At 56.7% G+C, this 115,343-nt stretch carries 105 protein-coding genes and 1 pseudogene (1 of these 106 running past the window's edge); 37 read left to right on the plus strand and 69 right to left on the minus strand.

Features of this window, described 5'->3' with window-relative positions; all coding sequences use genetic code 11:
* Together GOV88_RS17335 and GOV88_RS17340 are read left to right on the plus strand one after the other, a co-directional pair.
* Window positions 1-1,002: integrase (locus tag GOV88_RS17335; protein WP_371808263.1), on the plus strand; the 1,002-nt coding region annotated here is incomplete at its 5' end.
* Window positions 999-1,175, plus strand: a complete 177-nt coding sequence (locus GOV88_RS17340; protein WP_171241199.1) for a hypothetical protein — start codon at window positions 999-1,001, stop codon at window positions 1,173-1,175. The genes GOV88_RS17335 and GOV88_RS17340, both read left to right, overlap by 4 nt.
* Before the next feature lie 209 nt (window positions 1,176-1,384).
* Here the strand turns inward: GOV88_RS17340 and GOV88_RS17345 are convergent, their stop codons facing one another.
* On the minus strand, window positions 1,385-1,927 hold the full coding sequence (locus tag GOV88_RS17345; RefSeq protein ID WP_171241200.1) for a TetR/AcrR family transcriptional regulator: 543 nt from the start codon (window positions 1,925-1,927) through the stop codon (window positions 1,385-1,387).
* Between the two features lie 184 nt (window positions 1,928-2,111).
* Between GOV88_RS17345 and gntH the strand changes: the two genes are divergently transcribed.
* The 3 genes from gntH to GOV88_RS17360 are packed head-to-tail and all read left to right on the plus strand — an operon-like array spanning window position 2,112 to window position 6,401.
* Window positions 2,112-3,305, plus strand: coding sequence for a guanitoxin biosynthesis MBL fold metallo-hydrolase GntH (gene gntH / locus GOV88_RS17350; RefSeq protein ID WP_171241201.1), 1,194 nt, complete (start codon window positions 2,112-2,114; stop codon window positions 3,303-3,305).
* An 8-nt stretch (window positions 3,306-3,313) separates the two neighbouring features.
* Complete coding sequence (locus tag GOV88_RS17355) at window positions 3,314-5,125, plus strand: hypothetical protein (protein ID WP_171241202.1); 1,812 nt, start codon at window positions 3,314-3,316, stop codon at window positions 5,123-5,125.
* Window positions 5,118-6,401 carry a HupE/UreJ family protein gene (locus GOV88_RS17360; protein WP_171241203.1) on the plus strand — a complete coding sequence of 428 codons (1,284 nt, stop codon included), beginning with the start codon at window positions 5,118-5,120 and terminating at the stop codon, window positions 6,399-6,401. Before GOV88_RS17355 ends, GOV88_RS17360 begins: the two co-directional genes overlap by 8 nt.
* Before the next feature lie 591 nt (window positions 6,402-6,992).
* Here the strand turns inward: GOV88_RS17360 and GOV88_RS17365 are convergent.
* Window positions 6,993-8,603 (minus strand): hypothetical protein, encoded by a 1,611-nt coding sequence (locus GOV88_RS17365; protein WP_171241204.1) that lies wholly within the window; start codon window positions 8,601-8,603, stop codon window positions 6,993-6,995.
* 607 nt (window positions 8,604-9,210) lie between these two features.
* Here GOV88_RS17365 and GOV88_RS17370 point away from each other — a divergent pair.
* Window positions 9,211-11,583 (plus strand): autotransporter outer membrane beta-barrel domain-containing protein, encoded by a 2,373-nt coding sequence (locus GOV88_RS17370; protein ID WP_254449261.1) that lies wholly within the window; start codon window positions 9,211-9,213, stop codon window positions 11,581-11,583.
* A gap of 225 nt (window positions 11,584-11,808) precedes the next feature.
* On the opposite strand, the gene GOV88_RS17375 is transcribed toward GOV88_RS17370, so the two are convergent.
* From GOV88_RS17375 to GOV88_RS17385, 3 genes are all read right to left on the minus strand, one after another.
* Window positions 11,809-11,958, minus strand: a complete 150-nt coding sequence (locus tag GOV88_RS17375) for a hypothetical protein (RefSeq protein ID WP_171241205.1) — start codon at window positions 11,956-11,958, stop codon at window positions 11,809-11,811.
* On the minus strand, window positions 11,955-12,716 hold the full coding sequence (locus tag GOV88_RS17380) for a tyrosine-type recombinase/integrase (protein ID WP_254449262.1): 762 nt from the start codon (window positions 12,714-12,716) through the stop codon (window positions 11,955-11,957). The genes GOV88_RS17375 and GOV88_RS17380 overlap by 4 nt, the downstream gene beginning before the upstream one ends.
* An 869-nt stretch (window positions 12,717-13,585) precedes the next feature.
* Window positions 13,586-14,476: an AraC family transcriptional regulator gene (locus tag GOV88_RS17385; protein ID WP_171241207.1), complete on the minus strand. Its 891-nt coding sequence runs from the start codon at window positions 14,474-14,476 to the stop codon at window positions 13,586-13,588.
* Between the two features lie 161 nt (window positions 14,477-14,637).
* Here GOV88_RS17385 and GOV88_RS17390 point away from each other — a divergent pair, with 161 nt between their 5' ends.
* Window positions 14,638-15,591 (plus strand): SDR family oxidoreductase, encoded by a 954-nt coding sequence (locus GOV88_RS17390; protein WP_171241208.1) that lies wholly within the window; start codon window positions 14,638-14,640, stop codon window positions 15,589-15,591.
* A 470-nt stretch (window positions 15,592-16,061) separates the two neighbouring features.
* Window positions 16,062-16,664 carry a hypothetical protein gene (locus GOV88_RS17395; protein WP_171241209.1) on the plus strand — a complete coding sequence of 201 codons (603 nt, stop codon included), beginning with the start codon at window positions 16,062-16,064 and terminating at the stop codon, window positions 16,662-16,664.
* 826 nt (window positions 16,665-17,490) lie between these two features.
* Here GOV88_RS17395 and GOV88_RS17400 read toward each other — a convergent pair.
* Window positions 17,491-18,093, minus strand: coding sequence for a substrate binding domain-containing protein (locus GOV88_RS17400; RefSeq protein WP_256368403.1), 603 nt, complete (start codon window positions 18,091-18,093; stop codon window positions 17,491-17,493).
* 354 nt (window positions 18,094-18,447) lie between these two features.
* On the opposite strand from GOV88_RS17400, the gene GOV88_RS17405 reads away from it, so the two are divergent.
* The gene (locus GOV88_RS17405) at window positions 18,448-20,505 is read left to right on the plus strand and encodes a DEAD/DEAH box helicase (protein WP_171241211.1); all 2,058 of its coding nucleotides are present in this window, start codon (window positions 18,448-18,450) and stop codon (window positions 20,503-20,505) included.
* A 757-nt stretch (window positions 20,506-21,262) separates the two neighbouring features.
* Here GOV88_RS17405 and GOV88_RS17410 read toward each other — a convergent pair.
* The 8 genes from GOV88_RS17410 to GOV88_RS17445 form a co-directional block, all read right to left on the minus strand.
* On the minus strand, window positions 21,263-21,631 hold the full coding sequence (locus GOV88_RS17410; protein ID WP_371808265.1) for an SMP-30/gluconolactonase/LRE family protein: 369 nt from the start codon (window positions 21,629-21,631) through the stop codon (window positions 21,263-21,265).
* Between the two features lie 350 nt (window positions 21,632-21,981).
* Window positions 21,982-23,112 (minus strand): Gfo/Idh/MocA family protein, encoded by a 1,131-nt coding sequence (locus GOV88_RS17415; RefSeq protein WP_171241213.1) that lies wholly within the window; start codon window positions 23,110-23,112, stop codon window positions 21,982-21,984.
* A complete protein-coding gene (locus GOV88_RS17420; RefSeq protein WP_171241214.1) occupies window positions 23,109-24,170 on the minus strand; it encodes a sugar phosphate isomerase/epimerase in 1,062 nt (353 codons plus the stop codon). The genes GOV88_RS17415 and GOV88_RS17420 overlap by 4 nt, the downstream gene beginning before the upstream one ends.
* A 62-nt stretch (window positions 24,171-24,232) precedes the next feature.
* A complete protein-coding gene (locus tag GOV88_RS17425; protein WP_171211887.1) occupies window positions 24,233-25,357 on the minus strand; it encodes a substrate-binding domain-containing protein in 1,125 nt (374 codons plus the stop codon).
* A 32-nt stretch (window positions 25,358-25,389) separates the two neighbouring features.
* Window positions 25,390-26,343: an ABC transporter permease gene (locus tag GOV88_RS17430; RefSeq protein ID WP_171123325.1), complete on the minus strand. Its 954-nt coding sequence runs from the start codon at window positions 26,341-26,343 to the stop codon at window positions 25,390-25,392.
* Complete coding sequence (locus tag GOV88_RS17435; protein WP_171126012.1) at window positions 26,340-27,305, minus strand: ABC transporter permease; 966 nt, start codon at window positions 27,303-27,305, stop codon at window positions 26,340-26,342. The genes GOV88_RS17430 and GOV88_RS17435 overlap by 4 nt, the downstream gene beginning before the upstream one ends.
* Window positions 27,302-28,822, minus strand: coding sequence for a sugar ABC transporter ATP-binding protein (locus tag GOV88_RS17440; RefSeq protein WP_171241215.1), 1,521 nt, complete (start codon window positions 28,820-28,822; stop codon window positions 27,302-27,304). Before GOV88_RS17440 ends, GOV88_RS17435 begins: the two co-directional genes overlap by 4 nt.
* The gene (locus GOV88_RS17445) at window positions 28,819-29,667 is read right to left on the minus strand and encodes a sugar phosphate isomerase/epimerase (protein WP_171241216.1); all 849 of its coding nucleotides are present in this window, start codon (window positions 29,665-29,667) and stop codon (window positions 28,819-28,821) included. Before GOV88_RS17445 ends, GOV88_RS17440 begins: the two co-directional genes overlap by 4 nt.
* 109 nt (window positions 29,668-29,776) lie before the next feature.
* Between GOV88_RS17445 and GOV88_RS17450 the strand changes: the two genes are divergently transcribed.
* Complete coding sequence (locus GOV88_RS17450; protein ID WP_171211892.1) at window positions 29,777-30,790, plus strand: LacI family DNA-binding transcriptional regulator; 1,014 nt, start codon at window positions 29,777-29,779, stop codon at window positions 30,788-30,790.
* 3 nt (window positions 30,791-30,793) lie between these two features.
* Here GOV88_RS17450 and GOV88_RS17455 read toward each other — a convergent pair whose 3' ends face one another.
* The 3 genes from GOV88_RS17455 to GOV88_RS17465 form a co-directional block, all read right to left on the minus strand.
* Window positions 30,794-31,039, minus strand: coding sequence for a hypothetical protein (locus GOV88_RS17455; RefSeq protein ID WP_171241217.1), 246 nt, complete (start codon window positions 31,037-31,039; stop codon window positions 30,794-30,796).
* A 289-nt stretch (window positions 31,040-31,328) separates the two neighbouring features.
* Window positions 31,329-31,577 carry an adenylate/guanylate cyclase domain-containing protein gene (locus GOV88_RS17460; protein ID WP_171241218.1) on the minus strand — a complete coding sequence of 83 codons (249 nt, stop codon included), beginning with the start codon at window positions 31,575-31,577 and terminating at the stop codon, window positions 31,329-31,331.
* A 21-nt stretch (window positions 31,578-31,598) separates the two neighbouring features.
* A complete protein-coding gene (locus tag GOV88_RS17465) occupies window positions 31,599-32,657 on the minus strand; it encodes an adenylate/guanylate cyclase domain-containing protein (protein ID WP_171241219.1) in 1,059 nt (352 codons plus the stop codon).
* A 281-nt stretch (window positions 32,658-32,938) separates the two neighbouring features.
* Between GOV88_RS17465 and GOV88_RS17470 the strand changes: the two genes are divergently transcribed.
* Both GOV88_RS17470 and GOV88_RS17475 read left to right on the plus strand, forming a co-directional pair.
* Window positions 32,939-33,721 carry a lysophospholipid acyltransferase family protein gene (locus GOV88_RS17470; protein WP_171241220.1) on the plus strand — a complete coding sequence of 261 codons (783 nt, stop codon included), beginning with the start codon at window positions 32,939-32,941 and terminating at the stop codon, window positions 33,719-33,721.
* A gap of 312 nt (window positions 33,722-34,033) precedes the next feature.
* Window positions 34,034-34,249: a hypothetical protein gene (locus GOV88_RS17475; protein ID WP_171123340.1), complete on the plus strand. Its 216-nt coding sequence runs from the start codon at window positions 34,034-34,036 to the stop codon at window positions 34,247-34,249.
* A 315-nt stretch (window positions 34,250-34,564) separates the two neighbouring features.
* Here the strand turns inward: GOV88_RS17475 and xylA are convergent, their stop codons facing one another.
* Genes xylA through xylF form a run of 4 tightly spaced genes read right to left on the minus strand, consistent with a single transcriptional unit; the run spans window position 34,565 to window position 39,063 of the window.
* Window positions 34,565-35,872 (minus strand): xylose isomerase, encoded by a 1,308-nt coding sequence (gene xylA, locus GOV88_RS17480; RefSeq protein WP_171241221.1) that lies wholly within the window; start codon window positions 35,870-35,872, stop codon window positions 34,565-34,567.
* A gap of 9 nt (window positions 35,873-35,881) precedes the next feature.
* On the minus strand, window positions 35,882-36,685 hold the full coding sequence (locus tag GOV88_RS17485) for an ATP-binding cassette domain-containing protein (RefSeq protein ID WP_171123344.1): 804 nt from the start codon (window positions 36,683-36,685) through the stop codon (window positions 35,882-35,884).
* Complete coding sequence (locus GOV88_RS17490; RefSeq protein WP_171241222.1) at window positions 36,685-37,983, minus strand: sugar ABC transporter permease; 1,299 nt, start codon at window positions 37,981-37,983, stop codon at window positions 36,685-36,687. The genes GOV88_RS17485 and GOV88_RS17490 overlap by 1 nt, the downstream gene beginning before the upstream one ends.
* 60 nt (window positions 37,984-38,043) lie before the next feature.
* Entirely contained in the window at window positions 38,044-39,063 is a 1,020-nt protein-coding gene (gene xylF, locus GOV88_RS17495) for a D-xylose ABC transporter substrate-binding protein (protein WP_171241223.1), read from the minus strand.
* Between the two features lie 151 nt (window positions 39,064-39,214).
* Between xylF and GOV88_RS17500 the strand changes: the two genes are divergently transcribed.
* Window positions 39,215-40,432 (plus strand): ROK family transcriptional regulator, encoded by a 1,218-nt coding sequence (locus tag GOV88_RS17500; RefSeq protein ID WP_171241224.1) that lies wholly within the window; start codon window positions 39,215-39,217, stop codon window positions 40,430-40,432.
* Window positions 40,422-41,933, plus strand: coding sequence for a CRTAC1 family protein (locus GOV88_RS17505; protein WP_171241225.1), 1,512 nt, complete (start codon window positions 40,422-40,424; stop codon window positions 41,931-41,933). The genes GOV88_RS17500 and GOV88_RS17505 overlap by 11 nt, the downstream gene beginning before the upstream one ends.
* Here GOV88_RS17505 and GOV88_RS17510 read toward each other — a convergent pair whose 3' ends face one another.
* From GOV88_RS17510 to GOV88_RS17525, 4 genes are all read right to left on the minus strand, one after another.
* A complete protein-coding gene (locus GOV88_RS17510; protein WP_171241226.1) occupies window positions 41,934-43,235 on the minus strand; it encodes a cytochrome-c peroxidase in 1,302 nt (433 codons plus the stop codon).
* Window positions 43,232-44,185 (minus strand): aldose epimerase family protein, encoded by a 954-nt coding sequence (locus GOV88_RS17515; RefSeq protein WP_171241227.1) that lies wholly within the window; start codon window positions 44,183-44,185, stop codon window positions 43,232-43,234. The genes GOV88_RS17510 and GOV88_RS17515 overlap by 4 nt, the downstream gene beginning before the upstream one ends.
* The gene (xylB, locus tag GOV88_RS17520; protein ID WP_171241228.1) at window positions 44,182-45,639 is read right to left on the minus strand and encodes a xylulokinase; all 1,458 of its coding nucleotides are present in this window, start codon (window positions 45,637-45,639) and stop codon (window positions 44,182-44,184) included. The genes GOV88_RS17515 and xylB overlap by 4 nt, the downstream gene beginning before the upstream one ends.
* A gap of 813 nt (window positions 45,640-46,452) precedes the next feature.
* Window positions 46,453-47,025 carry a TetR/AcrR family transcriptional regulator gene (locus GOV88_RS17525; RefSeq protein ID WP_171123370.1) on the minus strand — a complete coding sequence of 191 codons (573 nt, stop codon included), beginning with the start codon at window positions 47,023-47,025 and terminating at the stop codon, window positions 46,453-46,455.
* 248 nt (window positions 47,026-47,273) lie between these two features.
* On the opposite strand from GOV88_RS17525, the gene GOV88_RS17530 reads away from it, so the two are divergent.
* The 7 genes from GOV88_RS17530 (at window position 47,274) to GOV88_RS17560 (ending at window position 53,969) form a co-directional block, all read left to right on the plus strand.
* On the plus strand, window positions 47,274-49,157 hold the full coding sequence (locus GOV88_RS17530; RefSeq protein WP_171241229.1) for an AMP-binding protein: 1,884 nt from the start codon (window positions 47,274-47,276) through the stop codon (window positions 49,155-49,157).
* Window positions 49,154-49,621 (plus strand): MaoC family dehydratase, encoded by a 468-nt coding sequence (locus GOV88_RS17535; protein ID WP_171123374.1) that lies wholly within the window; start codon window positions 49,154-49,156, stop codon window positions 49,619-49,621. The genes GOV88_RS17530 and GOV88_RS17535 overlap by 4 nt, the downstream gene beginning before the upstream one ends.
* Before the next feature lie 36 nt (window positions 49,622-49,657).
* Window positions 49,658-50,524 carry an acyl-CoA thioesterase II gene (locus tag GOV88_RS17540; protein ID WP_171241230.1) on the plus strand — a complete coding sequence of 289 codons (867 nt, stop codon included), beginning with the start codon at window positions 49,658-49,660 and terminating at the stop codon, window positions 50,522-50,524.
* A gap of 241 nt (window positions 50,525-50,765) precedes the next feature.
* Window positions 50,766-51,548, plus strand: a complete 783-nt coding sequence (locus GOV88_RS17545; protein WP_171241231.1) for a crotonase/enoyl-CoA hydratase family protein — start codon at window positions 50,766-50,768, stop codon at window positions 51,546-51,548.
* A 215-nt stretch (window positions 51,549-51,763) separates the two neighbouring features.
* Window positions 51,764-52,534 (plus strand): SDR family oxidoreductase, encoded by a 771-nt coding sequence (locus GOV88_RS17550; RefSeq protein ID WP_171241232.1) that lies wholly within the window; start codon window positions 51,764-51,766, stop codon window positions 52,532-52,534.
* A gap of 44 nt (window positions 52,535-52,578) precedes the next feature.
* Window positions 52,579-53,193, plus strand: coding sequence for a 2-hydroxychromene-2-carboxylate isomerase (locus tag GOV88_RS17555; RefSeq protein WP_171123381.1), 615 nt, complete (start codon window positions 52,579-52,581; stop codon window positions 53,191-53,193).
* Window positions 53,194-53,240: 47 nt separating this feature from the next.
* On the plus strand, window positions 53,241-53,969 hold the full coding sequence (locus GOV88_RS17560) for an SDR family NAD(P)-dependent oxidoreductase (RefSeq protein WP_171241233.1): 729 nt from the start codon (window positions 53,241-53,243) through the stop codon (window positions 53,967-53,969).
* A gap of 122 nt (window positions 53,970-54,091) precedes the next feature.
* Here the strand turns inward: GOV88_RS17560 and GOV88_RS17565 are convergent, their stop codons facing one another.
* The 5 genes and pseudogenes from GOV88_RS17565 to GOV88_RS17575 all read right to left on the minus strand — a co-directional run bounded on the left by GOV88_RS17565 (window position 54,092) and on the right by GOV88_RS17575 (window position 57,334).
* Complete coding sequence (locus tag GOV88_RS17565; RefSeq protein ID WP_171241234.1) at window positions 54,092-54,580, minus strand: acyl-CoA thioesterase; 489 nt, start codon at window positions 54,578-54,580, stop codon at window positions 54,092-54,094.
* Between the two features lie 20 nt (window positions 54,581-54,600).
* Window positions 54,601-55,326, minus strand: coding sequence for a GMC family oxidoreductase (locus GOV88_RS20785; protein WP_371808266.1), 726 nt, complete (start codon window positions 55,324-55,326; stop codon window positions 54,601-54,603).
* Between the two features lie 45 nt (window positions 55,327-55,371).
* Window positions 55,372-56,207 (minus strand): annotated as a pseudogene (locus tag GOV88_RS20790) (GMC family oxidoreductase); the annotation flags it as partial.
* A gap of 87 nt (window positions 56,208-56,294) precedes the next feature.
* Window positions 56,295-56,531: a zinc-binding dehydrogenase gene (locus GOV88_RS20380; RefSeq protein WP_217358930.1), complete on the minus strand. Its 237-nt coding sequence runs from the start codon at window positions 56,529-56,531 to the stop codon at window positions 56,295-56,297.
* Window positions 56,507-57,334, minus strand: coding sequence for an alcohol dehydrogenase catalytic domain-containing protein (locus GOV88_RS17575; protein WP_217358931.1), 828 nt, complete (start codon window positions 57,332-57,334; stop codon window positions 56,507-56,509). The genes GOV88_RS20380 and GOV88_RS17575 overlap by 25 nt, the downstream gene beginning before the upstream one ends.
* A gap of 349 nt (window positions 57,335-57,683) precedes the next feature.
* Here GOV88_RS17575 and GOV88_RS17580 point away from each other — a divergent pair, with 349 nt between their 5' ends.
* The 6 genes from GOV88_RS17580 to GOV88_RS17605 are packed head-to-tail and all read left to right on the plus strand — an operon-like array spanning window position 57,684 to window position 64,497.
* A complete protein-coding gene (locus GOV88_RS17580) occupies window positions 57,684-59,498 on the plus strand; it encodes a class I adenylate-forming enzyme family protein (protein ID WP_371808264.1) in 1,815 nt (604 codons plus the stop codon).
* Entirely contained in the window at window positions 59,495-60,790 is a 1,296-nt protein-coding gene (locus tag GOV88_RS17585) for a 3-hydroxyacyl-CoA dehydrogenase (RefSeq protein ID WP_171241235.1), read from the plus strand. The genes GOV88_RS17580 and GOV88_RS17585 overlap by 4 nt, the downstream gene beginning before the upstream one ends.
* A 10-nt stretch (window positions 60,791-60,800) precedes the next feature.
* A complete protein-coding gene (locus tag GOV88_RS17590) occupies window positions 60,801-61,577 on the plus strand; it encodes an enoyl-CoA hydratase-related protein (RefSeq protein WP_171123389.1) in 777 nt (258 codons plus the stop codon).
* Between the two features lie 54 nt (window positions 61,578-61,631).
* Window positions 61,632-62,918, plus strand: a complete 1,287-nt coding sequence (locus tag GOV88_RS17595; RefSeq protein ID WP_171123901.1) for an acyl-CoA dehydrogenase family protein — start codon at window positions 61,632-61,634, stop codon at window positions 62,916-62,918.
* A gap of 9 nt (window positions 62,919-62,927) precedes the next feature.
* A complete protein-coding gene (locus GOV88_RS17600; RefSeq protein WP_171241236.1) occupies window positions 62,928-63,701 on the plus strand; it encodes an SDR family NAD(P)-dependent oxidoreductase in 774 nt (257 codons plus the stop codon).
* A 10-nt stretch (window positions 63,702-63,711) separates the two neighbouring features.
* Window positions 63,712-64,497, plus strand: coding sequence for an SDR family oxidoreductase (locus GOV88_RS17605; RefSeq protein ID WP_171241237.1), 786 nt, complete (start codon window positions 63,712-63,714; stop codon window positions 64,495-64,497).
* A gap of 42 nt (window positions 64,498-64,539) precedes the next feature.
* On the opposite strand, the gene GOV88_RS17610 is transcribed toward GOV88_RS17605, so the two are convergent.
* The 17 genes from GOV88_RS17610 to GOV88_RS17685 form a co-directional block, all read right to left on the minus strand.
* A complete protein-coding gene (locus GOV88_RS17610) occupies window positions 64,540-65,553 on the minus strand; it encodes an amidohydrolase (RefSeq protein ID WP_217358932.1) in 1,014 nt (337 codons plus the stop codon).
* A 110-nt stretch (window positions 65,554-65,663) separates the two neighbouring features.
* Entirely contained in the window at window positions 65,664-67,643 is a 1,980-nt protein-coding gene (locus tag GOV88_RS17615; RefSeq protein ID WP_171241238.1) for an acetoacetate--CoA ligase, read from the minus strand.
* Complete coding sequence (locus tag GOV88_RS17620) at window positions 67,640-68,860, minus strand: serine hydrolase (RefSeq protein ID WP_171241239.1); 1,221 nt, start codon at window positions 68,858-68,860, stop codon at window positions 67,640-67,642. Before GOV88_RS17620 ends, GOV88_RS17615 begins: the two co-directional genes overlap by 4 nt.
* On the minus strand, window positions 68,857-69,399 hold the full coding sequence (locus tag GOV88_RS17625) for an enoyl-CoA hydratase/isomerase family protein (protein WP_254449265.1): 543 nt from the start codon (window positions 69,397-69,399) through the stop codon (window positions 68,857-68,859). Before GOV88_RS17625 ends, GOV88_RS17620 begins: the two co-directional genes overlap by 4 nt.
* An 8-nt stretch (window positions 69,400-69,407) precedes the next feature.
* Window positions 69,408-69,605, minus strand: a complete 198-nt coding sequence (locus GOV88_RS20525) for a hypothetical protein (protein WP_254449266.1) — start codon at window positions 69,603-69,605, stop codon at window positions 69,408-69,410.
* A gap of 123 nt (window positions 69,606-69,728) precedes the next feature.
* Window positions 69,729-70,433: an ABC transporter ATP-binding protein gene (locus GOV88_RS17630; protein ID WP_217358935.1), complete on the minus strand. Its 705-nt coding sequence runs from the start codon at window positions 70,431-70,433 to the stop codon at window positions 69,729-69,731.
* Complete coding sequence (locus tag GOV88_RS17635) at window positions 70,430-71,185, minus strand: ABC transporter ATP-binding protein (protein WP_171123402.1); 756 nt, start codon at window positions 71,183-71,185, stop codon at window positions 70,430-70,432. The genes GOV88_RS17630 and GOV88_RS17635 overlap by 4 nt, the downstream gene beginning before the upstream one ends.
* The gene (locus GOV88_RS17640) at window positions 71,182-72,468 is read right to left on the minus strand and encodes a branched-chain amino acid ABC transporter permease (protein WP_171241241.1); all 1,287 of its coding nucleotides are present in this window, start codon (window positions 72,466-72,468) and stop codon (window positions 71,182-71,184) included. Before GOV88_RS17640 ends, GOV88_RS17635 begins: the two co-directional genes overlap by 4 nt.
* The gene (locus GOV88_RS17645) at window positions 72,465-73,421 is read right to left on the minus strand and encodes a branched-chain amino acid ABC transporter permease (protein WP_171123406.1); all 957 of its coding nucleotides are present in this window, start codon (window positions 73,419-73,421) and stop codon (window positions 72,465-72,467) included. The genes GOV88_RS17640 and GOV88_RS17645 overlap by 4 nt, the downstream gene beginning before the upstream one ends.
* A gap of 88 nt (window positions 73,422-73,509) precedes the next feature.
* Window positions 73,510-74,751, minus strand: a complete 1,242-nt coding sequence (locus GOV88_RS17650) for a branched-chain amino acid ABC transporter substrate-binding protein (RefSeq protein ID WP_254428784.1) — start codon at window positions 74,749-74,751, stop codon at window positions 73,510-73,512.
* A 295-nt stretch (window positions 74,752-75,046) separates the two neighbouring features.
* Window positions 75,047-75,829, minus strand: coding sequence for an IclR family transcriptional regulator (locus GOV88_RS17655; protein WP_171241242.1), 783 nt, complete (start codon window positions 75,827-75,829; stop codon window positions 75,047-75,049).
* 10 nt (window positions 75,830-75,839) lie between these two features.
* Window positions 75,840-76,877, minus strand: a complete 1,038-nt coding sequence (locus tag GOV88_RS17660) for a phosphotransferase family protein (protein ID WP_171241243.1) — start codon at window positions 76,875-76,877, stop codon at window positions 75,840-75,842.
* A 9-nt stretch (window positions 76,878-76,886) separates the two neighbouring features.
* Window positions 76,887-77,537, minus strand: a complete 651-nt coding sequence (locus tag GOV88_RS17665; protein WP_171241244.1) for a histidine phosphatase family protein — start codon at window positions 77,535-77,537, stop codon at window positions 76,887-76,889.
* A 2-nt stretch (window positions 77,538-77,539) separates the two neighbouring features.
* Entirely contained in the window at window positions 77,540-78,544 is a 1,005-nt protein-coding gene (locus tag GOV88_RS17670; RefSeq protein WP_171211930.1) for a nitronate monooxygenase family protein, read from the minus strand.
* The gene (locus GOV88_RS17675; RefSeq protein WP_171123418.1) at window positions 78,545-79,741 is read right to left on the minus strand and encodes an acetyl-CoA C-acyltransferase; all 1,197 of its coding nucleotides are present in this window, start codon (window positions 79,739-79,741) and stop codon (window positions 78,545-78,547) included.
* Between the two features lie 82 nt (window positions 79,742-79,823).
* Window positions 79,824-80,939, minus strand: coding sequence for an acyl-CoA dehydrogenase family protein (locus GOV88_RS17680; protein WP_171241245.1), 1,116 nt, complete (start codon window positions 80,937-80,939; stop codon window positions 79,824-79,826).
* A gap of 45 nt (window positions 80,940-80,984) precedes the next feature.
* The gene (locus GOV88_RS17685; protein ID WP_171241246.1) at window positions 80,985-82,157 is read right to left on the minus strand and encodes an acyl-CoA dehydrogenase family protein; all 1,173 of its coding nucleotides are present in this window, start codon (window positions 82,155-82,157) and stop codon (window positions 80,985-80,987) included.
* Between the two features lie 142 nt (window positions 82,158-82,299).
* Between GOV88_RS17685 and GOV88_RS17690 the strand changes: the two genes are divergently transcribed.
* Window positions 82,300-83,298 carry an NADPH:quinone oxidoreductase family protein gene (locus GOV88_RS17690; RefSeq protein WP_171241247.1) on the plus strand — a complete coding sequence of 333 codons (999 nt, stop codon included), beginning with the start codon at window positions 82,300-82,302 and terminating at the stop codon, window positions 83,296-83,298.
* Between the two features lie 27 nt (window positions 83,299-83,325).
* Here GOV88_RS17690 and GOV88_RS17695 read toward each other — a convergent pair whose 3' ends face one another.
* The 3 genes from GOV88_RS17695 to GOV88_RS20645 form a co-directional block, all read right to left on the minus strand.
* On the minus strand, window positions 83,326-83,982 hold the full coding sequence (locus GOV88_RS17695; protein WP_171123427.1) for a histidine phosphatase family protein: 657 nt from the start codon (window positions 83,980-83,982) through the stop codon (window positions 83,326-83,328).
* A 256-nt stretch (window positions 83,983-84,238) separates the two neighbouring features.
* Window positions 84,239-84,439, minus strand: a complete 201-nt coding sequence (locus GOV88_RS17700) for a hypothetical protein (RefSeq protein ID WP_171241248.1) — start codon at window positions 84,437-84,439, stop codon at window positions 84,239-84,241.
* A gap of 496 nt (window positions 84,440-84,935) precedes the next feature.
* The gene (locus tag GOV88_RS20645) at window positions 84,936-85,061 is read right to left on the minus strand and encodes a hypothetical protein (RefSeq protein ID WP_256368401.1); all 126 of its coding nucleotides are present in this window, start codon (window positions 85,059-85,061) and stop codon (window positions 84,936-84,938) included.
* Between the two features lie 660 nt (window positions 85,062-85,721).
* On the opposite strand from GOV88_RS20645, the gene GOV88_RS17705 reads away from it, so the two are divergent.
* The 3 genes from GOV88_RS17705 (at window position 85,722) to GOV88_RS17715 (ending at window position 89,484) form a co-directional block, all read left to right on the plus strand.
* Window positions 85,722-87,389 carry a sulfatase-like hydrolase/transferase gene (locus tag GOV88_RS17705; RefSeq protein WP_171241249.1) on the plus strand — a complete coding sequence of 556 codons (1,668 nt, stop codon included), beginning with the start codon at window positions 85,722-85,724 and terminating at the stop codon, window positions 87,387-87,389.
* A gap of 63 nt (window positions 87,390-87,452) precedes the next feature.
* On the plus strand, window positions 87,453-88,694 hold the full coding sequence (locus GOV88_RS17710; protein WP_171241250.1) for a DUF3179 domain-containing (seleno)protein: 1,242 nt from the start codon (window positions 87,453-87,455) through the stop codon (window positions 88,692-88,694).
* 37 nt (window positions 88,695-88,731) lie between these two features.
* On the plus strand, window positions 88,732-89,484 hold the full coding sequence (locus tag GOV88_RS17715; protein ID WP_254428783.1) for an outer membrane protein: 753 nt from the start codon (window positions 88,732-88,734) through the stop codon (window positions 89,482-89,484).
* Window positions 89,485-89,549: 65 nt separating this feature from the next.
* On the opposite strand, the gene GOV88_RS17720 is transcribed toward GOV88_RS17715, so the two are convergent.
* The 12 genes from GOV88_RS17720 to GOV88_RS17775 form a co-directional block, all read right to left on the minus strand.
* Window positions 89,550-89,996 (minus strand): hypothetical protein, encoded by a 447-nt coding sequence (locus GOV88_RS17720; RefSeq protein WP_171126127.1) that lies wholly within the window; start codon window positions 89,994-89,996, stop codon window positions 89,550-89,552.
* Between the two features lie 233 nt (window positions 89,997-90,229).
* Window positions 90,230-90,787, minus strand: coding sequence for a TetR/AcrR family transcriptional regulator (locus GOV88_RS17725; protein WP_171241251.1), 558 nt, complete (start codon window positions 90,785-90,787; stop codon window positions 90,230-90,232).
* A 319-nt stretch (window positions 90,788-91,106) separates the two neighbouring features.
* Window positions 91,107-91,661, minus strand: coding sequence for a sulfopyruvate decarboxylase subunit beta (comE, locus tag GOV88_RS17730; protein ID WP_171123440.1), 555 nt, complete (start codon window positions 91,659-91,661; stop codon window positions 91,107-91,109).
* Complete coding sequence (gene comD, locus GOV88_RS17735; RefSeq protein WP_170698774.1) at window positions 91,658-92,164, minus strand: sulfopyruvate decarboxylase subunit alpha; 507 nt, start codon at window positions 92,162-92,164, stop codon at window positions 91,658-91,660. Before comD ends, comE begins: the two co-directional genes overlap by 4 nt.
* Before the next feature lie 47 nt (window positions 92,165-92,211).
* On the minus strand, window positions 92,212-92,622 hold the full coding sequence (locus GOV88_RS17740; protein WP_171241252.1) for a universal stress protein: 411 nt from the start codon (window positions 92,620-92,622) through the stop codon (window positions 92,212-92,214).
* A 9-nt stretch (window positions 92,623-92,631) separates the two neighbouring features.
* Entirely contained in the window at window positions 92,632-93,612 is a 981-nt protein-coding gene (locus GOV88_RS17745) for an alcohol dehydrogenase catalytic domain-containing protein (RefSeq protein ID WP_171241253.1), read from the minus strand.
* On the minus strand, window positions 93,609-94,370 hold the full coding sequence (locus tag GOV88_RS17750) for an SDR family NAD(P)-dependent oxidoreductase (RefSeq protein WP_171241254.1): 762 nt from the start codon (window positions 94,368-94,370) through the stop codon (window positions 93,609-93,611). The genes GOV88_RS17745 and GOV88_RS17750 overlap by 4 nt, the downstream gene beginning before the upstream one ends.
* The gene (hisD, locus tag GOV88_RS17755; protein ID WP_171241255.1) at window positions 94,363-95,670 is read right to left on the minus strand and encodes a histidinol dehydrogenase; all 1,308 of its coding nucleotides are present in this window, start codon (window positions 95,668-95,670) and stop codon (window positions 94,363-94,365) included. The genes GOV88_RS17750 and hisD overlap by 8 nt, the downstream gene beginning before the upstream one ends.
* Window positions 95,671-95,682: 12 nt before the next feature.
* A complete protein-coding gene (locus tag GOV88_RS17760) occupies window positions 95,683-97,011 on the minus strand; it encodes a TRAP transporter large permease (protein ID WP_171123450.1) in 1,329 nt (442 codons plus the stop codon).
* A gap of 11 nt (window positions 97,012-97,022) precedes the next feature.
* Window positions 97,023-97,535: a TRAP transporter small permease gene (locus tag GOV88_RS17765; RefSeq protein ID WP_171123452.1), complete on the minus strand. Its 513-nt coding sequence runs from the start codon at window positions 97,533-97,535 to the stop codon at window positions 97,023-97,025.
* An 86-nt stretch (window positions 97,536-97,621) separates the two neighbouring features.
* A complete protein-coding gene (locus tag GOV88_RS17770) occupies window positions 97,622-98,767 on the minus strand; it encodes a TRAP transporter substrate-binding protein (protein ID WP_171241256.1) in 1,146 nt (381 codons plus the stop codon).
* 25 nt (window positions 98,768-98,792) lie between these two features.
* A complete protein-coding gene (locus GOV88_RS17775) occupies window positions 98,793-98,978 on the minus strand; it encodes a hypothetical protein (RefSeq protein WP_171241257.1) in 186 nt (61 codons plus the stop codon).
* 138 nt (window positions 98,979-99,116) lie between these two features.
* Between GOV88_RS17775 and GOV88_RS17780 the strand changes: the two genes are divergently transcribed.
* Window positions 99,117-100,142: a LacI family DNA-binding transcriptional regulator gene (locus GOV88_RS17780; RefSeq protein ID WP_171241258.1), complete on the plus strand. Its 1,026-nt coding sequence runs from the start codon at window positions 99,117-99,119 to the stop codon at window positions 100,140-100,142.
* On the opposite strand, the gene GOV88_RS17785 is transcribed toward GOV88_RS17780, so the two are convergent.
* Entirely contained in the window at window positions 100,139-101,110 is a 972-nt protein-coding gene (locus GOV88_RS17785; RefSeq protein ID WP_171123460.1) for a LysR family transcriptional regulator, read from the minus strand. The two genes, GOV88_RS17780 and GOV88_RS17785, sit on opposite strands and share 4 nt — an antisense overlap.
* Before the next feature lie 90 nt (window positions 101,111-101,200).
* Window positions 101,201-103,636, minus strand: coding sequence for an FAD-dependent oxidoreductase (locus tag GOV88_RS17790; RefSeq protein ID WP_171241259.1), 2,436 nt, complete (start codon window positions 103,634-103,636; stop codon window positions 101,201-101,203).
* Window positions 103,637-103,819: 183 nt separating this feature from the next.
* On the opposite strand from GOV88_RS17790, the gene GOV88_RS17795 reads away from it, so the two are divergent.
* Together GOV88_RS17795 and GOV88_RS17800 are read left to right on the plus strand one after the other, a co-directional pair.
* Complete coding sequence (locus GOV88_RS17795; protein WP_171241260.1) at window positions 103,820-105,337, plus strand: trimethylamine methyltransferase family protein; 1,518 nt, start codon at window positions 103,820-103,822, stop codon at window positions 105,335-105,337.
* A 60-nt stretch (window positions 105,338-105,397) separates the two neighbouring features.
* Window positions 105,398-106,366, plus strand: coding sequence for an agmatinase (locus GOV88_RS17800; RefSeq protein WP_171241261.1), 969 nt, complete (start codon window positions 105,398-105,400; stop codon window positions 106,364-106,366).
* On the opposite strand, the gene GOV88_RS17805 is transcribed toward GOV88_RS17800, so the two are convergent.
* The 4 genes from GOV88_RS17805 to GOV88_RS17820 all read right to left on the minus strand — a co-directional run bounded on the left by GOV88_RS17805 (window position 106,363) and on the right by GOV88_RS17820 (window position 111,042).
* The gene (locus tag GOV88_RS17805) at window positions 106,363-107,337 is read right to left on the minus strand and encodes an arginase family protein (RefSeq protein ID WP_171241262.1); all 975 of its coding nucleotides are present in this window, start codon (window positions 107,335-107,337) and stop codon (window positions 106,363-106,365) included. The genes GOV88_RS17800 and GOV88_RS17805 overlap by 4 nt on opposite strands.
* A 50-nt stretch (window positions 107,338-107,387) precedes the next feature.
* Entirely contained in the window at window positions 107,388-108,977 is a 1,590-nt protein-coding gene (locus tag GOV88_RS17810) for a proline/glycine betaine ABC transporter permease (RefSeq protein ID WP_171126152.1), read from the minus strand.
* On the minus strand, window positions 108,970-110,007 hold the full coding sequence (locus GOV88_RS17815; RefSeq protein WP_171211946.1) for a glycine betaine/L-proline ABC transporter ATP-binding protein: 1,038 nt from the start codon (window positions 110,005-110,007) through the stop codon (window positions 108,970-108,972). The genes GOV88_RS17810 and GOV88_RS17815 overlap by 8 nt, the downstream gene beginning before the upstream one ends.
* 84 nt (window positions 110,008-110,091) lie before the next feature.
* On the minus strand, window positions 110,092-111,042 hold the full coding sequence (locus GOV88_RS17820) for a glycine betaine ABC transporter substrate-binding protein (RefSeq protein WP_171123474.1): 951 nt from the start codon (window positions 111,040-111,042) through the stop codon (window positions 110,092-110,094).
* Between the two features lie 470 nt (window positions 111,043-111,512).
* On the opposite strand from GOV88_RS17820, the gene GOV88_RS17825 reads away from it, so the two are divergent.
* The gene (locus tag GOV88_RS17825) at window positions 111,513-112,238 is read left to right on the plus strand and encodes a glutathione S-transferase family protein (protein WP_171241263.1); all 726 of its coding nucleotides are present in this window, start codon (window positions 111,513-111,515) and stop codon (window positions 112,236-112,238) included.
* Here GOV88_RS17825 and GOV88_RS17830 read toward each other — a convergent pair.
* Entirely contained in the window at window positions 112,235-113,104 is an 870-nt protein-coding gene (locus GOV88_RS17830; protein WP_171123478.1) for a LysR family transcriptional regulator, read from the minus strand. The genes GOV88_RS17825 and GOV88_RS17830 overlap by 4 nt on opposite strands.
* 101 nt (window positions 113,105-113,205) lie before the next feature.
* On the opposite strand from GOV88_RS17830, the gene GOV88_RS17835 reads away from it, so the two are divergent.
* Entirely contained in the window at window positions 113,206-114,651 is a 1,446-nt protein-coding gene (locus GOV88_RS17835) for an aldehyde dehydrogenase family protein (protein ID WP_171241264.1), read from the plus strand.
* On the plus strand, window positions 114,651-115,343 hold the 5' portion of the coding sequence (locus tag GOV88_RS17840; protein ID WP_171241265.1) for a membrane dipeptidase. Its footprint extends 285 nt past the window's final position; 693 of the gene's 978 nt are visible here — the first part of the coding sequence; it begins with the start codon at window positions 114,651-114,653; its stop codon lies beyond the right edge, outside the window. Before GOV88_RS17835 ends, GOV88_RS17840 begins: the two co-directional genes overlap by 1 nt.

The following is a 115,343-nucleotide window of genomic DNA, read 5'->3' on the forward strand; positions in this document are numbered from 1 at the left end:
TCTGGATGCAATCTGGAGCGGTCCAGCTTCGCCAGACCAACTGCACCGGTAAGGGTGCCGGTTCGAGACCTGAGCCGTGCTTATCTTAACAAGCGCAGTAATGAGCTAAGACCCAGCGGGTTCAAATCGGTCCGATACTCTGTCGGGTTATTCACCAGTCGATATGGTGACCAGTCGGTTTGCAGTTTATCCAGAGCAGATGGAAGAGAGTTTCTGTCCGCAATAGCCCAACTGTCTCCAATGATCGGCAAGTCAGAGCGAACCCGTGGGCTGACCCTGGACCAACTGGTCGCGTACTCGTCTCGGGGGTCGGTGACTATTACAGCCAGAACCCAGCGGCGTATCTGGTCTCAGGTCAACCACTTCCTCGACTGGGTGGTCTATGAGGGGCATCTGGAACAGAACCCCTTCCGAACCGTTCTCTTCGATCGCAAGGTGCGCCCTCAACCTTATGCCGTACCGACTGACGATGAAGTAGTGCGATTGCTGGGAGCCAAAGACCGGGAGTTACATCCAGTTCTGCTGACCTGCCTATTGACAGGGATGCGAGCGGGGGAAGCGGTCGGGTTACTCCGGGAAGACCTCGTGGCCAAGGGCAACCTCGGGTGCTTCGTTCATGTTCAGCCCAACGAACTGAGACTGCTGAAGACCGACGCGGCGGAAAGACTGGTTCCGGTTCACCCAGTGCTGGATGAGACCTTCCGGCAGTTACCTTCATCTGGTCCTCTGTTCCCTGACCTTACCGTGGCGCATGTCACCAAGGGGTTCGCGCGGCTACGACGGCGGCTAGACTTGGAGCGACCGGGACTGGTGTTTCATTCGACTCGCAAGTGGTTCATCACCCAGTGCGAACGAACTGGTGTCCCTGAGCACTTCACTGCTTCTCTGGTTGGTCACCAATCGGCACGGTCGGAGAACGGGATCACCTGCGGCATCTACTCGGCGGGCATTAGTGACGAGCAACGGCGGTCGATCGTCGATCAGATACGGCTTCCGGTATGAGTTTCCCGGACATTGATGCGTTCGAGGAACGCGCTGCTATCGCTGAATACGATGGTGGTTGCACCCGTCAGGTAGCGGAAGATCTGGCTGCTCGCGCTCAGGGGTTCCGAGACGCTGAAGCCTACTGGCAGTGGTTGGCTGACTATGTCGTTAACCGTAGACCACCCTCGTAGACATAACCCTCGGCGGCCCATAGCGGGTTGCCGGGGTGCTCACTTTGTTTTCTTTTCGTTGAAGTGGACGTTGGTTGAAGGCTGGCTGAATGACCGCTTTGCGGACGAAGCGGACCTTGATTGTCACAGACTGAACGTCGGCTTCTGGCATTGTTGCGTGAGCTGTTTCTACAGGGCAATTAAAAATTGTCTGTCCGTTTCGAGCAAGCTTACAATGCCGGGCAACTTTCTTTTTCTGTCTTCTTCTTTCCTACAAGAATTGCATGTTCCCGCTCTATAACCTTTCCCCAATCGCCTTGCGCTTTCAGACCGGTCGAAGAGTCTCCCATTAGCGAAGTCACCATCAATCTTCCACGCGCTTTTGCTTCTTCTTTCGAAAACCCGGCCTGTTCAAACATCCAGGCAGCGAACTGGAAGCGCTTACCGATGGTTCTTTGATACGCTTCTCGCACTTTTTTATCGGTGTTCGCCCACACTGAGACAGCGTGATCCGGCAAGGCGGCGTCCTCTTCTATGACCTTTTTCATAAGAAGAAGAATGCGGTCTTCCGGGGGACCGCCAAATGTCTTTGCCTGTGCGATCACTTTGTCAGTCAGTTCCTGCTCCCAATATCTGAGAACCTCATCCAAAAGCTCACGGACGTTCTTGAAATGCCAGTAAAAGCTACCGCTTGTCAGGTTCAGTCGCTTTGCCATTGGCACGACTTTTATCGCGGAAACGCCACCCTCGTTGAGGACTTTGTAGGCCAGCAATATCCAGTCTTCCTTGGTCGCGGCGTTTTTGGGTGAGGCTCGGGTGGCAGTTTCTGACATTCAGATTATAGCATTCATTATTTGACATAGAGTAGTCTATGGTCATACCGTAGAGGAGTCTATGGGCAACTGGGAGTTCACGACATCGTGCTCTCAGAAACGCCATGCAGAAATGGGGGGATCAATGAAAAGCATTATGAATTCCACGACTGGCGCACTATTGGCTTTGGGTTTGTCGTTGGCTGGCACCGCTTCAGCGCAAAATGCTCTGCCGACTGGTCGAACTGCTTCTGCAATAGAAAATGGTGTTTATCCAGCGTCATACTTTCCCAACACTGAAATCCTTGGCACGGATGAAATGCGTATCACGGCATTGGGGACGGGTATGCCAAACCAAACCAAGGCAGCCGTCTCGATTTCGTTTTATGTGGAACTTGGGAATGGGGACGTTTTTCTTTTTGACGTAGGAACTGGCGCAACGGGAAACCTGTTCTCGCTGCGACCGGACTTTGCGAAGATCGACAAGGTCTTCTTCAGCCATTTGCATGTTGACCACGTTGGAGATTTCATGGGCCTCCACGTTGGGGGGTGGCTTTCAGGCAGATATACCCCGCTCCGCATCTTCGGCCCGTCCGGATCAGAAGATGAACTGGGCACTAAAGCCTATGTTGATGGCATGTCCAAAGCTTACGCCTGGGACTTGGCCACGCGAACGGGCGCACTGCCCGATGACGGCGCCAAGCTTGAAGTCACTGAATTCGATTACATGCAGGAAAACGAGATCGTTTATCAGGAGAACGACGTCACGATCCGGTCTTGGCCTGCGATCCACAGCTTAGATGGCTCGGTAAGTTATTCTCTGGAATGGAATGGACTGAAATACGTCTTTGGCGGAGATACTTACCCAAACAAATGGTATGTAGAATATGCCAAAGGGGCGGACATCGCTTCTCACGAGGCGTTTCTTCCACCTGATGCTTTGGCCCCGTATTTCGGGTGGGACATGAAACAGGCTACCTATGTAGCTACGCGCGTTCATACCGAACCTGCGGCCTTTGGCAAAGTCATGTCTGCGGTCGAGCCGCGTATGGCCCTCGGATATCACTCTGTTCTTTCACCAGAAAATTATCAGGCGATTATGGAAGGCGTCCGTTCGACTTACGATGGGCCTCTGACGCTCGCACGAGATCTACAGGTGATCAACGTGACCAAGGACCAGATCGTTGTTCGGGAAGCGAGTGTTGATGACTATGCGTTGCCACCCGCTGTGAGCGACGAGTACATCAATGCCCCGCGTTCAAAAGAAAAAGAGCCGTCTGACAAAGTCAATGCGGGAAAATGGGAGGGTTACACCCCACCGCCAATGCCGGATAATTAACCTTCAGGGTGAACAAAATTCCGATTTGGCAGTACCTGTACCGACTATTCCTGATGCTGGGCCTGATGGCCTCAGGTGCACAGGCCGTTTCGGCGGATGTCGTTCTGACAAACGGTTCGGAAGTCGCACCCAATATTGCTGTCCTTCATGTCAAAGATGATGGGGTTTACATCGACCTTGAGATTTATGTCGAAGATATTCCGTTCTTTGCGGATATGTTGCCAATCGGTTGGTCATCGGATTTCGTCGAGGGTGAGCCGGAGGCTGAACAAGATACCAATCAAGGTTATGCGCAAGCCGAAAGCCGGGCGCTTTCGATTGTTGCAGGCGACGAACGGGCCCTAAACGCTGATATCAGAAAGGTGGAATACCGAACGCGCATAGACCGGGCCTCGCCGCTTGCAGGTCAGCGCGATCCATTCTCGGGGCAAGTTGTTCCCAGCCCGCCAAAAGATCCGCGCGTATTATTCACGGAAGTGTTCTTTCCGTTTCAAAACTTAGTTCCCAAGGAGCTGACCATAGTGCCGCCATCGCGGGATGGTGAACCACTTGCGACTATCGGGATGCAGGTTTTTGACCGTAAGGTTCCGGTCACGGATTTCAGCTTCTTGTCAAAGCCAGCAGAGTTAAAGATTCACTGGCCTGATCCGTGGGATAGCCGCTTTTCTGCTGAAAGCCTGAATCGAAAAGCTCAGGGCGGGACATCCACCTTTCTCTACATCGAACCTCGTGAGGTTCGGCATGAGACGTTGATCCGTTTGCGTGAACTGGCGCCTTGGATTGGTGAAACCACGGAAGTGGGACAAACGCTTTCGCCACAGCGTAGCGCCTTGATCATAAACCAGGCGGCGTCCTTCCTGGCTTCACGTAACCCGGTGACAATTGACGGCAAATCAGTGCAACCGTCAAACGCAACCGCAAAACTCCTCGAGCTAACATCGCAGGGTTTTCAGGTTGTCGAGCCTGAAAAGGAAGTGTCCGTGAACAATGCATTTATCGGCGCCATCCTGTCTTTCTCATCGGCAGAACTTCCCGATCAGGTGACAGTCACATGGGATATGTTTGACGAGGAAATTTCCCGCGTTGCGACCATTTCAAACGATATCGCCGGGCCGTTCTTTGGAGCTGTGACACCAGCGGACCCCCAGTTTCACTGGCAGAACCACCTACTCCAATACCAAAGAGCATCTGTTACTCAGATTCCAGTTGAACAGCAGAAACGGCAGAACCCGGCCGTGGCTTTGATCGCCGGGATTATCAGTGCCGCCTCACTCTGTTTTCTCCTGCTAGCCAGAGGCAAAGTCGCAAAGCGTACCAGTTGCGTGACTATGGTTGCCGCTGCTTCGGCAACGTTTGTATTTTCGGGATATTTGCCGGAATTACCCTGGAATAAGCCCGAGCCCCCTGAGCAACAGGTTGCGGAAGATATACTGCGCTCGATGGTCGAAAACTTGAACACGGTTACTCTGGAAGTTTCGCCGGCAGCAAGAAAGGCAGAGCTGGCCCACATTGTGACGGCAGCGTCTCTGGGCGACATCGCAACAGAGGTGGAACGTGGTCTCGTGATCCGAACGCCAGGAAGCAATCTTGCTACAGTTACCGATATCAGCGACCTGAAATTGGAGCGCATTAACCCGACCCTCAAGCCGGGAGGATTTAGTGCCCTGACCAAATGGACAGTGAAAGCACAAGGCGGTCATTGGGGACACGCCCATATACGCGCCGTTACGTTCCGGGTGCTGGCCGAGGTCATACCTGAGTCAGGGCAATGGAAGCTGGATGGATTAACTGTAATCGAGGCCCGAGATCCAAATGCATGAGCGTTTAAGACCAAAGGTTTTTGCTTTCGGCGCTCTGTTTGTCGGAGTGCTTTTGTCACTGACGCTGTCAGCCTCGGCGCATTTTTTACTAAACCTCAACGTTCGAATTTCGCATGTCGAGCATTCCGAAGGCAGTCTGCGTGTCTACATCCGTACGCCCATGCCTTATCTGGTTGCAGATAAGGTCGGTGATCAGAATGGTGATGCCTTGCCGGAAGCTGCACCATTCACGACCAATGCCATGAGCGACGGTCAGTTGGTCCACTTTGTCGACTTGCAAGCTGTCATGAACGATCCCAATGGGCTGGGGCAATTCGCCGAAGGTGGGTTGCATCTGTTGGTCGACAATCAGCGCCTAAGAGGAACAGTTAAGTCCGTTCGCTTGCATCGCGTTGGAAGTGAGCCCGGATTTGCAACTTTGGCCGAAGCTCAACAGGCCGTGGACACCGAAACGGCCCTTCTGCCACCGCTTTTTGTTGGTGACACAATTGTCGATCTCGTCCTGCATTATGACACTGACGGCCCGGTCCAATCATACAGCATTGCCAACGTGCTGGACCCCGGCTTGCCGGATCAGGATCAAACGGCCAACCTCATTCTCGACTACGCGTCGGACACACCGCAGATATTCCGATCTCGGGGCCTGATGACTGAACCATTGGTGGTTCAGAAAGAGGGGTATGGAGGATTCCTGAGTTTTGTCTGGGAAGGTATACGACATATCCTCGAAGGGTTGGATCATGTTTTGTTTGTTGTGTGTTTGGTCATTGGAGCGCAGACACTCAGGGCACTATTGTTGCGTGCGACTGGCTTTACCGTTGGGCATAGCGTAACGCTGTCGCTGGGGTTTTTTGGGTTTGTGCCATCGGGCGCTTGGTTTGTTCCTGCCGTTGAAACCGGAATCGCGCTTTCTATCATTTTTGCAGCCGCAGCGGCGTTTATGAGTTTCAAGGACAACGCGCGTTCTGAGATCACGATGGTGCTTCTGACAACGATGATTGGTCTCTTGCACGGGCTTGGGTTTAGCTTTGTGTTGCACAAGATTTTGCAGGTTACATCCCCAAACATCTGGCAAAGCCTGCTTGCATTCAATCTTGGCGTCGAGCTTGGCCAAGTTGCAATTGTTCTTGTACTCTGGCCTGCCTTGGTAATGTGTCGGCGCGTGAACTCCAGTTTGTGGATGTCCCTACGAGTGAGCTTGGCCGGTGGATGTGCGGCTATCGCCTGCTTTTGGACCTTTCAGCGAGTTGCCGAGGTTTATTCCACGCTGACTTAAGGTTATTGCAATGGCGCGTGCCGTGATGGTCACCTGGGAGAAAAGCGGACATTCGGCTGTTCCCCAGCATAAGACAGATTGGTCTCCCACCAGTCCTTCGCTGCACTAGACATGAACATCCGCTCACCCCCAACCCGCAAGCACCAGCGACCTCCGTCAGCACCCGGAAACGATCGTCAGCGGTCGTCTCAGCGCCAGTGGGCGGTTCTCTAGCGGTCCCGTAGCGGTCGATCTAGCGGTCAAATGCCCCGTACTCACTCGTCCTTCGCCCTCATTCCGCCATCGCTTCGCTCCGCAAAATGCCCCCGGAACCGCCCCAGTTTCGGCCACCGGTTGGAAAAGCCTATAACAATCATCGGACGGCAAGGATTCCTACCACCCCAGCCAGTCCTTCAGAACATGGAACGACAGCAGGCGCTTGTTGTTAAATCTGGAGCGGTCTACCTGCATCAGGCCAGAAGTGCCGATGGCAGTCACACATTCGGTTGGAGATGAGCATGGCCGCTCGGTAAAACCGTGAGCATGGTTACCCTTTTTTGTGGTTTGCGAAGGCGAAACCCTGGAGTTTGGGTAATATCCACTAAAAAATGGTTAACAAAAGTTTTCACCGGTGTTTTTGGAGATATGCATTTTGAAGAACTTGGACGTCCGGCATAGTTCAAACTCGTCTTCAAGTTTGGCCATCGCATCGCTCGAAAACACATTGGCTCTGTAAGGGTCCAAGGATTCCAAAACGATGTCTACATCATCCAAATCCAGAAAATTAGCGGATCCTTCACGGTCCCAAGGCCAAACAGGATAGCTGACTACAGGTGGCGCTTCCAATGCGAGTGTGAAGTCATATCCTCCACCGGTTGACACGATACGTTTAGATTGAACTTCCGGCACAGACTGAAGCAATTGAATGCCGTCCGCAAAAATAACATAGGAATCAGCCCCGCGCTCTGGTTCACCGTTCTTTCTCCGAGCGGCCAAAGCTTCTGATGCATTTGAAAGTCTTTCCTCCCGCGTATCCCCGGCTTTTTCTCCCGGCGAAAAATATGGCATCACATACATAGAGACAGGACCTTTCTCGATCAGGGAATAATCCTTCAGTTCAGAAGAAATCCGGACGTAATTTATCGAAGCGACCGCGCCTTGCGCAATGATCAGCGCTGCGAGAACCAAGGCCACTAGGTCCGACGAAGCGGAAGTGTCTGCGCTGCTCGCGCGAATACGCTCCGACAAAAGCAGCAACACCACAACCAATATCGGCATCAGTTTCAAGTAGGCATAACCATTCATAAAGAGGCAGGCGGCCAAATATCCGAGGGTGCATGTGGATAGTGCAAATATGAAATTTGACGTTCCAGTGGGGTCGTTGCGATAGAGCGTTAAACACTTTGACGCGCAAACAAGAAGTATTGGGGACGCCGCAAGAACAATGTAAATCCCGTGCAGGACGCGGCCCTGTATTCCTCCTGCCGCACTTCTAATGTCATTGGAAAATAGCAATTCAGTCGACACGATTGTTCGCGTCAAAGCGGGATCAAAGAGATAAATGGCCGACACAAACCCCAGAAGAGTATAAAAAGAAACTTTCTTACCTCTGTTTACCCATAAAGCTGGAAAATAGAACAGCGAAAACAGTAAGAAAGGTGTTTTCATAATCATAAGAAAAAATAAAACGCCGCCGCAGAAAAGGCTGACCAAAAATTCAAGAATTTTCGTTAATTTTGAGGTTGTTGCTACAAAAACAGTTAGAAACATCATCAAGCAGATTGCGATATGGTTATACGCAAAGCTGTGGCTGATTATGTCTATAAAGCCATCTTCGATGCAATTAACACCGAGAATAATAGCGGCTGAGCAAGTGAGAAGAATAATGGCGTTATCTATTGAGACGCGTCCAAGCAGTACAGTTGATCCAAAAATAAATGCAAAAAGGAACAGCAATACGTATGTGTAATCAATCGCTTTTAAAGTCGGTCCAAAAGAATTAAATGCCAAAACAATGAAAGAAGTGAAACCTCCACCATAATGATGAGGATAGTCAAGAACCGGGTGCAGCCCGTTGAACCCACGCCAGCCAAGATTTCCATAAAACAGTGTGTCAACAATGAAGCCATCGTCCAACAAGACCGGTACAGCGATTCTAGAAAAGATAAATCCACAACAAATCAGCAAGCCAGCGCCAATTGTCAGAACGTTCAATTTAGTCATGCACTATACCAAAAAATGAAAATACCAGGAGATGAAATCGAGCTTTAGGTGCTCGGTAAAACGTATTCCTAGCGCAATTTGATAAACAAGCTTGATCCTAAAAGAAGACCATTGGTTTTTCGGCAGTGTAGCCGCCATGCCATATTTCTGCGTTTGAATTGTCTCTTCTCAAGATCACGGAACCACGGACGCTACACGAAAAATTCGTTAGCTCCTAACTTATAAACGGGGGCATTGCTCGGAGGGTTTAGCTCCAAGCGCCTGCTGTCGCTCCATGTATGAATGAACTGGCTGGGGTGGTAGAAATCCTTGCCGTACAATGACTAGACTCGGCTTTTTGACGAAGCAGAAGAAACTAGGGCGGTTACTGGGGCATTTTGACCGCTAGAGAACCGCCCACCGGCGCTGACAGAACCGCCGACAACTGTTCCGGGTGCTGAAGACTGGTCGCTGGTGCTGGCGGTTGGGGGCGTCGAAGTAGACTGCAGCGAACGGCCGCTTCGAGCCCAAAGCAGTCAATCGTTCAACTTTTTTCGAGCACGCCAAAAGACTCACAGTGTATCACATTTGGGTGTACTCTCACCGATGGAATAAGAGGAGAAAGGTGATGGAAACAAAGAGCTCGGCACCGACGGCACAACATGCTCAGCGTTCAGTTTTCATTAATTCAACACTGGGAGCCTTGGCTTTTGTGTTGGTGACGGACGACGCGCAAGCTCAAAGCTCGCAAGCCTGCGTAGAATTGGGTTCTCCTCGGATAGAGTACTCTTCTGGATCTGAAAGCACTCGCGTTAATCAAACAATCTCAACGACGGAACGCACGTGCCTTCCGATCCCAAACGGGCCCATTACAGGACTAACAATTGGAAACTCCTCAATCACGTCCTCAGGTGAAATTGAGTTGTACGTTCCCGGCCAAAATACCGTTCCAAGCAATGCTTCAGTTTTAACTCTTCTGAATGTTGATGTCGCGGCGGGCAGCGGAGACTTTGTTTCCCGAGAAGCCTTGGCGACAAACATCAACGGGAAGCTCCGAGTGAACCTAATTGGAACGTCGATCGGTTCCGGCAGGTCAATGACATTCGCTCCATTCAACGGGGCGAATATCGACCCCACTGAAGTCTACTTCCAGTCTGACCGACCGTTAACCTATGACAACCTGACTGTTATGGGAGCGACCGAGGTGGTTTTCGGGGCGTATTTTATCCAAACCCGGATTGCAGAGGCTTCTGACTTCACGCTGACGAATAGTTCGATTTCTTCGACCAGCGATCTGGCGATAGCCGCAGGTACAACCGTTCGGCTTGATGCGGCAAGCAGTTTGAACACCGTAAATTTTGAGAACTTTGGCACGCTGGCCGGAACGGGAACCGTGAACGCATTCAACTTCACAGTTAAGAACGGCGGGGTGCTTTCGCCAGGCTTTTCAATTGGTACACTCAACAACAGTGGCGGAATCGCCTTTGAAACTGGGTCACGGCTCTTAACTGAAGTCGATCCGATGGCCGGGCAGAAAGCTGACTTGGTGTCATCCAGCGGGCCAGCTACAGGAATTAACCGCGCCACAATTCAAGTAGAGGCTGCCCAACCTGGTCTGACTGCACAAGATTATGCTGCTGGCAACAATTACACTGTTTTTCGGGCTTCCAGGTTTGATGGAGACTCACCGACGCTTGTTGCAGGAGGATCTCTTCCTGCGTTGTCTAATTTGACGATAGCCAACACGCCGACCACAGATGGTCAGATTGATATAGCATTCACGGCGCAACCGGTCTCAAGCTTACCTCAGAACCCAGCAGTTACCAATTCGTCAAATGCCAGCAATCTGGCTGGCGCGGTGGCCAACACCACAAACATGTCACCCGGAACCAATCTGACCAATGGGTCAACGTTGGGTAATGCCGTAAACACACTTACCAATTCAGGTCTGGCTGGGTTTAACCGTGTGCACGCCGAACCTTATTCCTCCAACTTGACCATTGGGCTTGAGCAATTAGACCTGATAACCAACACAGTTCTGAGCCACGCTGACTGCCGCAAATATCAAGCGGTCGGCTTCAGCAACAAGGATCAACCCGTTGCATCAGGCGGCATCGACACGGCCCAGAGCCCGACTGGCGCAATCGACTGCTCTGATCGGCGCTGGTGGATCGACACGGCCTATGTGAGCGGGGACGTTGATGGAAGTAACGGCCTTGGCACATTCGACTATTCGCTGGGCACCATTTTGGTCGGAGCGGATGTCGCAAGTACCGATAGAGGAGTTGTCGGCGTCTATGCGGGCTTCGGGACGTCCTCCATGGATGAGCACGATCAAGTCGATCAGGACTTTTCGACCGACAGCTATCACGTGGGTGTCTATGGGCGTACAACAAACGGAACATGGGAGTTCTCTGGGCTGATCGGTTACATGTTCGGCGAAACGGACGCCAACCGGAATAACCCTTCTGTTGATGGCTTTACGGGAGGCGAGGCAAAGTCTGATTTGGACCAAGAAGGAATTCACGCCGGTATCCAGGCACGGAAGCTGCTTAACCTGGACAGCGGTGCAAGGGTCTCTACGGTTTTTGGATTGAACTACGGGCGTATTCAACAAGGTTCAGGCTCCGAGACTGGCGGTGGTGATTTCAACTACTCAATTGAAAAAGCGAACGCGGAGTCCCTGGTCGCTTCCATTGGAGTTGATTATCAACGCGACTTCTTGACAGAGAGTGGTTTGCTAACCCCAATCGCCTTTGCCCGGTATGAATATGACTTCTTTGCCAACAAAGACAGTGAGCACGAAATCACTGTAACGAGCCCGATATTTGGCACGTTCACACAAGTCGGACAAAACCGAGGGGCAAATGGCTTCGTGCTTGGTCTAGGGCTAGGGTATCAGATTTCTGATCTGGCGAGACTAGCGGCAGGATATGGCTACTCAGTTCGCTCCAACGGCCAAGAGCATGGCCTCGGTGCAAACTTAAGCGTTCGGTTCTGATAAGGCAGTACTGTTGTTTTTCCTTTAGGCAGGAAACTGGCCAACAACCATGTCGGGACATTTTTCAGTGAGCCTTGTGGATGCCATCTTTGTCCGCATTGCAGTCATTCATGCCTAGCGCAGCGAGTGGCGGCATTTAGAAAAAAGAAAGCAAAGTCAGCACCCCCGGGCAACCCGCTATGGGCCGCCGAGGGTTAGTTGTCAGGGTGGTCTACGGTTGACGACTTAGTCCGCCAACCACTGCCAGTAGGCTTCAGCATCACAAAACCCCTGAGCCCGAGCAGCCAAGTCTTCCGCCGCTTTACGGGTGCAACCACCATCGTATTCAGCGATAGCAGCTCGCTCCTCGAACGCGTCGATGTCAGGGAAGGTCATACCGGAAGCCGTATCTGATCGACGATCGACCGCCGTTGCTCGTCACTAATGCCCGCCGAGTAGATGCCGTAGGTGATCCCGTTCTCCGACCGTGCCGATTGGTGACCAACCAGAGAAGCAGTGAAGTGCTCAGGGACACCAGTTCGTTCGCACTGGGTGATGAACCACTTGCGAGTCGAATGAAACACCAGTCCCGGTCGCTCCAAGTCTAGCCGCCGTCGTAGCCGCGCGAACCCCTTGGTGACATGCGCCACGGTAAGGTCAGGGAACAGAGGACCAGATGAAGGTAACTGCCGGAAGGTCTCATCCAGCACTGGGTGAACCGGAACCAGTCTTTCCGCCGCGTCGGTCTTCAGCAGTCTCAGTTCGTTGGGCTGAACATGAACGAAGCACCCGAGGTTGCCCTTGGCCACGAGGTCTTCCCGGAGTAACCCGACCGCTTCCCCCGCTCGCATCCCTGTCAATAGGCAGGTCAGCAGAACTGGATGTAACTCCCGGTCTTTGGCTCCCAGCAATCGCACTACTTCATCGTCAGTCGGTACGGCATAAGGTTGAGGGCGCACCTTGCGATCGAAGAGAACGGTTCGGAAGGGGTTCTGTTCCAGATGCCCCTCATAGACCACCCAGTCGAGGAAGTGGTTGACCTGAGACCAGATACGCCGCTGGGTTCTGGCTGTAATAGTCACCGACCCCCGAGACGAGTACGCGACCAGTTGGTCCAGGGTCAGCCCACGGGTTCGCTCTGACTTGCCGATCATTGGAGACAGTTGGGCTATTGCGGACAGAAACTCTCTTCCATCTGCTCTGGATAAACTGCAAACCGACTGGTCACCATATCGACTGGTGAATAACCCGACAGAGTATCGGACCGATTTGAACCCGCTGGGTCTTAGCTCATTACTGCGCTTGTTAAGATAAGCACGGCTCAGGTCTCGAACCAGCACCCTTACCGGTGCAGTTGGTCTGGCGAAGCTGGACCGCTCCAGATTGCATCCAGAATCCTCCAGAGTGGCCCGGAGACGGACGAGAGACGTCTCTGGCCGGTTAACCCAATCGGGAACGTCAGCATTGGTCTCCGGTGCAGACAGAGTCTCCTCTGATTGCGACCGAACCTGTTCAACCAGTGTCTCGAACCGCGCATTGACTTCAGCGGCTCGGACGCGGGCGGTGTTGCGGTCACCGGTCTTGAGGCTCTGCTTCTATGTCTCTTGTTCGCCATTCTCGATCCTCCGTTTCTCAAACATAACGGTGTTCCAAAACAAATGGGGCTCTAACAAGTCCTTCGCTACGTAAGACATGAACATCCGCTCCGCCCCCGAAACCGCCCTAGTTTCTCGGGCTTCGCTGAAAAGCCCTTAGCAATCATCGGAGGGCAAGGATTCCTACCACCCCAGCCAGATCATCGGAACATGGAACGACACTAGGCACTTGGGGCTAAACCCTCGGCGGCCCTTAGCGGATTGCCGCGGGTGCTCACTTTGTTTTTTCTTCAAAACAGACTTTGTTGGTTGCGGACTGGCTAAATGACCGGGGTGCGGACAAATCCATCATTCGGTACAACGCACCTAATGACCGTAGCACCACCTCAAACGGACATTCGTCTCAAACGTAAGCTCACTGTTGCACCTTAGGCCATTCGTTCGGGCCCCTGCGCCGCATGGCTCCATTGCCGAGGCGACTGGCCGTACATCCGTTTGAACTCCCGGCTGAACTGAGACGAGCTTTGATAACCTACGTCCCATGCCGCCTCCGACACGGTCTTTCCTTCGGCAATCTTCATGGCGGCGTTGTTCAGCCGCATAGATTTCACGAACTGTATTGGAGACATTGTCGTGGCTTCTTTGAAACGCCGATGGAAGACCGCCCGGCTCATGCCGACGTGGTCGGCCATATCGTCGATGGTGACCTTTTCATTCAAGTGGTTTGAGACGTAGTCGATGGTGCGCGCGATTTCGTTGCCGACGCCAAAGGCTCGTCTTGCGGAGGCCCCGGCCTCGCCCATGAGCACCGCGTAACACAACTCGCGCATTCGCCCCTGCCCGAGCACCTCCAGCTCAACCGGATTGTCGAGCAGATCGAGAAGCCGCAGCAATGCCTGCGTGAAACCACTATCCCAGGACGCCAATGCCAAAGCCGATGGCGCGCCATCCCGCAATTGTTTGTTGCCACCAGCGGCGGCCTCGATCTCCATGGTGAGCTCGCGCATCATCCGTGGCTCCAGCGTAATCACCACGCCGAGCAGAGGATCGTCCTTGGACGCCAATGGCGTGCCCGCCTCCACCGGTAAAGTCATGGGGCACAGCAGGTATTTGTCGCTGCCATAGACGTGGTGCTCACCCTCCAGAACAGCTTCCTTGCTGCCACTGAGAATAGCCACCACCGTGGGTTCGTAGACAGCAGGCACGCAGGGCATGGCCTCGGTCACCCGGAAAAGCTGGACGCCTTTCAACGCGGTATCGACGAGGCCTGCCTTTGGCAGACGTCGCTCGATAAGGTCTTTGATCTGGTCTTTGTTCATGCACTCTAGCTGGCAGAGGACTTTCATCTTTGCAATGGGGCTGAGACGATTGGGCAAGTAATCGAGAGTATATCGCCTGTTTCCGTGCCCAGTCAGGTTCTATCTGTGCATTCAAGCAACAACACCTTAAACCGCCAGCTTGGGCCGGCAGGAGACAGAAAATGGCAGATACGACATTCGGACCCAAAGGCTGGACACCCGAGCGCCTCGGCGACCAGTCAGGCAAGACCTACATCATCACTGGCGCCAACGCTGGCGCAGGCTTTCAAGCCGCGCGCATTCTTCTGAAGAAGAACGCCAAGGTGGTGATGCTGAACCGCTCAGCCGAGAAATCCGAGGCGGCCATCACGGGCTTGAAACAGGAATTCGGCGCGAAAGCCGACGTGAGCTACATACGCATGGACCTGTCAATCCTGGACAGCGTGCGCGAGGCTGCCGAAGAGGTTCTGAAGACGATGCCTCGGATCGACGCGCTCATCAACAACGCGGCCATCGCGCAGGTGCCGACGCGCAAGCTGACCGTCGACGGGTTCGAAAGCCAGCTTGGTACCAATCACTACGGGCACTTTCTGCTCAATGGTCTGCTTTTTGATCGCATCGAAGAAAGCAAAGGCCGGATCGTGGTCGTCGCCAGCCTCGGCTACAACATGGGTCTCAAGACCATCAAGTTTGGCGACATGAACTGGGATGAGGACTACGGAGCGAACACCGCCTATTCGCAGAGCAAGCTGGCGCAGATGATGTTTGCTTATGAGCTGCAGGACCGGCTGGCCGCTGCAGGGCGCAGAGAAGTCGAGGTCTTCGTCTGTCATCCCGGCTCATCAGCCACATCGCTGATAACCACCAGCGGCAGCCGCACGATGCGGTTCATCTGGTGGCTGATGACCAAGACACCGATGGTACAGACTGCGGAACAGGGCTCATACCCAGAGGTCATGTGCGCGACAGAAGAGGCCCTGACCGAGCAACGGGCGCTCTACGGCCCGACGGGCCGAATGGAAGCGGTCGGCCCGGTCGGCAAGGGCACGCTGAACGCTCACGCCTATGACAAAGCTGTCATGACACGGCTTTGGGAGGAGTCTGAAAAAGCTGTTGGGTTCGAGTGGAAACTCTGACCTCTTGATTGAAGTCAGCTACCAGCGCACCAGTTCAGAGAGCGGACATTGGTCCGCTGGGCAGCATGTGGGAGGTTTGGTGATCAGCCCCACCTGAGTGGTCCATTTTGTATACTCATTGAAGGAAGGCTGGAAATCGCTTCCTGAAATAGACATCGTTCACGAGGGGTGGATGGATGGCGTGTTTTAGGTATCTCTCGCAGTAATCCCCTTTAATAACAATGCTTTTATCTTTCAAAGCAGCACTCCCCGAAATTGCTGCCCGGAAAAACAATGCACAGGCAGATCACTCAACAACCCATTTAAGAACGCCGCCCACTCTTTCCGACGAAGAGGCCGGGCCATGTCACTTTTCGAGTGTATGCGAAGTCTGCAGAAATTCACCACCGTTATTGCGGAGGGGCGCGAGCTTTGTTCCGTATTAGTTCACTGTTTTTGAAGAAAGCTAGGTTGGTTCGATTTCCATTCCTGTGACCTGGAAGCTTTTTGGGTGCCGCGATGTAATCGAATATGCCGATCAGCTGGTTACCAACACATTCTTTGATAGTGAACGTTCCATCGGCGACGGCGGCATGGAAAACAGATTTGCAAAAACGCTGTTCCGGCCAACCAATGATATCGAGCGGTTCGGCACCCACGGCCCTATTGTCGTGGAGGGTGCCGATTTCGTCTGGATGTCACCCGACGGGCGGATATTAGGGGAGGACGACAACCTGACGCGCCCAGTCAGCAGCTTTTCCTATGAGGTGGCCCAGATAAACCATTACGCTGTTGGGTCTGTCGACGCGTTCCTCGTTAAGCGTGACCGAGGACGAGTCAACCACTATAGGCAGACAATGGACATGGACTACTGGGCAAAAATGAATAGATCAGGCGCCAAGGACTCCAGTATCTTGCGCCACCGTGACCGCATGCTGGCGGAAATGGATGCGCTGCTCGCGGATCCAGAGATCAAAGCTCTTCATGACAAAGGGGTGGAATGGCGGCGGAAAAAAATCGAAGAATTGAAAGGGAATCTGGTTTTTGCAGAAATGCGGGCCTCTATCCTGGCTAAATTGGGTACAGGAGACTGAACTGGTTTATCCACCAGGGTTCGACCAAGCCTCGGTTCGATGCAGACGCCGCGAACTTAAGCGGTACAAAGCCTTCATCACCCAATAGAAACATCGGTGCGTGTCGACTCAAGCGTAACCCGTGAGTGGTGTTTAGTCTTGGCCGCTGCTACTTTGAGCATTCTCACTTATCATTCGTTTTCAATTACTTAATCCTATATCCGACGTTACTCAGCCATGACTGCTATCGGCCTCTCACTCTGTTTGGGGGAGGTCACCGCTGACGTGCAGACAGCAAGACAAACTAGCAAGACGCGTGTGATCTGAACGGGGGCATAAACGGGGGCATTTCTCGGAGGGTTTAATCCCAAGTGCCTAGTCTCGTTCCATGTCCTGATGAACTGGCTGGGGTGGTAGGAATCCTTGCCGTGCGAGGATTAGACACAGCTTTTTGGCGAAGCCCGAGAAATTGGTTCGGTTTCGGGGGCACTTCTGACCGCTAGGTCGACCGCTGGAGGGCCGATTACGAGACCGCTATGTCGTCAACCGAAGACCACCCTCGTAGACATAACCCTCGGCGGCGCCTAGCGGGTTGCCGGCGGAGTTCCGCTTTGTTTTCTTTTTCCTGGAAGCCGCCATTCGCTACGCCAGGCATGAATGACTGCCCTGCGGACATAGTTGCCATTCAACAATTTCCGTTGAAAGTCCGCTGTCAAAAAAAGTACCAAAGCCAAGGAATTCGTTCGCGCAGCGAAATTTATGCGCCGTCACGGGAACACTTGCTACTCTATTCTGCCAAGAAATCAATCATTGCACGGGTCTTAGCCGGCAAATTTGAGCGGCTTGCTTAGATGACATTCACTCCGGCGGGTGGCGAGCTGTACTCTTCCGGGATCGGAACTAAAAAGCCTCTCGAATTCTCCTTTTGGCAAGCAAGTTCTGGTAGGCGCGTAATGCCGCGACCCGCCAGCGCAAATGCTTTCTCGGTTTGCGCGTCATTGCAGCGAACCTTGGGAGCGATTGGAACATTAATCGTTTCAGAATTTTGCCCGGGATATGTCCAGCTCTGCGAAGTTCCATGTGCTGTGAAATCTATCAAATCGTGGTTGGTCAGATCACTGGGATGGATCGGCAGCCCCTTGCGCTCCAAGTAAGACGGTGCGGCGACAGTAAGACGTCTGGCCTTGAACAACTCGCGGGTGATGAAGTCCGACGGTCGCAATGCTCCGATCCGCACCAATAGATCAATGCCTTCGGAAATCATGTCGGCGCGTCGCTCGGAGACGTCGATGTTCAAAGTGACATCGGGATAGCGCTCAAGAAATTCGGGAAACCAGTGGTTCAGGCATCCATGGGCGAAGACGACTGGAACGCTCATGCGCAATTCGCCGTAAGGTCTGTCCCCGATGGCATGAAGTCGGCCTTCGATCGGGCGGGTTTCTTCTATCATCCTGCGGGCGTTTTCAAAATACGTCTGGCCAGGTTCCGTCAGGCTAATCTTTTGGGTTGTCCGATTCAGCAAACGGGCACCCAGTCAGGTTTAAAGGCGCGCAAGGCACGTGCACGGCTAATGCCCCACCTTGAAGGAAAACACTACCCATGAAGCCTTTGTTCAAATGCGTGCTAACGGCAAACGTACGATTTCGAATTTGGTTTAATCAAAACTCTCACGGCGGCCATCGGTTGAGCGGGTGAAAAAGTCCATTTCCTGTGATTGACACATTCTCTTTCAAACGCAGTTTACGGACTATACATCCGCACCAAATACCACTATCGCCAGGTCTTTCCCGGCATTTGGTGACCCATGCAAGATTTCTCTGACCTTCCGAAAACCTTATCCATAGCACTTTCCCAAAAAGGCTACAGCGGCTTGACGCCTGTACAAAAGGCTGTGTCAGATGAAGCGCTGGCGGGAAAAGATCTGCTTGTCTCTGCGCAAACCGGGTCTGGCAAAACCGTAGGCTTCGGGCTGGCGATGGCGAAAGAGCTTCTCGACAAGCACGGTCGGTTGGACCGACCAGCCGTGCCGCTGGCCATGGTCATCGCACCCACGCGCGAACTGGCCTTGCAAGTCCGGCGAGAGTTCGACTGGCTGTTTGCCGAGGCCGGAATAGTCACTGCGTCAGCCGTCGGTGGCACGGATGCCCGCACCGAGCGCCGGACGATTGAGCGCGGCGCGCATGTCGTGATCGGCACACCCGGACGGCTGCGTGATCATATCTCACGTGGCGTCATCGATCTGAGCGATTTGCGGACTGTCGTTCTCGACGAAGCCGACGAGATGTTGGACATGGGGTTCGCCGAAGACCTTCAATACATCCTTGACCAAACGCCTGAAAACCGCCGCACCTTGATGTTCTCGGCCACTGTTCCGCGAGGAATCGCCAAGCTTGCCCAGACTTACCAGAAGGAAGACGCGCAGCGGATCAAGGTTGGAAACGCAGAAGCACAGCATTCGGACATTACCTATAGCGCCTTGAACGTAGCCCCGTCAGATATCGAAAAAGCAATCATCAATTTGCTGTGCTATCACGACGCACAAACCGCGATCGTGTTTGCAAATACCCGATCCATGGTTGCGCGTCTGACCGCAAAATTCTCCAATCGGGGTTTTTCTGTCGTCTCACTCTCAGGGGAACTCAGCCAGACAGAGCGCACCAATGCACTGCAAGCCTTGCGTGACAGGCGCGCGCAGGTCTGCGTTGCGACAGACGTGGCCGCCCGTGGCATTGATCTTCCAGGGTTGGAGTTGGTGATCCATGCAGATCTCCCGTCGAATGCGGAAACTTTACTGCATCGCTCGGGGCGCACGGGCCGCGCCGGGCGCAAAGGAATGTCCATCTTGATCGTACCAGGACGGCACCGCTCGAAGGCGCAACGATTGCTGAAAACGGCCAAGTTGGAGGCCGAATGGGGCGTCCCTCCCTCAGCGGATGAGGTGCTCGCTCGGGAAGAGGCGCGCATCATTTCCAATCCTGCCTTAGATGAGCTGCCAAGCGTCGAGGAAACGGCTTTTGCAGAACGGCTGCTTAAGGGAAGGACACCAGAGCAGGTCGCGGCAGCCTATTTGCGCCTCTACCGAGAGCGCCACTCAGCGCCGGAGATTCTGGGAACGGTGTCAGAGACTAAAAAAAGCAAATCTGAAACGCGCGCGGCGTTTGGGCCAAGCACTTGGTTCTCACTTTCCTTGGGGCGCAAACAGCGTGCAGAGCCGCGTTGGTTGTTGCCAATGCTGTGCCGCAATGCGGGTCTCTCCAAAGACGCCATCGGCGCAATCCGCGTTCAATACCAAGAGACTTTTGTCGAGATTGCCAATGATGCAGTGCCTGCAATGAAAAAAGAATTGGGTGCCGAACTCACCATAGAGCAAGGTGCGACGCTGACTGAGCTGGCGGGCACACCAGATTTCGATGCCTCGCCTAAGGGGCCACCTGCGGCACCACATTCATCAAACGACGCTGCCAAGAACAAAAGGCCTGGGTCAGGCAAACCGTCAAATGCTGCGCGCACCTCCAAACGCTCAGAGCAAAATGCCCAGATTGCGTCCGAACGCCCAAAGGACAGAAGAAAGCCCGCGGCAAGCACATCGGATAGGCAAGCTAGAGAAGACAAACCAAAGCAGGCAAATGCTTTGCGCTCGCAGCGGACAAGCGAGAACGGAACGGAAAAATCACAGCCCACCGCGAAGGGAAAGAAGGGGCAAAAACATGACGAGAACGCCTCTGACTCATCTAAATCTCTGAGAGCACGAAAAGCGCTTCACAAGGCTAAAAACAAAGGTTCCAACGCATCTCGTTCAAAACACAGAAACGGCAAGGGCGGAGAAGCAAGACCGTTCCGCAAGCCTTCAAAGAGAAGCTGAGCGTTCAGACACCTGTCGGTAGGTGTTGGGAGAAGATATCGAATGTGTCTCTTCGCACAGGCAAACCACAATAGTATGCCCATGCGGCACGTCCACGTCTTTTGGCAGCAATTTAAGGTAAAAATTTGAATCCAACGCGACCCTAACCAACTTTCTGGAAATCACCGATATCGCCGGTATGTAGTTATTCATGTAGAGCCCAGCAGTTAGCAATTTGAGCTCTTAACAGTCCTTTGCGACACTAGACCTGAACGACAGTGCCCCCCCACCCGCCAGAACCTGAGACCGCCTTCAGCCACCCTGAAACCAGTCGTCAGCGGTCGTCTCCGGGCCAGTAAACCGCTACTTTGGCGATCGGGAATACACTGACAGATCCTATAGGCTGGGCAGCGAGAGAATGATGTCCACGCCAAATTTCAAGGCGGCCAATTATACCGATCTGTCAATCATGTTAACCGCCGCATCCCGTGGACACCATACTCAGCGAATAGAGGTACCAAGGCAGATTGTTCCGCTATGCGGCGCCGGAAGGGCCTCCGTATCTCAAAGCACAACATAAACCACTGTCGAGCTGTATCTTGTAGATGGCTTGATACCGGCCTTGGCTCCGCTTGGCTAATCTCGTCCTCAGGCCCTAGTGCATGGTCGCATATTTTGAGAACCCGGAATGCAGCCGTTCAAAGAATGGTGGCGTAAAACTTAGGGACAACAGCTTCGATCAATTTTGCTCTGTCTTTGTGTAGCTTTAGGTCTTTGGTCACTTCGGTTCAAACGGTGTTTCGGGCAGGCCTTGATAGTCTGCCTGCGCCACAAAAAGAGTGCCTTCGTCGGGGTTGTCGGCCAGCCCCATGGCGTCCAGATGTTTTGACTGCGTGGTGATGTAAAGTTGATCCCGATTTTCCCCGCCAATGGCCCACACAGTCGGATACGTGGCCAGTGTTTTCACGGCCAGATCCAGACACCCATCTGGCAAGCGGCGCTCAACCTGCGCGTCGCCGGGTACCGCGATCCAAACATCGCCTTCGGTATCGACGCTTGCACCGTCAGGAATGCCGTCTTCGTCCTTGCCGAACACAACGAACTCGGACTTTTGCCGGGGCTGAGTGGTCTCGATACTGCTCCCGATGACTTCGCTAGGAGGCCAGTGGCGCCATCATATTACCTCAGGCAGCGGGGTCGGTTTCAAGCCCGACCTGTCAGGGCACCGTGAACTGACGGTCGAGGCCCAACACGCACCGCTGAACTTTCCGGGAATGCTTGACGCGGGGCCAGACGCTCAGCTTACGCTATGATGATTTCGACACTCAGGATCGAATTTCACATCAGAACCATCGTTGGTTTCTGAGCGTCCAAGGCCGCTTCATACTGATCCTATTCGCAATTCTTCCCTAGATCGAACGCCACGTACAATGCCTTGAGCTAGCTACAAGACGATTACGGGAATTTCTGCCCTTATCGGCAAGCTGGCGCAAATTTTCAGGAATCCAGAACATTCGAAGGAAAACGGTACCAGCAAGAATCTTTCTTTGAAGACTCCAGCGCGCCGGAAATAAACGCCATGCCCAGTAACCCGCTTTGCAGGTCGGGCAGCAAGTCGACGCTTCGGTCTCCTCTTATCAAAGCGGCGGCCTCGGCATAAAGCGTTGCAAAACCTTCCAGATAGCCTTCAGGGTGGCCGCCCGGCACGCGCGTGACTGCGTTGGCGGCATCAGAGGCTCCGGCACCGCCGCGTGTCAGGGTTTGAGTGGGCTGTCCAAAGCGGGTGAAGTGCATATGGTTTGGATGTTCCTGCGACCATTCCAGCCCACCGCGATCACCATAGACCCTCAGGCGCAAGCCGTTTTCGTTGCCGACGGCAACTTGACTGGCCCATAGCATTCCCCGCGCGCCGCTGGCATAGCGCAGCAGAATATGGGCGTTGTCATCCACCTGCCGGTCTGGAACCATGCTGGACAGGTCTGCTGCCAGATGCGAGGGGACCTCACCCGTTACGAAATGGGCCAAATTGAAGGCATGGGTGCCGATATCCCCGATGGCCCCTGCCCCGGATCGCGCGGGATCGGTGCGCCAGTCGGCCTGTTTGTTGTCAGACGCGGCGGGTTCCGTCAGCCAGTCCTGCGCGTACTCCACCTGCACCAGCCGCAGTTTGCCCAGATCGCCCGTCCGCACCATCTCACGCGCCTGACGGATCATCGGATAACCGGTGTAATTGTGGGTCAGGATGAAATGCGCAGACGACGCTTCGGCTGCAGTTTTGATCCGTGCGGCATCCTCAGCCGTGGCCGCCAATGGTTTGTCGCAAATGACGTGAATCCCGGCCTCAAGAAACGCGATGGTCGGGTCCGCGTGCATGTGGTTGGGCGTTACGATGGCCACCGCGTCGATGCCGTCGTCACGGGCAGCTTCGGCCTGCGCCATCTGGCGGAAATCAGAATAAGACCGTTCGATGCCCAACTCCTGTGCCGAGGTTTCCGCACGCTGCGGGTCGGATGACAGTGCCCCCGCCACCAGGTCCCATTGTCCATCCAGTCGGGCGGCGATGCGGTGGACGCCACCAATAAAGGCACCCTGCCCGCCCCCGACCATACCCAGTTTCAACGTTTTCATTGGCCCAACCCCAACATGGATCGGATCATGGCCTGATCGACCTCGCCCCCTGCGAAATCGTCAAAGGCCTTGTCCGTGGTTTCGATGATGTGGCGCGCGATGAAAGGCGCGCCCTCGGCGGCCCCCTGTTCGGGGGATTTCAGGCAGCATTCCCATTCCAGCACCGCCCAACTGTCATAGCCGTACTGCGTCAGTTTCGAAAAAATCGCGCTGAAATCCACCTGTCCGTCGCCAAGTGAGCGGAAGCGGCCGGCCCGATTGGTCCAGCCCTGATAGCCAGAATAGACACCTTGCCGCCCAGTCGGGTTGAACTCGGCATCCTTGACGTGAAAGGCGCAGATGCGCTCGTGATAGAGGTCGATGAATTCCAGATAATCCATCTGCTGCAGCAGGAAATGCGAGGGATCATAGTTGATCTGGCAGGCCTCGTGCCCGTCTACGGCGTCGAGGAACATCTCGAAGGTGGCACCATCAAACACGTCCTCCCCGGGGTGGATTTCAAAGCCAATGGCAACGCCCTGATCGGTATAGGCATCGAAGATCGGACGCCAGCGGCGGGCAAGCTCGGCAAAAGCTTCCTCAATCAGACCCTGCGGGCGTTGCGGCCACGGATAAAGATAGGGGAAGGCCAGCGATCCGGTAAAGCTGACGGTCGTATCCAGCCCCATGCGCCGTGCAGCGACGGCGGCTTTCTTGACCTGGTCCACAGCCCAGTCCTGCCGCGCCCGAGGGTTTCCATGCACGGTCTCGGGCGCGAAGGCGTCAAAGGACTGATCGTAAGCGGGATGAACGGCGACCAATTGGCCTTGAAGGTGGGTCGACAGTTCACTGACCTCAACGCCCGCATCGCGGCAGGTGCCCAGCAGGTCGTCGCAATAGGTCTGGCTGTCTGCGGCCTTGTCCAGATCGAACAGCCGCCCGTCAAATGTCGGGATCTGAACGGCTTTGTACCCCAGACCCGCTGCCCATTCCGCAATCGATCCCAGCGAATTGAACGGAGCAACATTATCCGCAAACTGCGCCAGAAATAACCCCGGTCCTTTGATCGTACCCGGCATATCAGCCTCCCATGAAAATCCTGTGTGTCAGGCCCCGACCGGGGCCTGACGAGTTAAGGCGATTACTTGCCGCCCCAGCGTTCCGGATAGCCCGGCATGCCTTCGCAGCCACAGGCCGCATAGTGCAGCGGAGGCATGGATGCGTTTACGAAATCACCCAGGTTGTCATTGGTGATCGCCGGTTGCGGCAGGTTCCATTCCGGTCCGGGGATCGCCTCACCATCCAAAATTTTCAAAGCTGCCAGAATGGGCGTGCGCCACTGATAGGTCGGGTAGGTCGGCGCGATGGTGTTCATGCCAATCTCCTGCCATTTCTGCAAAAAGTCCTGCTGGTCCTCGCCAGTGACGATCGGCACGTCCAGACCCATATCCTCGAACGCTTCGATCGCCGCGACCGAGGTTGCGCCCGCGTCCATCCAGACCGCGCCCAACTGGTTGCCGCGCTGGATATAGTCCTCGACAATCGCCTTGGTCTTGGCGCGGTCGCCATCAGTGAACTCGGCACCGACGATGTTCAGACCGGCTTCTTCCAGAATGCGCTTGGCGGCAGAGTAGCGGGTTTCCAGAACGTCCACGCCGGGCAGGATGCGTAGCATCAATACGTCCGAGCCTTCGGGCGCATTGGCGGCGATGAATTCACCGGACTGGATGCCAAAGCCATAGCCGCCGACTGGCTTGATGAACGTGACCGGGCAATCGGTATTCACGCCACGGTCAAACACGATCACTGGCAGTTGCTCGCAGGCTTTTTCAACAGCAGGGGTCAAGGCAGCCGTTGTGTTGGGGGACACGATCAGCGCGTCACAGGTGCCACCGGCCAGCAGGTCCTCGATATCGGCGATCTGTTTATCGTCCGAGCCTTCGGCATCGGTTACAACGAACTCGGCGATGTTGTCATGTTGTTCGACCTCGGCCTGCATGGTGTTCCAACCAACCACGCGCCAAGGGTTGTTCACGCCTGCGTTCGAGAAACAGATCGTGTGCGGGCCATCTTTCTTGAAGCCCGAAGTATCCGCCATCACGTCGCCATAGTACTGCAGCCAAGGGGTTGTCGCATCGCCATTGGCTGCCGCGCCCAGCATGTCTTTTTGTTTTGCGAATTCGACCGGGTCGTCGAAGTTCTGCGCTTGGGCGGGCAAAGCCAACGCCAGCGTTGTCAGGGCTGTTGCCGTGAATTTGTTGATCATTCTTGTTTCCTCCTCTGAATTGTTTGGGGCGCCTATCCCCCGGATCGGCGTCGTCGGTATCCGGCGATCACAACCGCCGAGATCAAAATCAGCCCTTGCACCACGTCCCGGATGGGTTTGGGAAAGCCCAAAATGTTGAGCAGCGTGAACATCGCCTGCAACACCAGCGCGCCTGCGATGGTGGCCCCCACGGTGCCGCGCCCGCCAAGTAACTGCGCCCCGCCAATGACGGCAGCGGTGATGGCCTGCAATTCCAGCCCGACCCCCACATCGGTGGACACGCCCGCGAACCCGCCCAGCAATATTCCTGCGAGTACAGCCGAGACCGAAGACATGACAAAGGCGACAATTCGGGTTTCCGTGAGTGGGACTCCGGCTAACAATGCGGCCTTTGGGTTGTCACCCATGGCGATCAACCGCTTGCCATAGTTGGTGCGGTGCATCAGCCACCACATCGCGACGCAGACCACGACCATCACGATCACCGCAACGGGCAGGATTTTGATCAGCGGCAAGTCCTTAATCAGATAACGGCCGAAGAACCGGAAATTTTCGGGCAGGTATCCGCGCGGCGCTCCGCCCGACCATGTCAGGGCAATCCCGCTGAGGGTGATCATCATCCCCAGCGTAGCAATGATCGACGGCACCTTGAGCCACGACACCACCAGCGCGTTCACCGTGCCGACGATCACACCTACCCCCAGCATGGCCAGGATAACCCACCACGTCGCGCTGGCATCCCCGTCCAGCAGGATCGAGCTTCCGATCACCGTCAGCGTCACCAATGCCCCCGCCGACAGGTCGAACCCGCCCGAGTTGATGACGTAAAGCTGCCCCACCGCCAAAATCGCAATTGGCGCGGCCCGTTTCAGGAAATTCATGTACCCGGCCGGTTGCAGGAAGTACGGCGAAAGGATCGCGATCGCCACGAATAGCAGAGCCAGAACCAGAAAGACCGGGTTGATCTGTTTCAGTCGGGCCATCATGCCTCGATCCTCCGGCTGCGCACGGCGTAGACGGCGACCGCGGCCACGATGATGACCCCGCGCAGGATTTGTTTGGCAAAGGCATCAACGCCCGCAATGTTGAAGATCGAGTCGATCAGAGAAAAGATCATCACGCCCATCAGCGTGCCCCAAACCCCGCCGCGACCGCCGGACAGAGCCGTTCCGCCAATCACCACCACAGCGATGGATTCCAGATCATAAACCCCGTCCCGACCGATCCACGGCGCGCCCGAGCGTAGGCGGCTTGCCAGATACAGCCCCGCGATAGTGGCGCAGACCGAACAGATCACATGCGCCATGATAACGACGCGCGTCGTCCGCATCCCCGCAAGCTTGGATGCGTCTGGGTTGCCGCCGACCGAATAGATATTGGAGCCTGCGCGGGTAAAGCGCAGAAAAACCCACGCGGCCACGGTCAGCGCGATCAGGAAAATCAGACTGATCGAGATGCCGCCAACCTGCCCATAGGCAAAGACCTGAAACTCTTCCGGAACCTCTCCGGCAAAGTTGTTGAAGGTCGCGCTCAGCAGCCCTTGCAGGATCAGCGCCATGCCCAACGTGGCGATCAGCGGATTGACCTCAAACTGGGTGATCACAAGACCGTTGATCAGGCCGACCACAACCCCCACGGCCAACACCGCCGCAATTGCAGGCAGCATCATGGATGGATCACCCGACATGATAGAGGACGCAAGCACCGCCGAAACCGAGATCAGGTTAGCCACGCTAAGGTCGATCGAGGCGATCAGGATGGCAAAGGTCTGCCCAATCGCTGTGATCCCCAACGCGATGGAGCGCCCCAGCAGGCCCAGAAGATTCTCAGCAGTCAGATATTGGGTCTGCCCGGTTGCAATCGCGACAGAGACATAGACCGCGATAGCCGCCAAAAGCAGCAGAAATGGGGCCAGCGCGGCAAGATTTTTAGGTCTTGGGATATTCATGAGGCTTCCAATTCCAGATGCGCCTCTGTCGCGGCGTGCATGACTTCGGTTTCGCTGGCGCCATGTCCGAACTCGGCCACGATCTTGCCGTCGCTCATAACCAGCACCCGGTCCGAGATGCCCAACACCTCGGGCAGGTCGGATGAGATCGCCATGACCGCCGCCCCATGTTGCGCCAGTTTGCGCATCTGAGCGTAAATCCCCGCCTTGGTGTTGACGTCGATGCCTCGGGTTGGTTCGACAAAGATCAAAACCTTAGGGGCCAAGGACAGCCAGCGCGCAACGATGGCCTTTTGTTGATTGCCACCGGACAGAGACTGAATCTCGACCTCGTAATTCGCAGCGCGCAGATCGAACGCATCAAAAAGCGCGTCCATCTGATCGAGCGTTGTGATCGGCGTTCTATCCGGCGCGCCCAAGGTGCCGGAAAAGGCCCGGGCCGAAATCATGCCGTTGTCACGGACCGATTGCATCAGCATCAACCCCTCGGCCTTGCGGTCGCCGGGCAGCATCGCAATCCCGGCCTTGGCGGCGCTGCGCGGGCTGGTAAGAGGGACAGATTTCCCATCGACTGTCACGGTGCCGGTTTCAAAAGGCTCTGCCCCGAACAAAGCCAGCGCCAACGCTGTGCGACCTGCCCCCTGAACGCCTGCAAACCCGGTGATCTGGCCTGCGCGCAGCTCAAGATCAATGTCGAACAACCGGTCATTACCGCCACCACGCACTGTCAGAACCGCATCGCCGATTTCTTCCGGTGTCGCAGGTTCGGGATAGAAGTGCCCAATATCGCGCCCGACCATGGCTTCGACGATCCGGCCGGTTTCGGGCACATGGTCAAAGGCAGCAGCGACTTTGCCATCCTTGATCACTGTGACACGGTCCGCCAGACGACGGATTTCGCGCATACGGTGGGTAATGTAGACAATCGAGCGGCCCTGACCGCGCAGATCATCAACCAGTTGGAATAGCAGATCACACTCGGTATCGTTGAGGGCCGCAGTCGGCTCGTCCATGACGATCACTTGCGCATTCAGCGACAAAGCCTTGGCAATCTCGACCATTTGCTGTTGCGCGACATCCAGATCGCTAACCAAAGTTTCCGGGCCGAAACGATGACGGTCGCCAAACAGCGCCAGCACGTCCTGCGTTTCGCGCCGCATCTTCTCGGTATCCAGCAGGCCCCAACTGCGTGTGGGTTCACGTCCCAGAAAGATATTCTGGGCAACCGTTCGGTCGGGCAGCAGCGAGAATTCCTGATAAATCACGCTGACGCCTTGCGCGAGCGATTCAAGCGGGTGCTGGAACCGGACCTTCTGACCGCGCAGGAAAATATCGCCCTCTTCAGCCTGATAGACGCCCGACAGCACCTTCATCAAAGTGGACTTACCCGCGCCATTTTCGCCGACCAGAGCGTGAACCTCGCCCGCACGGGCGGAAAAACTGACCCCGTCCAGTGCCTTGATGCCGGGAAACACCTTGGTGATCCCCTTCATCTCAAAGATGATATCGCCGCTCATGCCTGCGCCCACCCATTGCGAATGAACATGGCACTGTCGCGAAACAACTGCGGATGATCCTCGAACATCGGCCGCCAGATCCGGGTGGCTGCAGCAAGTTCAGGGACGCCTGCGCCAAAGGCCTCCATCACCACCCATCCGTCAAATCCGGTCTTCTTGACAGCAGAGAACACCGCACCAAAGTCGATCTGTCCCGTGCCGGGCGTGCCCCGGTCGTTTTCCGAGGCATGCAGAACGTTGATATGACCGGACAGGGAGGCAATCGCCTGTGCCTGATCCTTTTCCTCAATATGCGCATGGAAGGTGTCGTACATGATCCCAAAAGCCGGGTGGCCGACCAGCTCACAATACTGCGCGGCCTGTTCGGCAGTATTCAGGAAATGGGTTTCGAACCGGTTCAAAGGCTCCAAAGCCAGCAGCATGCCGCGCTTGGCCGCTGTGCCTGCCATGTCGCGATGGGCTTCTGCGCCGCGCTGCCATTCGTCAGCCGTCGGGCCGCTGCCGGTAAAGTGTCCGATGGGCGCATAAAAAGGCCCGCCGATCGTTTGCGCGCCAAGTGCTGTCGCACAATCCAGTATCCAATTCAGATGCGCGACACCTCTGGCCCGAACCAGAGGATCTGGGCTGGTTGGATCTGCTTTGGGGTCAGGAACAATCGCGGTGCAGGTCCTCTCAAGCCCGAGTGCATCGAGTTGAGCGCCCAGCCAGGCGTAGTGGTCTGGCTGCCCTTCCAAGACGGGAATTTCGACACCGTCATACCCGGCCTCAGCAGCAAGCTGACAGAAATCCAGTTGCGCTTCGCCGATCAGCCCGCCAACGCATAGAAGATTAACTCCCAGCTTCATTTCCCCTCCCAAGGCCAAAAAAGCATCTTTGCCGCGAATCTATGTAATCGTTTTCATGATGAATGTAAACCATTACATTTTTTGTTTCACGCTGCTATAAGCTTTCAACATGACAAGAAGTTCGACCAAAAGGCCCACAGTTCGGGATGTTGCCAGAGTTGCCGGTGTCTCAACCGCAACGGTCAGCCGGGCATTGCAATCTCCTGATATCGTGTCCAAAAAAACTCGGGATGCGGTTTTTGCGGCAGTCTCCGAGACAGGATACAGCGTCAATACAGCAGCACAGATGCTGCGGCGCAACCGGTCGGGTACGGTTTTGGTTATCCTTCCGGATATTGCCAACCCATTCTTTTCCAAGATCCTGTCGGGCATTGAAGAAGTCGCGACCCGCGCCAGTCTGACGATCCTGATCGGCAACACCAATGGGGACGACGCGCGCTATGAAAATATCCTCGAAAACCTGCGCAACGGGCGCGCGGACGGGGCCTTGATTCTGAACGGAACTGCCCCCCCTGACGGAATGCTGCCCGAGGGCACTCCGATCGTGTCAATCTCGGAACGTCCAGAGGGCGCAGGCTACGCGCATGTCGGGACCGACAACCAGAAGGCCGCGTTTGATGCCACGCAATATCTGCTTGCCCAGGGGCATCAGAGGATCGCGCATGTCACCGGACCTGAAGGCAATGCGCTGACCAAAGACCGGCGGGCCGGATATATTCAGGCGATGACGGAAACCGGCCTAACGGATCAAATCTGCACCATTCCCGGCGGCTTCACTTACGGCGATGGAGAGCGGGCAGCGGATCACCTGTTCGCGCAGCATCCAGATACCACCGCTGCGTTCTGCGCAAATGACGAATCCGCGATGGGCGTCATCCGGGGCCTACAGAAACATGGATACTCGGTCCCCGGCGAAATTTCCGTCATGGGTTTCGACGACGTGCCGTTTTCACGGATTTTTCAGCCTGAACTGACGACGGTGCATCAGGCGCGGAATCTCATCGGGCAACGTGCGATGGAGATCCTTCTGGACCTACTCGAAGATAATACAGCACCTGCAGAATTGATGTATCTGGACCACACCATCGTGACACGAAACAGCGTTGCCAGACCGCGTTCATAAGGGTCAAGAGCGGTCGAGGGCCAAACCCTCTTTGAGTGTTTTCCGCCCCATCCGTCGCCTCCTGTATTCGCCAGCGAGTAAGATACGCGCCCATGCGAACACGGCGAGGCTGGTGAATTCGGTGCCATTGTCCGAGATGATGGTTTTGGGCGCGTCCTGCTGACCAATCAGTCGGTCCAATTCCCTCGTGACCCGCAAGCCAGATAGCAATTTGCCGCCAACCAGCACCAGGTTCTCTCGCGCGGCCATCCACCAGAGTCACGATAAGGAAGCGACGGCTGTCAATCTGCGCATCAGATCCGAATTCGAGGTTCCAAAGCTCATTAACTCCGTCCAGCACGACCACCAACCTTATGGTAACCAGGGCCCGATTAAGTATAAAAAATGTATAAAAACTAGAGGGCTGGGAGTCCCGAGCATCCTTGCTCCTGATCCATTATATTAGACGACGAAGAGGGTTTGGGGGAAAGAGGACCCAATGCACTCGCTACCAATCACACGCGACCTTATGAGCGACTGATTTTCAACCCCAGAGAGATCACGCGATGGCGTACAACACCCATTCACCCTGAATTCCCTTGAAACGGTGGGTCCCAACTTGCTCAAACTCCAGACCCGAACCAGCCGTCAGTTCTCGAACAATGGATGACACGCGGCACGAACCTCCGGGCGTTAAATCTAGGATTCGAGCGGCCATGTTGACCGCGATGCCTGAAACATCCTGACCGCGAAGCTCGCATTCTCCGGTGTGAACACCAGCGCGCAGAGTAAGCCCCAGTTTTGACATTTCGGACTGAAGCTCGCGCGCTCAACAGACGGCTCGGCTCGGCCCAGAGAATGTGGCCAAAACACCGTCGCCCATTGTCTTCACGAGGTTGCCTCCATGACGGGCGATAATTCGAGCCGCTGTGGTGTCATGGGCATCAATCAACTCTCTCCAGCGGGCATCACCCATTTCCTCCGCAGCTTTGGTCGATCCTACAATGTCGGTCATCACGATCGTTGCCAGGATACGGTCGCCAAACTCAGCGCTTTCCGGGGCGCCTACGAACGTAGCGATCTCGTCTGCAACTTCATCTACGTCGCCGACCCATGGCAGGTGGTCTTCGCGCTCAAGTATCTTCAGGCTTCCATAAGGAAGGGTGTCGGCAATGTACTCTGCCTCGTCGAGCGAGACTGTACGGTCGCCGCGCGAATGGAGCACCAGCGCAGGGACATGCACAGCGGATAGGATTGGTCGAATATCGAGTTCATAATTTAATCGGGTGATGTTGACCGCAGTTCCAGGGCTGCCAGACTGGACCAATAGCCGACTCATGAAAGCTTGTTCAGCGGGATCTTCCCAGACGCTTGGGGCACGCTCGGACAGAAACTCGGCAGTATCGCCCCAGTTCTGTTGCATATTCTCGAGAAACTTTTCGAAATCGCCCCGCCGCACCCCGAAGGGCCAGTCAGGTTTCCAAGCGCGGCATGCATAGGAACCGACGAGAACGACATTGCTGACCCTTTCTGGATAGCTGGCAGCGAACATTGTCGTCATGTTGCCGCCTTCGCTAACACCAAATATTGATGCTTTTTCCGAGCCCGTCGCGTCCAGAACAGCACGTATGTCATCGGTGCGCTCTTCCAGCGTTGGGGCACCCACCTCACGATCGGATATCCCAGTTCCGCGCTTATCGAACAAGATAAGTCTGCTACGCCCAGCCAACTTTGAAAGGAAACGGTTGTACCCAGGGTGTTCCCAAACAACATCTATGTTGTGAAGCCACCCGGATGCGTAAACTAAATCCACAGGACCATCACCTACGACCTGGTAGGCTACCGCGACGTTACCAGCAGATGTGAACTTAGTCTGCGGTTTTTCCATCTCCTGCGCCCCAAGACGTTGATTTGTTGAAAATGGACCAATGCCGTTTCTGCGACAAGTGCCGGGTGAGGAAACAACCGATTGCAATGGCTGGTTTCAGGCTTTAGCCTGCCATTTCAATCGTCAAAGTCAGACTTTCTGTTGATGTACCCTGACCATTGCCGCATAGAGGCGGGGTGCAGGGTGCTTGTCGGGCCGTGCGCCCAGAGGGCAGGCAGCAAATGCCAGACGTAGAAACCTCTTGAACCTCTCCCGGCAGTCATCACACCGGACGGGAACCTATGTCACTCCAGCCTCAAAAGGAAAGGTCGGCACTAGCGGCCATTGACCCGGCTCGCCTGCGGGTCATAAAACGCGCCGCGTTGTTTCTGCTGGGTCCATTCTATTTTCTGTACATCGCCTTTGTGCCCCTGCTTTGCGGCAAACGACAAGGTTTTCGCGGCTGGTACTGGCCGCTGGTCAAACGTGCCTGTTCGCGGCTTCTGTGGCTGCTGAGTATCCGAACAGAGATGACACAAGCGGATAGGGCCGCACTGGCCGCCGACACCAACAGCATCATCGTGATCAACCACCGCAGCCATCTGGATGGGTTCGCTTTGATGGACGTCATGCCCGACGCCAAGTGGATCACCTTCGCCGCCAAAAAGGAGCTGTGCGATGCGGTTCTGCTAAGCCGTGGATTCAAGGGCGCAGGGCTGGTAGAGATTGACCGGAAAAGTGGCGCGGTGGCGCTTGAGAAGCTTACCGAGGCCGTCCGAGCTATGCCTGAACGCCGCTCTGTCGTGTTGTTCCCAGAGGGCACGCGCACCAGTTCCGAAAGCCTCGGCACGTTCAAAGCCGGAGCTGTCATAGTCGCGCGCGCCACCGGTCGCACGATACGGCCCATTGTAATTCATGCATCCGACGCGCTTATGCCGCGCGACAAACACTTGCCCAAAAGCGGGACGATCCGGGTCGAGGTACTGCCGTCATTCACCTGCGATCACTCCGTTTCAGTGGACGAAGACGTGGATCGCCTTAGAAACGAAATGGTGACCGTTTTCGACGCAGGGTTAAGTAAGTAGGTCTTTGATCCTTCGCTGCCCCGGCATTTCCAACAGCCTGACCAAGGTCCGCCTTGGGCACGCATCGATTTCGCGCTGCATTAGGCTTGACCGACAGCTCCGCCCCAACCCACCGGCACCTGTGGCGACCCGTGTCGCCAACTGTGCCCCCGCTAGCAAGTTGGTGGCGCGGGTTTAACTTTTTCAGTCAGCTAATCGCCAGAACTCCAATAAAATGACTTAAATTCACAAGTCAATTCAGGTGTCTACCCCTACCTGAGGGGCAAGTCATACACCCCATCTATGATTTGCCCTCCAAAAGGAGTTGACGCCATGACCGAGGCTGATCGGCAGCAGATTTTGAACGAAGTGCGCAATGACCTCATGCAATGCCAGCTCAAGATGCGTCGCATTGCAGAGGCAGATATGCGCCATCATTCAGCCAAACGCGGGTCGATCAAAACCCGTGACCGGGTCGGTGTGGTTCGTCTAGCTTACGCTAACGAATTGAAGCTTTTGGCTCGGCAAATCGGCAGCATGAAAATCTGATGAACCTGAATGCACAGTCGTGAAATTTGGAGCCTGTATCAGTCGACCTCGTGCTCAATCTCGAAATGCACCTGAAACGGCCACAGTTACTCTGGCTAGCGGGAAAGTCTCTTGGGACTTATCGGGCGTTAAGAGTTGAGCAGCAAGTTACGCAAGCCACTCGCATCATTAAACTAAGCGCACGAGGCCGGAAATTGGTCCTTCCCGGCCGGAATGTTCTGATGGGAACCGCTTATTCATGAACGAAAGCAACGAACGACTTAGGCCGTTCTGATCCATGTTCTTTTGACAGTACCCGGTTGCAGTTTTTCTTGGCTACACAAACCTGTGCACATAATTTTCCAGAATTTCCTGACGCCCGGATCGCGGTTCAGGGTTGGTATTATCCCGCAGAACACGAGCGGAAATTTCTTCCAGACTGCTGTCCAACATGGACGCCGCTTCTGGTGTACTCCAACCTGAATACCGTTCTGATAACGCGTCCTCCAAACCGCCGTCATCAATCATGGCGGCCGCAGCTTTCAAGCCTCGGGCACAGATGTCCATTCCACCAACATGGGCTGCGACAAGATCTTCTGCGTCAATGGATTGGCGCCGTACCTTTGCGTCAAAGTTTGTGCCCCCGGTCGTAAAACCACCGGCCTTCAGAATGTAGTAATAAGCCAAGGCAACCTCTGGCGTGTTATTCGGGAACTGGTCCGTGTCCCACCCGGACTGGTAATCGTTTCGATTCATGTCGATCGAACCAAGCATCCCTTCGGCAGCAGCGACCGCAATTTCATGCTCGAAACTGTGCCCGGCCAGGATCGCATGCCCCTGCTCGAGGTTCAATTTGACCTCGCCCTCCAAACCGTACTTCCTGAGAAATCCGATACACGTCGCCGCGTCGTAGTCGTACTGGTGTTTGGACGGCTCCTGCGGTTTGGGCTCCACGAGAATAGTGCCCTTGAACCCAATTTTGTGCTTGTACTCAACGACCATGTTCAAAAACCGGCCCATATGGTCCAACTCGGCCTTCAAATCCGTGTTCAAAAGGGTTTCATAGCCTTCCCGGCCACCCCAAAGAACATAGTTTTCACCGCCCAGCTTGTGGGTCGCATCCATGCACGATTTCACTGTTGCTGCGGCAAATGCAAACACTTCAGGATCAGGGTTTGTGCTGGCACCAGCCATCCAACGGCGGTGGCTGAACATATTGGCCGTACCCCAAAGCAGCTTGGTGCCAGACGCCTGCATTTTTTCGCCAATGTAATCGGTGATTTCCTCAAGGGTTCTCAGATTATCGGCAAAATTGCCCTGCTCTGGCCGAATATCAGCATCGTGCCAGCAAAAGAATGGCTGGCCCAGAAGATCAAACAGTTCAAAAGCAATGTCCGCCTTTAGGCGCGCGCGACCCATGTCATCTTGTGGATACCACGGGCGTTCGAATGTAGGCCCGCCAAAGGGGTCGCCCCCCTCCCATGCGAATGAGTGCCACCACGCCACAGCAAACCGCAGATGGTCTTCCATCCGCTTGCCCATGATAATTTCGTCCGGGTTGTAGTGCCGGAACGCCAATGGGTTCTTGCTGTCTGCGCCTTCAAACTGGATCTGCTCAATCCCATCAAAAAATCCACTTGGCATGTCTGCCCCCTATTCTGCTTTTTGTGCTGGCTGCTTGCCCAGAATGATCATTGACAAAAGGTCGTCATCCGTGACGTCCGCAATATCGACCGTCCCAACCAATTTGCCGTTCTTCATGACCGAGGCGCGGTCACACAGTTCCATAACGGCATGCACGTCGTGGTCGATCAGGAATATGCCTATGCCTTGCGCCTTTAGCTGGTGGATCAGATCAGCCACCATCTGAGTTTCATGCGGCCCAAGCGCTGCTGTTGGCTCGTCCATAATCAGAATGCGTGCGTTGAAATAGACGGCTCGCGCGATCGCCACAGATTGTCTTTGACCACCCGACAACGCAGAGACAGGGTCATTGAACTTCTGAAAGTTCGGGTTGAGTTGCGCCATGATCTTGCGGCATTCGGCCTCCATGGCTGCGTCGTTGACCAAACCAAAAGGCGTCGTCATCTCGCGCCCTAGGAACAGGTTCGATGTCGCGTCCAGATTGTCGGCCAAGGCGAGCGTCTGATAGATGGTCTCGATGTTATTTGCACGCGCATCGCGAGGGTTAGCGATCTCGACCGGCTTGCCATCAATCAAAATCTCGCCGTGATCCATTTGATAAGCGCCCGACAGGACCTTGATCAGCGTGGACTTACCGGCCCCGTTATGCCCCAGCAGCCCCACGACTTCACCCGGATAAAGATCGACCGACACATGGTCGACGGCTTTGATTCCACCGAAGGAGATCGAAATATCGCGCATCTCGACCAATGGCGCTTCGCCAGAGCCGCGTCCAGACTTCACAGAGGTTTCATGCGTATCCTGAGCTTGCATCACTTGGTCCCCAATCGCTTGCGGTAGACGATGTCGATATAGACGGCCAACACCAGAACGCTGCCGACGACAATGTTCTGGAACGGCGCGTCAACGCCAACCATTGCCATGCCCGATTGCAGCGCCTGCATGATCAATGCGCCAAGGATCGCACCATAAATGGTGCCGATGCCACCAGACAACGCGGTCCCACCAATAACAGCGGCCGCGATGACCCGTAGTTCGTCCAGCGTTCCGATATCGTTCGAGTGGTTTGCAAGGCGCGCCGAGGCGACCACAGCAGAAACGGCGCACAAAAAGCCCATCAGCGCAAAAATCTTAACGGTCAGCAGTCGCGTATTGATGCCGGAAAGCTCTGCCGCATCCGGGTTTCCACCGGTGGCAAAGATATAGCGTCCAAAACGGGTTTTCCGCGCTACGATCGTCAGGGTTACCGCGACGATGATCAGGATGAGGACAGAAATTGGTATGCCGTACCCGACGACCAGCCCCTCCGGCATAGTTTCGCCGCGTGCTTCGAACATACGTTGCAGCCGACGTGTCGGAATGGCGTAGCTGTTTACGATGTAGACGTACCCAAGTATGGCGAGTGCGATGATCCCGGCCAGAGTGGCCTCGGCCCAAACAGGTTTGACGGGGAAGCCATGTGCCGCTTTTGCACGTCGACCGCTCCACAAAGCCCAAATGGCGACCGCCGTAGCGAACAAACCAAACAGCCAGCTTGTTGTGGTTCCAAGCGTTCCGTTGGTTCCGCCGAACATCAGGAATGTACTGTCCAGCGGACCAATCGTTTGGCCGCTGGTCAGATACCACGCCACGTTTCTCCAAACCAGGAATCCACCAAGCGTGACAATGAATGCTGGTATCGTCAGATAACCGACCATCCAGCCATGAAACGCACCAATCAGCGTGCCCACTAACAGCCCGACGACAATGGTGATCGCCCAGGTTGCAGGATTGTTCAAACCCATCCCAAGTACCTGCGGCAACAGCTCGGTTTGCGTCATTGCCATCACTGCCGACGTTGTCGCCAGCAATGCTCCGACCGACAAATCTATGTGCCGCGTGACGATTATGAACACCATCCCGCACGCCATAATGGCAACCGAAACCGTCTGGATGGACAGGTTGAACAGGTTCCGAGGCGTTAGGAACCGGCCATCCGTAAAGATGTTGAACCCGATGCACAGGATGACAAACGCGCCGATCATTCCCAAAAGCCGCATGTCCAGTTCCAACTGCTGGAACAGGCTGGGTTTCGCTTTTTCAGGTACCGGCTGAGACGAAGTTTCGGTCATTTCCGATCTTTCATATTCAGCAATGGTCCCTGGCCCCGAAAGGGCCAGGGACTTTGAAGCTTAGTTACAAGGGGCCGGTCCGTTATCAACGCCCTGGCACAAATCTTCCAACGGGATCCATCCGGCATCCACAACAACGGAAAGATTGTCCTTGGTAATCGGAACAGGCGCAAGGAAGACCGAACTCATCTCGGTGCCACCCGGTGATGTCCAACTAATCGCACCTTCGACGTCAGCGGGGCTTGTACCGCCCGTCAAAGCCACGGCGATTTCGCCAGCGGCCTTGCCGAGCTCACGGGCGTCTTTCCATACGGAAACAGTCTGAGTACCCAGCGCGACACGGTTCAGCGCCGCGTGATCACCATCCTGACCAGAGACCGGAATGCCTTCCATACCCTGCGCTGTTAAAGCAGCGACAACGCCGCCTGCGGTGCCGTCATTCGACGCAACCACTGCATCCACGTTGTTCTCATTTGCAGTCAGGATTTGTTCCATGTTCCGCTGCGCATTCGCGGGCAGCCAGCCGTCGGTGTAGGCTTCTCCAACGATTACGATGTCACCGCTGTCGACTGCCGCGCCGATAATCTCTTGCTGTCCGCCCCGCAGGAAGTCAGCGTTCGGATCCGTAGGAGAGCCTTTGATCATCACGTAGTTGCCCTTGGGCATTGCCTCAAAAACAGCGCGGGCTTGCATTCTGCCGACTTCTACATTGTCAAAGGTCAGATAAAACGCACGGTCGTCTTCGATCAGGCGATCGTAAGCGATGACCGGAATGCCTTCGTCTGCCGCAGCCTGAACAGCCGGCCCGATTGCCTGCGCGTCCTGCGCCAAAATGATAAGCGCGTCTACACCTTGGGCGATCAGGCTTTCAATGTCCGAAAGCTGCTTTGCGGAAGACGATTGCGCGTCTGCCGAAATATACTCGGCGCCTCCTGCTTCAAGCGCAGACTTGATGGCTGCTTCATCCGTTTTCCAACGCTCTTCCTGAAAGTTCGACCAGCTTACGCCGACCACTGGCTCTGCGAATGCGGTCGAAGCCAACAAAGTGGCCACAGCCGAAAAGCTGAGAATTCGTTTCATGATTTCCTCCCATTTGCGGAGCCATCGCATTTCGATTCGCGGCTCTCACGAATTTGAATACCATATTTATTTCAGTCGGTAAAATATTTAGTCTATTAGAAGCGGTGAAATCCAAATAGATTGGGGACAAGACCAGATTCGCGAGGCCAAGATGCTGAAAAGCAAAGCTTCTCAAAATGCCGCAGACCAGCGGAACATTACCCGCCTGCGGGTGCTGGAACATATCCGGACCAGAGGCCCGATTTCACGGATAGATATCGCCAGCGCATTGCAGACCAGCCCGGCGACGGTTACCGCCGCCACGGCCGACCTCATTTCTGCGGGGCTGATCAAAGAGATCGAAACCGAACAACAATCCAAGTCTGCCAAAAGGGGGCGGCCCAGAGTCCTGCTTCAGTTGAATGGCGGCTCATACCTTGTTGCGGGCCTTAAGGTGGCGCGCCACATGATCTCGGTCATTCTTGTGGATTTCGAAGGCAATGAGGTTACGTCATACAAACATCCGCTGGACGACGCCCGAATGACCCCAACCGCTTTTGTGGCGACCATTCGCAAAGCCATGGATCAGGCTTGCGCTCAGATTAACGAAACCATCGACACCCTGTCCGGCGTGTCAATTGGGATTGCCGGTCTGGTGGATGCAGAAAGGAACTTTGTCCACTGGTCCTCTTCCCTGACCGAAAGAAACGTCGATTTCAGTCAATTTCTGGAAACTGAATTGCCCTGCCCCGCCTTCATTGAAAACGACGCCAATCTGGTGGCAAAGGCGGAACAACTTTTTGGATTAGGTAAGGGGTTAAAGAACTTTCTTGTCGTCACGATCGAACACGGCGTTGGGCTTGGTATTGTGCTGGACGGCAAGCTGTATCGCGGGGAACGTGGCTGCGGAGCAGAGTTTGGCCATACAAAAGTTCAACTGGACGGCGCGCTTTGCCAATGCGGCCAGCGGGGCTGCCTTGAGGCCTATGTCGGTGACTATGCGCTCATCCGGGAAGCAACCGTTGCCGATCAAAGCACTGGAACGGAAACCGTAACGGAAATCCACAAAAACGCGCGTTCCGGAGACCAAAGGGCCAAGTCCGTTCTGGCCCGCGCGGGACAGATGTTTGGTCTGGGGATATCCAACCTGATTAACCTGTTTGACCCGGAACGCATTATATTGTCAGGCGCTCAGATGGACTTGGAACACCTGTATTCCGACGAGGTGATGACCCGAATTCGAAGTGGCGTAGTGAATGTCGATACCCCCTTGCCGGAAATCAAAGTCCATCACTGGGGCGACCTGATGTGGGCCAAGGGTGCTGCGGCTTACGGGATTGAGCAGGTCTCGATCTTGAAGGTGAAGGAACTGGCGACACATGCGTCCTGAGCTTTGTATCCTGTTCGCTTTTGCATCTGCGTCCACGGCAGAAGCCCAAGCTCCGCAATTCCAGAAGATTGACATAGGCGCCCATACCTATGATGGCGGATGGGAGCACTTTGTGGGCGGTGGGGTCGCCGTTTTCGATTGCGACGGGGACGGGCTGCCCGAGCTTTTCGCCGCGGGTGGGACCAATCCTGCCCAACTGTTTAGGAACACATCGCTCGACAGCGTTTCATTTCGTGCTGATACGCCCAAGCAATTGTCACTGACCAGCGTAACCGGGGCTTACCCATTGGACGTCGACAATGATGGCGTTCTGGATCTGGCCGTTTTACGCGTTGGCCCTGATCTGCTTTTGAAGGGCGAATCTGATTGCAATTTCCGCCCTTTCGACACCCTTAGTTTCCAATCAGTGGACCATTGGACAACCGGGTTCTCTGCCACCTGGGAAGTTGATCAGACCCTTCCAACACTGGCCTTTGGCACCTATGTTGATCTCCGAAATCCCGATGGCCCGTTTGAGGCCTGCGGACCCACGGTCCTATACCGCCCCAACGGCCGCAGCTATCAGCCGCCGGAAAATCTCGAGCCGGGTTACTGCGCGCTGTCGGTCCTGTTTTCGGACTGGTCCCGCTCCGGACAAGCGGATTTGCGGGTCAGTAACGATCGCCATTACTATGTGCGCGGTGGGCAAGAGCAGTTATGGGCTATGGAGGCCACCCCACGCACCTATTCGCAAAAAGACGGATGGTTGCCATATTCGATCTGGGGAATGGGCATCGCTTCGCGGGATCTGACAGGCGACGGCTTTCCCGAAGTTTATCTAACTTCGATGGGCGATCAGAAATTGCAGATCTTCGACCCCAAAACTGGCGGCCCGACCTGGCGTGACGCCACCTACGACAAAGGCACAACCGCGCACAGACCACATACTGGAGGCGACGGTCGCCCATCGACCGGATGGCATGCGCAGTTTGGCGACGTCAACAACGACGGTCTGGACGATATCTTCGTCACCAAAGGAAATGTCGAGCAGATGCCGGACGCGGCGCTGAATGACCCCAACAACCTGCTGTTGCAACAGCAGAATGGTCAATTCCACGAAGCTTCGGCCAAGGCTGGCATTGCTTCTATGGCCAAGTCGCGCGGTGCGGCATTGGCTGACTTCAACAATGACGGCTGGCTTGATCTGGTGGTGGTCAATAGGGGCTCGGAACTTGAGGTCTATCAAAACCACCCTCGCACTGGGAATTGGGTGATGATGGACATAGCGCAGGATCAGCCAAACCGTTTCGCCGTCGGCGGCTTTATCGAGATGACGACTGCGGCGGGTATGCAGACCCGGGAAATCACCATCGGCGGAGGGCACGCCAGCGGCATCGTAGGGCTACATCATTTTGGGCTGACGGATGCGAAGACGATCGAAGTTCGGGTCATTTGGCCCGATGGCGAAGCGGGGGATTGGCAGGAATACCACCCCAATCAGATCATTCGAATTGAACGATGATCATTGGTCGACATGCAACCCACTTGGAACCTTTTCCGGAACACCAAGACGTTCAGTGGGGTCTTCCAGACTACCCAAAAAGCTCAGAAGGGCGCTGATCTCTTGATCCGTCAGACTTATCTTCGGCAGGTCGCTGCTTTTGGCAATCGCATCCATAATCTCGGGGTCGGAAAACGCCTGATGATCCTTTGCACCCGGAAAGTCAGGCAACACCGCCAGTTCCAAGGTATACGTGTGCAATGAGCCTTCCGGGTCGAGATGATGACGCACGACGTCTTCAAGCCGCGCATAGGCACCGCTATGCCCGTAGGGGGCCGTCAGCGTTACATTGCGCAACGAAGGCGTGCGAAACGCAAATGAATCCTCTGCGTCGCCAGTCACGCGCAGGCGCCCATCATCCCGGACATGGCTTTCAAACCTTGCTGCTTTGCCGGGCCCTATCTGCGGCATCGCGATAGAGTGAAACTTGTGGTCCGTTTGAAACCAGCCCGAATGACAGGTGCTGCACCCTGCCTTTCCATAGAACAGTTGCATTCCGCGCGCTGCCTCTTCCGGCAGGTCGGCTTCCCCCCGCATCGCAAGGTCAAACGGGCTGTTGTCGGCGCGCCATTCAAAGGCAATGAAATCGGCAATTACATTCGCAATAGCAGAAAAGGTGATCGCATCCCCCGGTGCGATCAAGGAAAATCGCTGTTCGTATTCCGGGATGGCCGCGATGCGAGCAGCAATCAGGTCCCACGCCCCGCCTTCCTGCGTTAGCAACCCAAGGCGCACGGCCTGGCTGACGTCATTCTCGGAGTAATGGCCTGCCATCTCATCAGGGGACAGCACCGGAAACATTGCCTGAGCGGCCAGAGCGGAATTGAAACCTGACCGCATATGCGTGCCCAGTGGCGTCCTGATACCGTTCTCGCGTGTCGGATCGGCTTCAAGGCGGCCATCGTGAAAGAAGGTTGTGAACTCGGTCGCTCCAAGATTCCAAAGACCCGGCGAATTGCGCGGGATTCGTTGCTCTGGCGGGTTTTCCGCATCGAGTTTCCGCTTCTCCCCCAAACCCGCGCCACCCTCACCGATCCCCAGCGAAAGCCCATCGGACGTGCCGAGTTTGGGGTGATGACACGTTGCGCAGCTTATGTTCTTGTTCCCCGACAAGATCGGATCGTAGAAAAGCAGCCGCCCAAGTTCGACCTCGTCCAGATCAGGCTCAACAAACTCTGGTTTTGGCCCGAGGTCCTGAGCCGCTGCGGGCATAATGGACACGACCACCACGCCGAAAGCAACAATCGGTGCAACGAACCTCATGTCTCACCCTCGGAAATCTCAATTATCAATGTCTGCGCGTATGGCGCTTCAGGAGAGTATATGATCGACGGAAATTCAGGGATGTTAACCGCGTTGGGATAACCCGACGGCTCGATGCACACGCCAGCGTTTTTGCGGAAAGGTTCCGAAAGGTGAGCCCCCGAGTAAACCTGCGCCCCCGCCTGATCAGACCAAACAGATAGTTGCAAACCGTTAGGCGCGGTAAGGTCAGCGACCGGAAGCCCGTTCTCTCGTGCGGGGTCGAAAACGAAGTAGTTGTCCAAATCCGTCAAAGTAGCGCTGATCGCCTTGGGTTCGGAGAAATCCATCCCGCCTTTCCTCGCGTCGTTCAATATGCCCGAGGGAATCCCTTGATTGTCCACTTCAAGATAGCGGTGTGAGGCCAACCGCAGACTATGCCCGGAAATGCCCCTCGCGCTACCCAGGCTATAGTAGTTGTGCTGCGCTATACTTATGGGGGTCGGTCGGTCAGGCTGCGCTGAAATCGAATAGATCAGGCGCGTTTCGTCCAGTTTTACGCGCACCTCAAATCTGACTTCTCCCGGAAAGCCGCTGGCACCCTCTGGGGATGTGTGGCGCAACACGGCCTCGTTTGCCGCTATTTTCTCAAGGGCCCAATTCTGATGCGAGAGGCCAGCCCATCCACCGTGCAAGGAATTCCGACCCTCGTTTGCGTCCAGTTCATAACGGACATTTTCCATGTCAAAACGCGCGTTTCCGATCCGATTGGCGACACGACCGACGATTGCACCCATATAGCTTTTGTCGGTAACGTAGTCCTGCGGACTTTCGTACCCAAGGATCATTGGCAAACCCTTGTACCACCATCCCTGTGTTGTCGCCCCGTAGCTGAGCAGCGACACCCGCATGTCGCCATCACTCAGAACGGCCGTTTCGATCCGAGGAGGTATGTCCCGCCTTACGCTCATCTTTTTACGAAAGGTGCCAAGGCTGAATAGTATTGCCGGTACCGCTGGTATTCACTTTCGAACGCATCGACCAAATCTTCACGAGGTTCGATGACCCTGTTGATTTTGGGTGCCATCATCACCGTGTCCGGATCTGCGTCATTGACGGCGCATATTGCCAGACGAGCGGCACCGATGGCGGCTCCAAATTCACTGCCCTGCGGCAAGGTAAGAGGCGAATTGAGTACGGTGGCCAGTTTCTTCAACCAATAATGGGAGCGCGCACCGCCGCCAACAGCCATAAGGGTCGTTGGTTTGGTTCCGGTTTTCTTGAGGGCCTCCAGACAATCCCGCATTGCAAAGGCGACGCCTTCCATGACGGCCCGCGTCAAGTCCGCAGTGCCTGAGGAAATATCGACACCCAGGAATGCCCCTCGGATCGCACTGTCATTATGCGGTGTCCGCTCACCCGAAAGATAGGGCAAAAACGTGATCTCTGATGGGCCATCCAGATCGTCCGGCAGCGAGGCGACCAGGTCCCCAACGGACTGGCTCAGGTTACGGGAGAGCCAGTTCAAGCTGTTCGTCGCAGACAGGATGACACCCATCTGAATCCACCTATCCGGAACGGAATGACAAAAACAATGTACCGCCGTTTCCGGCGCTGGCGCGTACTTATCCCTGGACACCAGCAGCACACCCGAGGTTCCAAGCGACAAGAAGCCGGCCCCGTCGCTGATACTGCCTATCCCGCAGGCAGCAGCGGCGTTGTCCCCTGCTCCGCCCGCAACTACGACCGGCTCAGACACTCCCCACTCTCGCTGTAGTTCGGGTCGCAACTCACCGCCCGGTTCACTGCCTTCAACCAATCGCGGCATTTGTTCGATGCTCATATGACCTTGTTCCAAGGCGGTTTCTGACCATCGCCTCGCCCCGACGTCCAACCATGACGTTCCCGCGCTGTCAGACATGTCGCTGACGTAATCCCCAGTCAGCCAGAGTCGCAAATAGTCTTTCGGCAGCAGTACCTTGGCAATCTTGGCAAACAGGTCAGGCTCATTTGCGCGGACCCATTCCAACTTGGGAGCTGTAAACCCCGGAAAAACGATGTTGCCAGAACTTGAACGCAGTTCCGGCAGTTGATCAAGCCTCTGCGCCTCTTTCGAGGCCCGCGTGTCGTTCCACAGAATGCAAGGCCGCAGTACGTTGTCTTCGGCATCCAAAAGGGTCGCACCGTGCATGTGCCCGCTCAGACCAATGCCGCGTAGCGCGGAGAACGCAGTTCCGTGCGCAGATCGAAGCTGACCGGCAACGTCCTTACACGCCTCCACCCAATCCAGAGGCGACTGTTCAGACCATCCCGGCTTTGGCGAAGACGTTGTGATATTGGACTCGGCACTGCCTGCGACGGACCCTGTGTCGTCGACAAGGATCCCTCTGAGACCGGATGTTCCCAAGTCCAATCCGAGATACATTTTTTGACCTCATCCATTTTATTTTAGTTGCTAAAATTAATATCTAAGCAGATTTTGTCAACAGAAGTTTAAGCCCAATTGGCCTCCCATGGCGACAAGCCCACGCCAGATCAGCGAGTGGATAGTTTGCGGCAGGAAACGGTTTTGCCGAGTTGAACGGCCCTCATGTCCACCATCACAGACTGAAGCTTCCGTTGACTTGTCTACACGCAATAGTTGCGCTAGCCTGCATATCTCAAAGCAGTTACTGGTCGAGGCCGGAGCAGGCCCATTGCACAGGGTTAAGTTGTAAACGATCACGCGGAGCAAGAGAGTGACCGATACTGAATGCAACTGTCAACAAATCGCCTCAGTCGAAGAAGTTAAATCTGCCTTAGAAGAGGCGCAGTGCCAGCACTGTGGTATCACCACAAATGAGCTCATGTCACGCGGAGAGGTCCTTGAGATTTGCGGTGAGGAATATTGCTCTGACATCTCAACGGGACTGAAACTGTTCACCACATTTGCTGTGTGCCCAAGCTGTCATGGGCGGTTTCATCAGGACGCCGAAAACATGCACAACCCTTGCCAAATAAAGGCTCGGTGGAGTCGAGAGGGCCTCGCGTAGTAAGGTGCCGGGGGCGGCAGCCTCTCACTTTAACTTCTATTTCCCAGATCAGACGTTGGCATGGGGCTGATTGAATGATCGCTTCACCAATTGGAACGAGCTTGAAAACTTGCCCCGCTAGCGCGGATCAGACTAAGCTTTGGACCACCAACCCTATTGAACAATCTACAGAGCTGTTGACGGCGCGGACTGCATGGAAGCTGGGATCAGCCCTGTTCTTCGTCGTCCTCAAGCGTCAGCAAATAGGCCTTGGTTGCTTTGAGCATCTCAGAAGCTTTGGCATCGTCTGTCATGACCCGGGACAACGCAATCGAACCGACCATAGCCGCCACCGCCAAATTTGCCTTGCTGCGATCCCCGTCAAGATAATCGGCGACGGTGTTTATGAAGCCATCAATATGAGTTTGCATGATGTCCCGCGACGCCTTGGGCCTGCGTGAGACATCCGACACAAGCGCGGGGATCGCGCAGCCACTGCTTTTTAGGTCGCGATGTTTGGGGCTGACATAGCTACCAACATAGCGCGCAAAGGATGGCTTTTTCGGGCTTGCATTAAGCTTTTGGGTCAAACGACCTTCTCGCAACGCGCGTTCAAGCGCCTGATCCAGCAGGTCTTCCTTGTTTTCAAAATGGCCGTAGAACCCGCCATGCGTCAATCCTACGGAATTCATCAAAGACACGACATTAATCGCTGAAAACCCACCGCTGCGCAGTTGTTCACCTGCGTTCGAAAGGATCTCCTCGCGATGACGTTCCTTTTGCGCTTGAGAGTACCCCATTGATGCTGGCCTTCGGAATCCATTGCCCCAGTTAGTGCGTCGACGACCACTAACAGGGTCAATCTGCATTGGAGTCATAATACAGAAATCCCCAGTGTGGTCCAGTTTTCACGCGATTTTCCGGCACCCATTGACTTGCATGATGTCTATCATACACAATCCGTTACAGACTAAGCGGCCCGGCGGCGATTTCAGATTGCCAAATGCCACGCGGCCTGACCCCGAGGATTCTAAAATCAGGACATGCCGTGATCACCGACACAACGACTAACACCACACTTGACCCGTCCCTCGGGATCGAAACCCATGACGATCCGGTCTTTGGCCCCTTGACCTATTTTCCGGCAAAACCTGTCCTGCGGCGTAGTAACGACGCCATTTACCTTCGCCAAGATTACAAGCTGCCGGACTATCCAACCAGTGTCATCGACTACCTGTTTGCAGCCGCCAGCGCACACCCCGACCGCCTTTCGCTTGCTGAACGCGGGCCACAGGGGTGGGATGGGCCAACTTTCCGGCAGCTAAAGTCGAATTGCGAGGCCATCGCGCAAGCTTTGCTCAACCGTGGTTTAAAGCAAGGAGATTGCATAGCCGTCTTGTCGCGCAACAGCATTATCCACGCTCAGATTCTGTTCGGGGCAATGATGGCCGGCATTACCGCTGCGTCGATCTCGCCAAGCTATGCAAAATTCTCAGAGGCTTTTCCCCGTCTGCAAAGCACATTTGCGCAGTCCAAAGCGAAACTCTTTTTTGTTGATGACGCCCAAACGCTGTCCGCTGCATTGGACAAGCTGGATCTGAACGGATGCGAGCTGGTGTCCGAACATCCCAGACCCGGTGATACTGACGTCGCCGAGTTGCTGGGCACCAAGGTTACCGAAGCTGTTGCCGCTGCCCACGCAGCCGTGACCGAAGAAACCGTTGGCAAGATCCTTTTCACCTCTGGCTCGACAGGCAACCCCAAGGGTGTGATCAACACACAGCGCATGATGTGCGCAAATATCGCCATGTCGCAAAGGATTGGAATCCGCATTCCTCACGCCCAACGTCGACGGCTATGCTGGCTGCCGTGGCACCATACGTTCGGGGGTAATCACATCCTGCACGAAATGCTGTTTCACGCATCAGCGCTTTATATCGACTCGGGCCGTCCAGTCTCCGGGCCGGATTTTGAACGCAGCTTGACCGCTATCCGCGAGGTGAAACCAACCAATTTCTCGAACGTGCCCTTGGCATACGGCATGTTGTTGGACGCAATGGAACAGGATACCGAGCTGGCCGAAGCGTTCTTTTCGAACCTGACTTTCGTACATTACGGCGGAGCAGGATTCCCCGGCGAAACCTATGAACGGCTGCAAAAACTGGCCATGACGTATCGGGGCTGCCGAATTCCGCTATCGGGTGGATTTGCCATGACCGAAGCAGCGCCTTCTGTCACGACGGTCCATTGGCCATATGACGGGGTTGGGCGTATCGGAATGCCTGTGCCAGAAGTTGAAATCAAACTGATCTCACTCAGCGACGACCGTTACGAGCTGCGGATCAAGGGACCGAATGTCTTTCCCGGCTATGTAGATCAGCCCGAACTGAACAAACGACTTTTCGACGATGAGGGGTTCTTCATCACCGGTGACGCGATCCGCTTTGAAGACATCGACAAAATCGCAAATGACCTGCGTTATGCCGGACGGGTCAGCGAAGATTTCAAGCTCGACAGCGGTACATTTGTTCAGGTTGGCGCGATCCGAACGGGATTGAATTTAGAATGTGGTGGGCTGGTGCGCGACACGGTTGTTGTCGGCGAAGGCCGCGCGCATATCGTCGCGATGGTCTGGCTGAACGATGCGGCCCGCGCACGTGCAACACGGGTGGACGGTGCACTTATTGAACCTGCTCCTGAAGACCTTGAACAGGTGCAACAGGCCTTGGATCGGTGGAACCAGAACAATAGCGGCTCCAGCCGGCAAGTGCGCGCAATTGGCATCCTGGCCGAGCCACCGTCGCTGTCGGAAAACGAAATCAACGACAAAGGCTACGTCAACCAGCGCCAAGTTCTCAAACGCCGCGCAGACACTGTTGACGCCCTTTACAACGGAACCCGCAAGGACTTTCTGGTGGTGGCACAACAATGAAAGAGACATCTTTGGAAGTCAGCCTAGACGCCTATCGCGGCCGGGTCGGCAAAGAGCTTGGCGTGTCAGACTGGCTTACGGTGGATCAGGCGCGGATCGACAAGTTTGCAGATGCCACCGACGATCACCAATTCATTCACATAGACCCGGACCGGGCCGCAGAAACACCTTTTGGCGGCACGATTGCGCATGGATTTCTGTCGCTGTCACTATTGGTGCCACTGGTGCAGAACGGCGTCCCAAAGATCGCTGGTCGCACGATGGGTGTGAATTACGGTTTCGATAAGATCCGATTTGTTTCGCCGGTGCCCGCAGGCGCACGTATTCGTGGACGTTTTCACCTTGCTGGGCTGACGGACAGGGACGATGGATCCATCCAAACCCGAATGAACGTCACGGTCGAAATCGAAGGTAAAGACTCGCCCGCGCTAGTCGCGGAGTGGCTAGGGCTATCCTATTTCTGATCCGCGCTTTTGCCTCTTATCCCACCGGGGACCAAAATGACGCAAATGCCTTCTCTGGCGGATATATTACAGCCAGAACAAGTTGGGCCTGACCTGTTTCGCGCGGCCGCCTTTTCCGGCGATGCCGTGCCGACGCGCCTATTCGGAGGGCAGGTCATTGCCCAATGCCTAGCCGCTGCACGCCATTCCGTGTCGGCAGAGCGTCGCTGCCATTCTATCCACTCGTATTTCCTGCGCGCGGGTGATCCGAACCAACCATTGATCTTCCGGGTTGAAAATGCGCGGGATGGTGGATCGTTCAGCACGCGACGGGTGATCGCCACGCAGGGCGATCAGCAAATCCTGAATTTCACAGGGTCTTTCCATGTGCCCGATGAGGGCTGGGACTATCAGCACGAAAAACCGGACGCTCCGGGGCCACAGGATTGCGCCCCGGACCAAAGCACCGCGACCGCCCGTTCCGCAAATGGCTCAGCCGAAGCAGACAACAGGCGCATCCACCAGACACAGTTCGAGATTCGCGACGTCGATCCCAGGAATGAGGCAAATCCCGTACCTGTCAGCGATCAGCACGGGTTTTGGTTTCGTATACCCGCAGCCAAAAATGGCGATGCCAACCTGCAGCAGCTTTATCTGACCTATGCGTCCGATATGGGTTTGATGAGCGTAGGTTTGCGCGCCCACGGGTTGAGCTGGTCGCAGAACACAGCGCAAGGCGCCAGTCTGGATCACGCGATCTGGCTTCACGCACCTGCCCGTTTACAGGATTGGCACTTTTACGCGATGGATGGCCCCTGGACGGGCAGCGGCCGTGGACTGGCCCGCGGCATGATCTTTTCCGAAGACGGCAAACTGGTCGCAAGTACAGCCCAGGAATCGCTATTGCGGCGTAAACGCAACTGAGCCGCGTCATTCTTGATCGAAGCCCCCTTTCTGCATCTTGTGCGGTTCACCGCCTTTGGCACAAGCCCGTTAACCACTGGGCTCCACTTGGGTTCTGCATGACATTGATAATCTTAAATCGCCAGTCCACTTAAGGCTTACCGGACAGTGGACTTGACATCTGAATGATGACCGTCATTCTGAAAAAGCTGAGACAAGGCCGATTGACAGCCTTGTTTGAACGGCAGGGGAGGATGACGAAATGCAGGATATTCAGGGCAAAGTCAGGCACGAGGTCCAAGGCCGTGTGCTAAAGATCACGATCGACAACCCGGCAAAGAAAAACGCCTTTCATCCGCAGATGATGGAACAATTGTCAGACACCCTGACCCTGCTAGAGCAAACACCCGACCTATGGGCAGGGGTGATCTGCGCAGAAGGCGAAGATTTTACAGCGGGGCTGGATATGCCAAAGTTCTTCGGCCCCAACAGCACACCCCCAGATATTCCCGAGGGAAACGTTGATGCGTTTGGCCTGCAAAGACAGTGTAGCAAGCCGATTGTCACGGCCGTAAAAGGGATATGCTTCACAATCGGAATCGAAATGATGCTGGCCGGAGACATCGCCGTTGCCGCCGATGACACCCGGTTTTGCCAATTGGAATCAAAGCGCGGCATTGCTCCTTTCGGTGGCGCGCACTTCCGATACATCAGCCGCGCCGGTTGGGGAAACGCCATGTACCACCTGATGCTATGCGACGAGTTCAGCGCGGAAGAAGCCCATCGCATCGGGCTGGTCCAAGAGGTTGTAGCCAAGGGGCATGAAACCACGCGCGCAATGGAGATTGCGGAAACGATCTGCCGAAACGCTCCGCTTGGCATTCAGGCCATGAAAGTGGCTGGACGCAAATTTATTGAACACGGGGAACAGGCTGCGATTGCCTGCATTCCAGAGCTTCGCGACCGTATGCTTGCGACCGAGGATATGCGCGAAGGCATAGCGTCATTCGTGGAACGGCGCGAGGCCGTCTTTAAAGGCCGTTGAAACGAACGCGCCCGGCTGCCGGGGCAGCACCGGAACCGTAATGGCGCGCTTGATGCAAAGGATACGGGGCTGGCAGGGGTTTTCGTAAGGTAAAAACGAATTCCGGCCATTAGGGGTTCGACTGCGAGCTGACGAAGATCGGAATTCTAAACACCTCTACGCAAGGGGCCGATGAAACTGCCCGCTGATACAATCTGGCGAAGAAGGAAAGAAAGATGACCAAGGCAAATGAGCTTTTCGACCTGAGTGGCAAGACCGCCCTGATAACCGGGGGGTCACGCGGGCTGGGTCTGCAGATCGCCGAAGTGCTGGGTGACAACGGCGCGCGATTGGTGATCTCGTCCCGCAAGGAAACGGATTTGCAGGATGCCAAGGCGCATCTCGAAGCGCGCGGGATCAGTGTGGACTACATCGTGGCGGATAATCGTAAGGACGATGACCTTGTGGCATTGTCAGATCAGTCCATAGCAAAGCTTGGTCGGGTCGATATCCTTGTCAACAATGCCGGGGCCACTTGGGGAAGCCCCGCAGTCGATCATGCGATGGAAGCCTGGGACAAGCTGATGGACCTTAACGTCCGCTCTGTGTTTCGCCTTAGCCAGCTAATCGCAAGAGACTCGATGATCCCGAATGGCAACGGCCGGATACTGAACCTGGCGTCGATTGCTGGGCTAAAGGGCAACAAGGGAATTGTGGCTTACAACACTTCGAAGGCGGCTGTTGTGAACCTGACCCGCGCATTGGCCCACGAATGGGGTGAGCATGGAATAACGGTGAATGCGCTGGCCCCGGGCATGTTCGAAAGCAAGATGACCGCGGGAACGCTGGATGCGCTGGGGCGCGAAAACGTCGCGGCGCAGAACCCGCTGGGGCGGATTGGCGGCAGCGAAGATCTTAAGGGGGCGGCGCTGCTTTATTGCTCGGACGCAGGCAGCATGATCAACGGGACCACTTTGGCCATTGATGGCGGGCTGACCGCGATCTGAAAGCGCCCGACCTATCCGTAGACCACTTTCAAAAGGAAAGATTGATGCAGAAGCACGTCGCCTTTCACTTCGATTTTGGCAGCCCGAACTCTTACCTAGCGCATCTCTTAATACCCGGTCTCGCGCAGACCTATGGCGCGACGTTCACCTATGTGCCGGTGCTATTGGGCGGTATCTTCCGCGCCACTGGCAACCGGGCACCGGGTGAAACCAACGCCGGGATCGAGAACAAGCTGCGGTACGAACGGCGCGACCTGTTGCGCTTTACCGAACGCAACGGAATCGTCGATGAGTTCTCATTCAACCCCTATTTCCCGATCAACACCCTGCAACTGATGCGCGGCTGCATTGCGGCGCAACGGTTGGGTGTTTTTGAGCTGTACATGGAACGCGTCTTTCGCGGCATGTGGCAGTTCGAACAGAACCTTGGCGACCCTGAGGTGCTGTCGCGCTGGCTGACAGATGGCGGGCTAGAAGCCGAACCCCTGTTCGCACTGATACAAGACCCCGAAGTCAAAACCCAACTGATCTCGAACACGGAAATGGCTGTTTCCGCTGGTGATTTTGGTGCACCGACCTTTCACTATGACGGGGAAATCTATTTCGGAAAGGATCGTATCCGCGATCTGGAACAGCATCTGGCCGGTCTGGATAACTGACACATGCATTTGGGTCAGCCGACCTACCCTAAAGAAGGACACTCCTTATGGAACAAAGAGCAGAAACTGTTGTCGTGGTTGGAGCCGGTGATTTCATCGGCGCGGCCATCTGCAAGGCCTTCGCCGCCGAAGGCTTTACTGTGATCGCCGGTCGGCGCAACGGGGATAAACTGCAACCGTTGGTGGATGAGGTCACAGCCGCCGGAGGCCGAATAATCGGCAAAAGTCTGGATGCCAGGGACGAAGATCAGGTCATCGACTTCATCAAGTCCGCCGAAGAGGTTGGCCCGATCGAAGTTTGCATCTTCAACGTCGGCGCGAATGTGAGTTTCCCATTCACAGAAACCACGGAACGGGTTTTCCGCAAAGTTTGGGAAATGGCCTGCTACGCCGGTTTTCTAACCGGGCGCGAAGCCGCCAAAGCGATGCTGCCACGCGGAACCGGCAATATCTTTTTCACTGGTGCCACCGCCGGGTTGCGCGGCAATCCAGGCTTTGCCGCCTTTGCCAGCGCCAAGTTTGGCATCCGCGCCGTCGCTGAATGCGCCGCCCGTGAATTGATGCCCAAAGGCATCCATGTGGCGCATCTGGTCATTGATTCCGGCGTTGATACCCAATGGGTGCGCGAAATGATCGCCGCCCGCGGAGGCAACCCGGAAGACCGGGTTCTGATGGATCCCGCGTCCGTGGCAAAGACCTATATCCAGCTTTGGAAACAGCCCAAAGACGCGTGGATGTTTGAGACGCAGATACGACCAAGCGTGGAAACGTGGTAAAGCGGAAGTAGTCGTTTAGGTCGACTCTTGCATCGGCAGACAGTCGGGAATGACAAAAGCTACCCGCCCTCAGCCGCGCAATGCGGTCACAGGGGCATTCCCATGCCCCGTTGACCACTGCCCTAGCGGGGTTGCGCCCCGTCCCATTCGATCATGAGCGGGCGCAACGTTCCTGGAAGGTCCGACTTTGTCCCGTGCTGATCCAGAAAAACCAACACCGCCGAAGCGGTTGCAATCTGGCCATTCCCCCAGATCGCATACTCCATCGTGCAGCTAGACCGGCCGACCTGCACAGTGCGCCCCGTCACGATCACATCGTCATCCAGATGAACTGGCTTGAGATAGTCGATCTGAAACCGTCGGATCACCATCAGATTGGCCCCCGGCGTCGCATATTCCGGCCAACCGTAGGCGCGCAAATAGGCCATGCGGAACGCCTCGATCCAACGCAGGCATTTCACGTTCGAGACATGGTTCTGCGCATCCAAATCCCCGAACGTCGCCCGAAAACCTACCCCGAAATTCCAAGGTTCCGGCACCCCGTAGCCGCGCAGGTCGGTGGCTTTTATCGGCTCATAATGCTTTGAGATTCTGAATTTTTGCTCGTTCATACTTTGACGTCTTTTGCCTGCTATCCGGCCAATATCATTCTGCTGGCTTTCTCTGCGATCATAATCGTCGGGGCATTGGTATTGCCCGAGGTCAGCTCGGGCATGATCGAACAATCGACAACCCGCAATCCTGCAATCCCGTGAAGCTTCAACTTGGCATCCACAACTGCATCCGGCCCCGGTCCCATTTTACAGGTCCTTGACGGATGGAAGATCGTCACAGCGTGACCGCGCGCCCAGTCCAGCATCGCGTCGTAATCGTCGCTTTCTATCGCGCTGCCCGGCAAAAACTCAGACGCGATATGGCTCGCCAAGGGTGACTGCGCCGCAATCGTGCGGGCGATGCGAATTCCTTCGACCAACGTACGGCAATCGGTTTCCGTAGACAGATAGTTGGGGTGAATTTTGGGATAAGTGGCAGGGTCAGGACCATTTAACAGAATCTGCCCACGACTTTCGGGACGCAACTGGCAGACGGTTGAAGTGAAGCCGAAAAAGTCATGCAGGTTCCCTTCCGCATCATAAGAAAAGGGCTGCACGTGAAACTGAATGTCTGGCGTTTGCAGATCAGGGTGCGTTTTCAGAAAAGCGGTAGCATCCGCCGCTGGCATCGACAAAGGCGCGTTCCGGCCCACGAAATAGTATTGGGCGGCGATGGCCGCCTGACGCATCAGCGACTTACCTTCGCGGTTATATGTGGGCACCGACATCCGATGCACCATCTTGGCCTGAAGATGATCCTGCATCGCCTGCCCCACACCCGGAAGCTCGTGACGGAGCTGCACGCCGTTTTCAGACAAGTGATCGGGATTTCCAATCCCCGACAGCATAAGTATCTGAGGCGACCCGATCGACCCGGCCGACAAGATCACCTCGCGCCCGGCCCTAAGCGACACCAATCTACCCGAGCGATCCTTGTAGGTGATGCCTGTACAGCGTTTGCCATCCAGGTCCACGTGCTGCACATGGGCATGCGTGATCACACGCAAATTGGGGCGCGACCTGATCGGTTTCAGAAACGCATTCGCCGTCGAATGACGTTTGCCATAGGCGATGGTTGTCTGAAAAAAGCCGACCCCTTCCTGCCGCTCTGCATTGTGGCAGGGTTATACGGGTAACCCGCTGCAACTGCAGATTCGACCCATTTCTCACTCAGCGGATGGCGCGAACGAGGGGTGCTGACCGTCATTTCGCCGTCGCTACCCCGCAGGTCAGAGTCGTATTGATCCTCAGCACCTTCCTCGCGCCCTTCGGTGGCTTTGAACAGCGGCAGGACATCTTCCCAGCCCCAGCCTTCGTTGCCCAATTGCCGCCAACGGTCATAATCGGACGGCTGCCCGCGCACGTATAGCAACCCGTTTATCGACGATGACCCCCCAAGCGTCTTGCCGCGCGGCCAGAAAAGCCGCCGCCCGTTTAAGCCGGGATCAGGTTCGGTTGAATAGCACCAGTTATACTTCTCATTTCGAAGCATTTTCACAAAGCCCGCAGGCGCATGAATGAAGGGGCTGTTATCCTTGCCCCCGGCCTCCAGCAATATGACCTTGTTTTTTGGGTCAGCAGTCAGCCGGTTGGCCAACACACAGCCCGCTGAACCTGCCCCAACAATGATGTAATCCGCGTCCACCTGCCCGGCACCTCCCAATACCTATCAATGAAATCCGGCTCCAAGGCCTGCTTTGCTTACAAACTGCGGGTCGCGTTCAGACCGCTTTCATGGGGTCAGGACGACCCGACCGATAACCTTCCCGTCTTTCAGATCCATCAGCGCGTCGTTGGCGTCCTGTAATGGGCGGCGCGTCACAGGTGCCAAGCTCAACTTGCCTGATTTGGCCAACTCAAGCAGTTCGGACAGTTCGTTCAGATTGCCCACATATGAACCGATCACCGCCATGGCGCGTATTGGGAAATAGACGGTGGGGATTTTCAACTGACCGCCAAACAATCCCACCACAACGATCCGAACGCCCTTACGCGCGGCGGCCAACCCCAGATTAATCGTGCCTCGGCGCCCACCAAGTCCATGACCAACAGGGCCCCTCCCCCTGTGGCGGCTTTGATCTGCTCGTCCGCATCGGGCGCATTGCCATCAATGGCCGCAAGCGCCCCGGCCTCAAGCACGGCGTGGCGCTTTGCCTCGTCAAGATCGACGAAAACGGCCCCCTTGCCACCAAGAGCACGGATCACCCGAAGCGCCATATGCCCAAGTCCACCCGCACCCAGGATCACCACCGGCGTGTCGCGGATATCGTCCCCGAATTTCTTAAGCGCGCTATAGGTGGTCACCCCGGAACAGGCCAAAGGCGCGGCCTCTGCCGGGTCCAGGTCGCCAAGCGTCAGACAATATTTGGCGCGCGGCACCACCACGTATTGCGCATAGCCGCCGGGGGTGAATATCCCAAGGGCCCGCGGTGCATTGGGGCACAAATTCTCTTGATCCTTTGCGCAGGTTTCGCAGGTGCCACACCCCAGCCAGGGATAGACCAGATAGCTTTCGCCCAGCGCCAAACCCTGCGCTTCGGGACCCAACGCGACCAGCTCACCGACAATCTCATGACCCATCGTCAAGGGAAGCTTTACGCCCCGATCGGACAAATTCATCTCTTGGTTGTCGCCCAGATCATAGCCACCTTCCCAGAAGTGCAGATCAGAGTGACACACGCCCGAGGCACGCACCTTCAACAGCACCTCGTCCCCTTCCAACTCGGGCAGATCCTGCACGATTTTCTGCAGTGGCGCCTGGTGTTCCGTCACGCAATAGCACTCATTTTTCATGGTCTGGCCTCTTGTTCTTCGTATCGCAATTGCTTGGAAATGTTGCCATTCAGCCGCATCTGCATGATGATCATCATCCCATCAAGCCTACCTTGATGTCAACAAAACTTGCTCCCTTTACCATCGACCCATTGCGACCTGCATGATGCATGTCATGCCCTTCGACAGGCAGATCGCCGCTGTGTGAAAAGGGGTCGACTAACTGCCCAGCGCAAAAAGTCAGCGTCACAATCGCAAAACCGGGAAATATCACTTTTGCGGAACATTGTTCCGTACAGCGGTCTTGGCACAGCTAAGAAACCGCTCTAACATCCTTGAGGGAGGAGTCGTGGTTCTGCCCAATGGGATGCCACGCGCATGGGAGGATATCGCTTTGATTTTGACAGGCGCGGTTGATGCGTGGCTGAAAGACTATGCGCACGGCAGTGACGGAACCTCGGCTATGACGCCTGAACAGGCCGTGCACTACCTGATCGCAAATGAACCGATTTACGAGCTGTCCCAAGCCCGGATTCGCGGGGTCGAGACCCGCGTATTCAAGAACATCCCCGGTCACATCCGCGCCCTGATGCAACTCAGCCGGGCCGATCAAGGCGACGGTGCGGCGGATTATCTGGTGTTTGGCGAAGAACGCTGGACTTATGATGAGTTCTGCTCGGAAACAAACAGAATAGCGCACGCACTTACAACCGAACTTGGGGTGCGCAAGGGGCAGCCAGTCGCCATCGCAATGCGCAATTGCCCCGAGTTTCTGTTTCTGTTCACAGCGATCGCGTCAATCGGTGCGGTGACTGTCTTTTTGAATGGCTGGTGGACCACGGAAGAGTTGGTCTATGCCCTGCAAGACAGCGGCGCAAAGATCGTTTTCGGCGATCGGATAAGGGTCGAACGTCTGCTACCATTGCAAGCCGAAAGGGATATTCAGGTGATCGGGGTGCGCGATGGCGGTGACCTGACACCGATCAACTATGCCTCGCTGCTGGACGCCAGTTCAGATGATAGCTGGCCGCAGGTCGACATCGACACCGATGACGACATGGGGATCATGTATTCTTCGGGGACAACCGGCCACCCCAAGGGGGTTGTTCTGACCCATCGCGGCGCGATGAGCGCGGTGTTTTCCTGGTCGATGGTCATGACTGCGGCCCCGCTGGTTACCCCCCCTGCCGCAGATGACCCTGCACCGCTGCGCCCGGCCACATTAGTGGTGACGCCGCTATTCCACGTCACTGCAACTCATCCTGTCTTTCTGTTTTCGATCCCGTCCGGCGCCAAGCTTGTGGTGATGGAGAAATGGGACACTGACCGCGCCGTTCAGTTAATACAGGAAGAACAGATCACCCGGTTTCTGGGTGTTCCGACCCAAACCCACGACCTGATGGAGGCCGCTGTGCGAATGGGTCAGCCCCTTGAAACGCTGGACTTCATTAACTCGGGTGGCGCAAAGCGGCCTCCGCCGCAGGTGGGGGAGCTGGCTCAGGTTTTTCCGGCTGCTCAAATCGCAACCGGATGGGGCATGACCGAGACTAACGCACTCGGCATGGGCACAGCTGGGGAAGACTATGTCGCCCGCCCCGGATCGGCGGGTCGGTTGTATCCGCCGGTGCAGGAACTGCGCTTCCTAGACGATGAAGGGCGGGACGTGCCGGCGGGCGAGGTCGGAGAGATCACTATCAAAAGCCCCACGATCATGCGCTGTTATCTGAACAAGCCCGAGGCCACCGCCGAGGTTCTGAACGAAGGCTGGCTGCGCTCTGGCGATCTGGGGTTTATCGACGCAGACGGCTTTGTCACTATCGTGGATCGCAAAAAGAATATCATCATCCGCGGGGGCGAAAACATCGCCTGCCTGGATGTCGAAGGCGCGCTGCACAAACATCCTGCGGTGGCCGAAGCCTGCGCGTTTTCCATACCGCACAAAAGATTGGGCGAAGTCGTCGGGGCCGGTGTTCAGTTGCGCGCCGGTTATCACGCAACCGCGCAGGAAATTCAGGATTATCTGGCGAAACACATCGCCACATTCAAAATTCCGGAACACTTGTGGTTGCACTCAGACCCCCTGCCGCGGGGTGCCACAGACAAGCTCGACCGGCGCGCGTTGCGCGCTCAGTGTATAAAGTCATTAAATGGAACAGATGCATGAATACCCAAGACACCCTCGTTGCGTATCACGCCTCGGCTGGTAAGGCTGCCTGGAACGTACCGGATATCGACACCGCAACCCCCAGACGCCCGGTAAAGACCGTCGGCATCATAGGTGCAGGCACAATGGGCGGGGGCATCTCCATGAATTTTGCCACCGTAGGCTATGATGTAAAGATCGTCGACACCCAACAAGCGGCGCTGGACCGCGGCCTTTCCGTGGTGCGCAGCAACTATCAGCGCAGCGCCGACCGGGGCCGGTTCCCTCAGTCCGAGGTCGACATTCGCATGGCGCGATACGACGGCTGCCTCTCGTTGGAGGATCTGGCAGACTGCGATTTGGTGATCGAAGCCGTGTTCGAGGACATGGGGCTGAAGCGCAAAATCTTCACCGATCTGGACCGGATCATGAAACCGGGCGCGATTTTGGCCACCAACACCTCGGCGCTGGACATTGACGAGATTGCCTCAGTGACCAGCCGCCCCCAAGACGTTATCGGATTGCACTTTTTCTCGCCTGCCAATGTGATGAAGCTGCTGGAAATCGTCCGGGCGGAACACACAGCACAGGATGTTCTGGCCACCTGTCTGGATGTAGCGCTTGAGATCAACAAGATTGCTGTTGTCGTCGGGGTCTGCCCGGGGTTTGTCGGCAACCGGATGCTGTTCAAACGACAGGATCAGGCGATGAAGCTGGTCTATCGCGGCGTGATGCCATGGGATGTCGATGCGGCACTGAACGCTTTTGGCTTCAAGATGGGACCGTTTCAAATGGCGGACCTAGCCGGGCTGGACATCGGCTGGTCAAAGGGGGCCACAACCGACAATCCGATCCGTGACGCTCTGTGCGAACTGGACCGCCGGGGCCAGAAAACCAAGGCCGGGTACTATGACTACGACGAAAACCGCACGCCTGTTCCGTCGGAAGAAACCGCGAAAATCATCACTGACATTACCGGGGCAGAGCCTTCGCAAATGTCGCAGGACGACATAATCGACGTCTGCATCTGCCCGATGATCAATGAGGCGTTGAAGATCCTTGAGGAAAACAAGGCACAGCGCCCGTCGGATGTCGATGTGGTCTGGATCAACGGCTATGGCTGGCCTGCGGACAAGGGCGGCCCGATGTATTACGGCGACATGATCGGCGCGGCCAAAGTGCTGGAGGTCATGGAAAAACTGGGGGCTGAAGACCCTGACTTTGCGCCTGCGGAGATGCTGCGAAAGCTGGCTGCCGAAGGTGGGAAATTTACTGAAATTGACACCGGTGGTCTGAAAACCGCACGCGTCTGAAGGAGACATCATGTCATACGAATTCATCACCACCGAACAACGGGGCAATGTCCTGCTGGTCACCATGAACCGCCCCGAGGTTTACAATGCCGTCCATGCCCCGATGCATCACGAAATGGCCGATTGCTGGGACAAGTTTGCCGCCGCCGAGGATCAATGGGTCGCCGTTCTGACCGGCGCAGGGGATAAGGCGTTCACGGCAGGCAACGACCTGAAATTCACCGCCAAACATGGCCCGCAACCGATCCCCGAGACCGGGTTTGCCGGGCTGGCCATGCGCTATGATCTGGAAAAGCCGGTCATCGCAGCCGTTAACGGCTTTGCCATGGGCGGCGGGTTTGAAACCGCACTGAGCTGCGACATCATTCTGGCTTCGGACCGCGCAAAATTCGCCTTGCCCGAAGTGAAAGTCGGCTTTTTCGCCGCCGCGTCCGGCGTGCAGCGTCTGAGCCGCTATATCGGCCGCCTCGCGGCGCAAGAGATGATGATTACCGGCCGCACCGTTGACGCGGACGAAGCCTTGAAACTGGGTTGCGTGAACGAAGTTGTCCCGCATGACGATCTGATGACCCGCGCGATGGCACTGGCGGATGACATCTGCAGCGTGTCACCGTCGTCTGTAAAGGCCACCAAACGTGTGTTGAACCGAATGGCCCAGATCGAGGGCTTTGGCGAAAGCATGGAGCATTCGCGCGAGGTACTGAAAGATCTGGCCCAGACCGAGGATTTCAAAGAAGGCGTGCAAGCCTTTGCCGAGAAACGCAAGCCCAATTGGGTCAACCGCTAAACGAGCCGCGCTCGTCAAAACAGGAGACCTGACATGGTCCAAACCGTTGCAGATATGAATAATCTGGAAATGTCCGAAGGGGCCAAGCCGCTTTTGGAAAAGGTGATCAAGCACATCGCTGAAAACGTCGATCCTATTACCGAAGAATATCACCGGCTAGGCCATGGCCGGGCCGACCGCTGGTCCTATGCCCCCGGTCAGCTTGAACTGTTGGAAACCGCCAAGCAAAAGGCACGCGATGCGGGGCTGTGGAATTTTTTCCTTCCCAATGCCGAAACCGGCGAGGGTCTGTCGAACCTCGACTATGCCTATATCGCCGCTGAACTGGGCAAAAACCCCTTGGCCTCGGAAACGCTGAACTGCTCGGCCCCCGATACCGGCAACATGGAAGTGCTGGAGCGGATCGGAACCGAAGAACAAAAGGAAAAATGGCTGAAACCTCTGCTGGCCGGTGAAATCCGGTCGGCTTTTGCTATGACGGAACCGGACAGGGCCTCATCTGACGCGCGCAATATCAGCACCCGCGCCGTGCTGGAAAACGGCGAATGGGTCATCAATGGCGAGAAATATTACATCTCGGGCGCGGGCGATCCGCGCTGCAAGATCATGATCGTGATGGTGAAAACCTCGCCCGACGCAGAGACATTCCGTCAGCAAAGCCAGATCCTAGTGCCGATGGACACGCCGGGTGTCGAGATCGTAGGCCCTATGCATGTTTTCGGTCAGGATGACGCTCCGCATGGGCATATGCAGATCCGGTTCACCAATGTGCGCGTCCCCGAAAGCAACATCTTGTGGGGCGAAGGGCGCGGGTTCGAAATCTCGCAATTGCGGCTTGGGCCGGGGCGAATTCACCATTGCATGCGCTCAATCGGTCAAGCGGAAAGGGCACTGGACCTGATGATCGCGCGCGGTATCAGCCGCGAGGCGTTTGGCAGAAAACTTCTGGATCTGGGCAAGAACATGGAAACCCTGTCACGCATGCGGATCGAAATCGAGGCGATGCGCCTGATGGTCCTCAAGGCCGCCAAGGCGATGGACACGATGGGCAACAAAGAGGCGCGCATCTGGGTGTCGATGATCAAGGCGATGGTGCCGGAAAAAGTCTGTCAAATCATTGATCAGGCCATGCAAATCCACGGCGCGACCGGTATTTCGCAATGGTCGCCCCTGTCCGAGATGTATACCGGCCAGCGCACCCTGCGTTTTGCTGATGGCCCGGATGAAGTCCACCACGCCGTCGTCGCGCGGGCAGAGGTCAAGGATTATTTGGCTTCTAACGAACGTCAGGCAGGTACATCAGCCGGAACAAAAGGCGGAAGGCAGTTCGACGGGCCGTAAGGAAAAACGATGAACAACATGTTTGATCTGACCGGGCGTAATGCCCTGCTGACCGGCGCGTCCCGCGGGATGGGGCTGGAAATGGCAAAAGGGTTGGCACAGCAAGGGGCCAATGTGGTGATCTCGGCGCGAAAGATCGAAGCGCTTGAGGCCGCCACCGCCGAAATCAACGACGCCGTGGGTCGCAAGGCCGCAACACCAATGACCTGCAACATCGGCAACAGGCAAGAGGTTGAGGCACTGGCCAAAGCAGCCCGCGAAACGGTGGGGCCGATCTCGGTCCTGATCGGAAACGCTGGCGTGAACCCGTTCTACGGCTCAATGCGCGACATCACGGATGAAGCCTTTGAAAAGACCATGCAGGCCAACGTCCAGTCGAACCTGTGGCTGGCAAATGCTGTCTTCCCGGATATGGAGGGGCTGGGCGGCGGTTCGATGCTGTTCACCTCGTCCGTCGGCGCGTTCAAGCCATCTGACACGCTGGGCACATACAACATCTCGAAACTGGCGCTGATCGCGCTGGTGCGAAACCTGGCGATGGAAATGGGTCCGGCGGGGGTGCGGGTCAATGCGCTATGCCCCGGTGTGGTTAAGACCGAGTTCGCCCGCGCCCTGTGGGACAATCCAAAAATAGCCGAATCCTACCTGCGCCAGGTGCCCCTGCGCCGACTGGGAGAGCCAGAGGATTTCACCGGCATCGCCGCGTTCATGGCCTCTGACGCCAGCCGCTATATCACGGGTCAGGCGCTGACCGTGGATGGCGGCGCCGTGATGTGGACCTAAGGGGAAAGCCATGGAAATCGAAGGACAAATCGTTGTCGTAACCGGCGCCGCCAGCGGCATCGGTAAAGCTTTGGCTGCGGCCTTTGCTGCGGCGGGTGCCAAATCGGTTATTTGCGCCGACCTGAACCTGCCCGGCGCGGAAGAAACCGCAAACCAGATCGGCGGCATCGCAATCAAAGCAGATGTCTCGAAAGAGGATGACATTTCCGCGCTGATCGACCGAACCGAAACCGAGGTTGGGCCGATCGGTATCTTCTGCTCTAACGCGGGTATCCTCAGTATCGGTGGGCCTGAAACCGACAACGACATCTGGCAAGGTATGTGGGAGGTCAACGTGATGTCCCATATCTGGGCGGCGCGCCATGTGGTGCCACGGATGATAGAACGCGGGGGTGGTTATCTGCTGAACACCGCTTCGGCTGCTGGACTGCTCAATCAGGTTGGCTCGATGGCTTATGGGGTTACCAAACACGCCGCGGTCGGAGCTGCCGAATGGCTGGCTTTCACCTATCGCGATCAGGGCATCGGGGTGTCGCTACTCTGCCCGCAGGCGGTTCGGTCCGAAATGACGCGCGGACACGAGGACGGAGTGGCCTCGCAAGACGGTATGTTAGAAGCCGAACCCGTGGCCGAAGCCTGCCTGCAGGCCATCCGAGACGAAACTTTCCTGATCCTGCCGCACCCCGAGGTGCTGGGTTATATGCGCAACAAGACCGATAACTACGACAGGTGGTTGGGGGGCATGCGCAAACTCAACCGGTTTTACGGCGCAGCCATGACCGGAACGCCGAAGTAAAGCACCCCGTTTAGCCTCCGCGATCGACATAGAGGACGCTGGTCACAGGTCATAAACCCTGCGGGCCGTGCTGCTGAACAGCGCGGCCTTTTCTTTCTCGCTGTAATCGGCGGCGATCTTCTTGAGGCCGTTCCACAACACCGGATAGCTGATCGAGATACGGTCGACCGGAAAGTTGCTTTCGAACATGCAGCGCCGGGCCCCGAAACAGGCGATCATGTGGTGATACCAGGGGGCCATGACATCGACGAATTCATCCGAACCCGGTGGCTGGCTGCGATCATGCCAGCCCCACCCATTATCGGGCATGGCCATGCCGCCCAGCTTGGCAACCACATTGGGACATTCCGCAAGGGCTGCGATGTCATCTTTCCATTGGGCAAAGATGCTGTCGCGTTGTCCCGAAAACCGCCCCACGCCCAGAGGCGTAGACAGGTGATCCAGAACCAGCGTGGTACCCGGCACTGCTCGGGCCAGATCCGTAAAAGCGGGCAGTTGGTGATGATACTGCCACGTGTCATAAGTCAGCCCCCGCGCACCCAAGAGCGCCACGCCCCTGCGAAAATCCGGGTCCGAATATAGGTCTTTCGGCCCCCGACCCGGCAGGAAAAATTGTTCAGGCTCGGCATCTCGGGCTCCGGCGTGGCGGATCCCCTTGAACAACCCCTGCCCCGCAGCGACATGAGCATCCAGAACGGCGTCCAAATCCGGGTTCCGCAGATCGGCAAAACCGACAATCCCAGCCAGACGCGCCGGGCCGTTATGGGCGCGGGCCAATGCCGCGACCTGCCGGGTTTCGCCTACCGGGGCAAGCGGGTTTGACGATGCTGGATCATAGTAAGAACGGCATTCCATATAGACCGTTTCAACCACGTTATGCCCGCTTGAGGTATCGGTTTGCAGCTCGGCCATCTCATAGACGTGCCCATGCCGCACCCACAGATGATGATGCGGATCGACGATCTCGCGCTCGGGGTCGATGATATTTTCGGTGGTATGCGCCAGCCAGTCGTCACGCGCGGCCATGCGGGGAATCCAAGCTTTATCGACTTTCATCACGCCTCCTTAGTTGCGTAATATTCCCGTTCTTCATTTCAGAATGGTAAAGGTCCTTTTGGCGCTAAGTCGCAGGGGCTGGCCGCAGGGCAAAACCTATGTGCGCAAAATCACCCCCGCACCAGATCCTCCTCGCGCAATTTGGTGTAGTCGACAAAGAAGTCGAAACTGCCGGGGTTCGACATGGAATCCCGATTGACCACATGGGCAGGATCACCACCCAAAAGCAGCTTTTTCACCGGAACTTCCAACTTCTTGCCCGACAAGGTACGCGGCACCTCGGTGATTTGAATGATTTCGTTGGGGACAAAGCGCGCGGAAACGGCGCTGCGGATTGCACCATTGATCTTGTCCTTCATAGACTCGTCCAACGTCAGACCTTCGGCCAGCACCACGAAAAGCGGCATGAAACTGTCGCGGCCCAGAAACTCAAGATCAACCACCAGTGAATCCATCACTTCCGCCAACCCCTCAACGGCCTGATAAATCTCGGACGAGCCCAGCCGCAGCCCCTTGCGGTTAATGGTGGCGTCCGAACGGCCATAGATTACCGAGGCGCCCTCGGGCGTGATTTCGATCCAGTCGCCATGCCGCCAGATGCCGGGATAAGTGTCGAAATAACTGTCATGCAGGCGCGATCCATCCTCATCCCCCCAGAAATACAGGGGCATTGAAGGTAGCGGTTCAGTGCATACCAGTTCACCAACAGTGTCGAACACCTCATTTCCGGCCTCGTCGAAGGCGCGCACGGCATTGCCCAGCATTCGGCACTGCATTTCACCTGCGCGCACGGGCAGCATCGGGTTGCCGCCGACAAAAGCGCTGGCGATATCGGTCCCGCCCGAGATCGGGGCCAGCCACAGATCGGACTTCACGTTGCCGTAAATCCAGTCATAGCCATCCGCACTCAGCGGTGATCCGGTCGATCCCAGACCCTTGAGCGCGGACAGGTCCAGATCGGCAGGACGTATGCCTGCCTTGAGGCAAGCCTCATAAAACGCGGCCCCCGCCCCCAGAAACGTCAGCCGGTTCCGGGCGGCAAAACGCCAAAAGGCCATCATGTCCGGATGATTGGGCGCAGCATCGAACAACGCGGCTGTCGCCCCTTGGCCCAGCGCCGATAGCTGTGTGTTCCACATGATCCAGCCAGATGACGTCATCCACGCATAGCTGTCGGTTTGCGTCAGGTTCTGGTGCAGGCTGCGCTTTGCGCTTTCAAGCAGCACGCCGCCATGACCATGCACGATGGGTTTGGGATTCCCCGTCGTGCCCGAGGAATAGACAATCCACAGCGGATGATCGAAGGGGACGGGCGTGCTTTGGTACGTCGCATCGCCCTGTGTCAGCGGGCGGAAAGCGTGCGCATCATCGGGAACCTCGCCCGCAACGGGCACCCAAAGTGTGTGCTGCACCGAAGGCAACCCAGAGCGGATTTCTTGCAGCAGGGACCGACGGTCAATTTCTTTCCCCGCATGGGTATAGCCGTCCTGCACGATCAACACCTTGGGTTCGATCTGTCGGAACCTGTCCAGAATGGCAACACGCCCCATGTCGGGCGCGCAAAGCGACCAGATCGCGCCCAGACTGGCCGCTGCAAGGCAGGCAATAAGCGCCGTTTCGGTGTTGGGAAGGACGGCGACCACGCGATCGCCCTGCCCCACCCCCATCTGTCGCAGGTTCGCGGCCAGATTCGCCACGCGATCATGAAGCTCGGTCCATGTCAGTGACGCCACCCCAAAGGTCTCGGATTCAATGATCAGCGCAGTCGCGTCGGGCTGGCCCTCTGCCCACCGCAATACCTGATCGCTGTAATTCAGCATCGTGCCGGGGCACCAGACCGCGCCGGGCATCTTCCGTTCGGCCAAGAAAATCGTGGGTTCCACACTGGCACGAAGATCGAAGAATTCCCAAACGGCAGACCAGAACCCTTCAAGATCCGTGACACTCCAATTCCAGAGCGCGGGGTAATCGGCAAATTCCAAACCCCGTTCGGCCCCAAGCCAGCGAATGAACCCGGCCATGGGGGTAGCCTGCGCCTGTTCCAGCGTTGGTTGCCAAAGGATCGGACGGCCAGTGTTTTGCCCAGTCATGCGATCAAAGCTCCGTGGATCAGGGCGCGCAATTGCGCACGCGATGGATAGGATGAACTGGGCGAAAGTTGAGTGAAGAACACAACGCTCATCTGATGCACCGGGTCGACCCAGAACGCGGTCGAGGCCATGCCACCCCAGGCAAAATCCCCGACACTGCCGGGCACGCCCACCCGACCGGGGTTCAGCGTCACAGACCCGCCGATGCCAAAACCGGTGCCGGCCATTGGCTGTTCAGCAAAACTGGGGATGCCCATGTCGGCAATATCGCCCTTCAGATGGTTCGACATCATGAAGACCAGCGTCTTGGGCGACAGAATACGATGATCGCCTGCATCACCGCCACGCCGCAGCATCTCGGTAAAATTCATATAGTCGTCGATGGTGCCAACCAGCCCGCCGCCACCCGAGCGTTGCTTGGTGGTGTGATAGGGCGAGGTCTTGCGATCATCGGCCAAACGCAAAGTATCCCCTCCGTCTTTAGCCGTATTCAGCGCCATCGGATCATCGAGCGGCGTATAGAGATTGGCAAACCGGTCACCCGCATCCACAGGCACATTGAATGCGGTTTCCGTCATGCCAAGTGGCTGGAAAATCTCTTCATCAAAGAACTGGTCCAGTGTCTTGCCCGAAACAACTTCGACCACCCGACCTGCAATGTCGATGCCGACCGAGTACATCCAGCGAGCGCCGGGCTGAAACGCCAGTGGTAGTGCCGCGACCTTGTCAGCCACCTCGGCCAAAGTGCCGCGTTTGGGAGTGAAATCCAGCCTTTGATCCGCCATCGCCTCGGCCACCAGACCGGGGTTGAAGGAATAGCTGAGACCACTGGTATGCGTCAGCAGTTGCTGCAAGGTCGGCGTAGCAGCCGGTTCCGTCTGATCCAAGCGAGTGGCACCCGGGATCAGCGCCTGCATCCGGGCAAAACCCGGAATGAACTCGGACACTGGCGCGCCCAAATGGATCAGGCCCCGTTCCACCAGTGTCATCAGCGCCACAGACGTCACCGGTTTGGTCATGGAATAGATGCGCGCAATGGTATCGCGGGTGAAGGGCAGGTCCTCTTCGATGTTGCGCAGACCGCTATCGGCATAGAACACCTCGGTCCCGTTACGCTTGACCAGGACCGAGGCCCCGGGGTATTTGCGCGCCTCAACATAGCTTTGCATCCAGGGCCGGATACGCTCCAGCCGCGCCAAGTCGAACCCTTCGCTCATGCCAGCATCCTTTGCATAGCGTCGCGGGTTTCTTCGTTGAACCAAGACCGGTCCGTGTCACCCGCCAACCGTTTCATTTCAGCCTCGATCACTTCAATTGCCGGGGCGCGAAGCTGCCGCTTGACCCGGCCATAAGTCAAGGCGGGCAAGCTGGCCAGCTCTTGCGCTTTGCTTTGCGCGGCACCCAACAGGGTTTCAACCTCGACCAACTCATCCACCACACCTTGCGCCGCAGCATCTTCTGCGTGGATCGGCTGGCCGGTCAGAAGGAACCGCCGCAGCGTGTTGGGTTCAAGCGTTGCGCGCGCGATCTCAAGCGGGCCAATGGGCAGGTCAACGCCCACGCGGATTTCGGCCAGACCGAAACTGGCCTTCGGACCAGCCACACGCCAATCTGCTGCAAGTACAAAGAAAAACCCACCGGCGATGGCCGCCCCGTTCACGGCCGCAACAAGCGGTTTCGGAAAACAGAACTGGGTGAGGAATGCATGATTTAACGCATCCACCAGACCGTTTTGCGCCTCGCGATCCAAATCCATGGCGTCCTTTAGGTCCAGACCGGCGGAAAAACCTTGCAGGCGCTTTCCAGAACCACCCCGCGCACATCGTCGCGCGCTGAAAAATTGTTTAGCGCGTCGACAAAGCCGTACGGAAAATCAGGGTCCAGAGCGTTCACCGGCCCCCGCGCCAACGTCAACGCCATCACGCCGTCACCCAAATCGCGACTTTGCAAAAATTCGGTCATCTTCCCCCCTTCAACGGGATCATCATCCCGATCATCCAACCGGCATAGGACCTCCGCCCCGTAACCAACGCACAAAAAGAGGGCTACAAACGCCCCCTTTTGCTGCCTTGCGACGTGGCGCGCTCAGACCTCCAGCCATTCCTTGCGGATATCGTCGCGCTGCTTCAACTCTTGCGGCGTCCCTTCGAACACCACGTGGCCATGCCCCATAACATAGACCCGGTTGGCAATGTCCAAAGCGATGTCCAGCTTCTGTTCCACCAACAGGGTCGAGATGCCGCGCCCGGCGATTTCCTGCAACAGTTCGGCCACGCGTTTGACCATCTGCGGCGACAGCCCCTCGGTGGGTTCGTCGATCATCACCAGATCGGGATCGCCCATCAGGGTCCGGCACATGGTTAGCATCTGCTGCTCTCCGCCGGACAAAACGCTGGCCTCAACGTCGGCGCGGTTATCGAGGTTTTCGAACATGTCGAACATATTCTGCATCGACCAGCGGCCATCGCCGTCTTTCTGGCCAGGTTTCAGCCCAAGGATCAGGTTTTGCCGCGTGGTAAGACCGGGAAAGATATCCCGGTTTTCAGGCACATAACCGATGCCCAGATTGGCGATCTCGTAGGCTTTTTTACCGGCGATCTCCTGCCCTTTGAACCGGACAGAACCATGTGGTTCGACATCGCCCATCACCGCCTTGCAGGTCGTGGACCGCCCGACCCCGTTGCGCCCCAGCAGGGCCACGATCTCACCCTCGGCGATGTTCAGATTCACACCCTGAAGGATGTGGCTTTTGCCATAGTAGGCGTGCATATCCCTGACTTCGAGCATCAGTGATCCTCCATCGCGGTGCCCAGATAGGCTTCTTGAACTCGGGGATTGCCGCGCACCTCTTCAGGGGTGCCGGTGGCGATGATCTCACCGTAAACCAGAACCGAGATACGGTCGGCCAGACCAAAGACCACACCCATGTCATGTTCCACCATCATCAGCGTCTTGTTTTCGGTCACCTGACGGATCAGTTCGACGATATAGTCGGTTTCCGAATGGCTCATGCCTGCGGTGGGTTCGTCCAGCATGATGACATCCGCCCCGCCCGCGATGGTGATCCCAATCTCAAGCGCGCGCTGCTCGGCATAAGACAGAACCCCTGCTGGCAAATCCCGGCGGGTGGTCAGGTTGATCTGTGCAAGGATTTCATCGGCCGCGTCGGTCAGATCCTGTTTGCGCGACACAAGCGTCCAGAAAGAATACTTGTACCCGCGCGTCCAAAGCAATGCGCAGCGGATATTCTCGAACACCGACATATTGGGAAAGATGTTGGTGATCTGGAACGACCGGCTGAGCCCAAGGCGGTTGATCTGGAACGGAGCCTTGCCCCGCAGATCCTGCCCATGCAATTGCACAGTGCCCGCGGTCTGGGCAAAGCGCCCGGTGATCAGGTTGTACAAGGTGGATTTTCCAGCCCCGTTCGGCCCGATCACCGCATGGCGTTCGCCCTTGCGCACGCTTAGGTCAACGCCCCGGATGATCTCGGTCTGACCAAAGCTTTTCCTCAGATTGGTGATTTCAAGAGCAGACGTCATGCGCCACCTCCATCCAGGCTGGTTGCCGCGTGATAGCTATTGGCCATGTCAGGCGCGAACCGTTTGGCCAGCCAACCGCCGCCGATCAGCAACACGGTTGAAACCGCCCAGGGCAGAAACGTGTGGCTGTCAAAGCTGATCCAGAACAAGGTCATCTGATGATCCCCCGGCGGGGCATGGCGCAGGTGGAACACCATCTCGATCAGACAGGCCGCGCCGATGATTGCAAACACGCCGGGGACCAGCACCTTGGCGTAGGGCACGGCCAGCGACCTCAGCCGTTTCATTTTGACCGCCGGCGCATGCATCATCAACAGCCCGGCCAAACCGCCGGGGAAATACATCACGGTGACCAGAAACAGCAGGCCGACATACAGGGCCCAAAGCTCGGTTTCCAGCCCCAGCACCGTGCGCAGCAGCGTAAACACGATGGCCCCGATGATCGGACCGAAAAAGAAACCAACACCGCCCAGAAACGTCACAAGAAGGATCTCACCCGAGGTGGCAAGGTTCAGGTTCTCTTCCGTCAGGATTTCGTAGTTGATCGCAAACAGCGCCCCTGCAACCCCGGCAAAGAACCCCGAGGCGACAAAGCTGTGAAACCGCACCCAACGCTGGGAATAGCCCAGAAACTCGGCCCGTTCGGGGTTGTCACGCACCGCATTGGCAATCCGGCCAATGGGCGTGCGCGAGAATAGAAACATCAGCAGCGCCGACAACATAAGCCAAAAGGCCGTCAGATAGTAAACCTCGATCTGGCGCAGGAACTCGATGCCAAAGAAAGGCAGGCCATAGGTCCGGTCACCGCTGATCCCTTCTTCGCCGCCAAAAAACACGACGATGATGATGGAGCAAGCGGCAATCAACTCACCCACGCCAAGCGAGATCATGGCAAAAACCGTGCCCGAACTGCGGGTTGAGAAACTGCCTACGACAATTGCCAGCCCCATCCCGACAAGCCCGCCAAAGATCGGCAAAACCGGCAGCGGCAGCGCGGCGAAAAAGTCGGACATGTTCATGATGTGCATACAGGCAAACCCGCCTACACCCATATAAACCGCATGGCCGAAACTCAGCATACCGCCCTGCCCCAGCAACATGTTGTAAGCCAGCGCAAAGATGATGGTGATAGCCATCTGGTTCATGACGGTAATGGCAGAATTGGCTGTGAACACCATCGGCAACAGCACCAGCGCGGCAGCCGACAGAAGCCACGGCATGACGACGCCCAGCGAAAGGCCCGGTGCCTGTCTGCTGGCAGCGATTTGAGATGTCTGTGTCATGCCTGCCGCTTTCCGAATAGACCATAGGGCCGAAACACAAGGATCAGGACCATCAGGATATAAGGCAGAATGTCCGCGATCTGCGGCGAGGTCAGCGTCCAGAGATCGCGCCATGCGCTGTCCCAGATCGGGTCGGGCGTGGTAAATCCGATGCCGTTCAGGATGTCTTCCATACGCACGTTATATGCCTTGGAGAACGTGGTCAGCCAGCCGATGATCAGCGACGCGACAAGCGCACCACCAAGGCTGCCCAATCCGCCGATAACGATGGTGACAAACACGATCGAGCCCAGCACGAAAGCCATGCCCGGAAAGGTCGATAGGACCGGCCCCGCGATCACACCGGCGACACCGGCCAAAGCCGTGCCGACGCCGAACACCCCCATGAAGACCAGCGGCACGTTGTGTCCCAGCGCCTCAACTGTCTTGGGGTAACTCAGGGCCGCCTGAATGATCAGTCCTACCCGCGTTCTGGTCAGTATGTAGAGCAGCACGAGGAAGATCGCGACCGAGGTGAAGATCATGAAAATCTTGTAGGCCGGGATAGCATTGCCCGCGATCGAAAAGGCGGTGAATTGCAAAATCTCGGGAATTTCATAGGGCATCGCGCTTTTGCCCCAGATGAACTGCACCAGCTCTTCTATCAGCAAAGCCAGACCGAAGGTGAAGATTAGCTCGGGCACATGACCGTATTGGTGGACTCGGCGCAAACCATAACGCTCGACCAGCGCGCCCAGAACACCGACAATGACCGGCGCGATCAGTAGCCCCATCCAGAACCCCAGAAAGACACTGATTTGAAAAGCAAAATACGCCCCCAGCATATAGAAACTGGCATGGGCAAAGTTCAGAACACCCATCATGGAAAAGATGAGTGTAAGACCCGCGGACAGCATGAACAGAAGCAACCCTGTCACCAGCCCGTCGATCAGGTTGACGGCAATCAATTCCATGCCTGTCCCCTTTCACGAAGAATTTGACAACATCAGACAAGACCAGCCTGCCGCATCGCACGCGGCAGGCTGCAAGCGCTCATAGGCGTTAGGGGCGCTTCATCTTGCAGGTGGTTGCCGCATCGGCAGCCGCCATTGTGACCGTGTCCTCAGCCTTCAACCCGAAGCCCGAGTTGTCATAGTCGAACTGCACGTCGTCAGTGTGGGCCTGAATATGCACGTCCTGAATGATCTGATGGTCGATCTCGCGCATTTTCAGCTTGGTGCCCCAGATGCTGTCATGCTCCATACCTTCCAGAGCATAGGCAACCTGAGCCATATCTGTCGCTGTGCCCGCCTCGTTGATGGCTTTGGCCAGCATCTCAACCACGTTGGCAATCCGCGGCTGTGCCGGGTCGGTGTCGGGATAGGCTTCCTTGAAGCCCGTCACAAACGCGGCAGCACGGTCCGAGACCGGCGGGTTGATCTGGCCTTCGCCCACCACCCGCAGAGATCCGACACCGGATTCCCCGAACGCAGCGGTAATGCCGTCAGCCGCGCCGTAATAGGTGTAGATCGGCCCCTCAAAACCGTTCTCAAGCACCGACTTTCCGAGGTTCAGCATGTCTGCGCCCCAGTTGCCGGTGATCACAAGATCTGCCTCTGACGCCATGATCTTACGGGCATAGGGGGTGAAATCTTTGACCTTGCCGATCGGATGCAACTCGTTTCCGACGATCTCGACATCGGGGCGCTTTTCGCCAAGGAATTTCACCGCAGCGGCGGCCACAGCTTTACCAAAAGAGTAATCCTGCCCGATGATATACACTTTTTCGACGCCATCATCTGCTGCAATCACATCGGTCAGCGCGTCCATCTTGATGTCTGCATTCGCATCAAAGCGGAAATGCCAGAAATTACATTTATCGTTGGTCAGGGCCGGATCAACGGCCGCGTAATTCAGAAAGATAACCTGATTGTCGGGATTGCGGCGGTTGTGCTTGTCGATAGCGTCGGTCAGGGCGTTGGCCACGCCCGAACTGTTGCCCTGCGCAATGAAACGGATGCCCTGATCGATTGCCACCTGCAACTGAATGAGCGATTCCTTGGGGCTGATCTTGTTGTCGAATGCGACGATTTCAAAGTTCTGACCGTCCAGAACACCGCCTTCTTTGTTGACCAGTTCATCGGCGGCAAACTTAAACGTCGCAAGACCCTGATTGCCCGTCGCCGCAAAAGGGCCAGACAATGGGTCGATAAAGGCAATCTTGATATTCTCGGCATATACGGCAGTTGCACTAATCGCCACTGCCAGCGCAGCACTCAAGCCGCGCATTGTTGTATTTTTCATATCATTGTTCCTCCCTGTTATTGTCCGACACACGCCTCCTCCGCAGTGCCGGAAAACACAGGCTCACAGTGACACACCCCCGAAAAGAGTCAACAGTTCCTTTTATTTTTATAGCCTACAATCAATTAGTTAAGAGACCCAAAGGCGCCACCCAAATCTTGAGCAGCGTTCTGATCACCGGTGCAAAATTTTTGTTCAATAGCTAAAAAAAACGAACAAACCGGACTAAAGAAATTTCCAAGACTTGCCGCAGAGCCGGTCCAATCGAAGTACAGACCCCGGGCAACTTCGGTCCCTAGGCCAGACTAAGATTTTTCCCGGCCTCAACCAGCATCGGGCCATAGACTGTTTCCAGCTCTTTGGGGGTTAGGTGAAAAGACGGACCTCCTACGTTCAGACCAAACACCCGGTTGTCGATGACCGATCTGAAGGCAACCGAGATTCCGTTTACGTCCGGTCGCCAATCTCCATAGCCGGTACAAAAACCCAGCCGGTCCATCTCTTCCTGTGCTGTGTTGAAGCTGCTTTGCCGAAACTCTTCGGTATCGCTGTCCTGCGTCCGCGCGGTCTCAAATGCCTGGGCGCGTTCATCTTCGTCCATCGCGGTCAATATCGCCCGCCCCATGGCCGAGCGGAACAAAGGCAGACCCGTCCCAACACGGGCCACCAAGGAAACCTGTTCACGCGAGGTTTCGGTCGCCAGATAAACTGCATTCATTCCATGCCGTTCGCCCAAAGCCACAACAACATACGAGTTGGGACCATTGCGCAACTTCAGCATTTCGCGCCGTGCGCGTTCGGCAATGTCCAGACTTGCCAATACGCCAAACCCCAAAAGCATAACGCCCGCGCTTAGTCGATAGGTGCCAGTGCGATTGTCGACCTCAAGATAATCCAGCTTGCACAATGTGTGGGTCAGGCGCGAAACGGTTGCCTTCGGCAGTCCGGTTCGTTTGGACAGATCGGTGTTGCTAAGTGCGGTATCCCCTTCGCGAAAGCACCGTAGAACATCCAGCCCCCGCGCCAAAGCGGTGATGAAGTTACGGTCTTTCAGTTCCTCACTGGTGCCTTCGACCATCGTTTACCCCTTAATTCCAACCACTATCCAACGCACGCAGCCCATGTTCGGCAAAGATCGGAACGAACTGCCCGGACTGTCGCGCACGCTCGGGGTTGGATGCATTGCCGTCCAAAGCTCGTTTATAAACGCCCTGAATAATTGCGGCCATACGAAAGAAGCAAAAAGCCAGGTAGTAGCCGAAATGGTCAATTCCATCCAACCCCCGGTAGGTGCAATAGGCGGCGACAAATTCTTCGTCGGTCATCAAACCTTCGGCGGCACGGTCCACGCCTGCCAGTCCGCGGCCCATACCACCCGGCGGCATCTGCCATTGCATGATCACGGCGGCCAAATCTGCATAGGGATGGCCAATGGTGGATAATTCCCAATCCAAAACAGCAAGCACATCCGGGCTGCTCTTGCAGAAAAGCATATTGTCGATTCGGTAATCACCATGCACCAGCGTCCGTTGTCCGTCATCCTCGGGGGCCTCATCCACCAGATGCGCCATCAGCCGGTCCATCGCCGCGATGGTCTCGGTTTCCGAAGCGCGGTACTGCTTTGACCAGCGGCCGATCTGACGTTCAAAATAATTCCCCGGCGGCCCGTAATCCGACAGGCCCACCTTGCCGATATCGACGCTGTGCAAGTCTGCCAGTGTTTTGTTCATCGCCTTCTGAATACCGCCCCGCTCGTGCCGGGGTACATCGGGCAATTCGGGAAAGTTGAAGTGCCGCCCGTCCATGAAGTCCATTACATAGAACATCGAGCCGATGACGCTTTCATCTTCGCAAAGAAGATGCATCTTTGACACGGGCACGTCCGTCTCGGCCAACGCCTTTTGCACCCGGTATTCTCGGTCAACCGCATGAGCCGATTTCAACAACTGGCCCGGCGGCTTGCGACGCAGTACATATTTATGCGAAGGCGTGCTTAGCAAGAAGGTTGGATTGGATTGACCGACCTCAAACTTCGTGAACTCGACCGGTCCCTCGAAGCCTTCAATCCTGTCAGACAGATAGTCAGCCACGGCCTTTGCATCTAGGGTCTGGGTCGATTGGGACATCGTAATTCCTCAGCTATGAGTGATCATCTCGGCCTGCGCTACAGGGTGCAGGTGAGGGATTGCGTTAAATTCGGTCAACCCGATACCCCGCGATGAGAACAGGAACCGAGACTGAGAGGTGTTGCGAAGTTGCAGGTTCAATTCCATCATTTGCGGATTGGGCGCATTCAAGACAGACGACGTGATCTGGCCAATGGGTCCACCGGACGAAACCACAAGAACCCGCCGGGCCTCGGTTTGTGTGACAAAACGCAAGGCAGCGGCGACGCGCGCCGAAAACTCGGCCCAGCTTTCCGACGCGTCGGGCAGGCCACCTTCCTGCCAGTGCAGGATGGTTTCCCTTAGCGCACGGAAATGGGTTTTGCGATCCCTCTGTACCCTCTGGGGTACGTCGCCGCCGAAACGTGCGTTTAGCAGGTCCTTGAAATCATACTCGTTCAAACCCGCATGCCGCTCGGGCGCCGCACTAAACCCCATCGAGGCCAGCGTTTCGGCTTGGCGCGTCAATGTACCAGTGATCAGACGGTCCGGAACCCAACCCGTGCCCCGCAACCAGTCGCCCAATTGAGCAGACTGCCGGTGCCCCAGATCCGAGAGTTTGTCGTAATTGTCCGCCCCGAACGAGGCCTGTGCGTGGCGGACAAGAAGAAGCTCTGCCATATTCAGCCCGGAAACTGCCGCGCAAGACTGGCGCCAGCAGCCAGATACTCATCTGCAATTCGGTCAACCAGCGCCCGGGCAGGCTCGATGCTTTTGACCGCACCAATGCCTTGGCCAGAACCCCAGATCGTTTTCCACGCTTTGGGCTTTTCGCGGTCAGTCGAAAAATTCATCGAGGTCGGGTCCGCCGTGGGCAGGTTTTCAGGGTCCATTCCTGCATTCACAATCGACCCACGCAGGTAATTGCCCCAGACGCCGGTGAACAGCGAAGAATAGACGATGTCATCCCCGGCGCTGTCCACGATCATTTGTTTGTAGCCGGGATCGGCATTGGCCTCATCCGTGGCAATAAAGGGTGACCCAACATAGCCGAAATCAGCCCCCATCGCCAAAGCCCCCAGCAGCGAGTTGCCCGAGGCAATCGCCCCAGACAGCGCCAGCGGCCCATCGAACCATTCGCGAATTTCACGGATCAGGGCGAAAGGCGACAGCGATCCGGCGTGCCCCCCTGCTCCGGCGGCTACGGCCACCAGACCATCGGCCCCTTTCTCGATCGCTTTTTTTGCGAACTTGTTGTTGATGATGTCGTGAAACACGACGCCACCATAGGAATGCGCGGCCTCGTTCACTTCGACCCGTGCGCCCAAAGAGGTGATCCAGACCGGGACCTCGTGCTTCACGCAGATGTCGATGTCCCGCTGCAACCGTCCGTTTGACCGGTGCACAATCTGGTTCACCGCATAAGGCGCGGCCGGGTTGTCGGGGTTTTCCTGATTATGCCTGTCCAACTCTTCTTTGATGCGGGTCAACCAGGCGTCCAGCAGGGGCGGCTCGCCTTCGGCCTCTCGCGCGTTGAGCGCAGGGAAAGAGCCGATGATGCCTGCCTTACATTGCTCAATCACCAGGTCAGGGTTCGAGATGATGAACAGCGGTGAGCCGATCATCGGAATGCGCAGACCCCGCAGAACCTTCGGCAGATGTGAATCGTCGCGGTTCCAAGCGGTCATTTATAGAACCTCGAACAGGCCAGCGCCGCCCATGCCACCACCGATGCACATGGTGCAGACCACATATTTGGCGCCGCGCCGCTTGCCTTCGATCAGGGCATGACCCACCATCCGCGCGCCGGACATGCCATACGGGTGGCCGACAGAAATCGCGCCACCATCGACGTTCATAATCTCGTTGGGAATGCCCAGACGGTCGCGGGAATACAGAACCTGCACTGCGAAGGCCTCGTTGAATTCCCACAGGTCGATGTCGTCCATGGTCAAGCCATGCGCCTTTAGCAGCTTGGGTACGGCAAAGACGGGACCGATGCCCATCTCATCCGGCTCACACCCAGCAGCCATCACACCGACGTAGCGGCCCAGAGGTTCCAGTCCTTTTTGTTCTGCAACCTTGGCCTCCATGATCACCGAGGCCGATGCCCCATCCGACAACTGCGAGGCATTGCCCGCCGTGATGCACTTGCCTTCCTTGATGTGGATGCCATCCTTGAACACCGGCTGCAGACCGGCCAGAGACTCGACCGTGGTCGAGGGGCGATTGCCCTCATCCTTGTCCAGCGTCACCTCATGTTCTGATATCTCGCCGGTTTCGCGGTTCTGCATTTTCATCACTGTAGTCATCGGAACGATCTCGGCGTCAAACCTGCCTGCCTGCTGCGCGGCATGGGTGCGAGCCTGAGACTGCGCGGCGTATTCATCCTGATATTCACGGCTCAGACCATAGCGTTCGCCAACGGTTTCGGCGGTTTCAAGCATGGTCATGTAAAGCTCAGGCTTGTGTTCAACGATCCACGGGTCGCGCCCCACGCGCATCTCAGGCGTCTGCACCGTCGAAATACTCTCAACGCCGCCGCCGATCACTACATCCATGCCATCGTGCACCACTTGCTTGGCTGCCGTGGCAATGGCCATCATCCCCGAGGCGCACTGACGGTCTAGCGTCATACCGCCCACTGTTACCGGCAAACCGGCCCTGATAGCGGCTTGGCGGCCAATGTTGCCCGCCTGATAGCCCTGTTGCAGGGCGGCACCCACGACGCAGTCCTCGATCTCGGCCGGATCAACGCCAGAGCGTTGCACCGCGTGTTCAATGGCATGGCTCATCAGAGCTTGCGGGGTGGTAGCATTGAAAGCGCCGCGATAGGCTTTGCCAATCGGGGTACGTGCTGTTGAGACGATCACTGCGTCGCGCATTTCGTTTGTCCTTTCGACGGATTATGCTGTCTGTTTCGAAAATTTCACATTTAACCAAAGGGGCGAACGGGCCCCGGTGCGATTAGAACCCCCGCAATCCGGCCACGATTTCGGCGTGATAACTATAATCCCCAAGCCATTCCGCCGAGACCCGCGCCCGTTTCATGTAGAACCCCATGTCAAACGCATCGGTCATGCCGATGCCGCCATGCATCTGGACCCCCTCCATCACCGCCAGCTTTGCGGTCTTGGTCGCTCGGGCCTTGGCCAACGACACGGCAAGGGTGGCGTCCTTGGGATTTTCATCCAGCATCCGCCCGGCGTGCAGAATGGCGGAACTGGTCACTTCGGTCTCGCACCAAAGATGCGCCGCGCGGTGTTGCAGGGCCTGAAACGCGCCGATTGGAACGCCGAATTGCTTACGCTCTTTCAGATATTCAACCGTCATGCCAAAGGCCCCGACGGCCAAACCTGCGGCCTCGGCCGCCAAGGCGGCCTGACCAGCCTCCAGCGTCGGCCGCAAGATTTCCATGGCATCGCCAACCGTGCCCAGAACATCCTCGCCCGTGGCCTCGACATCCACAAACCTAATCCGCGCCGACGAGCGCGCGTCGATCATATCCGAAACTGACCGTTCCACGCCGTCACGGTCGGCGGGGATATCAAACAGGGTCAAACCTTCGTCCGTTTGGGCCAGAACAAGCAATCGGTCGGCAAAGCCGCCGTCCACCACAAAGCTCTTGTCGCCGTTCAGACGGAAACCGTTGCCGTCCTTGGTGGCGGCCAATGTCGTCTTATCCGGTGCGTGTTTACGGCCTTCGTCGATGGCCAGCGCATAGGTTCGTTCACCCGCCGCGATCGCCTGCAGCGCGGCATAAGCCCTATCATCCGCCACCTGCCGCAACGCAGTTGCCGCCATTACCGCTGTCGAGATAAATGGCGTCACAGCAAGTGTTTTGCCCATTTCACCGGCCAGAACCCCGGCGGCGGCATGGCCCATATCCGACCCGCCTTGCGCCTCGGGAACCAGAATACCGGCCCAACCCATCTGCGCCATCTCAGCCCAAAGCGCGGGATCATGCGCTTCGCCCGCATCCCGCATGGCGCGCAGCTTACCAACCGGGGCGGCCTGATCCAAAAAACCGCGCGCAGCATCAGCCAGCATCAACTCTTCTTCGGTTTTCACCAATTTGGTCATGCGTGACCCTTTCTGCCCATGATCAGCAACCGCTTGCGCCCAAAGTCACGACGGCAATCCCAAGACTCGCTTGGCTACAATGCCCAGCATCACCTCGGACGTGCCACCTTCGATGGAATTCGCCTTGGTGCGCAGCCAATCGGACGGGCGCGTGCCCATAGACCCATCCCACTCCAGTGCGTCCGACCCCCCCGAGTCCATCAACACCTCAAACACGCGCTTGTTCAGCTCGGTGCCCATGTATTTCAACATCGCCGAGGCATCACCTGCGCCGTGACCTGCTTCGGCCTGATCCTTGTAGCGTTCCAGCGTCAGCCCAATGGCCAACGCATCAATCTCGGTCTGCATAGCCTCGGCGCGCAGACTGGCGCTGAGGGCGCCGTCACTTTCGTCGGTCAGCACCGCACCAAGAGACCGGCCCGACCCCATCAACCCACCGGCCCCGCCCGAGATCATCTCGCGTTCATGGGTCAGCAGGTATTTCGCCACGTCCCACCCTTTGTTGACCTCATGCACCACCTGTTCCTTGGGCACTTTGACATCATCAAAGAAGGTCTCGCAAAAAGGCGACTCACCCGAGATCAGGCGAATGGGGCTGGTCGAAATGCCGGGCGTTTCCATATCGACCAAAATGAAGGAAATCCCCTTGTGCTTGGGCGCGTCGCGGTCGGTGCGCACCAACACGAAAATCCAATCCGCCTTGTCGGCATATGACGTCCAGACTTTCTGGCCATTGACCAGCCAGTGATCCCCCTTGTCCTCGCACTTGGTCTGCAAGGACGCCAGATCAGACCCCGCGCCGGGTTCTGAATAACCCTGACACCAGCGTATTTCGCCGCGCGCGATTGGCGGCAGATAGTGCAATTTCTGCTCTTCGGTTCCAAATTGCAGCAGCGCAGGCCCCAGCATCCAGATACCAAAGCTTTCAAGCGGGGAACGCGCCCTGATACGGCGCATTTCTTCGTGGAACACCTTTTCCCGCGCCCGATCCAGACCGGCCCCGCCATAGGCGCGCGGCCATGTGGGAACTGTCAGCCCCTGTGCCGCACACCGCTCTAGCCAGTCTTTCTGCGCCTGCGATTCAAACTCCCAGCGCTTGCCGCCCCAACAGATTGTTGCTTCGCTTGAACTACGATCGCGCATCTCGGCCGGGCAGTTTTCCTCTAGCCACGCACGCAAAGCGGCCCGGAAAAGATTCGGCTCGGTAATATTGTGCATCGCGTCCTCCCACGCCTCACAGAACCCAAGCTCTGCGACGCCGTTCCGCTGTGCAGAATTGCATTTCAATTTCGTGTTGACAACCCCTCTCTACGCCCGATGATGCTTGCCAAGAGCGCTCAGGTGTCGCGAGGAGGACCCCATGAAAGCCATGCTAAGCACCGCCACGGGCGGCCCCGAAACACTGGAACTGACTGAACTGCCAGACCCGACGCCAGGCAAGGGACAGGTTGTGATACGTGTCCACGCGGCAGGGCTGAATTTCCCTGACACTTTGATGATTCGGGATCTTTATCAGATTAAGCCACCCCGCCCGTTTGCCCCCGGCGGCGAAATCGCGGGCGAAGTTGTTGCCTTGGGTGAAGGCGTAAGCGATCTGGCGGTGGGCGATCGGATACTCGCGCTGACCTCATATGGCGGATTTGCCACCCATGTCGCGATTGACGCGTGGCGCGCGGTGAAAATCCCCGATGCCATGCCCTATGAAGATGCAGCCTGCTTTGTTTTCACCTACGGCACGTCCTATCACGCGCTGAAGGACCGCGGCTATCTGGCTAATGGGGATACCCTGTTGATCCTTGGCGCTGCTGGTGGCGTAGGGGCTGCGGCGATCGAGCTGGGCAAGGCCATGGGTGCGCGCGTGATTGCGGCCGTCTCGTCCGAGGAAAAGGCCGATTTCTGCCGCCGGATTGGCGCAGATGAAACGCTCATCTATGCACGTGAAATGGACAGCCGCGACGCACAAAAAGAACTGTCGGCGCAGGTCAAGGCGCTGGCCGGGCCGAATGGGGTTAACGTGGCCTATGACGCAGTCGGCGGCGGATATGCCGAGCCGGTCATCCGCGCCATGGCCTGGGACGGGCGGTTTCTGGTTGTTGGCTTCCCTGCGGGCATTCCAAAGATACCGGCCAATCTTGCGCTGCTGAAAAGCTGCCAGATTGTTGGTGTGTTCTGGGGTGCGTCAGTGATGCGCGATCCTGCGGCACATGCCGCGAATATGAAGGACCTGTTCACACTGTACACGGAGGGCAAGATCAAACCCCAGATCTCAGCCAGCTTTCCCCTGGAACAGGCTGCCGAGGCCCTCAAGCTGATGGATGATAGAAAAGCGATGGGGAAAGTTGTTCTGACAATGAGCTAAAGCACGGCGCAGCCTTTCCTGCGGGCGCTATTCCAGATGCGCCGTGTCATTGTACCCGCGCACCACCATCTTATCGCCATGGATCACCAACCGGGTGAAAGAGCCATTGGCCGCGCCCAGAAAAGTCATGGCAGGCACGCCTGTGGCAATCGACATGGCGGCGGCGATCACCCCGCCATGGACAAACGCGGCCACGCGCTGATCGGGATGCGCCGCTGCGATCCGCAACAACCCGGCGCGAACACGCCCGGTGAACTGAGCTGTGGTTTCCGCCCCCGGAATCTCACCCCATTCATGGCTGGCCTCAGCGCGTTGAAAAGCCGGATGCCGCTCGGCCGCGCGAATGCGGTACTCTCCGCCATCCCAGTCGCCCAGAAAAACTTCGCGCAGATCGCGTTCTTCGATCGGCTCCAAGGCCAGATGCTCCAGCAGCGGTGCCGCTGTTTGGCGGGTGCGTCGCAATGTAGTGACGTAGACGGCAGAAAAGGGAACCGACTTCAGCCGCGCTGCAACGGCCTCGGCCTGACTTTCGCCATTCGGATGCAAGGCCGGATCGCCATGCCCGTCTTTCAGCGGGAAGGGTTTGCCCGGTATCGCCGGCTCGGATTCACCGTGTCGGACCAGCAAAATATCCGCTGCACCTGCAGGCGGAACAAAAACATGCTGGCGAAACTCTTTGGTCATGGCGCGCGTCCTTTTCAGCATTCCACACGACACAACACCACCCCCGCGCCAAGCGCAACGTCCTGATGCCAATTGACTATAAATAGGTCGCGAACCCAGAAGGTCGCCTATCGCTAAGCGGTAGATGATAGTGTTGAAGGGCTGGGAACTGCGCTGAACGGCAAAAACAAGGGCGCGCGCATGATGTTAAGATGTCTTTTGAACGGCTCGGTCCATTCGGAGCCTCTCACCCTATGTTGGGGTGAGCCTGCCTCGCTTACATCAGAAGCGCGGCGTAGCTTTCGGCGGATGCGTTGTGCAGGAAATAGGCCAACAGCAACGCGCATACGGAAATAGGAGCTATCAACTCCATCGCATCCCTAATGAACCTTGAGGAGCCATTCCCGCGCAGGCCCGAATCCGCTGTCTTGGACTTCCGCGCTGCTGGGAACAGCTCCTTTGAGATATATTTAACCATGTTCAACTCGTTACTAACTACTTTGGACAACCTATTCCCCTCTAATTTAACCCAATATTAACGCTGTTATAATTCAGCTATTACCGGGGACTTTGCCACCAAATCCGGGGATATTAATCCGCAGGATCGCCCATTGTTGAAATACCCGGAACGGTGACGGCGATCGTACCCTTCGTGAGCTAGCGAAAGAAGAACAGACAAGTGTGGACCCTTATCTGGGTCGTAGCCTTGCTTTAGTCCCTTAACGTCTGGTTCCGGTCTTGGGACGGCGGCTTTGGAAGCAGCACGCAGTATCTCCTTCCTCATTCCCCGGTTCTCATGGCTTTGGCGGCCAAGATTTTTGTAGACCTTGGCCGTAGCGCCGACAAACCTGCGCTGTTCATTTTTTCGGCGCTTGTTTTGTGTTTCTACTGGTGGCTCGCTTGGGCACCAGCCAATACCAGCGGTAAGCCGCACAAGTGGGCCGGACCTTCCGCACACTCAGCGTCTTATTGGTTCAGTGATATTGGTTCACCTGACGCTGCATCTTGGAACACAGACGCAGAAGTCGAAGGATGGGATACACGATTCCGTTTGAATTCGAGGGGTCAACAAAGGGTTCGTTTTTGGTCGGGTGGGACATGACTGCCTCCTAAGCTTACCTAAGGTTAACTCAGACCCGGAACATGTTCTGTGAACAAGGGCACACAAGACCAAACCATGTCCCGTATTGGCGTATAAAATGGCGCCGCACATAATGGGTCGAGATCACCCTTAAAAGGGTATTATCAGTGCAAAGCCTGTGAAGATGGGAACACAGCAACAGCCTTTACCGGAATTTTCATCCAAAAATCTGCTTATTCAAAAATTTAGGGAGCCATCTCCCTAACTGGCGGAAACGGCTCCCACAAATTTGGTCATTCAACATTTAACTCGTTACTCAACGTGTCATACAATTATCATTCACAGCCTCGCTTGGAAAATTATCGACGCATTTTTTGCGACTTGAGAGGTTTTTCGATCAATACTCAGAACAGTGACAAAGCACATCGGCACACTGTTTACTGATTAGAGACTTTAACGGGTGAAAATTCCCGCCAAGCGACCCATTTGAGCCAAAAGTTTGAGAATCTTCTGTGGGCTTAATCAGGTCGTCGATTCATTACGTTCCAAGGCCATAGAAACGGCAATCTTGGTGCCTCGCAGGGCGCAAGGCTTGTCAGAATTACATAGTAATGTTTCTATGTGATCAGCGCTTTAGCGACAAAACAGGACTTTAGCACGCACAATTGGGAGGATTTCTATGAAACTGCATTGCTTGGTCGCGTTGTCGGCGAGCCTTATTTGTTCGCAGACCTTCGCACAAGATGCGCCGATCCAGCACGATGCAGAGTTCTACGTCCTACAGGCTCAATACGCCCAGCAATGGGCTCAGGATGATGCTGCCGTGGACGCGGCGCTTGCCACTTTTCGGGCGGAAAACGGGGGCAAGCCTCCGAATATCATCAATGTTCTGATTGACGATGTCGGCTTTGGCGACATGGGCATTCCTGAACTGAATGCTGTCAGAGGATATTCAACCCCCAACATAAACGACTTTTCGGATCAGGCGATGCGGATGGTTCGCATGTACACAGAACCCTCGTGCACGCCAACCCGCGTGGCACAGATGACCAGGCGGCTACCGGTTCGCATGGGGATGGGAAACACCTCGGTCGATATTTCGGGTTTCGGTTTACCCAGCGACGAAGTCACGTTGGCAGAGGTGCTGAAGGGCGAAGGATACGCAACCTCGCATGTCGGCAAATGGCACATGGGCGACATTGCGGAAAGCTGGGCCATGAATCAGGGGTTTGATTACGCCCAGCACGCGGTGCACCAACAGGGACAATTGGATATCTTCAATGATGATGGCATTCGGGAACAGGTCTCGGTCGGAATAGGCGACTACGATCCCATCTATACGCTGGATAACTGGTTCCGCCCCGATCCCGCGGCGATGGTTACCGTGATCGAAGGTGAAGCCGGAGGCCCGATCCGCGAAATCCGAATGGAGCCAGGCGAGCGCTGGGGCGCTGAAAAATACGATGAGATGAACCAGGCAATTCAGGACAAAACGCTCAGCGAATTGCGGCGGTTGTCAGAAGGCGAAGCGCCATTTTTCCTGCAATACTGGCCCATGATCCCGATAGACAGCACAAGAACAGGGCGAACTGGCCCCGAAAGCGCCAATGCCGGGTTGTTCGTCGACAAGATGCAGTTGCTGGACCAGTGGCTGGGGGATTTGTTTGACGAAATCGACGCGCTGGGGCCGTTGGAAAACACCATTGTCGTCGTGATGGGGGACAACGGACATTTCACCAAATATTCCCCGCAATCCGGCTTTTCTGCGATGGTATTTCGTGGCGGCAAAGGGGACACCAGCGAGGGCGGAATTCGCGTCGACGCCTTCATGCGCTGGCCCGGCATGATTGAAGCCGATGGAATGCTCAACAGCATTGTGCATGTCTCGGACCTTTATACGACGCTTGCACGATTTGGCGGTGCCACACAACATATCCCGCGTGACCGGCTTGTGGACGGCGTCGATCAAAGCGCGGCGATCCTGTTTCAGGACGAACAGAAAGCGCGCCGCGACAGTGTGATCGCCTATTCGATCCACTCGCCTGAGGCGATTATCAAGGATCAGCTCAAGCTGGTTTTCCCCGGCTCGCTGGAAAATGCGATCCTGGCGGACTTCTTCAACCTCTACCGGGACACACGAGAAGAATACCCCGTTTCAACCGAAGTGGGCGCGTGGGGCGGGGCCGAGTTCGTTCGGATACTGGGCCGGCACATGGCCCGCAAAGAGAAATTCCCGGACACTCAACCCGCGATTGGTGTTCCCTATGAAGGGATCGAAAACATCCGACCGGAAACCCAGCGGGCGGTCGAGGCATTTCTCGCAAAACAAGGCTCGTCCATGCAGTAATCAGAACCCCCTTTGCCGCAACCCTGCCAAAGGCCCAAGCATTATAGACATCAAGGAACACAAATGGCTGCAAATCTAATTTTCGCTTTTGGCTTGGTCATCTCGCTTGGCATCGGATTTCTGTACTTTCGCGATCTTGGGGACGTTTCGCAGATGCTGCTGAAGGTAAAGCGCGAAAACATGGTGCGCTTTATCCGGCATGAATACACACTGATCGCCGTTGGGCTGGGAAGCTTCGTGGTCGCTACGCTGGTGCATTTCATTTTTGGCAGCGGGCTATTCTGGCTATGGATCATTTCAGCTTTGCTTGTGATCTTCCTTTATGGATTTCCCTATGTCTGGGTCCACTTGGGACTTAGAAACCAACTGAACGATGCCGCCTTTTTCCCGATTTCAGAAGCCCGGAAATACGTCGGCCCGTCAGCGCCCGTTATCGTAATTGAAAACAAGGGACACGCCCGCGCGCATCCCGATGCACAGATCATGAGGCCTCATCTGGCCGGCGATGTGAACGGGTTGGGCGGAGAGGACATCGTGATGACCTATTGCGCGATGGCAAATCTTGGACAGGGCTATGCCCCCCGGATCGAGGGCAAGCGTCTTGATCTGGAAGTTCTGGCACAGCACGGCAACAACCTGATCCTGCGCGACAATGAAACCGGTGAGCCAATCCAACACATCTATGGGTTCCGCGAAGCCGACCGGGACCCAGAGGCCGATGGCCTTGCCTGCCCCCTGCGGCCCGAAGCGCAAATGACGCCTTGGCCGACCTACCGGATGACGTTTCGCGGCTTTCAGAAAGCCTTTCCCGAGGGCGAAGTCTTTCTGAACCCACCCTCGCCAAATCTGGCTTTGCGTCTGCTGGACATGATCACTGAGATCACGTTCGGCTGGGGCATCGGGCGTCAGCATCAAGAGGACGCCCCTGTCATGGACAACATGGATCGGACCGACAATCGCTTGCCCAACAAAACCTATGTTTGGGGGATCACTATTGACAATGACGCCGCTTGTTGGACGGATGACTTCGTGGTCGACAACAATTGGATCGTCAACGCCAATGTCGGCGGGCGCGATGTAGTCGTCAGCCTGGACCCCAAATACGAAAGCCTTGGCGTATGGTACAATGACAGCGGCCAGCCTGTGACGCGCTGTGACTTTTGGGGGATGTCGGATCAGGGCCGGTTGAAACGTGTCGAAACGCTGCGCGCGGGCGTGTTCTGGCATGTCTGGTCCGAGTTCTTTCCGGAAACCGACATCAATCGCGTTTCACGAGGGGAGACCAAAAGCGAAGCGGTCGCCTGACACACAATTTCACGCTTAACGATCTTGGGAGGGATCAATGGCTATTACGAAAAGACTTAGAGATACCGCACTGAAACTGGCATTCGCCGCGACGCTGCCCACGTCAGTTTACGCGCAACAGTCTGATTGGTCTTATCAGGCCACGATTTACCTGTTTACGCCCGAAACAGAAGTATCCCAGGAAACGCCCAATGGAACAGTAGAGGGAACTCTGGCCTTTTCAGACGCGCTGGAAAACCTCGATCTGGCGTTCATGGGTACATTTGCGGCAACCAACGGGCGTTGGTCGATTTTGGCCGACTATAACTATACCGACCTTTCGTTCAGCAACGACACGCCCGGTCCGGCCAGTTCCGGCGTCGAAACATCACTGACCACGCAGTTCCTGAGCGGCTATCTGGGGTACAGGGTGTTGACCACAGACACCTCGACCGTCGATTTGGCCGGAGGGTTCCGGTGGTTCCGAACCCAAACAGATTTTACCGTTTTACCGGGAGCCGCGCCGGGACGAATGGTAAATGTCGACGAAAGCTGGACCGACCCTGTCATCGGCGTCCGAGCGCGCATGAGGTTCAATGAACGGTGGTCCGGAACCGGTTTTTTTGACTATGGCGGTTTCGCAAGCGACAGCGAAACCTGGCAAGTTCTGCTGACCGCAGACTATGCAATCAACGACCGGTGGTTGCTGAGAGGGGGGTACCGCTATATCTCGTTCGATCACGAAATAAACGGCGGCGACTTCAAGTTTGATCAATCCGGCCCGCTATTTGGGGCAACCTATCGGTTCTAGCCGGTTGCTTTGCACACAAACGGGAAATGCGTCTGGGATCGCCGCAATTCCCACTATTGGGGGTATCAGGTCACAGGTACTTTGATACGCTGCGGCGAGGCGTCAAAAGCGAAAGCAGGTGACATCGTTTCAAGCACATTCTGATGCGCCACCTGAACCCACGAACGAACCTGCAGCAGGATCGCTGCCCCGCCGACAACGATTGTCGCGCCTATCATGGGAGAGGCCGCAAGTTCATAGTTTTGGGTGCTGGCGATCCACAATGCGAACCCAAGGCGGGTCACGGCCACCGCGTCCGTTACGCGGGTCAGCTTAGGCAGGAAATAAGACGTGATCGCAGACGCGCACACGATCAACCCCATGTAGATAAACCCCGCCAAAACCGGCAGCGGCAATCCCAACCGTGTAGCATCGACATGCGAGTACAGAACACAACCCGCCGAGAACGCGAGGAAGGCAATGGAATAAAGTCTGCGCTTTTCCCGGTTTAGATGTTCGACAATCCGTTTCACGGCAAAGCCCCTGAGCCAACTGACCAGACCTTTCTGAAGCCGGAATTTGTGGTTGATCTGACGAAATCTGGGCGGAAATGAGACTTTGCCACCGAAGGACCAAGACTGCGTGGTCACCTTAGTGCGGCGTTTCAAATTTTCCTTCGGCTTGGAAATGGCCAGTCGGAGGCGTCGGAAAAAAGATCAGGCTTTGGTAACACCGGAAAAGTTCAATAAATCAACGGCCAGCCGGGTTATTCCTCGACAAATATCACCAGCAGCAAGCGGCGGATCTCCAATACAAAGTCTTCCTTCGACTGGGAAATGACCAACGCGCCGCGCGCGGCGGTTATGACCAGATAAGAAAGGTCTTGCGCGCGTTCCGAAGTGGACGCCAGACCTTGCCGCAACAGAAATTCACCCAGTTTTGCAACATAGGCCCCTGGCCAGTTTTCCGGCTGCGCCGCCGCAATCTCCAACGCATCTTCCAGCAGCTTTGCACCATGGTCCGTTTTGGATATTTCCAACGAGTCGCTCACGACATGAAGCAGGACTTCTTCCAAAACTTGAAGCGGAGCGCCGTCACCTTTCTCCAAAAGCTCAAATACCTTCCGGTACAGGGTTTCGGTATAAGTTCTCAGCGCCCACGTATAGCAGGACTCCTTCGAGCCGAATTTCTTGTAAATCGACTGACGGGACAGCCTGACCGCCTTCGCGATGTCTTCCATGGATGTCTTACGGAACCCATATTGCGCAAACGTGTTCATCACATCACGGGGATCAACACCCGAAATCGTTGGCGCCGTTACCATGTCTTACCTCTCATCAACCCGGTGCATGACGGATACCTACCCTTAGGCAGGTGCAAGTCCGCTCATCTTCAGGTTGCCTCTTCCTGTCGCGTCACGTTTTGCCTGCACGAATTCATCAGCCGCTACTCCCAGTTTGAATCAAATTAGGCTTCAAACCTGAGGCAGGGCCGAACGTCGCGCATTTTTTGGGACTTGGTTTACACAACCAGTCCAACTTGCCAACGGCTCTTGGCGTCGCAGTTGCGTTGCAACTGACGAAACTGGCCAAAAAAACCGTCGCCTGCGGAACGCAAGCGACGGCTCGACTAATTTGACAGCATCAGGATTGCACGGCTTTCATGAACCGGTCTCGGATCACGACGGGGTCCATCGTAATCGGTGGCATTTTCGCGTTACCGCTTTCGCACTTACTGACGATGATCGTCATTTTCTTGGCGTCCAGCGCCTCCTGCAGCACGCGGCCTGTATCCTCGGCCTGACATTCGATCACCCGATCGCAGCCCGCCGCCTCGGCCATTTTGGCAAGCGAGGTTTTTTGCCCAGCATAGGTGGGTTGATCGCCCGTCGACCCATATGACCCGTTGTCGACAATCAGCAGGATGTAATTGTCAGCAACGTTATTGGCGATAGTGGGCAAAGTGCCAAGATTGGTCAAAACAGACCCATCGCCGTCGATGACGATAACCGGCTTAGGTTGGGCAAGCGCCAAACCCAAACCGATGGAAGAGGCCAGACCCATCGTGCCCAACATATAGAAATTGGTCGGCTGATCGTCGATTGCGTGAAGCTCCTGACTGGGGATACCAATGTTGCAGACCACCAGTTGATCCCGCAAGATCGGAGCGATTTCTTTAAGGATTTCTGAACGGATCATTGGTCGCCGTAGCCTCCCCAAAAGTTGGCATCGGTCAGAATGGCGACCGGTTTGTTGCACATGAACGTGTATTTCAGGATTGCGTCCAATTCCTCGACATCCGCTTGATGGTGAAAGTGGTAGGTGGGGATGTTCAACTGGGCAAGCAGGGCCTTGGTGTGCACCGCCATTTCAACCTGACAAGCGATGGGTTCACGCAGTTCTCCGCGATACGAGATCAGCATGGGCAGCGGCATCCGGTAGTACTGAATCAACGTCGCAAGCGTGTTGATCGTTACCCCAATTGCCGTGTTCTGCATGATGATGGCCGGGCGCTTTCCACCCATCCATGCACCTGCACACAGGCCCATGCCCTCATCCTCTTTGTTGGAGGGGATGTGGTAGATGCCATCACGCTCATCAATCTCGGCGATGACGCCCGCCAGTTGCTTGCACGGGACAGTGGTGACGAACGAAATATCGTTGGCCATCAGATCATCCGTGATCTTTTTGTCTATGTTCATGTCCTGTTTGTCAGTCCTGATTGGGGCGCAAAAGCGCGATTGACGAGTTACGGCCTGCGGTGCACATGCACGGCACAGGCCGCATGACGGACGACGCGCGAGGCGGTCGACCCCAGAAAATAGTCGCTGAGGCCAGGCTTGTGCGACCCTATGACGATGCATTCAAAGTCGTTGTCACTGGCATAGTCGATAATGGTCCGTGCGGTGTGGCCCTTGATGATATCGCACTTGATGCCTTCAATATCCGACACTTTTTCGCGCAGAAGGTTGCGCGCAGCGCGAAACCCTTCGGCGACCACGTCCTTGTCCAGATATGCGCTGACCGACCCTTGCGGCATTTCATAGACATGCAGGGCTATGATCTCGGTATCTTCGGCGGACAAGGCACGTGCAACCTGCAATGTGTGCTGTGACAACCCATGATCCAGCGCCATCGGCACGAGAATTTTCTTGTACATAAAAGCCTCCTACTCCCATGGCGCGAGGATGATCTTGGGCGCGGAAACCGCACCCCTCCGCAGATCCTGGAATGCGCGCGCGCCGTCAGACAACGCGCGTGCCTCGACCCAGTCAAGCGCACCCAGACGGCCATCAAAAATGGCCTGTGCGGTTTCTCGGAAATCCTCAGCCGTATATGTATAGGTGCCGAAAAACGTGATTTCCTGCAAGGTCATACGGCGCACATCCAGCCCGCCGCTATCCTCACCCAAACCCGCATGAGCGATCACCCCGCCCGGCTGTGCCAGAGCGGAGGCCGTCGCGCGGGTCGCGGCAAACCCGACCGCATCAATGATCAACGGAAACGTATCGGTGGTTTCAGCGACTAGCTCAAAAGGGATCGCATTTTGCAGATATGCGCGTCGCAATGTGTTTGGCTCAACAATCTGAAGGTTTTCGACCCCCATTGCGGACAGGGCCAGCGCAGCGGCAACCCCGATGGCGCCGCCGCCCAACACCATCGCGCGACGCTCCATGGATGAATGCAACGCCTCAAGCCCAAGGCGCGCCGCATGCCACCCCACGGCCAGCGGTTCCGCCAAAGCAGCCTGTGAAAGGCTGACATGCTGCGGAACCTCGATCAAATTTCGTTCTGGCATGGCAACAAACTGTGCAAAAGCACCTTCACGGGGCGGCATTGAGATGATCTGACGGTCCGGGCACAGGTTTTCGCGCCCAGCAGAACAAGCACTACAACGTCCACAGGAAACCAGCGGGTTAATGGTAACCCGCGCGCCGTCACGAGGGCCGCCTACAATAACGCCAGCCGCCTCATGTCCAAGGATCAACGGTGCCGGTCGACGCGCATCATGGCCCAGATAGGCGTGCATGTCCGACCCGCAGATCCCGACCGCTTGGATCCGGATGAGGTGCTCGCCCGGATTGGGCTTGGCATCCGGGACATCCCGATAGGCCACGTGTTCGACACCTTCATAGACCAAAGCCTTCATTTTGCGGTGAACCCCCCATCAACCATCAGCACCTGCCCGGTGACATAGTCCGACGCGCGCGAGCACAAAAACAAGATCGGGCCGTTGATGTCCGCCATTTCGCCATTGCGGCGAATACAGGTCTGGGCCGCATTACGTTCCGCGCGCTCAGGATCATCAAAAACGGCGCGCGTCAGTTCGGTTGGGAAGAACCCCGGCCCTATTGCATTGGCCGTGATGCCGGAGGGCGACCATGCCTCGGCCATTGCACGGGTCAATTGGCCGATCCCCGCCTTCGTGGCACCATAGGCAACACCACCCGGAAAGGCGCGCGTCGTCTGTAGCGAGGCGAAATTCACGATACGGCCCCACCCCTTTTTTTTCATCTCAGGAACCATCGACTGGCTTATAAAAAATGGTGCGCTGAGATTCACAGCCAATGTCTGATCCCACCCCTCGGGGGTCACGTCATCGGCTGTCTCACGGGTGTTCAACCCAGCCGCGTGGACGAGGATATCCGGCGCACCAAACTTGGCCGAGACTTCCCGCGTCAGTGCATCTACACGCGATCTGTCTGAAATGTCGGCAACGACCGCATCGGCATTTTCGCCGATCTCTTCGATCAGCCCGGCCAACGCCTCGGATCGGCGCGCAACGCCCACAACCTGCGCCCCCGCAGCCGCCAGAACCTTGGCCACCTGTCGCCCTAGGCCCGAGCTTGCACCGGTCACGCAGGCAACTCTGCCTCTCAGGTCAAAAAGCGCGCGCGGGTCATCCATCTGCGGTCAGGTCAAATTGTTCGTCGGGGAAATACTTGGCCAATCGCACGTCTGCGGCACGTGCATGGCCTTCCATCCCTTCCAGCCGAGAAATGCGGGCGGTTGCGACGGCAATAGGCTTGGACCCTTCCCGTGTTGCGCGCTGCCACGTGACGATCTTCATGTATTTGTGGACGCTCAACCCCCCAGTATAGCTAGCCGCGCCCGACGTCGGCAGAACATGGTTCGTACCCGTTGCCTTATCGCCATAGGAAACCGTGGTTTCTTCACCCAAAAACAAGGAGCCATAGCAGGTCAGCCGATCCAGCCACCAATCCAGATCCTCGGCCTGAACGGTCAGATGTTCGGGCGCGTAGGCGTCGGAACAGGCGGCCATTTCCTCGCGATCCGAGCAGACAATCACTTCGGCATAATCCCGCCACGCGGCAGAGGCGTTTTCGCGGTTCAATTCGGGCAGGTCTGCGATCAGGGCGGGAACCAGCTCCATCACTTTTTGCGCCAAAGCCCGATCATCCGTCACCAGCCAGACGGGTGAGTTATACCCATGTTCGGCCTGACTGACCAAATCGGTTGCCACCACATGCGCGTCGGCGGATTTATCCGCAAGGATCAGGCTGTCGGTCGGTCCTGCGATCATGTCGATGCCGACCTTGCCATAGAGGATACGCTTGGCCTCGGCCACGAACTGATTGCCGGGGCCCACAAGGATATTCGCGCGCGGCAGTCCGAACAGGCCATAGGTCATCGCAGCCACGCCCTGCACCCCACCCATAGCCAGAATGCTATCGGCCCCGCAGATATGTGCGGCATAGACAATGGCCGGGGCAACACCTTCTCCGGGTTTTGGAGGAGAACACGCGGTGATATGGCGACAACCCGCCACTTTGGCCGTCGTCACCGTCATGATCGCGCTGGCGATGTGGCTATACCGCCCGCCGGGCACATAACAACCCGCCGCATCCACCGGGATCGCCTTTTGCCCTGCGACAAAACCGGGCACGATCTCCATGTCAACGTCGGAAACTGTTGCTTTTTGCGTTTCGGCAAAGCGACGCACGTTGTCATGGGCAAACCGGATATCGGCCTTCAGCTTTTCGGGCACCCGCGCGATGGCCGCGTCAATCTCGGCCTGAGTCATCAGCACGTTGCCCTCGAACTTGTCGAACTTCGCCGCGTATTCCATGGCCTTGGCGTCGCCACCCGTTTCGATATCGGCAAGGATTGTCTTCACCGTGTCATGCACCTCGGTTGCATGAGACTGCGGGGTTAGCGTCGCTTTTTTCAAATACTCGCGCGGCATGGTTGGAAAACCCTATTGGTAGATTTCAGGAAGCAGCGTGGTCGACACAGCCGGAACATAGGCGATCAGAATAACCACGATCAGCATTGTCAAAACAAAAGGAACGGCACGGGCTGCAATCTTGAGGATCGACTCGCCGGTAATCCCCGAGACCACGAACAGGTTCAGCCCTAACGGGGGCGTAATGAACCCGACGCCCAGCGCAGTGATCATCATGATGCAGAACTGGATCTCATTCATGCCGATGTTATCCGCCAGCGGTTTTAGGATCGGTGCAAGGATCACGATATTCGGCGTCGTTTCCATCACACATCCGGCCGCGATCAGGATGCCGATCATCAGCAGGATCAGCAGATATGGATCGTCAGTCAACGAGGTCACGGCGGTCACAAAGCCCTGCGGCACACCCATGATCGCCAAAGCCTCGGCCAGGGGCGCGGAAAAGGCGATGATCGGCAGGATCACCCCGTTTACCTTGGCCGAACTGACCAACATTGACGGAAAGTCGGCCAGCGTCAGGGTGCGCAGGATGAAGCCCATGATGATGGTGACAACCACGGCGGTCGCGCCCGCCTCGGTCGGGGTCAGGCGGCCCGAGAAGATGCCGTAGAAGATTATCCCCGGCACGATGAACGCGTACCAGCCGGATTTCAGCGCCTTGCCCAGATTGGCCAGCCACTCGCCCATGGTCATCATGCCGCCGCCCTCATAGGCGTAGATGCGGTTCATGATGATATTGGTCACAAGGATCGAGACCAAAATGGCCAGTCCGGGGATCAACGCCGCCAGAAACAGGGTCGATGCGGAAATCCCCAGCACCAGACCGATGATGATATAGGCGATCGATGGCGGGATCAGGATGCCGGTACAGGCCCCTGCTGCGACCAACGCACAGGCATAGGGGCGGGGATAGCCGCTTTCGACCAGTCGGTTGATCGTCATTCGGCCCACCGCAGCAGCACCCGCCGCGTCCGAACCCGAGATGGCGGCGAACATGCCGCAGACCAGAACGGTAGCCGAGCCAAACCCGCCCTTGGCAAAACACGTCAGCGCCTCGGCCACATCCAGGAATTTGCGCGACAGCCCCGTTCGGACCAGCACGTCGCCCGTCAGGATGAACAGCGGCACGGCAGTCAGGGCAAAGGCGTCGATGCCGGTGAACAGACTTTCACCCACAAGGCTGAGCGGCAGATCGCCCGACATAATTAGCATCACGATGGCCGCCGTACCGATGGCCGCCCAGACGGGTACGGCCAGTGCAATCAGGCCAACGAACAGGATCACCGGCAGGTAAAAATCCCATCCCAGTTCAACGGTTTGATTAAGGGAACCCCAAAGCATCGCGTGTCCCTTCAGTCAAACAGCTTATCGCCTTCGAAGACGGGCTTGCCGTCCCTCAGGCATTTCAGATCGCGCATCAGCGACTGGATCAGCCGCCAGATCATCAGCGCAAAACCGGTGGGCACGGCCATCAGGAACCAGACCTTTGACACGCGCAGCCCATCCGTGACCGAGCCGAACTTGGCCGAAACATGCACAGCCTCGTACGACCAATAAAGCGCGATGACGGCCACGCCGAACATCACCAGATCGCCAAAGATATACAGCAGCGCCTTGGGACGCGGCCCGAGATAATGCATGATCACGTCGATGCGGATATGGGCGCGTTCCTTGACCGCCGCCGCAGCGCCAATCCACGCGAGGTAGATAAAGGAATAGCGAACGATCTCTTCACCCCAGATCGACGAATACGCGAAAATTTCGCGCCGCAGGACCTCGATGGCCATGGTGATGACCAGCATCACGTAGAACACCAGCAGCAGCCAGCGTTCGGCGTTGCGGTCTATGTTTTGAAGTAAGGTCATCTGTTCCCTCGGCGTGCAGGCAGTCAGACGCGCGCCTTCTGGTCCGGGCGTTTACCGGCCTGACTGCATGAGGTTGTGACGGTCGATCAGGCGTCGTGGACGAAATACTTGCCTTGGGTCCCTGCGGCCTCGACCAATTTCTCGAACGCATCCATCGACCCGGCCAGTTCCGTCTTGAACGGATCCCAATCGGCGTTCTGATATCCACCGACGCTTTCCCACTCGGCCAGTTGGTCAGAACTGAGCGAGTGGAACTCGACACCCGCCTTATTCAGTTCAGCCATTGCATAGGCGCGGGCCGAGGGCACTTTGGCAAGGTTCTGGTGGCTCGTCATTTCGGACGCCCACATGATGCCTTCCTGTACGTCCGCCGGCATCGAATTGAACCACTCCAGATTGCAGGAATAGACCTGACTGTCCGGCACGGCCTGCGTAAAGGTCACGTGGCTGAGGATGTCCTTGAAACCAAAGACGAACAGCGCGCCCACAGATGGATCAAGCGCATCCGCGACGCCCTGCTTGATGGCCGAGGGGGTCTCACCCCAAGCGACGGGCGTCGGGTTTGCGCCGACCATGCGATAATACTGCTGCAACATCTTGGAACCCGGCACGCGAAACTTAATGCCGCTCATGTCACCCGGAGTGATAATAGCATTACCGCCCTGCCGCACGGCAACAACGCGGGGGTCGATCACGACGTAGAACAACGCCTTGAACCCGGCAGCTTCGACCTTGGGATGGACTTCGTTTTTCCACGTGTCCGAATTCACAAGATTGGTGAATTTCTGGTTCGAGCCGCACAGATATGGCATGTTGATCAGGTCAACGGTCGACGCAAACGGCGCGAAATTCGACAGCGAGTGTTGCGCGGCCTGAATGGTGCCGCCCTGAACCTTTTGCACCAAAGATCCGCCTGCACCCAACTGTCCACCGGGGGCCAGCTTTACATAGACCTTGCCATTAGTGGCGTTCTGGATGTTTTCCTTAAGGTCCAACTGCATGATCGGATAACTGCGTGATGCACCCAGCACATAGGCTGTGGCGATGGTCATCACGTGATCCGCTGCCTTTTCGCGCTCGCTCTCTTCTTTGGCGGTTTGCGCTGCGGCCTCGGATGACCACAGCACGCCCCCCGCCCCGGCAACCAGCGCCGCCGTGAACGCTCCCGTGGCGCTGAGCTTCAGGAAATTGCGGCGCTCGGCCGATGCCAGTTCAGTTTTGTCGTTGTTCATTGATTGCCCTCCCAAGCAAAAAAAGTCAGCCGTCGCCTTCTGCGTCGCGGTCAGCCTCCTTTTTCAGAATTGCGACAACGAACAGGATCGACGCCGCGAACAGGACCAACATCTCACCCACGTCCCCAAGAAAGGCACTGCCTGCAAAAGCACCCAAAGCCACGTTCGCGAAGTAAATGACAAACACGATGATGGATGCGGTCAGAAACACTTTTCCGGACTCCCTTCGGATTCGGCCCAAAGTCATTTGTAAGCGCTTACATCAAAAATGCAAGCGCTTACATATCTGCTTTCCTTGGGGGCCCGTTGAGATTAGACTTATTGGCAAAAGTGAATTGCGGGTTTGATAATGTCGAAATTGGGGGCGGCACCAACGCTGGACGATGTGGCCAAGATGGCGGGCGTTTCGACGGCGACTGTCTCGCGCTGCCTCAACAGCCCCGACCGCGTCGTCAAGGCGACGCGGGAACGCGTTCAATCGGCTGTTGATGCCTTGGGCTATACACCGAATTTTGCTGCACAGGTGATGGCCGCCAAACGTACATTCACCATTGGTGCGATCATCCCGACAATGGAGAACGCAATATTCGCGCGCGGGCTGCAAGCCTTTCAGGAAGAGTTGCACCAGCACGGATATACCCTTTTGGTTTCAAGCTCGGCCTACAAGCCAGACATCGAGGAAGAACAAATCAGGACGCTCGCGGCGCGGGGCGCGGATGGGCTTTTGCTGATTGGCCATGACCGCGACACAAAGATTTATGAGTTTCTGGACCGTCGAAATATCCCTACCCTGGTCGCGTGGTCTTTTGCGCCAGATGCGCCGGTCCCCTCGATCGGGTTCGACAACCGCGCGGCGATGTGCGCATTGGCAAACCGTGTCATTGCCATGGGCCACACGCGTCTTGGCGTGATTTCCGGCGTCAGCGCAGGCAACGATCGCGCGCGCCTGCGGATCGAAGGCGTAAAAGACGCCACGCGGCAGAACGGATTAGACGTTTCGGATCTGACAATCATCGAAACGCCTTACGAAATTGAATGCGGGGCCCAGGCGTTTTCCCAGTTGATAGGCCAAGCTTCGCGCCCGACAGCCATCCTTTGCGGTAACGACGTCTTAGCCGTTGGCGCGCTGCGGCGGGCTCAAGAAATCGGGCTGCGCGTTCCCAAGGATGTTTCAATCACCGGATTTGACGACATCGAATTAGCCCGAATTGTTAGCCCGGCCCTGACAACTGTACACGTTCCACATCGCGAGATGGGGCGCAAGGCCGCCCTGCAACTGGTCGAGATGGTCGAAAAACAGGTCACGGATCAGGGCGAACAGCTCGACACCAGTATCATCGAAGGTCAATCGCTTGGGCCGCCGGGCAAAACTTAAGCTGCCTCGGCCTCCATCGTCCTGAATTCATTTTTGAGCCAGATATGTTTTTTGCACATAGGTTCGGTAAAGTGCTGGCGTATCAGCTTTTCCATCGCCTTCTGGATCAAAGCCGATGTCGTTTCGGGATAGACCTCGGTGGTAAACAAAGACACGGTCCGCACAAAGTTCCGGCCCGGAAAAGGCATTGCTTTGACGCTGTCATGAAATCGCTGAGCGCGGTGGAAACACGCGGCAGTGGTAATCGCCCATCCCGCGCCCTCGGCAACCAGCCCAATGATCGACTGATTGCATTCCAGTTCGAACCGGTTCGGCAAATTGTACTTGCTACGGGTCAACTGAATTTCGATCTGTTTACCGATCATATAATCCCGCGAATATCTCAACAGCGGAAGGTTTGCATCCGGCTCAAACAGTTCTTCGGGCTGAACTTCAATGCTACTAGGTAAAATGACGATAAAAGGGTCGCGCATCAGCGGGTATTCGATCAACCCCTCTGTGCGTTCTGATGGCCGCGTGGCGACCCCAGCGTCCAGCTTATGCTCTTGAAGTTTGGCGATGATCTCATGGCTGGGGCGGGTGTAGTGTCGAAAGTTACAGCGCGGCAACGCCTGAGCCAGAAACCGGAACAGATCAGGCGCGATCTGGTTGTCGAAATCGTCGATCAGGGCCAGCCTCAGATCGGTCGCGTGGCGCCAGTTTCCGGTTCGGATTTCAGCCTCACCCCGTTTCAATACCGTCAGGCCATCTCGGACATAACGCGCGAAAACCTCTCCGGCCGGGGTCAGCCCCATTGGGCGGCGACCATGGTCTACCAGTTCGATGCCAAGCGCACGTTCAAGACTGCGCAGGTGGTTTGAGACAGTACTGATGGACAAGCCCGTTTCCGACGCGACCTGTTGGATCGACCCTGACTTGGCGATCAGTTGAAACACTTCCAGCCAGCGGAGGCTTAGAGATTTAGACACAGCAACCGTCCATTGTTTCGATTACCTCGAAACAAGCCAAGCAGAGAAATGTCCGTTCGGCAATGGTGATGTTGTTTATTCGGCCCTAACCTAAGACCGAGCCCGTTCAAGATTTGGATCGTAGGGCGAGGCCGGGACGACGGTGACCGCCACATGCTCGCCACAACGGTCCAACACCATTTCGCTGCCGATTTCGGCCAGTTCCGGCTCAACAAATCCATGCGCTAGGTTAAGGCCGACTCGATGCCCCCATTCGCCAGACGTGACCGTACCAACCACCCTATCCCCCTGCATGAGCGACCCTCCGGGATGCGCGGGGCCTTGCGATGTGTGCACCTGCAAGACAACCAGCTTTTTGCGAGGTCCGTCCGTTTGCCGCGCCTCCAATGCCTTGCGCCCAGTAAAGTTGCCTTTGTCCAGCTTCACGAACCGATCCAAGCCGGTTTCAAAAGGATCAAACTCTGTAATTAAGTCGGATTTCCAATGCAGGAAGCTTTTCTCCATACGCATCGAGTCGACAGCGCGTGCGCCAAACAACTTCATGCCCATGGGTTCACCGGCCTGACGTAAAGCCAAGTACGCAGCATAGAGCGATGCGTTGGGCACATGAATTTCATAGGCCAGTTCGCCCGAGAAACTAACACCAATAACGGTGGCGGGGGCGATCCCGACAAAACACTCGCGAACGCTGAGCCATGGGAACGCCTGGGCCGACCAGTCGCCGCGGGCGCAGGCGGACAGGACATCGCGCGCCTTGGGGCCAGCAAGGATCAGGATGGTCTGATCGTTGGTCAGGCTGCGCAGGTGGACGTCTTCGTCAGCCCGCAAATGGCTGGTCAGCCAGTCCATGTCGTGAAATTCGCTGGCCGCTGCCGATCCGTACCAGATACGTTCAAGGCCCCGGTCACTGGCGGGCAGATTGGCCACCGTCGCCTCGGCTTTGATCATACCGTGATGGTTCAAAAGATAACCCAGCCCTACACGCCCGTCGCGGCGGGTAACCGCGCCGCAGAACATCCGATCCAGAAACGCGTGATGATCTGCACCCGTGATCTCGATCCGATTGAAACCGTTCACCTCGGCCAGCCCCACATTGGTCTGGACATTGGCAACCTCGGCGGCCACCAGATCGAAGGTTTCGTCAAAATCGAAACTGTGGCTGGGCGCGAAATCGGGCGATGGCTTGATGTAATCCACCCTCTCCCACCCGTTGACCACGGTGAACTCGGCCCCTTCAGCCGCCAGAACCGGGGTCAGAGGGGTCGTCTTGGCGGGTCGCCCGGCGGGGCGGTGTTCATGCGGAAAGTGAAAGCGGAACTCGTTTTGGTAATCCTCGATGGCTTTTAGCGCCGTCAGTTCGACATTCGCGTGACCCGTAAACCGGCGGGGATCAAGGCACCACGTGTCGTAACACGCCTCGCCATGCACGATCTGTTGCGCCAATAGCCAGCCGTGGCCGCCGCCCTCGCCCAGACCGGCGCGCAGGCCGATGATACAGAACGCATTGCGCTTGCCCGGGATCGGCCCGACCAAAGGCGCACCGTCGATCGTATAGGTGATCGGGCCGTTGACCACCGTATGCACGCCCACCTCCATCAGCGCGGGCATCCGGGCAAAAGCGCCCTCCAGCACATCCGTCACGCGGTCCAAATCGTCGGGGCACAGCGCATTGACGAAGTTGGGGTCGATCCCGTCCATACCCCATGTCTTGCAATCCTGTTCGTAGAACCCCAGCAACAACCCGTTCTTTTCCTGCCGACAGTAGTAATCGCTGATCGGGCATCGCAGCAGAGGCATCCTGTGGCTGGCATCGCGAATGGCCGGAATCTCTTCGGTCAGGAAATACTGATGCTCCATCGAGGCGACGGGATGATGCACCCCCATCATCGCGCCCACCTCGTTCACGCGATAGCCACCCGCGTTGACGACGATATCGCAGTCGATATCGCCCTTTTCGGTCTTCACCGTCCATGTGTCATCGGCGTGCTGTTTCAGCCCGATAACCGGCGTGTTGCGATACACCTCGGCCCCTGCCTTGCGGGCCCGGCGCGCCAACGCCTGACACAGCTGGGCGGGGTCGATATCGCCGTCCATCGGATCCCACAGCCCGCCAATCAGATTCTCGGTCGAGATCAGAGGGTGGCGGCGCGCACATTCCTTGGCATCAATCACCTCGAACTGCACGTCCATCCCACGCGCCATTGATGCGAAATGGCGATAGCCCTGCATCTGCGCTTCGGTATTGGCCAGCCGGATGCCGCCGTCGCCATGGTGATAATTGATCGGATAATCCGGGTCTTCGGCCAGTTCCTTATACAGCCGGATCGAGTGCGATTTCAGCCCGACCATCGTCTGGTTCATTCCAAAGTTCGTCACCTGCGCCGCCGAATGCCATGTGGTGCCCGAGGTCAGCTCGTTCCGCTCGACCAGAACCACATCGCTCCACCCCTCCTGCGTCAGATGATAAAGGGTCGAACAGCCTGCAATCCCGCCTCCGATGACAACGACTTTGGTGCGTGATTTCATGGACGTGGCTCCTGCTTTGCTGCCCATAAGTCTTGCGGAACAATGCGCGCCCGCGACAAGCCGCCCAGTGCTTGTATTGAAAAATCGAAACCGCGATTGCGGATTCTGCAAATTGCACTTGGCCTTTGCCAAGCGCGTGAACCCGCGCTTAGGGTTCAGGTAACAGGGCAAGAAAGGAACCGGATGAGCACGGGCAGCAAACGAAGCGGTAGACGCGCCCGGCACGCGAAGCGCGCGGCGGCCCCTGTGATTGATCCCTGCCCGCCCGGTCAGATCGGTGGCGCCTTTAAGCCGCTGACCGACCTTGAGATCACGCAGATTTACGATTCCGCCCTGCGCCTGCTGGAAACCCTCGGGATGGGAGAGGTACCCGATCGGCTGGCCCGCGACCTGCGCGCAGCAGGGGCGAGACCCGGACCTGACGACCGATTGCTGTTCCCGCGCGCCATGGTCGAACAGGCCATTCAATCCGCCCGCAAACAATTCACCTTTCACGGCCGCGATCCCTCGCGTTCGATCGAGGTGGGCGGAGACCGGGTGTATTTCGGCACCGGCGGCGCGGCGGTTCAGACGCTGGATATCGACACGGGGCTATATCGCCCCTCAACCCTGACCGATCTGCATGATTTCACCCGGCTACAGGACACGCTGCCCAATGTCAGCTGGTTCACCCGGTGCTGCGTGGCGACCGACGTGCCCGACAATTTCGATCTGGACGTCAACACCGTTTATGCGCTGATCCGCAACACCACCAAACCAATTGCCACGTCCTTTACGCTGGCGGAACATGTCGCGCCCATCGTCAAGATGCTGGATATCGTCGCCGGAGGCCCCGGCGCGTTCGCCGCGCGCCCGTTCCTGAAGGCGCATATCAGCCCGGTCATCTCGCCCCTGCGCTATGGCGAGGATGCGGTGGACGTGGTCTATGAATGCGTCACCCATAACATCCCCATGTCCTGCATCACTGCGGCACAAGCCGGTGCGACGGCCCCGGCCACGCTGGCCGGGTTTCTGGCGCAATCGCTGGCCGAAACACTGGCCAGCCTTGTCATGGTCAACACGATCAAACCGGGCTTTCCGATGGTGTTTTCCAACTGGCCCTTCATCGTGGACCTGCGCACCGGGTCTTTTGCGGGCGGCAGTGGCGAGACGGCGATTCTGAACGCGGCCTCGGCGCAGATTTCCAATTGGTTGGGGCTGCCGTCAGGTGTGGCGGCCTCAATGACCGATGCCAAGGCGATTGATGCGCAATACGGGGCGGAGAAAGGCATCACCTCTTTGGCGGCGGCGCTGGCGGGCGGGAACCTGATCTATGAAAGCTCGGGCATGACCGCATCGCTGCTGGGGGCCAGTTTCGAGGGCTTCGTGCTGGACAATGAAATGCATGCCCACACCTATCGCGCTCTGCGCGGGATCGAAGTGACCGAGGAAAACCTCGGGTTCGAAGCGATCTGCCAGTCGGTTCTGGGCGACGGGCATTTTCTGGGCAGCGCGCATACCTATGACGCGATGGAGCGCGATTATTACTACCCCGAACTCGCCGACCGGACCGAGCCGCGCACCTGGGCGGATGAAGGCGCAAGCGACGCATGGACCACCGCCCGCGCCCGCGCGCAAGAAATCCTCGACACACACAATCCCCAATATTTTACGCCTGAACAAGATGCGGAAATCCGCGCCCGGTTTCATATCCTTGATTAACCTTCCCCAACCCATCCTCGGCGGCTAGGGTCGGCGGGACTTGCGACGAATGAGGCCCCGATGACCGACCCCTTCTTTCAGCCCGTCTCAGCCATGGAACTGGCGCGCTTTGCGGGCGTACCCACCTTCATGCGCCTGCCCGGCATGACGCTGGATCACGCGCGGATCGCCGAGGTTGATATCGGGCTGGTCGGCATTCCATGGGACGGCGGCACCACAAACCGCCCCGGTGCGCGCCACGGGCCGCGCCAGTTGCGGGATTACTCGACCATGATCCGCGCGATGAACCCCGTGACCGGGGTTGCGCCCTTTGCGATGATGAACTGCGCCGATCTGGGCGACGTGGCCCCGAACCCGGTAGATATCGAAGATACGCTGGACCGCGTGGCATCGTTCTACACCGACCTAACCGCTCGCGGCATCACCCCCCTGACCGCCGGAGGGGATCACCTAACCACCCTGCCCGTTCTGCGCGCGCTGGCCAAATCCGGCCCGCTGGGGTTGATCCAGTTCGACAGCCATACTGACCTTTTTGACAGCTATTTTGGCGGGCATAAGTTCACCCATGGCACCCCGTTCCGCCGGGCCGTCGAAGAGGGCTTAGTCGATCCCAAACGCTTTGTTCAGGTGGGCATTCGCGGCACCGCCTATAACACCGAGGATATCGAGTGGGGCGAGGCCCAGGGCATCCGTATCATCCGAATCGAAGAACTGTTCGACCGCGGCATCGGCGATGTCATGGCCGAAGTGCGCGGTATTGTGGGTGATGCGCCGACCTATTGCACCTATGACATCGACTTCGTCGACCCCACCTTTGCCCCCGGCACCGGAACGCCCGAGATCGGCGGCCCAAACAGCTTTCAGGCCCAGCAGGTTATTCGGGAAATGTCTGGGATCAACCTCGTAGGGGCCGATTTGGTTGAAGTTTCTCCACCCTTCGACGCTTCGGGCGGCACCGCGTGGCTGGGAATATCATTGATGTTCGAACTGCTCTGCGTTCTGGCGCAAGCCGTGGACGCCCGCCGCTAACTGACGTTTTCGGCGATCATCGAGATCATCTCGAACATCACCGCCGCTGCGGTCAGGGCGGTGATATTGTTCGGGCTGTCCTTGGTGGGCATCATGCAAACCACGTCTCCGCCCACAATATTCAGCCCGCGCGCGGCCCGCAAAATACCCACGGCTTCGTCAATATCAAACCCCTTCTCGCTGGGCTCCAGATTAGACACCGCAGGCGCGACAGAGGGGTCAAGGCAATCCAGATCAAAGGTGATATAGACTGGGCGATCGCCTAAAACTTCACGCGTCTGCGCCACTACATCCGCAAGCCCGCGCTGTCGGAACTCGCGCATGGTGACGATGTTGTAGCCATAGTCATAGGACGGTTGCAGCCAGTCCAGACTGCGCGGATGACCCCGCAGGCCGATCTGCATGGACCGCGTTGGATCAACTTGCCCCTGATCGGCCAGATAGGCGCCCCAATGGGCGGCGGATTTCTTGGCCCCCAGAAAGTGATCGACCTTGGTGAACACATCCGTATGCGCATCCAGATGCAGGAAGCTGATCGGCTCACCTTTAGCCAGTTGACCACGCCCCAGCGCCTGCACTATGCCGCCGGTGATCGAGTGATCTCCGCCCACCGACACAGGCCGCGCCCCCGCTGCGTCGATGTCCTTGTAAAAACCCGTGATGCGTTCGATACAGTCCTCGTTGTCATTAGCGCGCGGAAAGGGCACGTCGCCTACATCGGCAATCTTGGCGCGGGCCCAAGGGTCGATTTCGAACACCGAATGCACCCGTCGCTGCACGGCCGAGACATGGCGCAGCGCGCGGGGGCCAAGGTGCTGATCCCGCTCGGTCGTGCCGTTGCCGGTGGAATGGGGCACGCCGACCAAGGCGATATCCTGCCCCTCGGGGCCGGTATTGGGACAGCGGAACAGGGTCGGCACGCCCCACCAATACAGGTTATCCATCATCGACTGTTCATAGCGGTCGGTCATCTGCACCCCCTTCAAGAAAAACGCCCCCGGGCTGGCGGGGGCGCATATGTTCAGATTTTCTCGTCTTCTCGCCGGAAAGCCCCCTGCACGATCCGGTCGATGACCATGGCGCAGAACAGGATGGCGAAGCCGCCCAGCAGACCCGGACCCTTGGCCGCGTATTGCAGCGCCTCAAGGATTTCCTTGCCCAGACCGCCGCCGCCGATCAGCGAGATGATCACCACCATCGACAGGCACATCAGAATGGTCTGGTTCACCCCAGTCATGATCGAAGGCAGCGCCAATGGAATTTCGACATCCTTCAGCAACTGCCATTTCGAAGCGCCAAAGGCGACCGCAGCCTCTTTGATGCTTTCCGGCACGCCGCGCATCCCCAAGGCCGTCAGGCGGATCACAGGTGGCATTCCGAAAATGATCGTGGCCAGAATGCCCGGCGGGTTGCCGGTGCCAAAGAAGGCGATGATCGGGATCAGGTAGACGAAGGCGGGCAGCGTCTGCATCAAATCCAGCACCGGTTCTGCCGCACGATAGGCGCGCTGGGACTTCCCGAACCAGATGCCCAGCGGGATGCCGAAGATCACGCACAGGATCACGGCAGCGCCGACCAAGGCCACTGTCTCCATCGCGACGTCCCAGTACCCAAGAAGCGCGATATAGGCCAGCGACGCGGCGGTGAAGATCGCAACCCGAGGGCCTGCTGCACGCCATGCGGTGACACAAATGACCAGCATGACAACGGGCCAAGGCGACCCGATCAACGCAATCGTCAACGCATCCAAAACCGAGCGGACGCCAGCCACGATCCCGTCAAAAACGTCTCCACCCGCCGCTGCAGCAGCATCAATCTTGGCTTCCATCCAACTGGCGAGGGCAGAAAACAGTGTTCCGTTGCCTTCGCCAAGAAAGATCGCGGAAACCTCTTGTTCCGGGAATGCATCCAGCAAGGGCAGCGATGCGTTGACCGTGAATTTGTACACGATCAACGGGCCGATCGCGGCGATGAGAACCGCGCCCAGCACGGTGTTCCTTCTGGACTGTCCGCTTTCCGTGCTGCCCGGATCAATCCGCCATTTCGAATATTGCTTTTCGTAGACGCGATCTGCGTAGAACCCCTGCACCAGTTTGAAAACCAGCAACATCAACAGACCCGTGATCAGAATCCCTGCCGCTTCGGATTGCGCGGCAGCCGCCCTTTCTAGGCTGGTGTCCGCTGCTTTTTGGATGTTCTCGGCCAGCTTGGTAAAGCGGTCGATATCGGCCTTTTCAGTGGCATCCGCTGCACGTGCCATCAACTCGGCCGCCCGTTCCTGTTGGCGCGCGGCCCGTTCCGCAAAATCAGCGCCAGGATTGCCCCAGGCACCCCGGCCAATCTGAACCCACGCGATGATCTCAAGGATCAGGAAGGTCCAGAACATCCCCCAGATCGCGCGCGAGGCCGACCAGAATGGCCCCAGCACGGCGGCCCACAAGTTGAAGGTATTGGGTACAGGGCTTGTTGCATCATGGATCTTGTGAAACGCATTGACGTAATAGTCGCCATTCGGTCCGACGAATTCCTTGATCGAACGGTCCAGCGCCTCGCGGTCGACTTCGATATCAGAGGCGGCTGTAACTTTCAGCTCGGTGGTTGCGTCAGTCATTTTTGCCCCCTTGAATACCACGCAGCAGGCGCGGCTTGGTCACGATCCCCACGTCATTACCTGCATCCGTTATGACCACTGGCATCTCGGTATTCACCGCTAGGTCGATCAACTGGTCCAGATCCGCGCCCTCATCCGCGCGCGGCGCGCCGTCGAGTGACCCGGAATAGCTGCCCATCGGCTCCATGATCGAGTGCGCTTTGACGAGTTTGAGTTTCGAGATGCCCTGCACAAATTCGCGCACGTAATCGTCTGCAGGGTTCATGACGATATCTTCGGGAGTGCCGATCTGAACGATCACACCGTCTTTCATGATTGCGATGCGATGTCCGATCCGGATCGCCTCGTCCAAGTCGTGCGTGATGAACAAGGTCGTCTTCTTGAGCTGCGCCACCAGCGCCTTGAACTGATCCTGCAACTGCAACCGGATCAATGGGTCAAGCGCCGAGAACGGCTCGTCCATCAACAGGATTTCCGGGTCCGAGGCCAATGCCCGGGCAATACCGACGCGCTGCTGCATCCCGCCAGAAAGCTCTTTGGGCAGGCGATCTTCGTAACCGGTCAGGTTGACGAGGCTGAGAGCATGGTCAGACACCGCCCATCGCTTGGATTTCGGCACTTTGCGGATTTCCAGAGGATACGCCACGTTGTCGCGCACCGAACGGTGCGGCATCAGCGCCATGTGCTGAAAGACCATCCCGATCTGCTGCGCCCGGATGCGGCGCAATTCAGACTCGGATATCTTTGAGACATCCCGCCCCAAAATTTCGATCTTACCTGCGGTCGGCTCAATCAGGCGATTGACGTGACGCACCAGCGTCGACTTGCCAGACCCCGACAGGCCCATGATACAGAAAATCTCGCCGCGCGGCACTTCGAAGGTTGCGCCCTGCACGCCGACAACGCAGTTGAAACGCTCCAGAACTTCAGGTTTTCCAATGCCTTCGCTGCGAACGGCGGCCATGGCCTCTTCTGCCCGTGCGCCAAAGATCTTCCAGACATTTTCCAGTTTTACGACAGGTTCGTCCATTTGCCCCTCATGTGCAGGGCTTTGCCCCGGCATATAAGAAAAGGGCCGCCGCGAACTGTCGCGACGGCCCCCCGATTTTGGATGTTAGTTGGTGAGCCAACCGATGACTGTGTCTTCGTTATCCGCCACCCACTGCCGGGCGAAGTCAGCCGCTTCGACATTGTCGACAGCCAGCGCCTTACCCATCGCGCTTAGGTCGTCGCCCTCCATCTGGTAGTTGCGGAACAGGGCCGCCACTTCGGGATAGCTTTCCTCCAGCTCCTTGGCGTAATGCAGATGGAGTGTCGCGCCATTCCATGCCGAAGATGCCTCAGACTTGGCCAGCCAATCCGGATCATCGGTCGGCTGAACGATGGTCCATGTGGCCGGATCATGCGCGGGCTCTTCCAGAACTGTCAGGTCCTGCGTCACAAAGATGTAGTGGGGGCTATAGCAGAACCCGATCCACGGATCGCCTGCCTTGGTCGCGTTGGCGAGGTTGGCATAGGCAATTGTCTCTTCATACTCGGTCAGGTCGAAAACCTGGTCATAACCGTAAGACTTGGCCCGAATTTTCTCAACCACGGTCGAGGCCCAGCCCGGCGCGCCGATCCAAACTTCTGGCGTGCCGTTACCGTCCGTGTCAAAAATCGCTATCTTGTCGGGGTCGCTCAGATCATCAATAGATTTGATGTCGTGCTGTTCGGCGATATAGGTCGGAACGCACATACCCTGTTCGGCTTGCACAGGGTTTTCGTTCATAACGACTGTGCCGTTATCCTTGACGTATGTGTCATGCAGGTTTTGCTGGTTCGGCATCCAGACCTCGGGGTGCACGTGCATCGACCCGCTGTCCATAGCCTCAAATACAATTGGGTTGGTTCCGTTCTGCAATTCCACATCAAGGCCTAGGTTTTCCTCGATAACGACTTCTAGGATATGCGCGGTGGCATTCACCGATGCCCAGTTCGGCACACCGATCACGATGTCCGCAGCAATGGCAGGACCGGCTGCGACAACTGTCGCGCTTCCCAATAGCGTGGCTAGTTTTTTCATCAGGTTTCTCCATGTTGGGCGTTCACGGTGCTGTTTTTTGTCCGATCTGGGTCGGTGTCGCACTTTGCAAACAGTATCAAAAAGCAGTAGCTTTCCGGTTTTTTTGACCAACGGCTTGAGGTGCCGGAATGGTAGGAAAACTCAAGCACGCTTGCGCGCCGCCCATCAAGCGTTACGTAAACCAAAACAGCGTATGCGAAATTATCATATATTTGTTTCGGTTTATTGCGATTTGACAACTTCGGATTCTGTGTAAGCCTCGGGCAAAGCTTCGCTGCGCCGATACAGGCCATCGAAAAAAGCACGCGCAAACTCAATATTCAAATAGCTCACAACCGAATGAATTCGCCACTGGAAACTGAGTGCCAGCCCGACCAAGTGGGCGGTAAACACGTTGAAAATTCCGAAGATCGAGACAGATTAGTTATGGTTTGAAGCCCATTTGGCCCAGTTATTCGCAGAGGTAGACGATGTCGCAGCCTGATATTCATCTTTACACCGCTGGAACGATGAACGGATACAAGCCCGTCATCTTCTTGGAAGAAGCGGGCGTTCCCTACGACCTGACGCATATCAAATTCTCAAAACAGGAACAAAAGGCCCCGGACTATCTGGCGCTGAATCCCAACGGCAAGATCCCTACGATCTTTGATCGGTCAGAGGGGCGTGCGATCTTTGAAAGCGGCGCAATCTTGTGGCATTTAGCCGAAAAGTACGGAAAGTTCCTGCCAACCGATCCGGTCAAACGGTCCGAGGTTATGCAATGGGTCTTCTTTCAGGTGGGCCATATTGGTCCGATGATGGGTCAGGCCATGTATTTCCAGCATATCGCGGCCCCGAACGGCCACGAAGAGCCGTTTTCGATCCGCCGCTATGTCGACGAAAGCCGCAGGTTGCTTGAAGTCATGAACACCCGGCTGGAAGGGCGCGACTGGATCGCCGCGGATGAGTACACAATCGCTGATATGATGCTTTACCCGTGGGCGCGCGCCTATGTCTGGGCCCGGGTCGAGGTCGATGGCTTGCCGTATCTGAATGCCTGGTTCGAACGCATGGACGCACGCCCCGCTGTTCAAAAGGCGCTGACAATACCCAAGGCAAATCCTCAGTTCTGGGACGCGGCGGCGGACGCATCGGCCTTTGCAAATGAAAACGCAGCGCGTTTTGCCGGAGATGTAAAGTCAGGCTCGGACTAGGAGCCGTGCGACAGAATAAATTCGGTTGTCGCATTGGTCAGATCAGGAAAGCGGGACCGTTCGCTTACATACAAATAGACCTGCCGTTGTTCCGGCAGGTCTTTGATCGGACGGAACGCCGTTGCTTCAGGAATGTAATCGGCGACGGTCTGCGGCAGAACCGTCACCCAATTCCCTGTCCGGACCATAGTGATCAAGGAATGTGTGTTGTGAATGGTGATGTCGGCCTGTCCGATCGCCTCATGAAAACGCGGCGACTGGATCAAGTCACACAGCGCATTCCGAATGAACGGCACCGATAGGATATCGTCAATCACCAGCGGGCTAGTTTGTGTCATCAAGGGGTGGTCCACGGCGCAGACAAGGCCAAACCTGTCTTCAAACAGCGGCAGAGCCGTCACACCGTTCAACGCATGGTGCCCCGAAGCAATGCCTATATCAGCCTTTCCTTCGGTCAACGCGTCCAGCACTTGCGCGGTATCCGTATCCCGCAGTTCGACCTTCACGCCCGGAAAATTCTGCGTCATGTGCTGCAAAACTTTGGGAAATACGATTGCCGCCACCGATGGCACGGATACGATCCGCAACAATCCGTGTTCAGCGTTCACAGCGGCTTCGATATCCAGAACCGCCTGATCGAACTGACGCAGTTGCTTCAGGCTCAAGTCAAACACCTGCTTACCCAGCGGGGACAGGCGGTTTTTGCGCTCACCTTCGAAGAGCTTCTTACCAAGATGATCTTCAAACTGCTTCAGCGTCATTGAAACGGCGGACTGGGTTCTACCCAGCCGATCGGCGGCCTCCATCAGGTTGCCGGTTTGCGCCACGGTGCAAAAGCACCGCAATGTCTCAATCTTGATAGGCATACTTCAGTTTTTCTGAACTTTAATCAATTTATTTGAATTTGACTGATACCTCAAGGCCCCCGCACTCTAAGCGCGACCAAAATACGACTCTGGGGCGCATTGTGACCAAATTGAACCTGATTGCCGGCGAATGGCTGGCAGGTGAATCCGAAATCGAGAACCGCAACCCATCGGACTTGAGCGATCTGGTTGGCACTTTCGCGCAGGCCAGTGCAGATCAGTTGGACGCCACGCTGGACCAGGCGCGTGCCGCGCAGGTTGAGTGGGCTGCCTACCTTCCCGAGCGCAAGCAAGCGGTTCTGAACACCATTGGCACCGAACTCATGTCCCGGGCTGAGGAACTGGGCACGCTACTGTCGCGCGAAGAGGGCAAGCCACTGGCCGAAGGCAAGGGCGAGGTTTATCGCGCCGGTCAGTTCTTTAGCTATTACGCCGCTGAATGCCTGCGCCAAATCGGTGAGAACGCCGACTCTGTCCGCCCCGGCGTTGAGATTGACGTGCGGCGTGAACCCGTGGGCGTTGTCGCCATTATCAGCCCGTGGAACTTCCCCACCGCGACTGCTTCGTGGAAGATCGCACCGGCGCTGTGCTATGGCAACGCAGTGGTTTGGAAGCCTGCGAACATCACCCCGGCCTCAGCCGTAGCGCTGACCGAAATCATTGAACGGCAGGACATCCCCAAGGGTCTGTTCAGCCTTGTGATGGGGTCAGGGCGCAGCATCGGTCAACGATTTGTGGAAAGCCCCAAGGTGAACGCGATCTCTTTCACCGGATCGGTGCCTGTGGGCAAGGGCATTGCCGCCGCTGCCATTCAGAATCTGACCAAGGTACAAATGGAGATGGGGTCCAAGAACGCGCTGGCCGTGATGGACGATGCCGATCTGGATTTGGCGGTGACACTGGCGCTAGGTGGCGCATTCGGCGGCGCCGGGCAGAAATGCACGGCCTCGTCGCGTCTGGTCGTTCACGCACGGGTCCACGATGCGTTCGTCGAAAAGCTGATCGACGGGGCGCAGGCCATGAAGGTCGGCCACGCGTTGGAGGATAGCACCCAGATGGGGCCGGTCGTCAGCGAACAGCAGTTGCAGGAAAACCTCGCCTATGTCGAGCTTGGCAAATCCGAAGGCGCAGAACTTGCCTGTGGCGGCGCGCGGCTGGAGATGCCTCATAACGGGTTCTACATGTCGCCGGGTGTGTTTCTGAACTCCACCAACGACATGCGCATCAACCGCGAAGAAATGTTCGCGCCGCTGACTAGCGTCATCAAGGTCGGCAGCTATGATGAGGGGCTGAGCGTCGTTAATGACACCAATTTCGGCCTGACCTCGGGCATCGTCACCCAAAGCCTTGCCCGCGCTACCCATTTCCGCCGCAACGCGCGCACCGGGGTTGTCACCGTGAACCTGCCCACCGCCGGAACCGACTATCACGTGCCCTTCGGCGGGCGCGGAGACAGCTCTTACGGCCCGCGCGAACAGGGCAAGGCGGCAGCGGAATTCTACACCACAGTCAAAACCGCATACATCAGCGCCGGGACGCCGGCCTGATGCGCATCGACGGGCTGCAATACGCCAACTGGTCGGAAAAAATATTCCGGCAAATGCGCGAAGGCGGTGTGGACGCGATCCACGTCACCATCGCCTATCATGAAAACTTCCGCGAAACGGTTCTAAACTTTGAAAAGTGGAACCGCTGGTTCGAACAATACCCGGGCCTGATCATGAAAGGCCGCTGGGCCAGCGATATTGACCGGGCGCGTGAAACCGGGCGGACGGCGGTATTCTTCGGCTTTCAAAACCCCTCGCCCATCGAAGACGATATCGGTCTGGTCGAAATCCTGCACGATCTGGGCGCCCGTTTCATGCAGCTAACCTATAACAACCAGTCCCTTCTGGCGACCGGGTGTTACGAGGCAGAAGACACCGGCATCACCCGCATGGGCAAGCAGGTGATCAAAGAAATGAACCGCGTGGGCCTTGTGGTCGACATGAGCCATTCCGCAGACCGTTCGACCATCGAGGCCGCTGAGATTTCGGATCGTCCGATCGCCATTACGCATGCCAACCCACATGACTGGGCCCCCGCGCTGCGCAACAAGCGCGATGCGGTGATCCGGGCCGTGACGGAAAACGGTGGGATGCTGGGCTTTTCGGTCTACCCTCATCACCTGAAAGACAAGTCTGCCTGCACAGTAGAGAGCTTTTGCGAGATGATCGCCCGCACTGCCGACAAATTCGGC

The sequence above is a fragment of the Ruegeria sp. HKCCA5491 genome (assembly GCF_013034565.1).
GTDB lineage: Bacteria > Pseudomonadota > Alphaproteobacteria > Rhodobacterales > Rhodobacteraceae > Ruegeria.

Bases quoted from the DNA above. Each gene is read 5' to 3' on its own strand.
- GOV88_RS17340 (WP_171241199.1), top strand. From the start codon at position 999: ATGAGTTTCCCGGACATTGATGCGTTCGAGGAACGCGCTGCTATCGCT.
- gntH (WP_171241201.1), top strand. From the start codon at position 2,112: ATGAAAAGCATTATGAATTCCACGACTGGCGCACTATTGGCTTTGGGT.
- GOV88_RS17360 (WP_171241203.1), top strand. From the start codon at position 5,118: ATGCATGAGCGTTTAAGACCAAAGGTTTTTGCTTTCGGCGCTCTGTTT.
- GOV88_RS17365 (WP_171241204.1), bottom strand. From the start codon at position 8,603: ATGACTAAATTGAACGTTCTGACAATTGGCGCTGGCTTGCTGATTTGT.
- GOV88_RS17370 (WP_254449261.1), top strand. From the start codon at position 9,211: ATGGAAACAAAGAGCTCGGCACCGACGGCACAACATGCTCAGCGTTCA.
- GOV88_RS17375 (WP_171241205.1), bottom strand. From the start codon at position 11,958: ATGACCTTCCCTGACATCGACGCGTTCGAGGAGCGAGCTGCTATCGCT.
- GOV88_RS17380 (WP_254449262.1), bottom strand. From the start codon at position 12,716: ATGATCGGCAAGTCAGAGCGAACCCGTGGGCTGACCCTGGACCAACTG.
- GOV88_RS17385 (WP_171241207.1), bottom strand. From the start codon at position 14,476: ATGAACAAAGACCAGATCAAAGACCTTATCGAGCGACGTCTGCCAAAG.
- GOV88_RS17390 (WP_171241208.1), top strand. From the start codon at position 14,638: ATGGCAGATACGACATTCGGACCCAAAGGCTGGACACCCGAGCGCCTC.
- GOV88_RS17400 (WP_256368403.1), bottom strand. From the start codon at position 18,093: ATGATAGAAGAAACCCGCCCGATCGAAGGCCGACTTCATGCCATCGGG.
- GOV88_RS17405 (WP_171241211.1), top strand. From the start codon at position 18,448: ATGCAAGATTTCTCTGACCTTCCGAAAACCTTATCCATAGCACTTTCC.
- GOV88_RS17415 (WP_171241213.1), bottom strand. From the start codon at position 23,112: ATGAAAACGTTGAAACTGGGTATGGTCGGGGGCGGGCAGGGTGCCTTT.
- GOV88_RS17420 (WP_171241214.1), bottom strand. From the start codon at position 24,170: ATGCCGGGTACGATCAAAGGACCGGGGTTATTTCTGGCGCAGTTTGCG.
- GOV88_RS17425 (WP_171211887.1), bottom strand. From the start codon at position 25,357: ATGATCAACAAATTCACGGCAACAGCCCTGACAACGCTGGCGTTGGCT.
- GOV88_RS17430 (WP_171123325.1), bottom strand. From the start codon at position 26,343: ATGATGGCCCGACTGAAACAGATCAACCCGGTCTTTCTGGTTCTGGCT.
- GOV88_RS17435 (WP_171126012.1), bottom strand. From the start codon at position 27,305: ATGAATATCCCAAGACCTAAAAATCTTGCCGCGCTGGCCCCATTTCTG.
- GOV88_RS17440 (WP_171241215.1), bottom strand. From the start codon at position 28,822: ATGAGCGGCGATATCATCTTTGAGATGAAGGGGATCACCAAGGTGTTT.
- GOV88_RS17445 (WP_171241216.1), bottom strand. From the start codon at position 29,667: ATGAAGCTGGGAGTTAATCTTCTATGCGTTGGCGGGCTGATCGGCGAA.
- GOV88_RS17450 (WP_171211892.1), top strand. From the start codon at position 29,777: ATGACAAGAAGTTCGACCAAAAGGCCCACAGTTCGGGATGTTGCCAGA.
- GOV88_RS17455 (WP_171241217.1), bottom strand. From the start codon at position 31,039: ATGGCCGCGCGAGAGAACCTGGTGCTGGTTGGCGGCAAATTGCTATCT.
- GOV88_RS17460 (WP_171241218.1), bottom strand. From the start codon at position 31,577: ATGTCAAAACTGGGGCTTACTCTGCGCGCTGGTGTTCACACCGGAGAA.
- GOV88_RS17465 (WP_171241219.1), bottom strand. From the start codon at position 32,657: ATGGAAAAACCGCAGACTAAGTTCACATCTGCTGGTAACGTCGCGGTA.
- GOV88_RS17470 (WP_171241220.1), top strand. From the start codon at position 32,939: ATGTCACTCCAGCCTCAAAAGGAAAGGTCGGCACTAGCGGCCATTGAC.
- GOV88_RS17475 (WP_171123340.1), top strand. From the start codon at position 34,034: ATGACCGAGGCTGATCGGCAGCAGATTTTGAACGAAGTGCGCAATGAC.
- xylA (WP_171241221.1), bottom strand. From the start codon at position 35,872: ATGCCAAGTGGATTTTTTGATGGGATTGAGCAGATCCAGTTTGAAGGC.
- GOV88_RS17485 (WP_171123344.1), bottom strand. From the start codon at position 36,685: ATGCAAGCTCAGGATACGCATGAAACCTCTGTGAAGTCTGGACGCGGC.
- GOV88_RS17490 (WP_171241222.1), bottom strand. From the start codon at position 37,983: ATGACCGAAACTTCGTCTCAGCCGGTACCTGAAAAAGCGAAACCCAGC.
- xylF (WP_171241223.1), bottom strand. From the start codon at position 39,063: ATGAAACGAATTCTCAGCTTTTCGGCTGTGGCCACTTTGTTGGCTTCG.
- GOV88_RS17500 (WP_171241224.1), top strand. From the start codon at position 39,215: ATGCTGAAAAGCAAAGCTTCTCAAAATGCCGCAGACCAGCGGAACATT.
- GOV88_RS17505 (WP_171241225.1), top strand. From the start codon at position 40,422: ATGCGTCCTGAGCTTTGTATCCTGTTCGCTTTTGCATCTGCGTCCACG.
- GOV88_RS17510 (WP_171241226.1), bottom strand. From the start codon at position 43,235: ATGAGGTTCGTTGCACCGATTGTTGCTTTCGGCGTGGTGGTCGTGTCC.
- GOV88_RS17515 (WP_171241227.1), bottom strand. From the start codon at position 44,185: ATGAGCGTAAGGCGGGACATACCTCCTCGGATCGAAACGGCCGTTCTG.
- xylB (WP_171241228.1), bottom strand. From the start codon at position 45,639: ATGTATCTCGGATTGGACTTGGGAACATCCGGTCTCAGAGGGATCCTT.
- GOV88_RS17525 (WP_171123370.1), bottom strand. From the start codon at position 47,025: ATGGGGTACTCTCAAGCGCAAAAGGAACGTCATCGCGAGGAGATCCTT.
- GOV88_RS17535 (WP_171123374.1), top strand. From the start codon at position 49,154: ATGAAAGAGACATCTTTGGAAGTCAGCCTAGACGCCTATCGCGGCCGG.
- GOV88_RS17540 (WP_171241230.1), top strand. From the start codon at position 49,658: ATGACGCAAATGCCTTCTCTGGCGGATATATTACAGCCAGAACAAGTT.
- GOV88_RS17545 (WP_171241231.1), top strand. From the start codon at position 50,766: ATGCAGGATATTCAGGGCAAAGTCAGGCACGAGGTCCAAGGCCGTGTG.
- GOV88_RS17550 (WP_171241232.1), top strand. From the start codon at position 51,764: ATGACCAAGGCAAATGAGCTTTTCGACCTGAGTGGCAAGACCGCCCTG.
- GOV88_RS17555 (WP_171123381.1), top strand. From the start codon at position 52,579: ATGCAGAAGCACGTCGCCTTTCACTTCGATTTTGGCAGCCCGAACTCT.
- GOV88_RS17560 (WP_171241233.1), top strand. From the start codon at position 53,241: ATGGAACAAAGAGCAGAAACTGTTGTCGTGGTTGGAGCCGGTGATTTC.
- GOV88_RS17565 (WP_171241234.1), bottom strand. From the start codon at position 54,580: ATGAACGAGCAAAAATTCAGAATCTCAAAGCATTATGAGCCGATAAAA.
- GOV88_RS20785 (WP_371808266.1), bottom strand. From the start codon at position 55,326: ATGCAGGATCATCTTCAGGCCAAGATGGTGCATCGGATGTCGGTGCCC.
- GOV88_RS17585 (WP_171241235.1), top strand. From the start codon at position 59,495: ATGAATACCCAAGACACCCTCGTTGCGTATCACGCCTCGGCTGGTAAG.
- GOV88_RS17590 (WP_171123389.1), top strand. From the start codon at position 60,801: ATGTCATACGAATTCATCACCACCGAACAACGGGGCAATGTCCTGCTG.
- GOV88_RS17595 (WP_171123901.1), top strand. From the start codon at position 61,632: ATGAATAATCTGGAAATGTCCGAAGGGGCCAAGCCGCTTTTGGAAAAG.
- GOV88_RS17600 (WP_171241236.1), top strand. From the start codon at position 62,928: ATGAACAACATGTTTGATCTGACCGGGCGTAATGCCCTGCTGACCGGC.
- GOV88_RS17605 (WP_171241237.1), top strand. From the start codon at position 63,712: ATGGAAATCGAAGGACAAATCGTTGTCGTAACCGGCGCCGCCAGCGGC.
- GOV88_RS17610 (WP_217358932.1), bottom strand. From the start codon at position 65,553: ATGAAAGTCGATAAAGCTTGGATTCCCCGCATGGCCGCGCGTGACGAC.
- GOV88_RS17615 (WP_171241238.1), bottom strand. From the start codon at position 67,643: ATGACTGGGCAAAACACTGGCCGTCCGATCCTTTGGCAACCAACGCTG.
- GOV88_RS17620 (WP_171241239.1), bottom strand. From the start codon at position 68,860: ATGAGCGAAGGGTTCGACTTGGCGCGGCTGGAGCGTATCCGGCCCTGG.
- GOV88_RS17625 (WP_254449265.1), bottom strand. From the start codon at position 69,399: ATGGATTTGGATCGCGAGGCGCAAAACGGTCTGGTGGATGCGTTAAAT.
- GOV88_RS20525 (WP_254449266.1), bottom strand. From the start codon at position 69,605: ATGACCGAATTTTTGCAAAGTCGCGATTTGGGTGACGGCGTGATGGCG.
- GOV88_RS17635 (WP_171123402.1), bottom strand. From the start codon at position 71,185: ATGACGTCTGCTCTTGAAATCACCAATCTGAGGAAAAGCTTTGGTCAG.
- GOV88_RS17640 (WP_171241241.1), bottom strand. From the start codon at position 72,468: ATGACACAGACATCTCAAATCGCTGCCAGCAGACAGGCACCGGGCCTT.
- GOV88_RS17645 (WP_171123406.1), bottom strand. From the start codon at position 73,421: ATGGAATTGATTGCCGTCAACCTGATCGACGGGCTGGTGACAGGGTTG.
- GOV88_RS17650 (WP_254428784.1), bottom strand. From the start codon at position 74,751: ATGAAAAATACAACAATGCGCGGCTTGAGTGCTGCGCTGGCAGTGGCG.
- GOV88_RS17655 (WP_171241242.1), bottom strand. From the start codon at position 75,829: ATGGTCGAAGGCACCAGTGAGGAACTGAAAGACCGTAACTTCATCACC.
- GOV88_RS17660 (WP_171241243.1), bottom strand. From the start codon at position 76,877: ATGTCCCAATCGACCCAGACCCTAGATGCAAAGGCCGTGGCTGACTAT.
- GOV88_RS17665 (WP_171241244.1), bottom strand. From the start codon at position 77,537: ATGGCAGAGCTTCTTCTTGTCCGCCACGCACAGGCCTCGTTCGGGGCG.
- GOV88_RS17670 (WP_171211930.1), bottom strand. From the start codon at position 78,544: ATGACCGCTTGGAACCGCGACGATTCACATCTGCCGAAGGTTCTGCGG.
- GOV88_RS17675 (WP_171123418.1), bottom strand. From the start codon at position 79,741: ATGCGCGACGCAGTGATCGTCTCAACAGCACGTACCCCGATTGGCAAA.
- GOV88_RS17680 (WP_171241245.1), bottom strand. From the start codon at position 80,939: ATGACCAAATTGGTGAAAACCGAAGAAGAGTTGATGCTGGCTGATGCT.
- GOV88_RS17685 (WP_171241246.1), bottom strand. From the start codon at position 82,157: ATGCACAATATTACCGAGCCGAATCTTTTCCGGGCCGCTTTGCGTGCG.
- GOV88_RS17690 (WP_171241247.1), top strand. From the start codon at position 82,300: ATGAAAGCCATGCTAAGCACCGCCACGGGCGGCCCCGAAACACTGGAA.
- GOV88_RS17695 (WP_171123427.1), bottom strand. From the start codon at position 83,982: ATGACCAAAGAGTTTCGCCAGCATGTTTTTGTTCCGCCTGCAGGTGCA.
- GOV88_RS17700 (WP_171241248.1), bottom strand. From the start codon at position 84,439: ATGGTTAAATATATCTCAAAGGAGCTGTTCCCAGCAGCGCGGAAGTCC.
- GOV88_RS20645 (WP_256368401.1), bottom strand. From the start codon at position 85,061: ATGTCCCACCCGACCAAAAACGAACCCTTTGTTGACCCCTCGAATTCA.
- GOV88_RS17705 (WP_171241249.1), top strand. From the start codon at position 85,722: ATGAAACTGCATTGCTTGGTCGCGTTGTCGGCGAGCCTTATTTGTTCG.
- GOV88_RS17710 (WP_171241250.1), top strand. From the start codon at position 87,453: ATGGCTGCAAATCTAATTTTCGCTTTTGGCTTGGTCATCTCGCTTGGC.
- GOV88_RS17715 (WP_254428783.1), top strand. From the start codon at position 88,732: ATGGCTATTACGAAAAGACTTAGAGATACCGCACTGAAACTGGCATTC.
- GOV88_RS17725 (WP_171241251.1), bottom strand. From the start codon at position 90,787: ATGGTAACGGCGCCAACGATTTCGGGTGTTGATCCCCGTGATGTGATG.
- comE (WP_171123440.1), bottom strand. From the start codon at position 91,661: ATGATCCGTTCAGAAATCCTTAAAGAAATCGCTCCGATCTTGCGGGAT.
- comD (WP_170698774.1), bottom strand. From the start codon at position 92,164: ATGAACATAGACAAAAAGATCACGGATGATCTGATGGCCAACGATATT.
- GOV88_RS17740 (WP_171241252.1), bottom strand. From the start codon at position 92,622: ATGTACAAGAAAATTCTCGTGCCGATGGCGCTGGATCATGGGTTGTCA.
- GOV88_RS17745 (WP_171241253.1), bottom strand. From the start codon at position 93,612: ATGAAGGCTTTGGTCTATGAAGGTGTCGAACACGTGGCCTATCGGGAT.
- GOV88_RS17750 (WP_171241254.1), bottom strand. From the start codon at position 94,370: ATGGATGACCCGCGCGCGCTTTTTGACCTGAGAGGCAGAGTTGCCTGC.
- hisD (WP_171241255.1), bottom strand. From the start codon at position 95,670: ATGCCGCGCGAGTATTTGAAAAAAGCGACGCTAACCCCGCAGTCTCAT.
- GOV88_RS17760 (WP_171123450.1), bottom strand. From the start codon at position 97,011: ATGCTTTGGGGTTCCCTTAATCAAACCGTTGAACTGGGATGGGATTTT.
- GOV88_RS17765 (WP_171123452.1), bottom strand. From the start codon at position 97,535: ATGACCTTACTTCAAAACATAGACCGCAACGCCGAACGCTGGCTGCTG.
- GOV88_RS17770 (WP_171241256.1), bottom strand. From the start codon at position 98,767: ATGAACAACGACAAAACTGAACTGGCATCGGCCGAGCGCCGCAATTTC.
- GOV88_RS17780 (WP_171241258.1), top strand. From the start codon at position 99,117: ATGTCGAAATTGGGGGCGGCACCAACGCTGGACGATGTGGCCAAGATG.
- GOV88_RS17790 (WP_171241259.1), bottom strand. From the start codon at position 103,636: ATGAAATCACGCACCAAAGTCGTTGTCATCGGAGGCGGGATTGCAGGC.
- GOV88_RS17795 (WP_171241260.1), top strand. From the start codon at position 103,820: ATGAGCACGGGCAGCAAACGAAGCGGTAGACGCGCCCGGCACGCGAAG.
- GOV88_RS17800 (WP_171241261.1), top strand. From the start codon at position 105,398: ATGACCGACCCCTTCTTTCAGCCCGTCTCAGCCATGGAACTGGCGCGC.
- GOV88_RS17805 (WP_171241262.1), bottom strand. From the start codon at position 107,337: ATGACCGACCGCTATGAACAGTCGATGATGGATAACCTGTATTGGTGG.
- GOV88_RS17810 (WP_171126152.1), bottom strand. From the start codon at position 108,977: ATGACTGACGCAACCACCGAGCTGAAAGTTACAGCCGCCTCTGATATC.
- GOV88_RS17815 (WP_171211946.1), bottom strand. From the start codon at position 110,007: ATGGACGAACCTGTCGTAAAACTGGAAAATGTCTGGAAGATCTTTGGC.
- GOV88_RS17820 (WP_171123474.1), bottom strand. From the start codon at position 111,042: ATGAAAAAACTAGCCACGCTATTGGGAAGCGCGACAGTTGTCGCAGCC.
- GOV88_RS17825 (WP_171241263.1), top strand. From the start codon at position 111,513: ATGTCGCAGCCTGATATTCATCTTTACACCGCTGGAACGATGAACGGA.
- GOV88_RS17830 (WP_171123478.1), bottom strand. From the start codon at position 113,104: ATGCCTATCAAGATTGAGACATTGCGGTGCTTTTGCACCGTGGCGCAA.